Below are 113325 nucleotides of genomic sequence, written 5' to 3'. Positions count from 1 at the left end.
GAAGTAGCCTGCGTGGATATCCTGGTCGTGATCGTGGCCGTGTGCATGGCTGTGTCCGTGATCGCCGTGCTCATGGTCGTGATCATGATCATGGTCCGCCGCGAGCGCCGTCTGCCAGCTCCCCATCGCCAACAAACCGATCGCCACCACGCCCGCGCTCTGCGCTGATAATAATTTCATCGATTGATTCTCTGTTTCTGACTCACGTATGGGCTTACCTGCCAACGACACAATACGTTATATCATAACAACTTATCAATCCTCGCATTCCTGCATGCCACGGGAAAAGGCGACGGAAAAGGCCACGAGAAAAATAACGACAGCCGTCTGCCGCCCCGCCACGTCAGCACCGCGGGCAGGAGGATCAGAGGCCAGAACTCGGCCGTCTCGGTCCTAGTCCCGGAAAGAACGGTCAGCCCGATTCAGGCGTAGGTGGAACCGGTGGCTCGCCGGTCGAGCAGACGCTGCATGGCGGCGTTGGGCTTTTCGAGCTTGTGATAGAAGCGGCTCGCGGCGTAGCTCTCGTTGAAGGCGTCGAAGTAGTCGTCCAGCACACTGGCGGCGGTGACATCCCCCGTCTTGCGCAGTAGTTCGGCGGCGACTTCGGCAGTGCAGAGGTGCGAGGCGGAAGCCGGCTTGCGCAGCCGGTAGCGCGTCAATCGATCCGTATGCAGCGGCAGCACCGGCAGGCCATCCAGATACGGGCTCTTGCGGAAGATCCGCCGCGCCTGACGCCAGGTGCCATCGATCAGGATGAACACCGGGATGAAGCCATCCTGCTTGGCGCCGATCACCGCACGCTCGTCGACCACGCGATGCTGATAGTCCGGCTGGTCATCGGGAAAAACCACGAACGGCACGTAGCGCCGGTCCGCCAGCAGTTCGAGCAGGCGCGCCTCCGGTGCGGTGCGATACCAGGTGAAGGTCTGGGTCAGCGGCAGCACATCGGCGATCAGGCGCCCGGTGTTGGTAGGCTTGTTGTGCTCGTAGGGATGCGTCAGCAGCCATACCTGGGCGTCGCTCGTCGCCGTTACCCGATACGGACAGAGGCAGTTGAGCACCGGCAGACGACAGCCGTCGCAGCGTTCGACGAAGCTGCCCCGCGCCTTGAACTCACGGCGCGGCGGGTTCGCGTCTTCTCCAGCCGCGTCGCGCCGAGCGTCGGCACTCGGCTGTTGGGTCTCGCTCGACGACCGGGGTTCGATCGTCAGTTCGGCATCATCACGCATGGATCGGCTATCTCGGGCACAAAAAGCGGGGCGCGCATTCTAGCACTACGCCCCGCCTTGCTGACGCCGGAATTGAGACAACATCTGACGTTATCTCAGCGGCCGATGCTCTCGCTGGCTTGCGGCGTCGCGCCTTTGGCGGGAACGCCGCGCTGCTTCCAGTAACCCGCCAGCAGCGAACCGGAGACATTGTGCCAGACCGAGAACAGCGCGCCCGGCAGCGCGGCACCGGCGGTGAAGAACTGATTGGCGAGGGTGACCGCCAGGCCGGAGTTCTGCAGGCCGACCTCGAACGCGATAGTGCGCGCGGTGCGAATATCGAAGCCCAGTGCGCGGCTCAGCCAGTAGCCGGCGGCGAGGCCGATGCTGTTATGGGCGATGACCGCAATCGCCACGATCGGGCCCAGCGTTGCCAGATTGCCGGCGTTGAGCGCGACGACGATGGCGATGATCAACACGATGGCGGCCATGGCCAGCGTCGCCAGGGCCGACTCGATCTTGCGGATCCGCGCGCCCAGCAGGTGATGCACGATCACGCCAAGCGCAATCGGGGCAATGACCAGCTTGGCGATGCTCAGGAGCATGCCGACGACCGGCACGTCGATGCTCTGGCCGACCAGCAGCCAGGTGATGAACGGCGTGGCGACGACGGAGATGACGGTGGAAACCATGGTCATCGATACCGAGAGCGCCACGTGACCGCCGGACAGCCAGGTCATCACGTTGGAAGACGTGCCGCCGGCGGTGGCGCCGACCAGGATCATGCCGGTGGTCAGCTCCGGGCTCAGCCCCAGCAAGCGCGACACCAGCAGCGCGGCGGCCGGCATGATCAGGAACTGCAGCACGACACCGACAGCGATCGGCTTGGGCGCCTTGACCACCCGGGCAAAATCCTCGCGGCTAAGCGTCAGCCCCATGGCGAACATGATCACCACGAGCAGGGTCGTGATATCCGCCTTCAGCCCGACGAACAACTGCGGCTCGAAGGCTGCGATGACGGCCAGCAAAACGGCCCAGACCGGGAACAGCCGGTTGATGCGTTCAAACATGATGATGTGTCCTAGCGAGAGTCTGGCTTGCCGATCTGGCGAACCGGGGCCGCTCGAGCGGCTCTGTTGGGGTCGAACCGGACACCAAAGCGGATCCGAGAGCGACCGGGCGCGCTATTTTGCCGCACCACGGGCCTCGACTAAATAGGCAAAAGGCAGGAAGCGGCGCAGGACACGGTGGCCGGTCAAGAATGTCACCGCGTCAGTCGGAAAAACCACCCTGCGTTCGCCAGCGGGCGACGAGTGTGGGCACGCCGCGGCTGGCCGGCTCGGCGATGGGACTGACGCCGGCAGGCGCCAGCTCGCGCGCGTGAGGGTCGACCAGCCAGCACGGCGCATCGAACGGTGCCTGTTCCAACAGCAGCGCGGCGGGCATCACCGCCAGCGACGTGCCGACGACCAGCAGCGCATCGGCATCGGCGACGATGTCGCAGGCTTCTGCATAACGCGGCACGGCCTCGCCGAACCAGACCACGTCCGGGCGCAGCTGGCTGCCCTTGTCACACAGATCGCCGAGCGCGATGGTGCCGTTCGTCGAGGTCTCATCCACCGGGTAGCGCAGATTGGCGTCGACGGACGATCGCGCCAGCCGAATCTCGCCGTGCAGGTGCAGCACATGGCGGGAACCGGCGCGCTCGTGCAGATCGTCGATATTCTGGGTGACCACGCTGACCCGAAATCCTGCCGCCTCGAGTTCGGCCAGTGCCCGATGCGCGGCGTTCGGCTGCGCCCGGCGGGTCTGCTCGCGGCGTTCGTCGTAGAAGCGCAGCACGGTTTGCGGATCTCGCGCCCAGGCTTGCGGCGTGGCGACATCCTCGACGTGGTGGTTCTCCCACAGGCCATCGCCATCGCGAAAGGTCTTGAGACCGCTTTCGGCACTGATGCCGGCACCGGTCAGCACGACCAGATGCGGGAAATCGATATCACTCATGGACGCAGGCTCATTCCGGTGGTTCGTTTGCAATCCCGAGGCTAGCCTTACTCAGCCCTGATGCCCAGCCCTGATGCCCGGCCCTGATGCCCGGCCCTTGAGATCGCCCGCGTCAGCCCCGACAATAGCGCTCTACCCGACTTCCCTGGCCAATCCATGATCGCGACGCTTGCCACAACCGCGCCTGTTGCGCCGCTGGCGGTGATCTATCGCGACGCGCGCCTGATCGCCGTCGTGAAACCGCCGGGGATGCTGGTCCATCGTACGGCGCTGGCCCGCGGGGAAACCCGCTTCGTGCTACAGACGCTACGCGATCAGATCGGCCAGCACGTCTATCCGGCTCATCGGCTGGATCGCCCAACCGGTGGCGTCCTGCTGTTCGCGCTGGACAGCGAAGCGGCCGCCGCACTGACCCTGGCATTTGCCGAGCATCGGGTGACCAAACGCTATCTGGCCGTGGTCCGTGGCTGGGGTCCGGAGGCGATCAGCGTCGATGCGCCCTTGCGCGAGGAAGACGGCATTCGGCCCAAGGCGGAAATGCCGGCGCATCCGGCGCTGACCCACTTCCGGCGGCTGGCGACGGTGGAGATTCCGGTGGCGATCGATCGCTATCCGCACTCGCGCTATTCGCTGATGGAAGCGCGGCCGGAAACCGGTCGGCGCCATCAGATTCGACGCCATCTGGCGCACTGCGGGCATCCGATCATCAATGATGCCAAGCACGGCAAGGGCATTCACAATCGCTACTTCCGCGATCACCTGGAGTGCCCGCATCTGCTGCTGTCGGCGGTCACGCTGCAGTTCCGCCACCCGTTCGAGGGCCGTCAGCTGACGCTGGAAGCGGCTCCCGATGACTCTTTTTCCGACCTGCTCACGCGGTTCGGCTGGCAGGCGCATCTGACGCAGAACGGTGCCCGGTGGGAAGATGGCGCCAGCGCTGCTGAGGCTGCCGAACCGATCGACATCCCTTTATGATCGAGAGCCCATGACCGAATTGACTGCGACTCGAGACAACGACGACTACGATTTCCGCTTCGGCGGCATCCGCCGGCTCTACGGCACCCGTGCGGCCAACGCGTTTCGCCGCGCGCATGTGGTCGTGATCGGCGTGGGCGGCGTCGGCAGCTGGAGTGCCGAAGCGCTGGCACGCTCCGGCATCGGCAAGCTGACCCTGATCGATCTGGACGATGTCTGCGTTTCCAACGTCAATCGTCAGCTTCACGCGCTGGACGGCCAGATCGGCAAGCCCAAGGTCGAGGTGCTGGCCGAGCGCTGCCGCGCGATCTGGCCAGGTATCGAGATACACGCCGACGCGGCTTTCATCACGCCGACCAATCTCGCCGAGCGGATTCCGGCCGATGCCGATCACGTGGTCGACGCCATCGACCACGTCGGTGCCAAGGCGGCCCTGATCCACTACTGCAACCGGCGCAAGCTGCCGATCACCGTGACCGGCGGCGCGGGCGGCCAGAGCGACCCGACCCGCGTGCACGTGGCCGATCTCACCCGCACCGAGCACGACCCGCTGCTGGCCAAGGTGCGCTCGAAACTGCGCCGCGATCACGGCTTCTCGCGCAATCCCAAGCGACGCTTCGGTGTCGAGTGCGTCTATTCGGACGAGCAGCTGGTCTACCCCGGCGACGATGGCGAGGTCTGCCTGCAGAAGCCGACGCCGGGCCAGGCGACTCGGCTCGACTGCGCCGCCGGCTTCGGTGCGGTCAGCGTGGTCACCGGCACCTTCGGTTTCGTCGCCGCCGGCCGCGTGCTGACCCGGTTGGCCGACAAGGCCAGGCGAGCGGCCGAAAGTGCAACAGCATCAGTGACGGCAGAGCCGAACACGGAAACTGGTACGTCAGAGCCGAGCACAACGGCACGGACAATCTCGACGGAAGAAACAGCCGCCGCGACCGAAACGCCAGTCGAGACTCAGGAGAGTTCGTCATGAGTGAACACCACAAGCCGGTGCCGGGCATCTATCGCCATTACAAGGGCCAGCTCTACGAGGTGCTGGACGTGGCCCAGCACAGCGAGACCGAGGAGTGGCTGGTCGTCTACCGCGCGCTCTACGGCGACTATGGCTTGTGGGTGCGCCCGCTCGCCATGTTCTGCGAGCAGGTCAGCGTCAGTGACGAACCGGTGTCGCGGTTCGCGCTGGAGAAGGCGTTCCGCTAAGTGCCGTCGGCGGACTACGGTTTCCTGCAAGAAAGATTTTACGGCTGATCGATTCTCCGGATTCCCGTACAATTCGCTGCTTTCCAAACGACGGCCCGACAATCCACACGATGATATCCACAACAAGGGCCGGCGAATCATTTCCCACGGGAGGAAGCATGAGCGTACGCGTCGGCGTGATCATGGGCTCTAAGTCGGACTGGTCGACTCTCTGCCATACCGTCGAGACCCTGGAAAAGCTGGGTATCGAGCATGAAACCAAGGTGGTCTCCGCCCACCGCACGCCGGATCTGCTGTTCGAATACGCCGAGACCGCCGCCGACCGTGGCCTGGAAGTGATCATCGCCGGCGCCGGTGGCGCCGCGCATCTGCCGGGCATGTGTGCCGCCAAGACGCGGCTGCCGGTACTCGGCGTGCCGGTCAAGTCGAGCACCCTTTCGGGGGTCGATTCGCTGCTCTCCATCGTCCAGATGCCGGCCGGCATTCCTACCGCGACGCTGGCGATCGGCCGCGCCGGGGCGATCAACGCCGCCCTGCTCGCCGCCGCCATGCTGGCCAATCACGACGAGCGCATCCGCGAAGCGCTGGAAGCCTACCGCGCCGAGCAGACGCGCAAGGTGCTCGACAACCCCGATCCTCGACCCGAAGACCAGGAGTGACCATGCGAATCGGCATCGTCGGCGGCGGTCAGCTCGGGCGCATGCTCGCCCAGGCCGGCGCCCCGCTGGACATACGCTTTACCTTCCTCGATCCCGGCAGCGAGCCGTGTGCCGCTGCGCACGGCGAGCATCTCCAGGCGGACTGGCAGGATCCGGAAGCGCTGAACACGCTGACCGCGACCTGCGACGCCATCACCTTCGAATTCGAGAACGTGCCGGCCGAAGCCGTCGAGCGTCTGGCCGAGCAGCGCCCGGCGTTTCCGCCCGCCTCGGCGCTGGCTACGGCGCGGGACCGCTGGCTGGAGAAATCACTGTTTCGCGCGCTGGATATCGATGTACCGCCGATCGCCCGGATCGACAGCCAGACCGATATCGATACCGCGGTGAGCGAAATCGGTCTGCCGGTGGTGATCAAGACCCGCACCATGGGCTACGACGGCAAGGGCCAGAAAGTGCTGCGCGGGCCGGAAGACGTCGCCGGGACGTTCGACGAGCTGGGCGGCGTGCCGCTGATTCTCGAAGGCTTCATCGATTTCGACCATGAAATTTCGGTGATCGCCGTGCGCGGTCGCGATGGCGAGATCCGACACTGGCCGGTGGTCCGCAACGAGCACCGCCAGGGCATTCTGCACTGCTCGGTGCCGCAGGCTTCCCACCCGCTGCAGGCGCAGGCGGAAGATTACGCCAGCCGGGTCATGAACGAGCTCGACTATGTCGGGGTGATGGCGTTCGAGTTCTTCGTCACCGCCGCCGGCCTGCTGGCCAACGAGATCGCGCCGCGGGTTCACAACTCGGGCCACTGGAGCATCGAAGGCGCGGTGACCAGCCAGTTCGAGAACCACGTGCGCGCTATCGCCGGGCTGCCGCTGGGCGAGACCGACCGCCTGGCGCCGTGCGCGATGCTCAACGTGATCGGCGCCTTCCCCGCGCGCGACGCCGTGCTCGCCCTGCCCGGCACCCGCTGGCACGACTACGGCAAGGCGCCCCGGCCAGGCCGCAAGATCGGCCATATCACCGTGCTGGCCAGCGACGACGAGACACTGAAAACCCGCATCGCGGCCGTCGAGGCGCTGCTGGTCAACGATCTGGGTTGAGTTCGAGACACCCGCAGCGAGTGCGCGAAAAAAGCCCCGATGTCGGCTCGAGCTGACATCGGGGCTTTTCGTTATCGAAGCTTTTCGTTATCGGCGCTTATCGCTACCAGCGCCTGTCGTTGACGACAGCAACGGTTGCGCATTCGCCAACCGCTGGCGGATTACTCTTTTTCTGTCGTGAACATGTGCTTCTGCAGGTAGTTCTGGATGCCGACCTTGTCGATCAGGCCCAGCTCCGCTTCCAGCTTGTCGATGTGCTCTTCTTCGTCGTCGAGGATCTTGATGAACAGATCGCGACTGACGTAATCGCGGACGGATTCACAGTAGGGGATCGCTTCCTGCAGGTCGGCCCGGGCCTTGTGCTCGATCTTGAGATCGCTCTGGAGCATCTCCTGGCAGTTCTCGCCGATGTTGAGCTTGCCGAGATCCTGCAGATTGGGAATACCTTCCAGGAACAGGATGCGCTCGATCAGCCGGTCGGCATGCTGCATCTCTTCGATCGATTCTTCGTACTCCCACTTGGCCAGCACGCTGAATCCCCAGTCCTTGTACATCTTGCTGTGCAGGAAGTACTGGTTGATCGCGACCAGCTCGTTGCCGAGCACCGTATTGAGATAGGAAATGACCTTGGCGTCGCCTTTCATTGTCGTGTTCTCCTCACTGCCTCGAGCCACTGGGATCGAGTGATTGATAGTCGGCGATGGGAGGCACGCTTGGCCACGCACTCCCGCATGAATCACGCTACCACAACTGGCAGCGTCGATCCGATAGCGGCAGTATCCCTCAGGGGAAGAATAAATAACAAGTATTACAGTAGGTTACGACACACTCTCATCTGCAATCGATTGGCAGATGAGAACACGGCTGATAACGAATCGCGCTATCGAATGACGACTCCTGGCGTCGCAGCCAACGTGGAAACCAAGCGGAATCAATGGGAAGCACGGCGCCGAGCGCGAGAACCCGGCTCAGACCGCGTAGGCGAGATCCAGATCCATCGTCAATTCCTGACTGATCGCCTCGCGCATGACGCTCTTGCCGGTGCAGGCACACTTGCCGCACTGGCCGGCACAGCCGGTCGTCTCGCGCACTTCGCGCCAGCTGCGAGCGCCGTCCGAAACGGCATTTGCGATATCGCGGTCGGTGACCCCTACACAGAGACAGACGTACACGGAAGAGCCTCACTGGTAACGAGATAGCAAATGTAAATGATTCGCATAGGCAATTTCAACCCGGAATCACAATCATCTCGCCGAGAATACTCGTCGGTGGCTTAACGGAACCTGAGCTCGCGCCGGGACCTTCGACCTGCGGAGACGAAAACGCCGCGCCCCTTTCGGGTCGCGGCGTTTCGGTGATCCACTGTCATGATGTCGGTCAGAACCTGGCCACGACCTGGCGAGCTAGAGCCAAACGAGGCGAAAACACTTGAGGAAAGGACCGGGCTCGCGCACGAGTCTACCTGGGGCTAAATGAGCATTCCGATAGTGCTTTCAACCCTGTTTGGCCGACGTGCAGCAGATTGTAGCCAGGCTCTCAGCCGGTACGGCGCAGCAGCCAGAAGCCCAGCAGATAGCAGGTGGCCGTCGGCACCACCACCGCCAGCGAAGGCGAAAAGCCGAACAGCACCGACGCCGGCGCCAACAGATCCTGCAGGTACTTGAAGGTCAGGCCGACGATCACGCCGTAGAAGATTCGCGTTCCCGCCGCCACGCTGCGCAGCGGGCCGAACACGAACGAGGCGGCCAGTAGCACCAGCCCGGCCAGCGTCACCGGAAGCAGACTCTTCTGCCAGAAATAGAGCAGTGGCTGCGTCGCTTCCTGTCCCTGGGCCTGCAGATAATCGGCATAGCGCCACAGACTTCTCATCGGCTGGCTGTCCAGCGGTCGCAGCAGTCGATTGAGCTGCGAAGGCGTCAGCGCAGTTTCCCAGGTCTCGGTGGGCAACGTTTCGGCACTCGTCCTGCCATCCTCGAAATGGGTCACCTCGACATCTTCCAACGTCCAGCTGCCGTCGTTCCAGACGGCGCGGGCCGCCTGGGTGGCCTCGACCAGCTGCTGACCGTCGAACCGGTACCAGGTGACGTTGATCAAGGTATCGTCGGCGCGAATCGTGCCGAAGCGATAGAAGTTGTCGCCCTCTCGCTGCCAGCCGCCTCGATGAGACAGCACTGCATCCGAGCCCTCGGACTGTTCCAGCCGCCACGCTTCGGCCCGCTGCTCGGTGGCCGGCCCGACGAACTCCCCGATCGCCATGGTGATCAGGATCACCAGCACCAGCGGCTTGAGCACGCCCAGCAGGATCCGGCCCAACGAACGGCCGGACGCCCGCATCACCGTCAATTCGTTGCTGGACGCCATCGATCCCAGCCCGACCAGTGCACCGATCAGCACCGCCACCGGCGCGTATTCGTAGAACCGCCAAGGCAGCCGCATGATCAGATAGATCAGCACGTCCAGGGCGGTGTAGTTGCCGGAGACATCCCCCAGGTCGTTGATGTAGGAGATCACCAGATCCAGTCCCAGCACCATGACCTGAACGACCAGCATCGCGCCCAGCACGCTGCGGGCGATGTAACGGTCGAGACGATCGATCAGCATCAGCGGCCTCCCTGCGTCTGGTCGCGTCGCAGCAGGAACAGACCGAGCACGAGATAAACCGCGTGAATCGGCCACATGCCGATGCTCGCCGGCAGGCTGCCCCGCGCGATCGCGTCCTGCGCCGCCAGCAGCAGGCTGAGATAGCTGACATGCAGAAAGATCGCCGGCAGCAGTTTGGCGAAACGGCCCTGGCGCGGATTGACCCGCGACAGCGGCAGCGCCAGCAGCGTCAGGATGGGAATCATCAACGGCATCGATAGCCGCCACTGCAGTTGCGCCATGGAGTCGTCGTCGCCATCGGCGATCAGCGCGGGCGTGGTCATCAACTCGCTATCCTGGTCGAGTTCGGTGGGCTCGTCGGTTGCCAGGCGCACCCCGTAGCTGCCGAATACCAGCTTCTCCGCCACCCGGCTGCCGGGATCGACGCTGTAGCGTTGACCGTTCTCGAGCACCAGATAGCGGCTGCCGGTATCGGGATCGGTGGTTTGATAGCCGCTCTCGGCTCGCGTCACCACCTGCTGCGGCGAACCATCGCCACCGCTCTGGTATTCGCTGATGAACACGCCCTGCATGCGGGAATTGTCGCTGCTGAGCGATTGGGTATAGGCGGTTCGGTCATCGCCGAAATCCTGGAAGCGCCCGGGTGTCAGCAGCGAAAAGTCGAGCCGGCTCTGCTGTTCGTCGATCAGGCGCTCGTTGTGCGCGGCACCGGCGGGCGTCAGCCACAGGCTACACACTCCGACCAGCACGGCGATGAGCGTCGCCGGCAGCAACGTGACCTGCAGTAGCCGATTGGGGCTGATCCCGCAGGCCACCAGCACCGTGATCTCGCTGTTGAGATAGAGCTGACCGTAGGCAAGCAGGATCGCCAGGAAGAACGACAGCGGCAGCACCAGCTCCAGAAAGCTCGGCATGTGAAAGAGCATCAACGTGCCCAGCGCGCTGAGCGGAAGCTCGCCCTGAGCCGCATCGGTGAAGTAGCGGATGAAACGACTGCCCATGATCACCAGCAGCAGCACGCCTGCCACTGCCGACATCGTCAGCAGAATCTCGCGTGTCAAATAGCGGAATACGATCAAACTCAACTCCTGGCAACATCTACACCTGATTTGGCTTCCTGCCGCGACCGGCCTCGTCGGCCACGCCCTCCGACGGCGTGGATCGTTACCCCGTTGCCGCCGAGGCGCCCTGGCGGCGATACGGTTTGTGCAACGCGCTTCGGCTTTGCGTAGACTGGCCGCATCGATGGGCCTTTCGTCGGCGGCAGCGAGTTTGGGCCTTCGAGTTCAATTTTGGTACCCATTTTCGGTACCCATTCAGGCGCCAACCGTCATTGCCGCGCAGATTCGTTCGGCGCCATTATCCTGAATCACCACTCGCTTGTCTTGTTACCGACAGGCTTGTCCGCTCAATCGTTCATTGGAGACGACATGGAATTTTCCGTACTGACCGTCAATCCGGCCAAGGTCGAGACAGCCTGCCTCGTGGTACCGCTGTTTCAGGATGGCGATCTGCTGTCCGCCGCTGCCAAGCTGGATGACGCCAGCGAGCGCTTGATCGCACAACTGGTCGAGCGCGGCGATTTCACCCCGGAGCTGGCCAATGTCCAGTTGATCCCGTTCGCGCCGGGCCTCGCCGCCGAGCGACTGCTGCTGGTCGGCCTGGGCAAGCGCGAAACCTTCAATGAAGGCGCCCTGCGCAAGTCGCTGGACGCCGCTTTCACCACGCTCGCCAAACTGCCGGTCGACAGCGCCGCCGTCGCCTTCGCGGACGCCGAGGTCGAGGATCGCGACGTCGCCTGGAACGCGCAGATGACCCTGGAATCGGCGACCCGCGCCGTCTATCGCTTCACCCAATGCAAGTCGACGCAGTCTCCGGCCCCGCAGCTGCGCACGATCGAACTGCTGGTCAGCGAGACGAACCAGGCCGATAGCGCCAAGGCCGGAGCCCGCATCGGTGCGGCACTGGGCGATGGGGTCAACCTGGCCCGTACGCTGGGCAACCTGCCCGGCAACATCTGCACCCCGACCTATCTGGCCAATCAGGCCGAGACGATGGCGGCGGAATCCGCCGGCTCGCTGGATGTCGAGATTCTCGACGAAGCCGAGCTCGAGGCGCTCGGTGCCCACTCGCTGCTGGCCGTGGGCCGAGGCAGCGCGGAGCCCTCCAAGCTGATCGTGATGAAGTACCAGGGCGCGGACAACGCCGAAGAGTCGCCTCACGTGCTGGTCGGCAAGGGTATCACCTTCGACACCGGCGGCATTTCGCTCAAGGCCGGTGCCGGCATGGACGAGATGAAATTCGACATGTGTGGTGCCGCCAGCGTATTCGGCGCCATGAAAAGCGTGATCGCCCTGAAACCGAAGCTCAACGTGGTGGCGATCGTTGCCAGCGCCGAGAACATGCCGGACGGTCGCGCGATCAAGCCGGGCGACATCGTCACCACGCTAAAGGGGCTGACGGTCGAGATTCTCAATACCGACGCCGAGGGACGTCTGGTGCTGTGCGATGCATTGACCTACGCCGAGCGTTTCGAGCCGGCCAGCGTCGTCGATGTCGCCACGCTCACCGGCGCGTGCGTCATCGCGCTGGGCGATCATGCCAGCGGGCTGTTCTCCAACGACGACGATCTCGCGCTGGACCTGCTCGAAGCCGGCGAGGCCTCCTGGGATCGCGCCTGGCACATGCCGCTGTGGGATGACTACCAGCAGCAGCTGGACTCCAACTTCGCCGATCTCGCCAATATCGGCGGCCGGCCGGCCGGCAGCATCACCGCCGCCTGCTTCCTGTCACGCTTCGCCGACAAGTATCCATGGGCACACCTCGATATCGCCGGCACCGGCTGGGACAGCGGCAAGCAGAAAGGCGCCACCGGTCGCCCGGTAGGCCTGCTGACCCGCTACCTGCTGGATCGCGAGAGCGAATTGGTGGTGACGCCGGAAGCCTGATCCGTACAGAGAGCCCAAGCCGTCAATCTGGACAGGCCAAGCCGTCAATCTGGACAGGCCAAGCCATCAGTGCAGAAAGACTGCGCGCAGGGCGTCGAAGGATAAGCCCGGGCGCCCTCTTCGCAGCCAACGCTTTGCATGCTAATTTCAATCTGTCCGCTGCCCGGTGATCCGGGCAGTTCCCTACCGAAGTCATCGACCGCCTGGCGTCCCGCTCGAGTCGTCAGGCAGCATGGACTGTCAGGAGAAGTCGCAGTGTCCACTTCAGGTTTCGAAGCCCGCCTTGCATCCAATCCGCTCGATGCCGCTCTACGCAACGAGATTCTTGCCAACCCGGGCTTCGGCCGCTACTTCACCGACCACATGGTGCACGTACGCTGGACCAGGGCCGGCGGCTGGCAGCGCGGCGAGATTCGCCCTTACGGGCCGCTGCTGATCGACCCGGCGTCTCCAGTGCTGCATTACGGTCAGGAGATCTTCGAAGGTATCAAGGCCTACCGTCACGCCGATGGCTCGGTCTGGACCTTCCGCCCGGAGAAGAACGCGGCACGCTTCCGCGCCTCCGCCCGTCGCCTCGCCCTGCCGGAACTCGACGACGAGACTTTCCTCGGATCGCTCAAGACGCTGGTTGCCCAGGATGTCGACTGGGTCCCGACGCCGAAGAACGAGGCCGAGGAGTGCAGTCTCTACCTGCGCCCGTTCATGATCGGCAATGGCAAGTCGCTGGGCGTCAAGCCGGCGGCCGAAGTCGACTACTATCTTATCGCCTCGCCGGCTGCGGCCTACTTCAAGGGCGGCGGCAAGCCGGTCTCGATCTGGCTCTCCCAGCACTACAACCGCGCCGCGCCCGGCGGCACCGGTTTCGCCAAGTGCGGTGGCAATTACGCCGCGTCGCTGCTGGCTCAGGCCGAGGCCGAAAGCCATGGTTGCGATCAGGTCGCGTTTCTCGATGCGGCGGAGAACAAGTGGATCGAAGAGCTGGGCGGCATGAACCTGTTCTTCGTCTATCGCGATGGTCGTCTGGTCACGCCGGCGCTGACCGGCACGATTCTGGAAGGTGTTACCCGCGATTCCATCCTGGAGCTGGCCCGCGATGCCGGCCTCACGCCGGAAGAGCGACCGATCAGCATCGACGAATGGCGTGACGGCGTTGCCAACGGCGACATCGTCGAGGTGTTCGCCTGCGGTACCGCCGCCGTCATCACCCAGATCGGCCAGCTGGTGACCGAAAGCGACCGCATCGTCACGCCGCCGATCGAAGGCGAAGCGGTCAGCGCCAAGCTGCGCAAGCGCCTGCTGGACATCCAGTACGGCCGCAGCGAAGACACTCGCGGCTGGCTGATGCAACTGGCCTGACGCGACTGACCCGATGCAATCGGCCTGAGGCAATCTGACTGATGCGATAGGCCCGGTGCGAAGGGAAAGATTTCGTCCTACGCTGACACCGTGCCACACGTCGAGCCTCAGATCGTAGACCCGAAACGACCGCCCACCGGCGGTCGCTTCGTCTCGAGAGTTCGACGATCCATTTGCGAAAGGAGGATGTGATGAAACCCGTGATGATCATTACCGGCGCCGGCCGCGGCATCGGCGCCGCCACCGCCATCATGGCCGCCCAGAAAGGCTATGCCGTGGCCGTCAACTATCGCAGCGACAAGGCCTCCGCCGACAAGGTGGTCGCCGAGATCGAAGCCGACGGCGGTCGCGCGATCGCGATCCAGGCGGACGTCGTCGATGAAGCCGCCATCGTTGCCATGTTCGAGACCGTCGACCGCGAGCTGGGCCGGGTCGACGTTCTGGTCAACAACGCCGGCATCGTCGACCAGATCAGCCGCGTCGACGAAATGAGCTTCGAGCGCATCGATCGGATGATGAAGATCAACGTCGTCGGCCCATTCATCTGCGCCCGCGAAGCGATCAAGCGCATGTCCACCAGGCACGGCGGCAACGGCGGTGCCATCGTCAACGTCGGCTATGCGGCCTCCCACCTCGGCGGCTCGGGGGAATACGTCGACTACGCCGCCTCCAAGGGCGCCATCGATACCATGACCGAGGGGCTTTCGAAGGAAGTCGCCGGCGAAGGCATTCGCGTCAACACCATCCGGCCCGGCGTCATCCGCACCACCATTCATGCCAGCGGCGGCAACCCTGACAAGCCCGACATCGCCGGCTCGGTGATCCCGATGGGTCGCATCGGCGAGCCGGAGGAGATCGCCAACGGCATTCTGTGGCTGGCCGAGGCGGGGTTCACGACGGGTGCACTCATCGACATCGACGGCGGCGTTTAAGAGAGGTCGGGCCTGCGCGAGCGATTGGCGCCGACTCAGTGACGAGATGCTGAATCCAGCTTCGCGATGCTCATTGAAGAACCCTCGACTGCGCTCGCTTGGCTGGATTCGCCTTGCCTGAGGCTAGCTCGCGCAATCGCTCGGGTTCGCTTGAGACCCCTCATCTCGCTCGGTATCGAGTCGGGTAACATTGGTAACTCGTAACCCTGGCCCGAAGCTCTCCATCAACGGAATGTCATGACCAAAGTCGATTTCTACATCCTGCCCGATACCACGCTGGAAGCCCGGCTGACCTTCGCCTGCCGACTGGCGGAGACGATCTATCGCAAGGGTTATCAGCTGCATATCCACACCCAGGACGAAACCATGGCTCGCGAACTCGACGAACTGTTGTGGACGTTCCGAGAGGAGAGCTACGTCCCGCATCGCGTCGCGGGCGATGCCATGGATCCGCCACCGCCAGTGACGATCGGCTGGGAAGCCGTACCGGAGCCCGGCGTACAGGCGATGCTCAATCTGAACGACGAGATCCCCGAGTGGTTCTCGCGCCTGGAGCGTGTCGCCGAGATCATCAACCAGCACCAGGACGTGCTGCGCACCAAGCGCGCCTGCTGGAAGACCTACAAGGACCGGGGGTATCGGGTCGAGGCGCACAAGCTCTAGGGAAACACTGCATAAATGTCTGCGCGAACTCGGCGTCCCCGGCAAATCGCTTCGTTGTGCGGTGCCGGGGGCGCCGGTCCGATAGGAATCCTCACCTACACCCCTAGGCTCCGGTTCCTGTGCTCCGTACGCCTTGCGTTTTACTCCGCTCGTCGATTCATTCAGCGTTTCCTAGCAAAAGTGGCTGCGCTCGCCAACGTTTCGCAACGGTGCCGCCAAATAGAGTCCGGCGGACTCCCGCCATGACGCCGCCTGCCGCCAAAGGGTATAATCCCCGCCATTTTCGCTACGCCGCACCTCGCCCCTCGCAAGCCGGGTGTGCCGCGTGTCGTCGCCACTCATTGCCGAGCCCGATAGCCGCCATGGACAAGACGTACCAACCCGATCAGATCGAAACCCGCTGGTATGAACGCTGGGAAGCCGACAACCGTTTCGCCCCGAGCGGCGAAGGCGAGCCATTCTCGATCATGATCCCGCCGCCCAACGTGACCGGCAGCCTGCACATGGGCCACGCGTTCCAGGACACGATCATGGACACGCTGGTGCGCTGGAAACGCATGCGTGGCAACAACACGCTGTGGCAGGTGGGGACGGATCACGCCGGCATCGCCACCCAGATGCTGGTCGAGCGCAAGCTGGCGGCAGAGACCGGCCAGACGCGCCACGATCTGGGCCGCGAGGCGTTCACCGACAAGATCTGGGAATGGAAGGCAGAGTCCGGCGGGCATATCACCCGCCAGCTACGCCGCATGGGTTCCAGCGTCGACTGGAGCCGCGAGCGCTTCACCATGGATGACGGCTTCTACCAGGCGGTGCAGGAAGTGTTCGTGCGGCTGCATGACGAGGGGCTGATCTACCGCGGCAAGCGCCTGGTCAACTGGGACCCGACGCTTCACACCGCGATTTCCGATCTCGAAGTCGAGAACCGCGAGCAGCAGGGTCAGTTCTGGCACTTCCGCTATCCGCTGGCCGGTGGCGCCAGGACCGCCGATGGCAGGGACTATCTGGTCGTTGCCACCACACGCCCGGAGACGCTGCTCGGCGACACCGGGGTGGCGGTCAATCCCGAAGATCCGCGCTACGCTTCGCTGATCGGCAAGTTCATCGAGCTGCCGCTGGTCGGTCGTCGGATTCCGGTGATCGCCGACGAACATGCCGACATGGAAAAGGGATCGGGCTGCGTCAAGATCACCCCCGCCCACGACTTCAACGACTACGAAGTCGGCAAGCGCCACGACCATGCGTTGATCAACGTCTTTTCCCAGGATGCCACGGTGCTCGAGCGCGCCGAGGTGTTCGATCTGCAGGGCCGCCCGCTGCCCGACATCGACGCGACCCTGCCGGCGGCCTACGCCGGGCTGGATCGCTACGTCGCGCGCGAGCGGATCGTTGCCGACATGGACGCCGCCGGCCTGCTCGAACGGGTCGAGACGGTCACCAACACCCTCCCCTACGGCGACCGCTCCGGCGACGTCATCGAGCCGCTGCTGACGGACCAATGGTTCGTCGCGGTCGAGAAGCTGGCCAAGCCGGCGATCGAAGCCGTCGAAAACGGCGACATCGAGTTCGTGCCCAGGAACTACGAGAACATGTACTTCGCCTGGATGCGCGACCTGCAGGACTGGTGCATCTCCCGCCAGCTGTGGTGGGGCCATCGCATTCCCGCCTGGTACGACGCCGAGGGCAATGTGTTCGTCGCCCGCACCGAGACAGAGGCGCGCGAGAAGCACGGGATCGCCGCCGACGTCACGCTGACCCAGGACGACGACGTGCTCGACACCTGGTTCAGCTCCGGGCTGTGGACCTTCGGCACCCTGGGCTGGCCGGAGAAAACGCCGGAACTCGAGACCTTTCACCCCACCAGCGTACTGGTGACCGGTTTCGACATCATCTTCTTCTGGGTCGCGCGGATGATCATGCTGACCGGCCACTTCACCGGCGAGGTACCGTTCAAGACCGTCTACGTTCACGGCCTGGTGCGCGACGCCCAGGGCCAGAAGATGTCGAAGTCCAAGGGCAACGTGCTCGACCCGATCGATCTGATCGACGGCATCGATCTCGAAACCCTGGTGGCCAAGCGCACCGGCAACATGATGCAGCCGCAGAAAGCCCGCGCGATCGAGAAGGCGACCCGCAGCGAGTTTCCTGACGGCATCGAGTCGCACGGCACCGACGCGCTGCGCTACACCTTCCTGTCGCTGGCGACCACCGGTCGCGACATCAAGTTCGACATGGGCCGCCTCGACGGCTATCGCAACTTCTGCAACAAGCTGTGGAACGCTTCGCGCTATGTGCTGATGAACGCGGAAGACCAGGATGTCGGCCTCGGCGGCGAGAGCGTCGAGCTGTCACTGGCCGACCGCTGGATCATCTCGCGCCTGCAGCAGACCGAAGCCCAGGTCACCAAGGCGCTGGAAGAGTATCGCTTCGATCACGCCTCTCAGGCGCTCTACGACTTCGTCTGGAACGAGTACTGCGACTGGTATCTGGAGCTCTCCAAGCCGGTACTGTGGGACGAGAACGCCTCCATCGAGGCCAAGCGCGGCACTCGCCGCACGCTGGTCCGTGTGCTCGAGGTGATTCTCCGCCTGGCCCATCCGATGATGCCGTTCATCTCCGAGGAGATCTGGCAGCGCGTCGCACCGCTGGCGGGTACGATTTCCGATGCCTCAGGCGATAGCCTGATGACCCAGCCGTGGCCGGAGGCGGATGCTTCCCGGATCGACGAACAGTCGATCCGCGATATCGAATGGCTCAAGGGCGTGATCGTCGCGGTGCGCAATATCCGCGCCGAAATGAACATCGCCCCCGGCAAGCCGCTGGACGTCCTGCTGACCAAGGGCGCCACCGGCGATCGCGAGCGTCTCGACGCCAACCGTTTGTTCCTCTCCAAACTGGCCAAGCTCGAGAGCGTGACCTGGCTCGACGATCCGGCGCAGGCGCCGCTGTCGGCAACCCAACGGGTCGGCGATATGGAGGTGCTGGTGCCGATGGCCGATCTGATCGACAAGGATGCCGAGCTTGCGCGCCTCGCCAAGGAGATCGACAAGCAGGACAAGCTGATCGTCGGCATCGAGAAGAAGCTCGGCAACGAGAGCTTTACCGCCAAGGCGCCGGAGGCGGTGGTCGAGAAGGAGCGAGGCAAGCTCAAGGAGTATCTGGCCACCCGCCAGGTTCTGGTCGAGCAGCGGACCAAGATCATGGAGCTGTAAGCGCCGCGACAGGATGGACACCGCGCCACACCCGATATCACGCCGGACTGGATAGCGCGTCGATGTCGGCGTGGCGGGGAGCGGGACAAGCGCCTCCACCGGCCCAGGCCGTGGAGGCGTTTTGCACGCTGGTACTCGGAATCAGTTATCAAACACTGTTCCTTATGAATCGCTTAAATTATAATGCTCGCAGACGATTCACCCTGCGAGTGACCCATGAAAGTGCAATGGAAACGTTTGCTAGGCTTCAACCTGACCGGACTGATCCTGTTGCTGAGCTGGGCCCTGCCCCACGGGCTGCCCTGGACCGATCTGGATGATCGGATCTTCTGGACTTTCAATCAGTGGATAACGCCGGACAACGGACTATGGGATGACGTGCTGGCACTGCTCAATACGCGCTTCTTCGACGCGGCGTCATTTGCCGTGATGGGCGTACTGTTCAGTGTGGCCATGCGCCGCGATCCGCGGCCTGATCGATGGCGGCGCTGGCTCGGCATCGGCGTGACCATGCTGCTGACAGCCGGGGTGATCGCAGTGGTGACCAACAAGGCGATTACCTACGGCCACCCCAGTCCGACGCGTTTCTTCGCACACGCGGCCCATCTGACCGATATCGTCTCGATTCCGACCAAGGATAGCGCTTCGAACAGCTTTCCCGGCGATCACGGTTTGATGCTGATGATCTTCGCCGGCTTCATGCTGCGCTTCGCCGATCGGCGTACCGCCGGCTGGAGCGTTGCCTTCGTACTGCTGTTGAGCGCTCCCCGCATCATGGTTGGCGCGCACTGGTTCAGCGACGTCTACATGGGTGCGCTCAGCATTGCGCTGCTCGCCCTGCCGTGGGTCCTCTGCACCCCGGTGGCTGGCGGCATGACGAGGTTCGTCCAGCGTTGCCTGTCACGTCTGCCCCTGGCCCGTTGAGCCCGTGAACCAGGCTCGCCGCGGGTGCAAGATTGTCGGAAAATCTACGCCTCGTCGGTCTCCAGCGCACGTTCGACGCCCTGAGCCAGACGCTGCGCATTGCGAGATGCGGCGGTATCCAGATAGCCCTCGGCCACCACCTGGTCACGTCCGGCGGACTTGGCCGCGTAAAGGCGTCTGTCAGCCAGCTCGATCAGATCCCGCAGATGCAGCCCCTCATCGGAAGTCGCGATCCCCATCGACAGCGTCACCGATAGCTCGACCTTATCGAGGCGGCAGGGATGGTTCGCCAGCGAGTCGCGGATGCGCGTGGCAGCCGCAATGCTGTCGCTTTTTCCTGCGTCAGGGAGCAGCAGCAGAAACTCCTCCCCGCCTACCCGGCCGACGCTATCTTCACCGCGTAGCGATTCCCGCAACAGGGTGGCGAGATGGTAGAGCACCGCATCGCCCGTCGTATGACCATGATTGTCATTGATCTCCTTGAAGTGATCGGCATCTACCAGCACGACGGCGAAATCGCGCTGCGTCCGCCAATGGACGGAAGCCCGTTCGAAGATGGCACGCCGGTTGAGCACCCGCGTCAGCGAGTCGTACATGGCATCGCTGCGATAGCGATGTTCATGGTGATCGGTGATCGCCAGCATGCGAAGAATCACCACGCAGAGCATGACGAAGACAAGCGCCAGTCCCAGGTCGGAGAGCATCGTATCCACCGCCGATGACGTCGCATCCGTGCCGTGCAGCGGTGGCAGATGGAGTACGCCGAGCGTGATCGCGATCAGGCAGGCGGTGACCAGAATCTTGGTGCGGCGCCGGAGATCGGCCAGCATCAGCTCGACTTCGGCAAACAGCAGATAGTAGATCAAGCTGGTTTGATTGGCGGCAACGGCCACCCCGACGATGACGAAGACGAGAAACGTGCAAAGCTTTATCGTCAGGGCAGTGGCCACGAAAAGCCGGTGATGCAGCACCAGAGCCACCACATAAGCCGCCAGGCAGAGCAGATTGAGTCCGCCGAGCAGCGGGCGATCGACGAGAAACATCAGCGGCGCCACGGCCGCCTGAAGACAGAATGCCAGCAGATAGATCTCGGCCATGATCTCGAAGCTGCGTCGGCGCTCCGCAGCAAGAGCGTCGGGCGCCTTGGTACACCTTCGCCAGAGCTCGGTACATTTCTGCCGAATAGCAAAGAACAGGCTCCGCATGTGCGACTCGTTATTGTGTTGGGATATGACCCGTTTTCGAGAGCGGTTCCCGGGCTGGCTCCATGAAAGCGTCGATCAGCCGGGCGGAAATCAAAGACCGAGTATCGCCGGTTTTGACAAAAAACAACATTGTAATAACAGATATCGATCGTGTAGTCCTGGGACTACAAATCAAGCCGCGAATATTTGCCCCATGAAAAGAACGCCAGTTCTGGTAGCCTGAGTGCGCCGAACCGGCACCGGAACCTGAACGATACGGAACTCTGCTAATGCGCTTCCTGCACAATGAAGATCTCGGCAAGCTGTTGCTACGCCTGTGTGTCGGCGTCCTGATTCTGCTTCATGGCATCAGCAAGCTGATGGACCCCACCAGCCTCAACGGCATCGCTCAGCACTTGTCGGGAATGGGCCTGCCGTCGTTCGTCGCCTATGGCGTACTCATCGGTGAGATCGTCGCCCCGTTGATGGCGATCGTCGGTTGGCAAGCTCGTATCGGCGGGCTGTTGATGGCGGCAAACATGATCGTGGCACTGATTCTCGTCCACATGGGCCAGTTGTGGACACTCAACGGTCAGGGCGGCTGGACGCTGGAACTCCAGGGTATGTATCTGTTCGGCGCACTTGCGATCATGTTTCTGGGTAGCGGGCGCATGGCGGCCCGTCCGGACTGAACCCCGGGGATCGGCCGTCTCAGACGTCGAGCGTCGACAGGCGCCGATCCAGCAACTCGGGAAAGCGCTTGAACCAGCGCTGATTGAGTGGCGATGGGTGTGGCAGAGGTGCGAGGACGAAGCGCTTGCGCTCGCCGTCGTCGAGTGTCAGCTCGGTCACGTGCGTCACGCTGAAACGATCGTCCCGGGACCAGAAGGCTTCGAGTGCGTCGCGGATCTCTTTCGTCTGGCCGATTCCGAACCAGAAAAATGCTTCGCGCCCCAGCGTGATGATCTGATCGCCGCTCCACTGCCGCATCAGCAGCGCTGCCACCAGCGGCTGGAAACGCCGTTTCACCGCCATCGACCAGGCCTTGTTGCCGAGCGGTTTGTAGGGAACGGTGTTGATCCAGAACAGATCTTCGCCCACCGACAGTGATGCCTCGAAGTCCGGCAACGGACGCCCGTGACGGTGACGATAGAGCGCGTCCCGAACCTTCTGTCCGCCGGCGCCGACGAACGGCAACCCGATCTCGACCTCCTTCCTGCCGGGATCGCGCCCGAAGACGGCGAGCTTCGCCGCGCGGGGGCCCAGGCCGACGATGGGTGTCAGCGGATCTCGATCGAACTGACGATAGATCTCGCGATCCAGCCGCTCGAGATCGACCGCTTCTCGACGCATCGCGTCTTCGATATCGGCGGGAAGCGGTTTAGCCTGCCGCATCATGAGCCCTCCTTGGCTTTCGAAGAGACGTCGTTCATCGCCGTGGCTCGAGCCATCAGCCCCAAGGCGAGTTGAGGATCAGCAGCGACGCATTGAGATAGGCGGCGAAACTGACCCACACCAGATAGGGCACGAGCAATCCGGCAGCAGACCGGGAATGGCGCCAGAACGTCACGATCGTCCACACGATCAGCCCCCACATCAGCAACAGATCGAGCAAGCCGATCAGCATCCAGTGCGCCGCGAAGAACAGCCACGACCACAGACCGTTGGCGATCAGCTGCAGCACGAAAGGCGTCAACGCCCCCCGGCGCTCGTCGCGCGGCACGATCAGGGTGACCTTCCAGGCCGCCACCGCCATCATCAGATAGAGCAGCGTCCAGGCGGCAGGAAACAGCCAGTCAGGTGGCGTCAGCGGCGGTTTGGCGAGCGCGGCATACCACTCACCCGGCGGAGCCAGAATACCGCTGCTGGCGGCAATCGCCACCAGCAACAGCCACCCGAAGAAGAGTAAGATCGAACGATTCACGGCGCTTACCAGCTACCCGTATTTTCCATCGATGCCCAGGGCTCCTTGGGTTCGAGCGCGTCGCCTTTCTGCAGCAGCTCGATAGAGATGCCGTCCGGCGAACGGACGAAGGCCATGTGGCCATCCCGAGGAGGACGGTTGATGGTGACACCCCCCGCCTGCAGTTGTTCGCACAGCGCGTAGAGGTCGTCGACGCGATAGGCCAGGTGCCCGAAGTTGCGTCCGCCGGTATAGGTTTCCGGATCCCAGTTGTAGGTCAGTTCGACCATTGGCGACTGTTCGGCCTTGGCACGCGGCGTGTCGTTGGGCGTCGCCAGGAACACCAGAGTGAAACGCCCCTTCTCGCTCTCCTTGCGCGACACTTCCTGCAGACCCAGCAGATCGCAGTAGAAATGCAGAGAAGCGTCGAGGTCGGCGACGCGAACCATCGTGTGAAGGTATTCCATGGAAATCTTCCTGATTCGTCAGTGTGTTGAACCACTCTATGGTAGACCACGGCCACCGATCGGTGAATCAGGATTCAGCGATAGCCGATCGGCCACCGCGCAATGCAGACAGCAAAGCCGCCCGAGCTCGACAGTCTCGAACGGCGTGCTGGGCTGGCGGCCGAGGGTCGTCCGATCGATCAGAACCGCGATTCGACGTACTGAGCGATCGCCTGCCGGGCTTCCTTCAAGGATTGTTGCTTGCGCTCGTCGCCCATGTTCAGGCCTTCCGCATAGATCGTGTGTACCTCCTTGATGCCGATCAGTCCCAGCATGTGCTTGAGGTGCGGTGTCTGGGAATCCATGTCGGAGCCGGCATACATGCCGCCACGTGCTGCCAGGATCAGGCCGGACTTGCCTTCGAGCAACCCGACCGGGCCGTTCGCGGTGTACTGGAAAGTCTTGCCGGCGCGCAAGATGCGGTCGAACCAGGCCTTCAACTGGCTGGGAATCCCCAGGTTGTAAAGCGGCACGGCCAGCACCAGCACGTCATTGGCTTCGATTTCCGCCAGCAGCGCATCGGAATGCCGCGCCAGTTCTGTCTGCTCGGCACTGCGCTCGGCGGGGTCGGTCATCCAGCTCGTCATTTCCGCACCCGTAAGGTGTGGCAACGCCTGCTCGACCACATCGCGCTCGGTCAGCTCGACGTCATGCCCGGCCAGTGCCGCCTTGAAGGACTCCGCCAGCGCGCGGGACTGGCCGCCTTCGCCGAAAAGGGAGCTGGTAATGAGAAGAATGCGTTGTGTCATGAATATGCCTCCAATAGGGGGTGCCAATCGACCAGCATGCCGACGCTTGCCGGCTGATGTTGGACGCATTATTCATTGGCTTTTTTGAAATGAAAAACGCGAAAATTGGCACGAAGCATTCGATGATTTCGACTCATCACCCCAGCTATTCACTCTCACGAGGCCATCCACCCGCTCGAGGCCATCCATCCATTCGATGCCATCCACTCGCTGACTGGCGATTCAGTCACGGGCCTCGACCCCCTGACCGCAGCCGTGAAATTCGCGGCCACCGTAACGCAGCGTCACCTTGACCGGCCACGGCCTGCCGCTCATGTCGTCGAAGCAGGCGCCAGCGCGCAGATCGAGCTCCATGGGATATCGGCCGCTGTCGCTGACCAGCACCATGCCAGCATCACCGCCGTTGGTTACCGAGGCGACCCGATAATCGAAGGTGTCCTTGGCCTGGCCATAGTCGGATATCAGCGTCAACGAATGGCTGTTGCGATCGAGGGAGACGTTCCATCCGGGTTCGTTGCCACCGGCATAGAAGATGGTGTCGGGATGTTCCTGGCGCGTGGCCGTCTTGCGTTCACTGGCAAGGGTGCAGACCAGCCGACCGTTGTCGCTCTCGACACGCGCATCGCGTCCTTGGCGCCAGAACGATAGTCCGCCGAGCTCATAGCGAGAACCCGCCCCCACCACGGCACGAGGCAGCTCGGTTTCACCCAGTGCGGTCCATAGTCGCAACCGGCTATCGTCGGGCGTGGTCGTCACCAGATCCTGAGATGGCGTGCAGCGCCAGGCGGTGAAGGCATCGCCACCATCCGCAAAGAAGGCACTCGGCATCAGCGGTGATTTGAGCGCAGCCAGGCCTGACGACGGCGCGGTGGCGCTGCTCTGATGCTGACCACCACCGGCACAGCCCGCGAGCAGAAGCGCGCCGACCGACAGGGCCAACCAGCGAACCGATGAGGGATGACGATGAAGGGCGCGGCGGTCTCTGCCAGCCTGAGGCGCTTTGGACATGAGCAAGATTCCCGAAAGATGTCTGAACACGAATAGCCGTCACAAAAAATCGCCGGGAGCGATTTTTGACGTCGCGCAGCGACGGCCCGGACGGTGACCGCCAGGGATGGCAGGTCACAAAAAAGCGCCGCGAGATCGTCTCGCGGCGCAACGCTCAGCCTAACATGCCAGCGGTATTGGCGGGACCGATCACGCCCCGTTCACGCCGTTCGTCGCGCGGCACTCGCCTCACGCGTAGCGCTTGCGCAACTCGCGGGCGGCCTCGACCATGTTGGCCAATGCCGGTTCCACTTCTGCCCAACCGCGAGTCTTGAGACCGCAATCCGGGTTGACCCAGAGCCGTTCGGGGGGAATCTTTTCCGCCGCCTTGGCCATCAGATCGATCATCCAGGCGCGCTCGGGAATGTTCGGCGAATGAATGTCGTAGACGCCCGGTCCGATCTCGTTGGGATAATCGAAGTGCTGGAAGGCGTCCAGCAGCTCCATGTCGGAGCGCGACGTCTCGATGGTGATGACATCGGCATCCATCGCCGCGATGGCACCGATGATGTCGTTGAATTCGGCGTAGCACATGTGAGTGTGGATCTGGGTCTCGTCGGCTGCGACGGCAGCGCTCAGCTGAAAGCACTCCACCGCCCAGTCCAGATACGTCTGCCACTCGGCCTGACGTAGCGGCAGCCCTTCCCGCAGCGCCGGTTCGTCGATCTGAATGATCGCGATGCCGGCGCGCTCGAGATCGGCGACTTCGTCACGCAGCGCCAGCGCAATCTGGCGACAGGTCGTGGCACGCGGCTGATCGTCGCGCACGAAGGACCATTGCAGAATGGTCACCGGCCCCGTGAGCATGCCTTTCATCGGCTTGTCGGTTAGCGATTGGGCGTACTCGCTCCAACGCACCGTCATCGCGGCAGGACGCGTCACGTCACCGAAGATCACCGGCGGTTTGACACAGCGGGAACCGTAGCTCTGCACCCAGCCATTCTGGGTAAAGGCAAAACCGTCGAGCTGTTCGCCAAAGTACTCGACCATGTCGTTACGCTCGGCCTCGCCGTGTACCGGTACGTCGAGCCCGAGTTGGGCCTGGCGTTCGACCACCAGCGCGATCTCTTCCCGCATGCGCGCTTCGTAGTCGGCGACGTCGAGCTCGCCTCGCTTGAAGTCACGACGGGCCGTGCGGATCTCCTGCGTCTGCGGAAAGGAGCCGATCGAGGTCGTCGGGAACAGCGGCAAACCGAGCCGCTCCCGCTGCGCCACCGCCCGTGCGGTGTAGACGTTGCCACGACGCGTGTCGGCGGCACCGACCCTGGCCAGACGTTCGGCGACCTGAGGTTTGTGAATACGCTGAGATTCGCGCCGCGCGGCCAGGGCTCGACTGGCATCCTCCAGGCGCTGTCGGTCCGTCGCCGTCTCGGTGCCATCGAGCACGTGCGCCAGCGTCACGACCTCATCGAGCTTCTGGCGCGCGAATGCCAGCCAGCTCTTCAATTCGGGGTCCAGCCGGGTTTCGCTGGTCAGATCCACCGGCACGTGGAGCAGCGAGCAGCTAGGCGCGAGCCACAAACGATCGCCCAGGCGAGCCTTGGCATCTCTCAGCTCGGCGACAAGATGACTCAGGTCGGCCCGCCAGATATTGCGACCATCGACGGCTCCCAGAGAGAGCACCTTGTAGGGCGGCAGGCGATCGAGCACGGTCGCCAACTGCTGCGGTGCGCGCACCAGATCCACGTGCAGCCCCTCGACCGGCAGCGACAACGCCAGCCCCAGATTGTCGCCGAGTCCGCCGAAGTAGCTCGCCACCAGCAGTTTTACCGGAGCCGACTGCAGCTGGCTGTAGGCGGATTCAAACGCGCGCTGCCACGCGCTCGGCAGATCCTGCACCAGCGCCGGCTCGTCCAGCTGGACCCACTCCACGCCAGCGTCCGCAAGCCGGCTCAGGATCTGGCCGTAGGTCGACACCAGGTCGTCGAGCAGAGAAAGCCGGTCCAGGCCTTCGCTCTTGGACTTGGCCAGCCACAGCCAGGTGACCGGCCCGGTCAACGCCACCTTGACCGGATGCCCTGCCGCCTTCGCTTCGGCGACTTCCTCGAACAGCCGCTCGCTGGCGATGCGGAACGTCTGGCCCTCATACAGCTCCGGTACCAGGTAGTGGTAGTTGGTATCGAAATACTTGGTCATCTCGCAGGCGGCGGCCGGCTCACCACTGGGTGCCCGACCGCGTGCCATGCGAAAGCTGGTGTCCAGATCCACCTCACCGTCGACGCGCCCGAAACGGGGCGGCACGGCGCCGACCAGCACGGAAACGTTGAGCACCTGGTCATAGAACGCAAAGTCGCCCACCGTCACCACATCCAGGCCGGCATCGACCTGGTCCTGCCAATGCGCCTGGCGCAGACGCGCGCCTTCGTGCTCGAGACCCTCGCGGCCAAGCTCGCCCTTCCAGTACGCTTCGACAGCTTTCTTCAACTCACGACGCGCGCCGATACGCGGATAGCCCAGAGTGTGCACCAGGGTGGTCATGTGTAGGGTCTCTCAGGGTTAGCGGTTAGAATGAAGCAGATCATTGCCTGGCAGGCAGTCTCTCCGGCGACGCATCCTGAATCAAACGCGTTTATCTAATCCTCAACGTGAGCAACATTCATAGCATGCTCGAACTTCGTCATCTCCGCACGTTGATTGCCCTGCGCGACACCGGTTCACTGGTCGAGGCGGCGGAGCGCGTTCATCTGACCCAGTCGGCGTTGTCGCACCAGATCAAGGATCTCGAATCGCGGCTCGGCATGCCGCTGTTCACTCGCAAGACTCGCCCGGTATCGTTCACGCGCGCCGGGGAGCGCCTGCTGACGCTGGCCGAGCAGGTGCTGCCCCAACTGCGGTTGGCGGAACGGGATCTGGCTCGCCTGGCAGGCCACGAGCAGGGCCGCCTGCACATGGCGATCGAGTGCCACAGCTGCTTCCAGTGGCTGATGCCGACGGTCGATCATTTTCGCGATCACTGGCCCGAGGTCGAGGTCGATATCCCCAGCGGTCAGAACTTCGACCTGCTGCCCGGCCTCACCCGCGAGGTGCTTGACCTGGTCATCACCGACAACCCCGAGCCGCTGCCTGGCGTCCACTATGCGCCACTGTTTCGCTACGAAGGCCTGCTCGCCGTCTCCAAGCAGCACCCGCTGGCGACGCGCAGCTGGGTCGAGCCTTCCGATCTGGCTGCAGAAACGCTCATCGTCTATCCGGTGGAACATTCCCGACTGGACGTCTTCACGCAGTTTCTCGACCCGGCCAACGTGCGCCCGCAAGAGATCCGCAGCGCCGAACTCACGGTAATGATGATGCAGCTGGTGGCGAGTGGACGCGGCGTGTGTGCGCTGCCCAACTGGGCGCTGACGGAGTATCTGGAGCGGGACTACGTCAAGGCCCTGCCGCTGGGCAAGGAAGGCGTGTGGAGCACCCTCTATGCGGCAGTCCGTGAAGACAACCTCGAGCTTCCATGGATGGAGGACTTCATTCGCACCGCGAGGGATACCTCGTTTGCGGTACTGAGTGGCGTCAAGCCGGCCGGCACATCGGAAGACGCCTGATCGCTTGCGCACTGCAGCGCGCAAGCGCGACCACCCGATCATGGCGGGAGAGCGTCAAATCGTTTCTTCGTCGTCGAACGTCAGCGGCCGGATCGCCTCCCGACCATGTAGCGGCAACAGCAGGCTGAAGCGGGCGCCTCCCAGTTGTTCACTGCGATCGACCACGACATTACCGCCATGCCAGGCCATGATCTTCTGGACGATGGAGAGCCCCAGGCCGTAGCCACCCGAGCGCCGCGTGCGGCTGTCGTCCAGTCGCGCGAACGGCTTGAAGATGGCAATGCGTTTCTCTTCCGGCACGCCTGGCCCATCATCCTCGACATCGATACGCACGGCCCTGGGTTCTCGATGAACCGTCACCAGGACCTGCCTCTCGGCATGGCGGCAGGCGTTGGCGACGAGGTTCTGGACCGCACGTTGGAGGTAGCGTGGCTCCGCTTCCACTTCCAGCTCCTCGCCATCGGCGACGCCAAGCTCGAGATGGGGGTGCAGCGGGCTCAAGGTATCCAGTACTCGCCAGGCTACCGCGCGGCACTCGAGGGTTTCGGTCTGCAGCGTCACCCCCTGGGCATTCTCGCTGTCGAGCTTGGCGTAGGTGAGAATTTCATCGATCAGCCGATCGAGTTCGGCGATATCCTCGTCGATGCCCGCCAGCTGTCGCTGGGCAACATCGTCCTTGCTCAGATCTTCCAGCATCTGCACCGCGAAACGGATGCGCGCCACCGGCGTGCGAAGCTCATGGGAGACGGCACGAATCATCTCCTGCTGGCTACGCAGCAGCGACTGTACCTGCGCCGCCATGCCGTTGAGCGCCATTCCCAGGCGGCCGATGAAGTCGTTGCTGTCTACTCGCACTCTCGAGTTGAGATGACCTGCCGCGATTCGCGTGGCGGCGCGTTCGAGCCGGCCGACCCGGCCTTCGACACCCCATACGATGAGATAGATCGCCCCCGCCAGCGTCGTCAACACCATGATCAGCAAGGCCAGCGCCAGCGACAGAGGCATCGATTCGAAACTGGGCAGCGGGCCGATTCGCAACCAGCGGTCCGGCCCGACCCGGGCATGAATATAGAGCGCGCTCAGGCCCGTCTCCAGCCGCACCACCACCTCGCCCGCGTCCAGACGCGTGGCCTGGATGGGGTCGACCCCGGTAGGTGGCGAGGTGTAAAGACCGATCGGAATATGGAACTGTCGTTTGACACGTTCGAGCCGACGAGCCTGAATATCGTCCCGCTCACCGCTCAACCAGCTACGCAACACTTCGGTGATACCGCGAAGCTGCATCTCGTTGAGACTGTTGATGCGCGCGGCCAGCACCCAGGTGGAGTGCGGCAGCTGATAGAGGGATCGCCAGCCATCGTCGGTCGATTCGATCACCGGTCGATTTTCACGCAATCGAGCGCGCTCGAAGTAGTTCAGCGATAGGTCGTCGAGCTTGAACAACCCCAGTGGCATGCCCAGCGTCGACGCCATCGATGCCAGCCAGTCATCACGCTTTACCAGCGGCTGGCGGGAGACCAGGTCGGAAAGCAGCGCCAGCGGACCGCTGACGAGATTCTCCCGGTAATGTTCCTGGCGCACCTTGTCGACCATCAGAAAGCCGAACAGGACCAGTGCAAAGGTGATGACCAACGCCGCCAGCAGCGATACGTAGAATCGCAGGAAGGTGCTGTCGGTAAAGGAACGACGCATGTTGGATCTCGCGCGGCAATCCGCTTCGTGAATGGCTCGGAAGGTCAGAGTCGTCCGATGTCAGGCGGAGGCTGAATCCATCGATGAAGGATGGTCGAGTGAACCGGGCACCGTCAGAAGCCACGCCGGCCCCTCGTTGCCATGCTCTGAAGATATCGAGCGAGCACGTGGCGGATCAAGGGCCAACGACCGATGCCGTGATCGCGAAAGCCATCGCCAGTCTCGACAAGGACCCGAAGCTTCCGACAAGGACCCGTAGCTTCGGACAAAGGTCCAAAGCGCTCGGCGAAGGTGTCGAACCCGGCGACAAACGCCACCAGCGCCATCGACCGAAGCCAGCGACAGTGCCGATAAAACGACCTGCCAGGCGCGACTCGACATCGACGTCGCTTCGGCTCAGCTATCCCTCACGAACAGATACCCCTTGCTGCGCACGGTCTTGATACGATGAGGGTGATTGGGGTCGTCACCGATCTTGGGTCGAATGCGAGAAACCCGCACGTCGATGGAACGGTCCTGCCCATCGTACTTGATGCCACGCAGCTGGGAGAATATCTCCTCCCGCGTCAGCACCCGACCGGCGTTGTCGGCCAGCAACCAGAGCAGATCGAACTCGGCGCTGGTGAGGTCGATACGTGCTTCTTCCAGCCAGGCCTCGCGGGTGGCACTGTCGATGACCAGGTTGTCGAACGTCAGTCGTGTCGCTCCGCTGGTGGAGACCAGGCTATCGGCACGGCGCATCAGCGCACGCATGCGTGCCAGAAGCACCCGGGGCTGAACCGGCTTGGGCACGTAATCGTCGGCCCCCATCTCCAGGCCCAGAACCTGATCCATGTCGTCGGTGCGAGCCGTCAACATCAGAATGGGGCCGGCATAATGCGGGCGCGCCCGACGGCAGATCGACAACCCATCCTCACCGGGCAGCATCAGGTCGAGAATCACCATATCCGGCTGTTCCTCGACGATGCGTTCCACCCCGTGAGCGCCATCGTGCTCGAGCGAAACCTGAAAGCCATTGGCCTCCAGATACTCGCGGGTCAGATGCGCCAGGCGCTCGTCGTCTTCGATGATCAATACGCGATCTTGATGTGCAGTGCTGTCCAAGCTGTCATCCATCCCTTTGAGTTGGCCTCGAAACCCTGCATACCACGGTCCTGATTTATTATTGAGCGAATGACGGTATCAAGCGGCATCAAGTGCCAAGTCGATATTACTCACCATCACTGCCTTGATGTCTTCAAATACCATCACATTCAGCACCATGCCTGATGCCACGCCTGAGCAGAGCTCATGGCGAACTAACCTGCATCATACCCGAATTGTTCCTTTTGTAACCCAGTATCGCCCACAGGCTACGCAGTTAATGGGCAAATTCAGCCGAGGGAATGATCAGGCCGACCTCCGCGAGGAAAATCATCGGCGTTCAGAGCGGCACTTCAATCTCAATAAGCCAGTCGTCCATAAAGGTCATTGAAGGGACGCATCACATGGCGCCGGTAGGCGGGCCGGGACTCGAGCCGCCGGTACCATGCATCGACATTGGGCAGCGACGGTCTCGGGATCTCGAGTTCGAAATAGCGGTAGAGGGTGGTGCCAGCCGGAATATCCGCCAGCCCCAGAGTGTCGCCGCTCAGAAATGGCGCCCCCGACAGCTGGCTATCGAGCAGGCGATAGAGAGTATCGCAGCGAGCCAGGGAGCGCTCGATGGCGGCATCATCATGCTGATCGGCAGGCGTACGATAAAAACCCCAGAAAACGCCGCCGAAAAACGCAGGCTCCAGCTCGGAGAGCGACCAGTCGAGCCAGCGATCATTCCACGACTGCGCGCCAGGCGTCGCGCGTCGAAACCCGCCGTCGCCGTACTCAGCGGCCAGATAGCGCAAGATGGCATGGGTCTCCCAGACGGCGACATCACCATCCTGAATGACCGGAATTCGACCATTCGGGTTCAGGGCCAGAAACTCTTCGCTATCCAGGCCGCCCTCGTCACCGCCAGCGGGTCGGTGGGCATAATCGAGCCCCAGCTCATCCGCCAGCCACAGTACTTTCTGGACGTTATAGGAACTACGCCGTCCCCAGATAGTCAGCACGACTCGACTCTCCTGTCATTGAATTCAACGGCTCAGATCCACGTCCCTTGTCTGGCCTTTACCCAGCTCAATCTGCTTGATGATGATCGGACTGCGGGATTCGCCACCGGGAAGCAGCACGCTGCCGGCAACGTAGAACACGCCCGCCGGCACGTTCCTGACGACAAAGTAACCGTTATCATCGGTCTTGGCATAGTGGGTATATTCACGAGCGCGCGGGTCGGCCGGCTCTATCTTGCGACCCGAAAGCGCCACGTCGGCGGCTTCCGCCGCATAGCGCGTCGCCGGTGCCACGGAAACCGTCTCATCGGAACCGACCAGAGTCTCGCCGTTTGCCGTTCGATAGGTCAAACGTCCCTGAACCGCCGAGGTTCCGATTTTCTCGAGCCTGGCATATTCGTCCGCCGGGAAGGGAATCTGGCGTTTCACCACCGCCTCGTCGCTGTCGGAGCGATCGAAGATATCGGGCATCTGGAACGATCCCGTCGATAGGCTTTCACAGCCCGCCAACACCAGCATTGTCAGCACCAGCACGCTCAGCCGAAGATTTCCCGCCACCATCGTTTGTTCCCTCAAGGTTCACCGCTGACCATCAGCGGAAGCTCGTTATCCTGCCCGCCAATCGGGCAACAAGTTCGCAAGACGCTTCATCCGCGCGACGAATGCCGCTCCCACTCTCGAATAGGGCCGCGGGCACAGCGGCCAGGCTCGTCCCATCATGATTCCAATCACCGATCGGGCAGTCCCAGAATCATCTGGTCACCGCGTATCTGGATATCGAAGCGTCCCAGAAAGCTCATGCCCAGCAGCACGACATCGTCATCGATGCCGGCATGGATCGATCCCGGCACCTGCCGGGCCATGAGACCGCCCAGCCTGACGCTGTCGAGCGTCGTCAGCCGGCCTTTCACCCGGCCGTTGGCGGTCGCGAAGGTGACTTCCTGTCCGCGAGAAAGCCCCAGAGCGTCGGCGAGCGAGCGGGAAAGAGAGACGTAGGTGGCCCCGGTATCGATCAGAAACCTCACGCCATGGCCGTCGATTTCGCCCGGGGCGACGAAGTGTCCATCGACGTTGCGCACCAGCGTGACCGGAGTCTGCTCGGCGGCGACGATGCTGGCCAGTTCGGTATTGGGGTGGCGACGCTGCTGCTCGACGCCGCGAAACCACCAGCCCGCCAGCAACAGCAGCAGGACCCAGAACAGCACCATCATGCCGATGCCGGTTCGACGGACCGCGCGCGAGTCGTCACTCATCGCTGTCAGGGCATCGTTGCAGGCGAATCGCGCCACACCAGGGGGCGTCGGGTGAAAGCTCCCGGCCTCGCTGGGTCACGCGCAGGCATCCCTCGCGAGCCAGAACGCGGGCGCAGTCCCGTATGGGCGTCATCAACGCTCGCCAGTCATCGCCCTGCGACGATGATGTCGCCTTCGACTCCTGCGCTTCAGCGGCCAGCTCGCGCGCCACTTCGGAAGGACAGAAAGTCTTGTCGGGCCCGCGTGATCGAGCCATGGCCAGTATCGCACCACGCATCGCTTCATCATCTGGCGGCGTCATGCAGGTTCAGCGCAGATCCGGATTGAGGGTATAGGTCCCGGTAACGCTCGATTCGGCCAGCACGTGGCCCTTCATCGCCTCGCGGGCCTGCTCGCCGGTGAACTCGCCAGCCAGCTCCAGCGTGGGGATGTCCAGCGCGAACAGGCCGAAGGTGTAGCGATGAATGACGTCGTCGTTCCAGGGCGGGCAAGGCCCGTCGTAGCCGCCGTAGACACCCGCCATGTCGGGATCGCCGGCCAGAAACCCGGTGTAGCCGTTGATACCGCTGATGCCCTTGGCGGTCTGTCCCGGCGTCTTGCCCTTGGGCACCACGCCATCGGCCATTTCGCCCTCTTCGATCAGATTGATCTCGCGGGGAATGTCGATCAGAACCCAGTGATAGAAATCGACGCGCGGCAATTCCGCGGGCAGTGTCTTGCCCTCCTGGTTGACGTCGTCTGCCACGCCCGGCACGTCAGGGTCGGTCACCAGCAGCACGAAACTCTGTGTTCCCTGCGGTGCGTCCAGCCAACGCACTTCCGGATTACGGTTGTCGCTAAAGCGCATATGCTGCTCGGGATCAGGCACGGCAAACGCGAACGGCGCAGGGATCGGCTTGCCTTCCTCGATACCTTTGATGGTCAAACGCATGGATCACTCCTCGTCGATAACTGGAACGGGTGTTGCTGCCCTCCCGACGTCACGCCGTCGATGGTGCCTCCGGCATGCGCGTGCGCGAGATTTACGACAACCTTAGGTCTCCTGGCGGTTTTTGTCATGATCAAGCGACGACGGGAAACCGGGGGATCGACGATACGGCTGGCTCGATAGCGTGAACGACTCAAGCGGTTCGGCGGAAGGATAATGCGGCTAGCCGCGGATGCCAGCTCAACGGCAGAACGAGACGCCGCGCATGCCGAGATGGAAGTGGTTGGCGTGGGCGGCGTTGTAATCCGGGCCCAGGGTGGTACCGAAATAGCGACAGGCGCCCGCCTGCGCCTCCTCGAGAAAACGGCCAAGATCGCCGCCGTCGCCCCAATCCTCGAGCACGCCGATGCGACGCCCATCCGCCAGTTGAAAAGCCGCAACATCGAGGGCCGATGCCGTGGCGTGTTCGCTGCGCCGGGCATTCTCGCGGTGATAGATATTACGACACGCGAAAGAGCCGTAATGCTGAACGCGGGACACGGGCTCGCCGAAGATCCGCCGAGCCAGCGGCTGCAGCTCGTGCCGCTCGTACATGGTCCATGCCAGCGCCAGCGGGCAGCTGGCGACGAAGCTGGCGTTGAATCGGACCTGCGTATGTGCCAACCGCACCACATTCTCCAGCGGACAACCGGCCGCCGGGGTGTAATCGGCCAACGGGGTGTAGGCGATATCCGGGGCCGTGTTCAGGGCTTCTCGACACGCCTCACCATCGCCGGACAGCGCTTTCAGTTTCCAGCGGGTGATCGGGGTCACCGGGTCGCTCACCACCAGCGGCGCGAAGGGGTTCCACGCCGGCGTAATCTGCCAGATGCCCTTGTCGAAGGCGATGCCGGCGGCGATCGCCACAAGGCAGAATAGGGTCAGCGGAGATGGCTTCATGGATTCCGTCGGATCGGTGTTTGGAGGCGTGCCGTACACCGCTTCTCATACTTTCCTTTCAAATCGATGCTATTCGAGCACAGTCATGTATTCTAGGCTTGGTTGACTTGTCGAGAACGCCATGGCGCGCATCGATGGCAAGGACGAACCTCACCGTGCTTGTCGTCAAGGAGGACAACGATGCCGGGTTGCGCCAGACACCATAACGTTTGCGGACGCTGCGATGAACCGCTGAATTTCGATTTCACCATGGCATTTCAGCCACTGGTCGACATCGAGGAAAGCCGTGTCTACGGCTATGAAGCGCTCGTGCGAGGAACCCAAGGCGAATCGGCCGCGTCAGTACTGGCCCGGGTCGACGGCTCCAATCTCTACCGCTTTGATCAGGCTTGCCGGGTCAAGGCGATCGAAATGGCCCACGAACTGAGCGCCGAAGGTCTTCTTTCGATCAATTTTCTGCCCAACGCCGTCTACGAACCCCAAGCGTGCATTCAAGCCACGCTGGCAGCCGCCAACCGGGTCGGCTGGCCGGTCAGTCGGCTGTGCTTCGAGATTACCGAAACCGAAAGCGTCAAGGATCGTCACCACCTCCAGAACATCGTTGCCAGCTACCAGGCGATGGGGATGAAAACGGCGCTGGACGATTTCGGTACCGGCCACGCCAATCTCGACCTGCTGATCGATATCACGCCTGATGTGCTGAAAATCGACCGCCAGCTGGTCAGCGGCATCCATTCAGCGCCACGGCAGCAATGGATTCTGGGCCACATCATTACCCTGGCACGCCAGCTCGATATCTCGCTGGTGGCCGAGGGCGTCGAAACGATAGAAGAAGCTCGCTGGCTCTACCGCCATGGTATCGCCAGGCAGCAGGGATACTGGTTTGCCAGACCGGTTGCAGAACAACTACCGGCCTGTCCGGATTCTCGTTTCGCGCTGGTTCGAGGCGAACACTGACGATCGCGGCATTTCCGGTAACTCTTTCCACCGTTTGACCCCGGTATCCTGGCTTATGGTTGCTTCGAAAAATCCCTCCTCACCTCAGGTCGTGGAGAGTCCTTCCACGCCGGATGGGCTGGACACCTTGAATATTGCCGCGCTGATCTATCGGCTCGAAGCAGGCATGCCACTGCTGGTCGATGCCAACGAGACGGCGAAAACTCGGCTGCAGATCGGGGATCGTTTACCCATCACCGATCCCTGGCAGTGGCTCGATGCACAGTTTTGCCCGGTCCCACGCCACGATCACCCGGCCTTGATGGCCAGCGCTTCGAATGCGTCGCAGCAGTGGCAATGTTTCCACATCCGTCAGCCATTGCAGCCACTGCAGTCGCTTCAGCTGAAAGTATCAGCGCTGGAAACGGCGGACGGCGCCGACGACACCATTCACGTACTGGTCGCCATCGGCGAGATCACCGCCGTGGACGACACCCCGAGTCTGCTGTCACAGACACAACCGCATCTTCGCCAGATGCTCGGCAACCTGGCCATGGGCGTGTGCATCATCGATGCCGAAGGCTATCTGCGCCTGGTCAACCCCGCCTTCTGCGAGTTCTTCGGCTATGCAGAGAGTGAGCTGCTGAACGCCCACTTTCGCAAGCTGTTGCCTGCCCGGCACCAGCCGGAGGCAGAGAAGCATCATGCCTCCGGCTTCCCCGAGGCACTGAACCAGCGCCGAGCCGTGGAAGTCCGGCTACAGGATGGATCGACACGAAGCGTGATCATCGAGGACACGGTCAGCCACGATGAAGAGGGCCAACCCCAACGCATTGCCTTTCTCGTCGATATCACAGAGCGTCTCGACGTCGAACGTCGTCTGCAGGAAAAAAATCGACGGCTCGAGTACCTGGCAACGCGCGACCATCTGACCGGATTGCACAATCGTCGATTTGGCCTGGAGATGCTCGGCCAGTCGCTGGAACGTAGCAGGCGCTGCGGCGACAAAATCTCCGTTGTCATGCTGGACCTGGACCACTTCAAGGCGATCAACGACCGTTACGGCCACGCGGTCGGCGACACGATATTGAAGGAATTCAGTCATTTCGTGGCGGGCGTGCTGCGTACCAGCGACACCTTGATTCGCTGGGGTGGAGAGGAGTTTCTGATGATTCTGCCCGGCATCGATCGCTTCGCGGCGCAGACCACGGTGAATCGGGTGCTACTGCAACTGGTCGACCGCCCTCTGAGTGCCGCCGGGCTCCGGGTGAGCTTTTCCGCGGGGGTGGGCGAGCATCGTCAGCAGACCCTGGAAGCGCTGCTGGAAGAGATCGATCAGGCGCTTTATCAGGCCAAGTCGGCCGGCCGGGGCTGTGTCGCGATCGTGCCGGTTCCCACCTCTCGGCCGGAAGCGCAGGACGACCCGACGCTTTCGACGCTGTAACGCTGACGATCGGCCGATAGCCGATCGTCAGATTCCCGCGCCGCGAGCGAGTTCTCTCGACGGCGTGGAATCAGAACACCGCTCGTACCGCCAGGAACAGCACCGTCGGGGCCAGCAGAATGCCGAGCCCGGTGTAGAACGTCGCGGTCATCGCGCCGTAGGGCACCAGCCGCGCATCGGTGGCCGCGAGGCCCGCCGCGACACCGCTGGTCGTGCCGATCAGACCGCCGAAGATCATCGCCGAACGCGGATTGTCCAGGCCGATCAGCTTCGCGGTCATCGGCGTCGCGATCATGGTCAGAATCGATTTGACCAGACCGGCGGCGATCGACAGCGCGATCACTTCCGAACTTGCCCCCAGGGTGGCCCCGGTCACCGGCCCGACGATATAGGTGACGGCACCCGCCGCGATGGTGGTGATGTCGACCGGATCGGTATAGCCGAAGCCCACCGCGACGGCTGCCCCCGCCACGAACGAAACGAGAACGCCGAGGAACAGCGCGATCAGGCCTCGCAGCCCCGCTTTCTTGATCTCCTGAAAGCGCACGCCATACGCGGTCGCGATGATCGCCAGATCCCGCAGCATGCCGCCGCCCATCAAGCCAAGTCCGGAGAACAGCGTGACGTCCGAGAGCCCCTTGCTGCCGCCGGTCGACACGCCGCCGATATAGGCGAGAACCAGGCCGATGAAGATCGCGATGGCCGAGCCGTGAAGTCGCCCGGCGGTCAGATGACGACTGAGCCAGTAGGCCACGTACATGGTGAGACCGATCACCGCGAAGGCCGCAATCAGGTGATACTTGTCGACCAGAGAAACGATGGAATCGTTCATGTCGAATACCTCGCTCAGTGGCCGCTAGGGGCGGTGGGGGTCGGCTCGAGCGGACTCGCGTCATCGGTCTTCTTGCCGGTCAGCACCGGTACCAGCGCCAATCCCAGAACGACCGAGAGCACACCGGCCAGGATCGCCACCATGCCACCGCTGAAGGCGGCAGCCACGTTCTGGCTCGCCGCCATGGCGACGACGATAGGGATGTACATGGCATTCCAGAAATTGATGCCGCTTTCGGTCGTTTCCGGCAGCCTGCCGCGATCCTTGAGATAGCCGGTCACGAAGATCAGCAGCAGCATGGCGATACCCACACCACCCAGGTTGGCATCGATCCCCAGCAGTTGGCCGAGTACGTCGCCAATGATCAGCCCGGCCAGCATGCAGCCGGCCAGGAGTGCTACACCGTAAATCACCATCGTTATCACCTCTTGGGCGTTGTTATAGAGAATGGTTATGTCTTAGGCCCGTCATCGGAGCTTGGCGTGTCGTGCCGCGTTACCCACGCGGCGGGGGTGATCGCCTCTTTTCGCCTACGGATTGGCCGTTTCGGCACGGAGATAGATATCGGCGTAGCGTTCTCGCAGCGCGTTCTTCTGCACCTTGCCCATGACATTGCGTGGCAGGCTGTCGATGAAGAACACCCGCTTGGGCTGCTTGTAGCGCGCGACCTTGTCCTTGAGCGCTGCCAGCACCTGGGATTCGTCCAGTGATTCGCCAGCTTTCAGCACCACGGCCGCGGTTACCCCTTCGCCGAGATCGGGATGCGCCACGCCGATGACGGCCGATTCCATGACCTGCGGCAGTTCATCGATCCACTGTTCGATCTCCTTGGGATAGACGTTGTAGCCGCCGGAGATCACCAGATCCTTGTCGCGCCCGACGATATGCAAGTAGCCATCGTCGTCGATCAGCCCGAGATCGCCGGTGATGAAAAAGCCGTCGTCGCGAAACTCCGAGGCGGTCTTTTCCGGCATGCGCCAATATCCCTGGAAGACGTTGGGCCCGCGAACTTCCACCAGCCCCGTCTCCCCCGCCGGCAGCGTCCTGCCGCTCTCGCGCTCGGTGATGCGCACTTCGCTACCCGGCAGCGCGAAGCCGACCGTGCCCGGGCGGCGCTCGCCGTCGTAGGGGTTCGACGTGTTCATGTTGGTTTCTGTCATGCCGTAGCGTTCGAGAATGGCGTGGCCGGTACGTTGGTGAAATTCGTGATGGGTCTCGGCCAGCAGCGGCGCCGAACCGGAGACGAACAGTCGCATGTTGGCGGTCGTCTCCCTGTTCAGGCGCGGGCTGGCCAGCAGCCGGGTGTAGAACGTCGGGACGCCCATCAGCGCCGTCGCCCCCGGCATCAGGTCCAGCAGCTGCTCGGCATCGAGCTTGGGCAGAAAGGTCATCGAGGCGCCGACGGTCAGAATGATGTTGCACGCCACGAACAGTCCATGAGTATGGAAAATCGGCAGCGCGTGCAGCAGATGATCGTCGGCCGTGAATTGCCAGGTCTGCGCCAGCGCCTGGCTGTTGGCGGCGAGGTTGCCGTGGCTCAGCATGGCGCCCTTGGAACGCCCGGTGGTGCCGGAGGTATACAGGATCGAGGCCAGGTCATTGGCTTCGAGGTCGGCGAGACGAGAATCTTCCTCGGCGTTGCCGACCCGTTCCATCAACGAACCATCGACATCGGCACCCAGGCTTTCGACGACCGCCACGCCGCAACGCTCGGCCAGTCGCTGTGCGATCTCGAGATCCTGCGGCCGACAGACATAGACCCGAGGCTCGGCGTCGGTCAGGAAATACTCGACTTCCGCTTCGGTATACGCCGTGTTGAGCGGCAGATAGACGGCGCCTGTCTGCAGACAGGCGAGATACAGCATGATCGCCTGCGGGCTCTTGTCGACCTGAACCACGACGCGATCGCCCGGTTCCACGCCGCTTTCGCGCAGCACCGTTGCCATCCGCCGCGAGGTGGAAAGCACGTCGCGATAGCGATACCGCTCGCCGCTCGGGGTGTCGATCAACACCTTGTCCGGGTGGCGCTCGAAATTGCCCGAGAATTGCAGATACAGATTCTGATTCATTCCACCACTCCTGCTTTGATAAACGGTCATGGCCGGTCAGGCATCGGTTCGCGAGCCATGGCGGCAGCGCGAACGCCCCTGCTTGGCCTCACGACGGATCTCGCTGGTGCAGACCACCGTACCCTCGCGGCTGAACGCTTCGTGATTCTGCTCGATACGATCGAGCTCGTAGAGATAATTGACCATCAGACCGTGGGACTGACGGCGTCCGTTCTCGGAGCTGTCGCCCGGCCAGTTGAGCCGATGCAGACTGGCCCCGTTGCCCAGGTGAAAGCGGGCTACCGGGTCCAGCGGCAGGCCGTTGTCACGCTTGGCATCGATCAGATAATGCGCCGCCAAAGCCCGTATCTCGGGTGTGAGCTTGTCGCGCAGCCTGGCGTCTTCCAGCCAGCGGCCTTCATCGACTCCCTTGGCGGTTTCATCTGCCAGTTGACAGGCGCCGCTGTCGCGCGCGTCCGCCAGCCATCTGGCGAAACCGGGCACCGGAGACAGGGTCACGAAGTTTTCGAGATTGGGCAGCTCGCGCTTGAGCTCCTGCACCACCTGCTTGATCAGGAAGTTGCCGAACGAGATGCCGCGCAGGCCGGCCTGACAGTTGCTGATGCTGTAGAAGGCGGCCGTATCGGCCTCCTCCGGACGCACCTCGTCGCCCCCTTCGAGAATCGTCTGGATGTTGTTGGGGATACCGCGGCACAGCGCCACCTCGACGAAAATCAGCGGCTCGTCGCCCGTGGCCGGGTGGAAGAAGGCGTAGCAATGGCGATCCTCGGGGTCCAGACGTCGGCGAAGATCCGACCAGTCGCCGATCGCGTGTACCGCCTCGTAATGAATGATCTTTTCCAGCACCGCCGCCGGCGTATTCCAGTCGATGCTCTCCAGTACCAGGAACCCGCGGTTGAACCAGGACGCGAAGAGATGATCGAAGTCGGCATCCAGCGGCGCCAGTTCGGGGTTGGTCTTGAGACAGCGCAACAGGTCCGCACGCATCTTGACCAGCTCGTAAGTCCCGCCGGGGCAGAGATTGAGCCGACGTAACAGATGCTGGCGGCGTGGCTCACAGGCTGCAAACAGCTGCTGCAGACTGGCGTTGTCTCCGTTGTCACGGTACGCCGCATAGGCCTGATGGATGGCGTCGGGCTCGGCGGCGTAGCGCTCCCCCAGCAACTGGAAAAAAGCGACACGATCGCTGTCGCCGAGCGAGGCGTAGCGCTCGAGTGCCTCCTGGGCGATCAGAATCTGGGATGCCTCGCCACCGGGCTGCATCAGGGTTTCACATACCGACGTGAGCCTCGCCAGACTACTCGGGGCGCCCTCGCCGCCGGAAAGATGCTGACCCCGTGTCCGGCGGCCGATGCTGGAGAGAAGATCCTGCAGAAAATTCATGTTGACGTTCATGCCGGCCCTCTCGGGTCTGTGGCTGAAGCCTGCACTACCGGAGTTGGCGGCAGCGGCAAGCGCTGAACGGAGCGAGGCGGAGGAATGCGACCGTCGGAATCCGATAATCCGGGAACCGACTGTTAACATACATGTCATCGCTCTGTTATATATAACAGTTATGCCGCTACCCGCCCGGTGTCAACATAGGAGAAAGTCTAATATGGCCCGCACCCCGCATGCCCAGCGGCTTCGCGACCTGCTCGAGGATGCCATCGTCGATGGTCAGTATGCGCCGGGGGATAAACTGGACCCGGAAGCATTGGCTCGCGAGTTCGACTGTTCGCGTACCCCAATTCGCGAGGCGCTGCAGCAACTCGCGGCATCCGGCATGGTTCGCGTCCTCCCCAAGCGCGGGACTTTCGTCGCTCAGCTCAGCGTGACCGAGCTGGTCGAACGCTTCGAGGTAATGGCAGAACTGGAGGGGATGTGCGCGCGCCTGGCGGCACGACGCATGTCACAGGAGGAACTGGCCGCCTTGCGCGATGCCCACACCGCCTGTCGCGAGTGCATGGCGGCTGGCGATGCCGACGGCTACTACTACGAAAACGGCACCTTTCATCATCTGATCTATCAGGCCAGCCACAACGACTTCCTGACCCGTGAAGCGGCGCGGCTGCACGCCATCCTGAAGCCGTATCGTCGTCTGCAGTTGCACGCCCGCCACCGCCTCACCGGTAGTTTCGACGAGCACGAAGCGATCATGGCAGCGCTGGAACGCGGCGATGCCGACGCTGCGGAAGCGGCCATCAAGGCGCATGTGCAGATCCAGGGTGAACGGTTCAACGACCTGGTGGCGTCGATGCAGCGTCTGCAACAGCGCCGCAGCCAGGAGCGATAAGGGGTCGCGAGTAGGTTCATGTCGAAACCACGGACTTCTGCAGGCGGGGCTGTCAGCCTTTCAGGCAGTGGCGGCAATCGCCGACTTCATTGAAACAGCAGCGTGACGAGCAGCGCCACGCTGCCGACGACCAGCGCCGTGGTCACGAACACGCTTACCAGCAGGTTGAGCCAGCGGTCGACTCGGGAATCGGAAGGCACGGTCGCGCGTCGAGTCGCACCATGGTGCAGCTGGCGAGAAGGCTTCAAGGCGGGGGGCATGGGCAGGCTCCGCAATTCGTCATTATGGTGTTAACGGCGGCACGCCTCTCAAATTGAGTCTCCAGTCTGTTAGCAGACTGTTCAATCCGGTATCAAATTAGGTCGTTTCGACCTATTTCTCCACCCTTACGTCTGAAATTGGCTGACCTGACCCGCCACCGAGGGCCGGCCTAGACACAAAACGGCCCCGATCCTGTTCGGATCGGGGCCGTGGTCGACAGCGCTATCGGTCAGCGCGGGTTGATACGACGATTCTTGATATCCGGCGCGCGACGGTAACGGTCCTCGTCTGCCAGTTCTTCGGCTTCGAAGGCATCGGCCCCTACCGGCGTATCGCTGTGGCGGCGATACAACGCGGTCAGCATCGCCTTGCGATCGGCACGAAGCTCTTTCAGCGTCACGAATATCATCCCGTAGAGAATGAACGTGAAGGGTAACGCTGCCAGTACCGATGCCGACTGCAGTCCCTTGAGCCCGTTCTCGCCGCCTGCCGAAAGCAGTGTCAGGCAGATCGCGGCGATCAGCACTCCCCAGATGATCCGCTTCATCAGCGGCGGATTGAGCGAGCCGTTATCGGTCATCTGCGACACGATGTAGGTCGCGGAGTCCGCCGAGGTCACCAGGAAAATGAAGATCAGACAGAGTGCGACCACCGACAGCACGTTCGAGAACGGCATCAGATCGAACATCTGGAACAGCGCCGAGGTAATGTTGTCCGAGGTCGCCTGTGCCAGACCGGCATCGCTGTTCATCTCCATCTGGATGGCGGCACCACCGAAGACGCCGATCCACAGACAGGCCAGCAGCGGCGGCACGACGAGCACGCCAAAAACGTACTGCTTGATGGTGCGACCACGCGAGATCCGGGCCACGAAGGTACCCACGAACGGTGACCAGGCAATGACCCATGCCCAGTAGAATATCGTCCAGTTGGACGCCCATTGGCTATCGTCGTAAGGCGACATCCGCAGGCTCATGCCGATGAAGTTCTGTAGATAATCACCGATGCCCAGCGTGATGGTCTCGAGAATCGCAATGGTCGGACCCGTGAACAGGATGTAGAACATCAATGCGAAGCAGATGATCAGGTTGAGGTTGGACAGATTCTTGATGCCTTTGTCCAGACCCGAGGTTGCCGAGATCATGTAGCAGACGAACATCGCCCCCATGATGATGAACTGCCACATCATGTTTTCGGGAACATTGAATACCGAATGTAGGCCGCCATTGATCTGAAGAACGGCTAGACCAATGGAAGTCGCCACACCCATCACCGTCGCGACGACGGCGAAGATGTCGAGGATCGGCCCGAGCCGACGCAGTTTCGGGCGTTTGGCCGTTACCGACGACAGCACATTGGAAACCATGCCGGCCTGTCCCTTGCGGAACTGGTAATAGGCGATGATCAGACCGACGACAGAGAATGCCGCCCACTGGTGGATACCCCAGTTGAAGAACGCGTACTGGATCGCGTAACGCGCGGATTCAGCGGATTCCGGCGCCACGTCGCCATAAGGCGGCGTCATGTAATGGGTCATCGGTTCCGCCATGCCATAGAACACCAGGCCGACGCCGAACCCTGCCGCCAACAGCATGCTCACCCAGGAAAAGAAGCCATAGGTCGGTTTACTGTCCTGGGGACCCAGGCGAATTTTTCCGTACTTGCTGAATGCCAGCCCCACCAGAAAAATCACGAATCCGAATACGGAGATCAGATAGAACCATCCAAAGTAGTGAGTGGTCGCACCCAGTGCCGAATTGGCGATATTCCCGAATCCCGTCGGGAAAATGGCACCAACGGCCACGATCGCCACTATCACCAGCGCCGAGACGATGAATACGCCTTGCTTGCCGAATTTGGGCATGTCGTCCCCTTTTGATTGTGCTGATTGCCTCTGACGCCAACAGTGTAGACGAAGCCTCCACTCTCTGCGGCCGCTCCGGGTCTACCTCGCAGCCCTTGGCGAGTCAACGGGATGTCAAACGAAAGTTCCCTCGACGTAAGTCTTCGTTAAGCCTTTGTGCCTCAATCTCGCCCTCATCATATTGGGTGGAGGGCTATCGATGGCGGGTTTATCTGCCCCAGCGGCGAACATCATCTGGCGTGAAAGTCGGAACAGTCAGGAGCGAGCCACGCTCGAGCACTTCATCGCGGATACCTACCGGCAGCAGCATGGCGCTTCGATCGCCCAGTTCGCACCGCATCTCTACGGGCTGTGGGAGCAAGATCAACTGCAGGCTGCCGTCGGCGTGCGTCGAGCCGACGCATCCCCGCTGTTTCTAGAGCACTACCTGGAAACGCCCATCGAGCAGGCCCTCTCCGCCGTTCTGGAGACCCAGGTCGATCGCACGGCATTGGCGGAAATCGGCAATCTGGCCGCTCGTCGGCCTGGCATGACGATCCCGCTGATTCGAGCACTGGTTGCCTCGCTCGTTGCCGAGGAGTGCCGGTGGCTGGCATTCACCGCAACGGCAACCGTTCGCAATGGGTTTCGACGCCTTGGCCTAGACGTCCATCGTCTCGCGGAGGCCAACCCGACCCGCTTGGGTTCCGCGCAAGGCGACTGGGGCAATTATTACCTGCACCGCCCCTGGGTCATGGGTGGCGACTTGCTTGCCGCCTGGCATCGCCTCGCCCCGGCTGGCGACCGCACGATCATCAACACCGTGCCCGCCGCTGCCCCGCTTCTCAAGGATACCGATCATGCGTGAGCGCTTTCTGGACCATTTGTGGACGCTGGGGAAGACCGACGCGAACCGTGTCGCCCTGGAGGACGAGACCCGGTCGATCGATTACGGCGAACTGATGACGCTCGTCGAATCCCGCGCACAGCAGCTACGTCAACTCGGTAGTCAGCGCGTCGGATTGGCCCTCGATAATGGCGTCGACTGGGTACTGTGGGATCTCGCGATGATGCAGGAAGCCATCGTCAGCGTGCCGCTACCCGGCTTTTTTGCGCCGTCACAGCTAGCCCACGTGGTCGATCAGGCAGGTCTGGATACGCTGATCGGGACGCCGTCCGTGGCGACGGCATCGGGCTTCGTGGCTATCACAGACACCAGCGGCTCCACGAACACCAGAGACGCCACGCTCTGGCAGCGCCGCGGTGTCTCGTCACTTCCAGACTTACCCGAAGGCACGCACAAGATCACCTTCACCTCGGGCACCAGCGGCACACCCAAAGGCGTCTGCCTGAGTAGCGACAATCAGCTCGTCGTCGCCGAGAGTCTCGCCGAGATCGCCGCTAGCGTCGAGGTGCGCCGACACCTGGCAATACTCCCGCTGGCGACGCTGCTGGAGAACATCGGTGGCATCTACGCCCCACTATGGCTGGGCGGCAGCGTCACACTGCCCTCCTTGGGGGCACTCGGCTGGCTGGGGGCAAGTGGTTTCGATAGCGCCCTCGGCTGGCAGGTCATTACCGATCACGCGCCGGACAGTCTCATTCTGGTGCCGCAACTGCTTTCGGCGTTACTCACCCAGCAAGGCGATGGGCCCATCGGCTTTGGCCGTTTCTTCGCGGTCGGCGGGGCCACGGTGTCGCCCGCGCTCCTGGCGCGCGCGGAAGCCGCAGGCTGGCCGGTGTTCGAAGGATACGGCCTTTCCGAGTGCGCGTCCGTCGTCACACTCAATCGTCCCGGTGAAGCGCGTCCCAGTGAACATCGACCCGGTCGCGTGGGCAGACCATTGCCTCATGCGGAGGTGAGCCTGTCCGAAGATGGCGAGGTGCTGGTTCGGGGCAATGTGATGCTGGGCTACCTGGGTGACAGCGGCCCGGCGCCCACGGTCTGGCCCACGGGCGACCTAGGTGAATGGGATGGCGATGACCTGAGGCTCAAGGGACGTCATCGCCAGGTCTTCATCACCGCCTATGGCCGCAATGTCGATCCGGCCTGGGTCGAGGCTGAATTGACCGCAGAACCCGCGCTTGCCCAGGCCTGGGTGAGCGGTGAAGCGCAGTCCTTCAATCGTGCCTTGTTGGTGCCGCGAGGCGACTGGGTCAACGATCGCCAAATCGAAGACGCCGTGGCGCGAGCCAATGCCCGGTTGCCCGATTACGCGCGCGTCTCACTGTGGCAACGCAGCGCCCCCTTTACTGCACAAAACGGTCTAGCAACCGCCAATGGCCGACTGCGCCGTGACGCGTTGGTCAACCATTACCACACCTGGCTTACGAGCCCGGTCTATCCACCGGCGGATGTGTAAGACATCCGCTTACGCCTCAGGAGACGACATCATGTCCCACTATGAAAAACTGCAGCAAGCCACTGCCAGTCATCGCCAATGGCTGCTCGACACGCCGGTCATTCGCCGGGCGCTGGAGGGCAACATCACGCGCGACATCTATCTCGCGTTTCTGGAACAGGCCTATCACCACGTCAAGCAGACGGTGCCGCTGATGATGGCCTGCGGGGCGCGCCTGCCGGCTCGCCTCGAATGGTTGCGTGGCGCGCTGGTGGAATACATTGAGGAGGAGTACGGCCACCAGGAGTGGATTCTGGACGATATTCGCGCCATTGGGGGCGATGCCGATGCCGTCGCCAGTGCGACACCCGCGCCGGCTACCGAATTGATGGTGCGCTACATCCGTGATGTCATAGCCTACGACAACCCGGTCGGCTTCTTCGGCATGGTGCACGTGCTGGAGGGCACCAGTACCGCCATCGCCACCCAAGCCGCCGAGCAGATGCGCGACGGTGCCGGACTCCCGGCCAACGCCTTTCGCTACCTCGAATCCCACGGCAGCCTCGATATCGGGCATCTGGCGTTCTTCGAGGAACAGATCAACCGGCTCGAAGACCCCGCCGACCTACAGGCCATCATCGATTCCGCCAACATGGTCTATCGCCTCTACGGTGCCATGTTCCGCAATCTTCAGCGGGCTGCCGGCGACGTCGCCAGTCATGAGGGCCTGAGCCATGCGTTGGTCTGATCGCCGCATCCTGGTCACGGGCGCCAGTGGCGGCATCGGACGGGAACTCGTGACACTGCTGGCCCAGCGCGGCGCCCAGATGCTGATCGTGGGGCGTAACGCCAGCGTGCTGAGAGACCTGGCAGCGCTCGCGCCCGAGCGCATTCGTGCGCTCCCCGCCGACCTGACGGCACCAGATGAGCGTCGCAGGATCGTCGAGGCCGCCGATGGCGCACGAATCGACATGCTGATCAACGCCGCCGGGGTGAATCATTTCGGCCTCTTCGACGAGCAGTCTCCGGCGGCGATATCGTCGATGGTGGACCTCAACGTAACAGCCACCCTGCTGCTCACTCAGGCGCTGCTACCGCGACTGCTGCACGAAAATAGCGCCTGGATCGTCAACCTCGGATCTGCTTTCGGGGCGATTGGCCACCCGGGCTATACCGCCTACTGCACGACCAAGTTCGCCTTGCGCGGATTCAGTCAGGCCTTGCGTCGAGAGCTAGCCGATACGCCGATCCAGGTGCTGCATATCTCGCCTCGTGCCACCCGCACGAGCATGAACAGTGACCGCGCCGATGCCCTCAACACCGCGCTGGGCAACCACGTGGACGAACCCGCTCACGTCGCCGCGAGCGTCATCCGCGGCATCGAGAAGCATGCTCGTGATCGACAACTTGGCTGGCCGGAGTGCCTGCTGGTCAAGCTTAACGGCATGCTGCCAGGCCTCGTCGATCGCGCGCTCAAAAAGCAGCTTCCAACGATCCAGCAACATGCGCGTCGTCCTTCCACGTCGTCCTGACCCGCACAGGGAGATCACCATGACAGCACAGCACTCTTTGAAGGCCATGGTTCTCGCCATGGTTCTCGCCTCGACGGCAGGGATCGCGCTTACCGACAGCCCCATGGTGTTGGCGGCACAACCTTTGACGGCTTCGGCATCGACCGCGGTCTCGGCAGCGACGGTCGCCGCGGGCCTGCATGAACTCCAGAGCCGCTGGGCCAACATTCAGTACCAGACGCCGGAAGCGCGGCGTGCCGATGCCTTCGAGCAACTCTATCAGCGCGCTCAGGCTTTACTTGAAGCACAACCCAAAAGTGCAGAACTACACACCTGGGCGGGTATCATTCGTGGCTCTCAGGCAGGCGCGGAGGGCGGTCTAAGCGCCCTATCGCAGGTCAAGGAGGCCCGTGCCGAGTTCGAGCAGGCGCTGTCGATCGATCCGACGACGCTGAGCGGTTCGGCGTATACCAGCCTGGGGACGCTCTATCACCAGGTGCCCGGCTGGCCCATCAGCTTCGGTGACGACGACAAGGCGCGACAGCTGCTGCGGAAAGGTTTGAGCCTCAATCCCGACGGGATCGACAGCAACTACTTCTGGGCCGACTTCCTCCACGATCAGGGCGACGATGCGAAGGCCCGCCAGGCCATCGAGAAGGCCATGGCAGCAGCGCCGCGCCCCGGCAGGGAGACGGCCGATGCCGGGCGTCGTCAGGACATTCAGGCTCTGCTGAATGAGATCTAGGCGCACGCCTCGTTCGAACGTCCGAGCAACCCGGAGGCAGCGCGGAGATCGGCGGCGGTGGAATCGGTTGCATTCGTCTCTGGCGCCCTCATGATAGGGATCATGAGGGCGCTAACGAGCGTCCACCCATTTCTTGACGAGAACGCTCATGTCACGACTTGCCGATATTCCTCTCTCGGTGCTGGACCTGGCACCGATCACGCGCGACGGTACCGCGGCGGAGACCTTCCGTCACAGCGTCGACCTGGCCCAACAGACCGAACGACTCGGCTACAACCGTTACTGGCTGGCCGAGCACCACAACATCGACGGGATCGCCAGCGCGGCGACCAGCGTGTTGATCGGCCATATCGCGGGCGCCACCTCGACGCTTCGCGTCGGCAGCGGCGGCATCATGTTGCCCAACCATCCGCCGCTGGCGATCGCCGAACAGTTCGGCACGCTGGCCACGCTCTACCCGGATCGGATCGATCTCGGCCTGGGCCGTGCGCCGGGGTCCGACGGGATCACCATGCAGGCGATGCGTCGCGACCCGCGCGCCGGCGTCAACGATTTCCCCGATCGCCTCGATGAACTGCGCCGTTACCTGGGCGACAGCGTGCCCGGCCAGCGCGTGCGCGCGATTCCCGGTGAAGGCACCCACGTGCCCATCTGGCTGCTTGGCTCCAGTGGCTACAGTGCCCAACTCGCTGCCAGACTCGGCCTTCCGTTCGCGTTCGCCGGGCAGTTCGCTCCCGGCTACATGATCGAGGCACTGCACCTCTATCGCGAGGGTTTCCAGCCGGGAGTGCTCGACAATCCCCACGCCATGATCGGGATTCCACTGGTCGCTGCCGACACCGACGAGCGCGCCCGCTTTCTCGCCACCACGCAGCAGCAGAAATTTCTCAATCTGATTCGCGGCAAAAGTACGCGCACCCTGCCACCGGTGGAAAACCTCGACTGGTCGCCACAGGAGCAGGCCATGGTCTCTCAGAATCTGGGGGCCGCCGTGGTCGGCGGGCCGGAGAGCGTGCGGCAGCAACTGGAGAACCTGCTCGAACAGACCGGCGCCGACGAGATCATGGTCAACACCGACTGTTTTGATCACGCCGAACGGGTGAAGTCCTACGAGATTCTGGCGGACGTATGGAAGGCCTGATTGCTGAACAGTCGTAGATCTAGAGGCTAGAATTTGCCTCCCGGCGTCTCCAAGACCGCGCGGGATGAGAAGCGCCAAGCCGGGTCGCGCGACAGGGATGTCGCGCGAGGCGCGCCAGGACAAGGATGTCCGTGCGCGCCGACCCTAAGCGCAGGCGCATTCTCATACCGGGATTCGCGGTCTTGCGACGCCAAAAGAGGGGGAGCGGCGAGGGGGCGAGCGTTAAGCCCCCTCGTCAATCAACGGTGAGGATCGCTAATGCACGATCAGTGACAGGCTCTCCGCCAGCGAATCAGACGAATCCTAACTACCCACGAAAAAACACCCGGCATATGGCCGGGTGTTTTCATTTCGAGACAGCGATGAGAAGTCAGCCCAAGGGCTATCAACCCAAACGCTTGGCCAGCAAGCCTTCCAGCTTCTTCTGGTCGGCGGCGAAGGTGCGGATACCCTCGGCCAGCTTCTCGGTCGCCATGGCGTCCTCGTTGTGCTCCCAGCGGAACTGCGCTTCTCCGATCGGATCGAGACGCTCGGTGCCGCTACCCTCGTCGGTGATCTTGCGTGTCACTTCCCCTTCCGCGGAGGAGAGCTCTTCGAGCAGCGCCGGCGAAATGGTCAGGCGATTACAGCCGGCCAGCGCCAGAATCTGATCGGTGTTGCGGAAGCTGGCGCCCATGACCACTGTCTTGTAGCCGTACTGGCTGGCGTAGTCGCACACGCCGCGGACGAACTTGACGCCCGGGTCCTCGTCTGGCGCGTAGGATTCGGTGCCGGTGGATTTCTTGTACCAATCGGTGACGCGGCCGACGAAGGGTGAGATCAGATAGACGCCGGCTTCGAAACAGGCACGCGCCTGGGCATCGGAAAAGAGCAGCGTCAGGTTGCACTTGATGCCTTCCTTCTCGAGCCTTTCGGCAGCGCGAATGCCTTCCCAGGTGGAAGCGAGCTTGATCAGCACGCGGTCCTTGGAGACGCCCTGTTTCTCGTAAAGCTTGATCAGATGATGGGCCTTCTCGAAGCTGGCTTCCTCGTCGAAGGAGAGCTTGGCGGCCACTTCGGTGGAGACACGGCCAGGAATGATCTTGGTGATCTCGGTGCCGATCGCCACGCAGAGACGATCGACCGCATCCTCGACACGGGCGTCGGCATCGGACACTTCCGACTTCACCGCGGCCAGCGTCTCGTCGATCAGCGCCTGATAACCTTCGAGATCGAAGGCCTTGAGAATCAGAGACGGATTGGTGGTCGCGTCGTGCGGCTGATAGCGGCGGATGGCATCCAGATCACCGGTGTCGGCAACCACCATGGAAAGCTGTTTGAGAGAGTCGAGTTGCTGCGTCATGAGTCACTCCATCGTCGTAGCGTGTGATTGCATCCCTTCGCAATCCTGATTCTAAAAGCATAACACCGATGCGTGACGGTCGCCGTGACCCACATCGAGTTTCGAGTTGGACGGTGCCAGGCTCGTTCACGGTTGCACGGGAGATCGGGCGAGCAAAGACCGGCAAGAAAGTCACCGCACGTCCCCTCTATGAGGGAGCCCCGCGGTGATTTCAACGTCGCCGGGGCGATACTTCCAGCAAGAGTCTCAGGCGATACCGTGCTCGCGGCTCAGCGCCTCCCGGTAACGTCGGTAGATACCGTGATAGCGGGCGACGGTTTCCGGTTGAGGGCGAGTCAGCGTGGATTCGTCCAGGCGCACCCAGTGCTGGCAGAGATCGTCCAGCGCCACTCTGGACTCGCGATCATCGCACCAGCGGGCCTGGATCGCGCCGCCGAACGCCGCCGCCTCGGTAACCTTCGGGCAGACGACTTCAATATCGAGAACGTCGGCGACGATCTGACGCCAGATCGGGCTCTTCGCGCCGCCGCCGACCAGGCGGATCTGGGTTGCCTGGCTGGCCAGCGGCCCGAGCAGTTCCAGGCCGTAGCGCAGCCCGAACGTCGCGCTTTCGACAGCGGCACGACACAGGTTCTCCGGGGTGGTGTTGAAGCTGGTCATGCCGCTCATGCTCGCCTGCGCCTGCGGCAGTGCCGGCACCCGTTCGCCGCTGAAGAACGGCAACAGCGTAATGCCACCGGCGCCCGGTTCGGCCTTGGCCACGGCACGATTGAAACCGTCGATATCGAGCCCGACCAGCTCTCGCAGCGTGGTCGTCGCCGAGGTCACGTTCATAGTGCAGATCAGCGGTAGCCAGCCATCATGGCTGGCGCAGAAGTTCGCCACCATGGCGTTGTCCGGCACCACCGGATCGGAAGAGTGAACGGCGATGGTGCCGGAGGTCCCCAGACTGATCGTGACCCGGCCCGGCGCGATGTTGCCGGTGCCAATGGCGCCCATCATGTTGTCGCCACCACCGCTGGAGACGAGCACGTCATCGCTGAGCCCCAGCTCGCGCGCCAGCTCCGGGCGCACCTTCCCCACTACCTCGCGGGAATCGATCAGTCTCGGCAGCACGAGGTCGGCGTCGAGCTCCGGCGCGATGATCGAGAAAACGTCGCGGCGCCAGGTTCGCGTGCGTGTATCGAAGTAGCCGGTACCCGAAGCATCGCCCGGTTCGGCCACCCGCTCACCCGTCAGCCAGAAATTGAGATAGTCGTGCGGCAGCAGCAGCGTGGCGATCCGCCGATAGGCGTCAGGATGCGTTTCCCGCAGCCAGGCGATCTTGGAGGCGGTGTAGCCGGTCTGCAGCACCAGCCCGAGCTTGTCGATGCAGCCCTGTTCGCCGCCGAGCTGCTCGATCAGCCGCGCGTTCCACTCGGCAGTCTCGGTGTCGTTCCAGAGCTTGGCCGGGTGCACCGGCACGCCATCGCCGTCCAGCGCCACCATGCCATGCTGCTGGCCGGAAATACCGATCGCCCGGATAGCATCCGCCTTCACGCCGGCATCGCCCAGAGCCTCGTCGAGCGCGCCGCGAAATGCCTCGGTCCACTCTTCGACCCGCTGCTCCCGCCGGCCGTGGTCGCCCTGCTCCAGCTGGTGGGGACGAGAAGCCTCACCTACGATGCGACCGTCGTCACCATCGACCACCACGACCTTGGTGCTCTGCGTGCCACAATCCACGCCGATATACATCGTATCCATCCCTTGATCAGTTCCGATTCCGTACCGCGTTGAAGGCCGGCGCGAACGCCGACCTTACGCCGCCAGCCACTGGGGTCAACCGGCGACGAGATGCTCGACGCAGCCACGCGCGCCGTCGCGGTAGAGCCGCTCCAAGGCATCGAGATAGGCCGCACGAAAACGCTCGTCGTCGGCCAGATCGCCGAACAGCTGACGATTCTCGATGAAGGCAGTCGGCTCGTCGCGATTGCGCTTGGCAATCGCCATCAATTCGTCCTTGAGCCGGTCGACGACGGTGATCGGCTCGCCCCGCTCGTCGACACCTTCGGCATAGCGTGCCCAGCTGGCCACGACCGCCGCGCTGCGATGCATCTCTCCACCCTGCGCCAGCTGCTCCCGGATCACCGGCAGCAACCACTTGGGAATGCGGTCCGAGCTTTCGGCGCACAGCCGCGCCAGGGTGTCCTTGATCTCCGGATTGGCAAAGCGCGCGATCAGGGTACGTTTGTAGTCGTCGAGATCGACCCCTGGCACCGGCCGCAGGGTGGGCGTGCCCTCCCGGTTCATGTAGTCGAGCAGGAAGTCGACGAACAGCGGGTCCTGGCACACCTCGTGGGCGTAGCGATAGCCGGCCAGATAGCCGAAATAGGTCAACGCCTGGTGACTGGCATTGAGCAGGCGCAGCTTCATCAGCTCGTAAGGCATCACGTCTTCGACCAGTGGCACGCCAACCTGATCGAAGACCGGCCGACCGCTGTTGAAATGGTCTTCCAGCACCCACTGCGTGAAGGGCTCGCACACCACGGGCCAGCGGTCTTCGATACCGAAGCGCTGATGAATCTCTTCGATATCCGCCTCGGTCGTCACCGGTGTAATACGATCGACCATCGAATTGGGAAAGTGGACATTGGCATCGATCCAGTCGCCCAGCTCCGCGTCCCGCGCCCGGGCATAGGCCACGAACATCTTGTGAGCGACTTCGCCGTTACCCTGGATATTGTCGCAAGACATTACCGTGAACGGCTCGATGCCGCGCTCCCGCCGTCGGGCCAGCGCCTCGGCGACGATGCCGAACGTCGTCTTCGGGGTCCGGGGTGAGGCGAGATCGTGCTGCACGTCCGCGTTGCCGAGGTCGAATTCGCCGGTCACGTGGTGGAAGTTGTAGCCCCCCTCGGTCACCGTCAGCGAGACGATACGAATCTCGGGGTCCGCCAGCAGCTCGAGGGTGCCCTCGATATCATCCGGCGCGTAACGGTAGTCGATGATCGAACCGATGACCCGCGCCTGGTACTCGCCGTCCGGATGCTTGACCACCAAGGTATACAGGTGATCCTGGGCCGAGAGCGCGGCCTGCATGCGCCGATCGCCAGGCATCACGCCGACGCCGACGATGCCCCAGTCCAGCGCCTCGCCCCGATTCATGAGATCGTCGAGATACATCGCCTGATGAGCGCGATGAAACCCCCCGACGCCGAAATGCACGATGCCCGGCGTAACCCGGCTACGATCGTAGGACGGCTTGGCGACGGAACCGTCAAGTGGGTCGAGGGCCGCCGAATTCAACGATGCCATAGGGTTTCTCCTGAAAAAGTCACTGCCCCGAAAAAGGTTCTGGGCGCCGCGTGAGGCCCGATCACGCTTCGACGGCTGTCGAAGGCTGCGACGCGGACTCGCGGCCAATGGCCAGTTCACTGTCGGTGTCGAACAGGTGCAACTTGTCACTGTCGCAGGCCAGTGTCAGTGTGTCGTCGATCTCGACCTTCCGGTGGCCGGGCAGCTGCGCGGAAACGAAGTGCTCGCCCACGCTCAATTGCACCATGGTTACCGCCCCCAGCGTCTCGACTACCTCCACCTTGCCTTCGATACGATTGGTATCCGTCGCATCGCCCAGGCGAAGGTGTTCCGGACGAATGCCGACCCAGACGTCCGCCGCCCCACGTGAGGCCATCGAGCTCCGATGGGCGTCGTCCAGCGCAAGCCGATAGCCGTCGCCACTGACGACTCCTTCGGCATGCTTGGCACGCAGAAAGTTCATCGACGGGTTGCCGATGAAACCGGCGACGAAACGATTGGCCGGGAATTCATAGAGATTGATCGGGGTATCGATCTGTTGAATCCTGCCGTCCTTCATCACCACGATGCGCTCGCCCATGGTCATGGCTTCGACCTGGTCGTGGGTCACGTAGAACGTGGTCACCTTGAGACGCTTGTGCAGCTTGACGATCTCCGCACGCATATCGACGCGCAGCTTGGCATCCAGATTGGAGAGTGGCTCGTCCATCAGGAAAACCTGCGGATCGCGCACGATCGCCCGACCCAGCGCGACGCGTTGACGCTGACCGCCGGAAAGCTCGCGCGGCTTGCGATCCAGCAGAGGCTCAATTCCCAGTGTCTGTGCCGCTTCCTCGATCTTGGCCTTGATCTCTGCCGCGGGGCGTTTTTTCAGCTTCAGGCTGAACCCCATGTTGTCCGCCACGCTCATGTGCGGATAGAGCGCGTAGCTCTGGAACACCATGGCGATGTCACGCTCCTTGGGCGGCACCTGACTGACATCTCTGCCGCCGATCAGGATTTCGCCTTCGGTGTTGCGCTCCAGCCCGGCGATCATGCGCATGGTGGTCGACTTGCCGCAACCCGAAGGCCCCACCAGCACCACGAATTCACCGTCGCGCGTGACCAGATTGAAGTTGTCGACGGCGTTGCTGCCGCTCGATCCCTGCTGTGATGCATAGCGTTTGGCGACGTTCTTGAGTTCGACGATGGCCATGTCGTTAACCCTCTCGATAAAATTCGGTACCAGCGCGATCGCCGGTCATTTGACGGCGCCGAAGGTCAGTCCCCTGACCATCTGGCGTTGCGTGAACCAGCCGAGCACGATGATTGGCGCGATGGCCAGCACCGAAGCTGCGGACATCTTGGCCCAGAACAGCCCTTCGGCGCTCTTGAACGATGCGATGTAGACCGCCAGTGTCGCCGCGCTATGGTCAGTCATGGTGATGCTCCAGAACGACTCGTTCCATGCCAGGATCAGCGCCAGCAGTCCGGTCGAGGCCAACCCCGGCAGCGCCAGCGGCAGCACCACCTTGAACAGCGTCTGCATGATGCTGGCGCCGTCGATGTCGGCCGCTTCGACGATATCCTTGGGGATGTCGCGGAAATAGGAGTAGACCATCCACACGATGATCGGCAGGTTCATCGCCGTGAACAGAAGCGTCAGTCCCAGCGCGTTATCCAGCAGTCCGACCGCGCTGTAGACCAGGTAGATCGGAATCAGGACGCCGACCGCCGGGATGAACTTGGTCGAGACCATCCATACCAGCAGGAAGTCGGTGCGCTTGTTGGGATAGAAAGCCATCGCATACGCCGCCGGCACTGCCAGTGCCAGGCCGATGACTGTCGAGGCGACGGCAGTCAACACGGAGTTCCAGGCGTAGTGCCAGTAACCGCTGCCCTGCGCCAGTGCGGTCTTGAAACTCTCCAACGTCGGCGAGAAAAAGAAGTTGGGCACTACCGTGAAGGCCTGCTGCTCGGTCTTGAACGCGGTCAGCAGCAGCCACAGGATCGGGAAGAAGATCAGTAGCGCCACGATCCAAGCGAGCACGCCCATGACACCGTTGGTGAAACGAGATGAATTCATCGTGCGGCTCCCGCGTTGAGGTTTCCGGCAATGAAGCGAATCAGCATGATGGCGAAGATGTTCGCCAGGATCACTGCACCGATGGCCGCCGCCGAGGCGATGCCGATATCGGTCTGCTGGAACACGGTCTGGAAGATGTAGTAAGGCAGGTTGGTGGTGGCGGTACCGGGCCCACCACTGGTGGTGGTGTAGATCTCGGCGAACGAGGTCAGGAAGAAGATGCTTTCCAGCATCACCACGACATACAGCACCTGCCCCAGATGCGGAATCACGATATGGCGAAACTCCTGCCAGGCGCTGGCACCATCGAGCCTGGCCGCCTCGATCTGATCTTCCGGCAGCGACTGCAGACCGGTCAGCAGCACCAGTAGCGCGAACGGTGTCCATTCCCAGGTGATCATGATGATCACCGACAGCATCGGATAGTGGGCGAGCCAGTCGACCGGCTCCAACCCCAGTTGCCGCGCCACCCAGGCGAACAGACCGTAGACCGGATGAAACAGCATGTTCTTCCAGATCAGGCCGGTCACCACCGGCATCACGAAGAACGGCGCGACCGCCAGCGTGCGAGCCACGCCACGGCCGACGAAGGTCCGGTTGAACAACAGCGCCAGCATCAACCCGAGACTCACCGTGATGACCAGACTGGCCCCGACGATGATCAGCGTGTTGGCCAGCGACTTCCAGAAAGTGGGGTCGCTCAACAGGATCGCGAAATTGTTCAACCCCGCAAAGCCGTTGTACATCGGCATGACGAGGTTGTACTGCTGAAACGAGTAGTAGATGGTCATGGCCAGCGGCACGAGCATCCAGATCAGCAGGAAGATGACCGCCGGTGCCATCAGCAGTCGCGTGGTACGGGCGAACGAGCGCGCACCGGTTACCTCGGCGGATGGCGCGGTGGCCGAAGAGGTTCGAGAAATGGCTTTCATGCGTGAGTCCCGTAGCTTTGGATTGCATGACGCAATCGCTGGTCCGAGCAGACAGCTCCAGCTTGAATCGCGCCGGCTGACACAGCGTCGGCTGACACAGCGACACCGCCGATCGTCACAACCGATCGGCGGTGTCTACAGGCGCATCGCTTACTGCGGTTTGCCGGTCTGCTGCATGATACGGTCGGTGAAGGTCTGCCCCTGCTGGAGCGCTTCGTCGACACTGGTATCCCCGGAAAGCATCGCCGCCATCAGCTGACCGACACGGGTACCGATCGCCTGGAACTGCGGGATGGTGACGAACTGCACGCCGGTGTAAGGCACTTCCTGCGCGCTGGGATCGTTCGGGCTGGCGCTCTTGATTGCCGTCTCGACCAGCGGCGCGAACGGCGCGGCCTTGACATAATCTTCGCTGGAATAGGTCGACTGACGCGTTCCCGGGGGGACTGCCAGCCAGCCTTTGTCGTCAGCCACAGCCTGGATGTAGTCCTTGGACGTCGCCCAGTCCACGAACGTCTTGGCGGCTTCCTGGTGCTTGGAGGACTGCGGCACGGCCAGCGCCCAGGTGAACAGCCAGTTGGATCCCTTCTCGGTCGTCTCGTAGGGCGCCTGAGCGAAGCCGACCTTGTCCGCGATCTTTGAGGTTTCCGGATCGCTGAGATAGCTGGCCGCAACGGTGGAATCCACCCACATCCCGCACTGGCCATTGGCGAACAGCGTCTCGGACTCGGTGAAGCCGTTGGATGTCACGCCCGGAGGGCCATAGTTGTTGAGCAGATCGACATAGGCATTGGCCGCATTCTTCCACTCTTCACTCGTCAACTGTGGCTCCCAGTCCATATCGAACCAGCGCCCGCCGTAACTGTTGACCATGGTGCCGAACAGCGCCATGTTCTGCCCCCAGCCCGGCAACCCGCGCAGGCAGATTCCGTAGACGCCATCCGACGACGACTGGATCTTGGCAGCGAAATCCTTGATCTGGCTCCAGGTGGGCTTGTCCGGCATCTCGATACCGGCCTTCTCGAACAGATCCTTGCGATAGTACGTCACCGAGGATTCGGCGTAGAACGGCAACGCGTAGAGCGTGCCATCCACCGACAAGCCGTCCTTGACCGGCTTGAGAAGATCGTCGACATCATAGCTGTCGGGCAGATTCTCCATTGGCGTCAGCCAGTCGTTCTGCGCCCAGATCGGCGTCTCGTAGTTGCTGACGGTGACCACGTCGTACTGGCCGGCACCGCTGGCGATATCGGTGGTGACCTTCTGACGCAGTTCGTTTTCCGGCAGCGTCACCCAGTTGACCTTGATATCCGGGTGCGACTCGTTGAAGGCCGACATCATGCTCTGCATCGTCACCATGTCGGGATTGTTCACGGTGGCAACGGTGATCTCAGTGCTCTGCGCCATGGCAGCGGAACAGACACCCAGGCCCGCGATTCCGATGCCTGAAACAAACAAGGCAAGTCTCATCTGGAACTCCTCTCGTAGCGCTCGTTATTGCTCTATTTTCGACGGCTATCGTTTTCGACTGGTGTCACGCCGAGTATCGAATGATCCCGCGGATACGGTCGGGCCTGATCTCTAGCCAGGCTGGCGTTTTGATGAAGACGAGGATCAACCGTGCGCTTTGTGCAACACCTGTTTCAACGCCCATGACATCAGGATCAAATCATAGCGTTAACACTGAAGGAATCAAGCGATTCGTTTTTTATAAAAATCATTAAAAACAATGAGATAAAAAATGTTAGACCAATGTTTAATGATCTATCTAGACCTAAGTGGTAGAGAAAATAGCGCCCTGCAGAGGCAATATCGATGATATAAAATGATACAAAATGATATCTTCTGTCCATGATAAAATGTCGGTTGGCGCAATGACGCTGCTGTGCCAGAGCACCAGCCATTAGCCCTAAGCTCATGAAACCACGGGTGTTGTCAGGGAGATGAGGTCGATGCCTCGAACTACGCTCGAAGATGTTGCCCGCCAGGCCGGCGTCAGCAAGATTACCGTTTCGCGAACGTTTTCCTCGCCGGAAAAGGTCCACGCCGAAACACGTGATCAGATATTGCGCATCGCTCGGGAACTCAATTACGTGTCGCCGTCGCAGATATCCCAGCGCGAGACCGCCGTCACGCGCACGCTGGGCATCGTCAACCCCAACATGAGCAACCCCTTCTTCGGCCGCATGACCCGGGAGATAACGCTTGCCGCAAGAGCGCGCGGCTATACGGTGCTGGTGTTCGACTCCTACGAGTCGGAAACGCTGGAAGCGGAAGCCATCGGCAAGCTGATCGAGTTCTCCGTCGATGCCGTGATTCTCTCGGTCATCTCGTCGGACATCGATTATCACCCGGCCTATCTGGATCGCCTCCAGGCGGCGGGGATTCCGGTCGTGCTGGTCGATCGTGAACTGAAGGCAGCGCACTACGGCGGGGTCTACATCGACAACCTCGACTGTGGCTATCAGGCGGGTCGCTACTGTCTGGAGCAAGGTCTCGAGCAGCTGCTGGCCGTCTCCGGGCCTGCCGACTCGATGGTGTCGATCGGGCGCATGTCGGGGCTGCGCGAAGCGATCGGCAGCCGCAGCATCGCACTCGACGTGGTGTACAGCGATTTCACCTTCGAGCCCGCCTACCACGCACTGCGGCAATATCTGCTCGATCATCCCTGGCCCCAGGGCATCATCGGCGCCAACAACCAGATCACCATGGCAGTGCTCAAACTCTGCCACGAGCAGGGCGTCGTGCCGCAGAGAGACGTTCAGCTGTTCAGCATCGACGACATCGAGCACAGCGACGTGTTCGGGCTGCACATTCCCTGTATCCATCACAATTTGCCGGAGATTGCCCAGCAGGCGCTGCAGCTGGCGCTGGCGGCGATTCAATCACCGGAGCAGCGCGGCTTCCGCACCGTGGTCCGAGGTCAACTCCGCACGCGTTGACCCGCAAACAAGCAAAGACGCCCTCGCGATCAGTCGGATACCGGAGGCTGACCGGCGGCCTCGCCAGCCTGCGCGGAAACCGGCGAGGCCGGCAGCCACACATCTGCCGCCAACCCGCCCAGCGCAGCACGCTCCAGACGCAACGTGCCGCCATACAGCACCATCAGATCCTCGACGATCGCCAGCCCCAGCCCGGAACCGCCGGAGCCGCCCGGGCCAGGACCCGAGCCGCGGGCATCCAGCCGCACGCCCCGCGCCAGCGCCGACTCGCTTTGGGCACGAGTCATTCCCGGCCCGTCATCCTCGATTCGCAGACGCACGCCCTGCGGCACTCGAGAGACCCGGAACAGGACGCGGCCGCTGGCCCAGCGCAGCGCGTTTTCCAGCAGATTGCCCGTGAGCTCCTGAATGTCCTGCGGATCGATGCGAGCCGCCGCTTTCGGATCGATATCGGCGTCGAACTGTATGCCGCGGCGTTCGGCCAAGCGGGCCAGCCCCTGAACGACGGGGGCGATCGCGTCGCCAATCGAGACCCGCCCCGAGAATGCCACGCCCCCCGCGGCCGACGCCCGCGCCAGATGGTGACGAACCGCATCGTCGATGCGGATCAGTTCGGTATTGATGGGCTGGCGCTGCGCTTCGGGAAAGCGTTCAGATAGGGTCTTGAGCACGCTGACCGGCGTCTTCAGCGCATGCGCCAGATTGCCGGCGGCCGCACGACCACGCTCGATCAACCGCCGATCACGCTCGAGCACGCCGTTCATGGCCAGCGCCAGCTCCTTGAGTTCCACCGGCAACTGCGTATCCAGACGTTCGATCTCGCCCTCCTCCACCGCTCGCAGGTTGGCGGACATCCGTCTCAGAGGCGCCAGCCCCCAGCGCATCTGCAGCGCAAGCCCCGCCAGCAGCAGCACGCCGAAACTGGCCAGCGACAATATCAGCAGGCGCTCGAAACGCTCGACCTCGTGGTTGAGCTCGGTGGTCGATCCGGCCAGCGCCACATGAATCGCCGCGTTCTGCCCCGGCAGGCGCAAGTCACGTTCGATCATTCGGAGATCGTCGTTGCGAGGGCCGTCGACCTCGAAGACGTTGATACCGCTCCGATGATCGGGAATCGGCAGGCGCTGATCCCACAGCGAGCGAGAGGTCAGAGTGAGATCGCCACCGTCGGTTACCTGCCAGTACCAGCCGGAATAGACACGATCGAAGCGGGCATCGCCCAGCGAGCGATTCAATTGCAGATGCTGGCCGACATTGTCGACCTGCATACCGGCCAGCAGCGCATTGAGCAGGGACTCGAGGCGGCTGTCGAAAGAGGCGGTGGCGGATTGCCGGAAGTTGTAGCTCAACCCGACACCCGCCAGGGGCAGCAGCACGATGACCAGTACCAGCGAGGCGACCAGCAGACGCGCGCCCAGCGGCGCCCGTCGCAGCCGCTCAGCGATGCGTGTGGTCCAGCGTGGTCGCCAGCGTTTCCAATCGTCGATTTTCAAGAAATGGCCTTTCAAATCGCGGCTTCGAGATCCACCAGGCGATAACCCTGGCCCCGCAGCGTTTCGATCCTGGCCCGGCCGAACTTGCGCCGCAGGCGACTGATCTGAACGTCGATGACATTGGAGTCGGGCTCATGATCGCGGTTGTAGACGTGCTCGACCAGTTCGGCCCGACTGACGATCCGCGGCGAGGCGTGCATCAGATACGAGAGCAGCCGGGATTCCTGAGCGGTCAGAGTGATGGGCCGTCCGGCCAGCGAGACACTGCCCGAATGGGTATCCAGGGTCAGCTCGCCGACCCGGATCACCGGGTGGGCGTGGCCGTGACTCCGCCGGACCAGTGCTCGCAGGCGAAACAGCACTTCGGCCGTCTCGAACGGCTTGACGACGTAATCGTCGGCCCCGGCGGAAAAACCGGCAGCCTTGTCGGACCAGCGCTCTCGTGCCGTCAACACCAGCACCGGCAGATCGATCGCATCCTCGCGCCACTGGGAAAGCCAGCGCGTGCCATCGCCATCGGGCAGCCCCAGATCGAGAATGATCGCGTCGTAGCGCTCGGTGCGCACCAGATAATCGGCTTCCCGGCCAGTGGTCGTCGTCTCGATCAGTAACCCGGCCTCTGCCAACGCCTCGGCCAGCGCTCTGGCCAGGGCCGCATCGTCTTCGACCAACAGTACCTTCATTCCCGACTCCGTGATTCAAGGCGTCGCTGGCGTCGTCGCCCAGCGATGAGCCACGTCCAGCATCACTCGTATTCAACGTCACCGATGCCAACGCCGCTGAAAAAACACTCACGGCGACTTCTTCATCGCCTCGATGTTGACCCCTTCGACGCTCAGAAGCTCACCATTGGTGGCGTCGAACTCGAATTCGACGACCTGCCCTCGCGGGCCGATCATCTCTACCTCATATTCGATCCTGCCATCCTCCTGCTCCAGCTCGACCTCGAGAATCTGGCCCTCGTAGCGAGCTTCCAGCCAATCCATGATCGCACCGATGCCGACCAGATGTCCTTCCTTGACCTCCTTGTGGAGGTCACGCCAATTGTCGCCGTCGGCACTGACCGGCACCAGGGCGCCGCTCATCAACAGCGGTAAGACCAGCAGCAGTAGCGAGTTGCGAATTTTCATGCAGGCAGTGTGCCGCAATGGCGATGAATCCGACATGAATACGTGAGACGGCGCCGCACGCACCTGAACTCGAAGCCGCGCGATGAACCCCGGATGAACGCCGCTGTCAGTTCGGGGCAAGGTGATCGCGAGTATAACGATGGCTATCGGCGCATTTCGGCTTCTATCGCGACGCATGTCTGTCGACATCGAACATCAGGAGATTTGCCATGAAAACTCACCTATGGATGCTTCCCGCCGTGGCGCTGGGCAGCAGCATGAGCGCAGGAGCACTGGCCAGCGACGCGACGCTATCCTACGGTCAGTTGAAGACACTGCTCGACAGCGCCGAGCGCTACGGCTTCAATCGTTATGAAAAACTGGATGTCGACAGCGAAGACAACCGGTTCGAGATCGAGGGATGGCGCGATGACGGCTGGGAGCTGGACGTTTCGATGGCGCTGGACGATGGCACCTTGATGCGCGAGAGCCAGCGCAGATCGACCACTCCGGACTGGAGCCTGACGGGCGACGAGTTGCAGCAGGCATTGGCGCTGGCCCAGAATCGCGGCATGCAACGTTTCGCCGAACTCGAGGTCGATAGTGATGGCCATATCGAGATCGAAGGCTACAACGCACAGCGGCATGAACTCGATCTCGACCTGCATCGGGACGATCTGAGTACTGACAATCTCGATGTGAGCGATCTCGGCAACCAAGGAGAAAGTGGATGACCGACAACCACCAGCACAGCGACAACGCTGCATGGCGTGCCGCGCAGCAATGGCGCGAGCGGGTCCAGCAGACTCGACCCAGTCAGCGGACGAGCGGTCTTCGCCTGCTGTTCACCTGGCTACTGTTCGGCATCATGTTGATCGTCGGCACTTTTCTCGGCCTTTTCTTTCTCGTCATCGGCTGGGCCATGCTGCCCTTCGTCCGTCACCGAATGAAAAAGCGCGCCGAGCAGTTCCGCGCCTCGCAGGCGCAGTATGCCGGCGGCACTGCCGATCACGATGGCGCCCATGCCGGAAATACCCACTCCGCCGGACGCTCCCAACGCGTGCTGGATGGTGAGTATGAGGTCAAAAACCATCGCTGAGTCAGCACTTTCGAGTCACATTTAATCCGCGTCATACCCCTGGCCTCACTCACGTTCGCGGCTCATCCTCGCCTATACGCATTCACGCTTTCCGCCATTCCAGCCGCACCCACTTCTTCCGCTACCGCGTGCGTCGATACGACGTACGCGGTAGAGTCGTTTAGACCTTGGTTGAAGATCGCTCCCTCGAACGAGCGGCAGAGCAGGTCCGACAAAGGTCACGACAAGAACAGAGACGACATCATCGCCGTCGGACACCTGGTCGTCACGTGCGGCGGAAGAGGATGCATACCGTGACTCGAAACGCTGCCGAGCGGCTGCTGTGTGCCGCCAAATCCTCCGAAATCGAGCAACTCTCGCGCTTGGCCGAGACCTGTGCGGTCGTCGGTGATATCAGCCGTTTCGTGCATGCTTTGCAGCGCGAACGCGGCTCGTCCTGTATCTACCTGGCTTCGGGAGGCGATCGCTTTGCCGGCCAACGGCAGAAGCGAATCCAGGATTGTCTCGACGCCGAGGAATCCCTGCGCCAGCGACTGGAAAACTGGACGCAACCCGAGGCGAAGCAAGACAATCGCTATGTCGCCGACGCGCGCCTGCTCCATCGGGTCGCCGCGGTCTGGCACGGGTTCGATGCCCTGCCCAGCATCCGTGACGATATCGGCGTCCAACGCGTCTCCGCCGACGACGCCATGCGCCTGTTCAATCGCTTGATCAGCAACCTGCTATCGGTGATCTTCGAGGCTGCGGATACCGCCAGCGATGCTGACGTGACCCGGGCACTGGTATGCCTGTTTCACTTCATTCAAGGCAAGGAACTCGCCGGCCAGGAGCGTGCCTGTGGTGCGTTCGGTTTTACCCTCGGCGAATTCGACGCAGCCCATCGCGATAGCATGCGACAACTGATCGATGCACAGCGGCGCTGTCTGGATACCTTCGTGGAATTTGCCAGTATCGACACGCTGACACGCTGGCAAGAGGAGTTGGAGCGCCCCGTTCATGCCGATATCCTGCGGCTACGTGAGCTGGCGTGCCAGAACGCGACCCTCCCTGCCGATCTGGAGTCGCCCGGTGAGCAGTGGTACGCGATCGCCACCTTGCGCATCGATGCCATGCAGGGCCTCGAGGAACGACTCATCGAGGAACTGCACGCGACCTGTCGGGACAAGATCGCTACCGCCAAGCGAGAAGCACGCGATTCGACCGGGCTACTGGCCAACTTGCACAGCGAACTGTGGAGCGCGACCCCGTCGCTGTTACTGGACTCTTCAGAAAATCCCGTCGCTTCCCAGCTTGAGGGGATCACTGCCAATGCCATGGATTCGCGCTTCAGCCGTTCGCTGATCGACCTGGTACAGACCCAGAGCGCACGACTGCAAAGCATCAGTGATGAACTGGAGAGCACACGCAAGACGCTGCGAGAACGCAAGCTGATCGAACGCGCCAAGGGTCTGTTGATGACCCACCAGAAACTCTCCGAAGAGCAGGCCTATCGGCTGTTGCGCAAGACCGCCATGGATCAGAGCAAACCGTTGGCAAGCGTGGCGCAAAGCGTGATCGACCTAGCCGATATGCTGAGTCGACATGACGTTTGAGCCGCTCTGGTGCGGCGTCGCGCCCTCCCGGTGCAACTTCGCAAACCCTGCACCAAGACTCCGCACCAGCGCCGCCGGGCACTCGAGATTGCGGCGTACCTGCCTCTGAAGTTCGCCACTATCCTGTTGATTCTCAGGAAAACCCCCATTCCTGGCACCCTCCCTGCTTGATCTCCAGACATCGGGTCAACGGCGGCCCGATCCGATCGTCGAAAAGACAATCGACAATCACAGGAGAGGATGGACTTCGAGCAAGACTTGGCTCGGGGAATTCATCGCTCTACGAACGGACAACGGCGTCCATCGGCTCGACATGGTTTCCATGGCGAGCGATGGGCGCCGTTTTTTTATGCCATGAACCGATGACCCGAGACGTCATCGCCTCGAACCGGAGCGACTTTCCGTCATGAACATTCGTCACAAGGCCAACAAGATACGCCTGTTCAGTTTCTCCACACCGCAGATGCGCGCCTTCCACCTGTCCTGGTTCGCCTTTCACGTCTGTTTCTTCGGCTGGTTCGGCATCGCTCCACTGATGGCCGTGGTGCGCGATGATCTGGATCTTTCCAAGACGCAGATCGGCAATACTATCATCGCTTCCGTGGCGATCACCGTCGTCGTTCGGCTGGTGATCGGACTGCTCTGCGATCGTCTCGGGCCACGCAAGACCTATACCTGGCTGCTCTGTCTGGGGTCGCTGCCGGTCATGCTGATCGGTCTGGCCGATAGCTTCGAAACTTTTCTGCTGGCTCGACTGGCAATCGGCGCGATCGGCGCCTCTTTCGTCATCACCCAATACCATTCGACCGTCATGTTCGCGCCCAACGTGGTCGGGACCGCCAACGCCACGACCGCCGGCTGGGGCAATCTCGGCGGCGGTACCACCCAGATCCTGATGCCGCTGGTGTTTTCCGGCGTGCTGATGCTGGGCGTCAGCGAAACCCTGGGCTGGCGACTGGCGATGATCGTGCCCGGAATCGTGCTGTTCCTGACCGGTCTCGCCTACTACCACTTCACCCAGGACGCCCCCGACGGCAACTTCAGCGACCTGCGTGCCCGCGGTGAACTCCCTCCGGCTACACAGGAACATGGTGCTCTGCAAAGTTTCACTGCCGCCGCCAGGGACATTCGCGTCTGGGCGCTGTTCGCGGTGTATGCCGCCTGCTTCGGTGTCGAGCTCACCATCAACAATATCGCCGCGATCTACTTCTTCGATACCTTCTCGCTGGATCTGGCCACGGCGGGACTCATCGCGGGGTTGTTCGGCTTGATGAATCTGTTCGCCCGCACCCTAGGCGGATGGTTCTCGGACCTGTTCGCGCGCAACGGTGGACTCAAGGGCCGCGTACGCTGGCTGTTCATCGCACTGTTGTGCGAGGGCATCGCGCTGACCGGCTTCGCCCAGATGCAGACCCTGGCCGTGGCGATCAGCATCATGCTGGTGTTCAGCCTGTTCGTACAGATGGCAGAGGGTGCCACTTTCGGGGTTGTGCCTTTCATCAACAAGAACGCGATGGGCGCCGTCGCGGGGATCGTCGGTGCCGGAGGCAATGCCGGTGCCGTGGCCGCCGGTTTCCTGTTTCGCTCGGAATCGTTGTCTTATCAACAGGGCCTATTCTATCTGGGCCTGACAGTCATCGCCGCCTCGCTATTTGCTCTGACGGTCAAATTCTCCTCGGAGACCGAAGCCGCCGAGACCGCCGCTTACCGTCAAGCGGATGGCGCGCGCCGCGTCGAGCAGGAGGCCGCTACCGGTTGAGCGCGTTTCCTTTTCGATGACGCCCTGTCATCACGCCCTGTCATCACGACCTTCTCCCTCGCACGTCCATGGGATCTTTACCGCCGCCTTCGGGCGGCGGCTTTTTGATGTTCTCTACGTTGGCGGATACCCCAAAGACGCGCTGGACCGGTTTCAGGCTTTCTTGACGAACTCCGATTTCAGTTTCATCGGTCCGATGCCGTCGATCTTGCAGTCGATGTCGTGGTCGCCATCCACCAGGCGAATGTTCTTGACCTTGGTGCCGACTTTCACCACCAGGGAAGACCCCTTGACCTTCAGATCCTTGATCACGGTGATGCTGTCGCCATCCACGAGCGGCGTGCCATGCGCATCGGTAACGCGCCGGTCGTCGATATCACCACTCGTGGCCTCGGACAGGGTCCACTCGTGGGCACATTCGGGGCAGACGAGAACGCCGGCGTCTTCGTAGGTGAATTCGGAACCGCACTGCGGGCAGGGAGGCAACTGACTCATGGTCATTCCTGAGGAAGGGAAAGGCGCGGAGTCTACGCGCCGTCAGCCGGCCTGCCTAGCGCCGTTCAGCGAGCGGCGGCCGTTGTCTCCCGGCCCACCAGGTCGTTGGCCATGGCCACCACACTGCCCACCATGATCAGACATGGCGAGGGCAAGGGGTTGGCGACGAGCCGTTGCGGCATGTCCGCTAGCGTACCGACCAGGGATTGCTGTTGCGGTAGCGAGGCGTTGGCAATCAGCATGATCGGCCAGTCGGACGGCAACCCGGCGCCAGTCAGACCTTGGCAGATGGTCTCGACACGACTCAACCCCATGTAGAACACCAGCGTCTCGTCACGCCGGGCCAAACCACGCCAGTCGAGAACCTGGTCTTCGCGACAGGCCTGCGCAGTGATGAAGCGAACCTGCTGGGCGTGGGCACGATCCGTCAGCGGCATCCCCATGGCCGCTACGGCACCGGACGCGGCGGTAATCCCGGGAACGATTTCCACCGGGGTCCCGGCTTCGGCGAGCGCGGCCAGCTCTTCTCCCATGCGACCGAAAATGCCCGGATCACCGCCTTTCAGTCTCACCACCCGTTTGCCGGCCTGGGCCAGGCGCACCATCAAGCTGCCTATCTCCGCCTGGGGTACGCTGTGGTGGCCGCGCGCCTTGCCGACGTAGTAGCGCTCGCAACCCCGCGGCAGCAGCGCCAGGATATCCTCGCCCACCAGCCGGTCGTAGACGATCGCCTCGGCGCTCTCGATCAGACGCGCGGCCCGCAGCGTCAGCAGATCCGCCGCCCCCGGACCGGCCCCGACCAGATAGACTTTGCCACTGTCGGTCGACAATGTACCTGAGGGCGGACGTCTGCATTCGTCGGCCAACCGCTCTCGGCCGGCCTGCCAGACGCGGGCCATCCAATGACCGACCTTGGCCGGCGTATGACTGAACGGCGTATGACGTGACGGGTTATACGCTGACATGGGCGCTCTCCTCTTCGAGCAGGGATTTCAATTCAGGGAGACAGGAGCCGCATTGGGTACCGCAGGCGAGGCTGGCGCCCAGCGCTTCGACGCTGGCATCGCCGGCACGGATCGCCTCGACGATCGAACGCTGGCCGACCTGGTGGCAGCTGCAGACGATCGCTTCCTGATCACTGGCACCGCTGGCACAACCGGCCAGGATGCGTCGGCGCGTGGCCGGGTCCAGCGACGCATTCGGCCCACGGGCGAAACAGGCATCCAGCCAGTGCAGTGCCGGCAACGTGGCCGGCGGGCCCACCATCAGCCACCAGCGCAGTCGACCCGCCTCGAGACCGCTGGCGCGCAGCCGCCCCCTGGCGCTGTCCTGGCTCCACTGTGTCGCCGGGAGCGGTAGCCGGCTCTCGGCCCAGGCCAGCCAGTCGCGATTCTCCAAGGCCGGCTCGCCGGCGAGCTGCCAGCGCAGGCTGTGAGCCATCGGAATGCGCGTCCAATATGCGCAGTCGTCGCGTGGATCCACCGTCCCGGCGAGATCGCCGGCGACGATCAATGTCGCCTCCCAGGCCGTCTCGAGCGTGTTCAGACTCACCGCGCCCTGCTTCGATTCGGGCTGACCGGAGATCGGATCGGTCATCGGCGCGATCAGCCCGCCGATCTTGGCCTGGCCGCTGAAGGCGTCGTTCCAGTGCATCGGCGCGAACAGCTCGCCACGTCGCTGGCCCTTGGCCAGTCGTGCTCGCGCCCGATACCGTCCCCCGATACCGTCGAGCTCGACCAGTTGCTGATCAACGATTCCATGGCTTTCGGCATCGGCGGGATGGATCTCGACGAACGGCTCCTGGCGATGATTCATCAGACGAGACGCGCGCCCGGTACGGGTCATGGTGTGCCATTGATCGCGGATTCGTCCGGTATTGAGCCGCAGCGGTCGCCGAGCGCTGACCTCCTGCTGCGGGGCTCGCGGACGCACTGGCAGCAATTTCGCCAGGCCGTCCGGCGTGGCGAACTGGCCATCCTCGAACAGCCGGGCGGTGCCCCTGGGTGCGCGATCGTTGACTGGCCACTGGATCGGCGCCAGCGCCTCGTAACCGGCACGATCGAGCGCCGCGAGGCCGGATATGTCGAACAACCTGGCATCTTCGCCCGGTTTGTCGGAGGGGTTCTCGAAACCCGAAAGCCGCGCATGTTCGGCGAAAATATCGGCGGGATGCGTATAGGCAAACGCCTCGCCAAAACCCAGCCCGGCCGCGACCTGGCTCAGGATCCACCAATCGTGGCGCGCTTCACCGGGCGGCCGAAGCAACCCTCGCTGGCGCGAGATCCGACGCTCGGAATTGGTCACGGTGCCATCCTTTTCCGCCCAGCTGCTGGCCGGCAGCACGATATCTGCCACTTCCAGCACCTCGGCGTTGGCCATGCAGTCTGAGACGATGACCAGCGGGCAGGCCGCCAGGATGCGCTTGATACGGTTGGCGTCGGGCATGCTGACGACCGGATTGGTCGCCATGATCCAGATTGCGCGAATCTCGCCGCGTTCGATGGCATCGAAAAGCTCGACGGCCTTGTACCCCGGCTCGTTCGGCAACGTCGGCACGAGCGAGGCCGTCTGCCAGAAACGGGTGACCCGATCGATGGCGCCCGGGGTGTGATAGTCCATGTGCGCGGCCAGCTGGTTGGCCAGCCCGCCGACTTCACGACCGCCCATCGCATTGGGCTGTCCGGTGATCGAGAACGGCCCGGCCCCCGGCAGACCGATCTTGCCCCCGGCCAGGTGGCAGTTGATGATCGCCTGACACTTGTCGGTGCCGCTGCTCGACTGGTTGATACCCTGGGAGTAGAGCGTCACCACGTGCAGATGGGTCGCGAACCAGTAGAAGAAGGTTTCCAACCGTTCAGGATCGACATCGCAGTCGCGGGCGATGGCCGCGAGGCTGTTGCCATCTTCGCAGGCAGCGCTCAGTGCGACGTCGAACCCTTGAGTATGCAGGGCCAGATAACGGTGATCGACCCGACCTTGCTCTTCCATCCACGCCAGCAGGCCATTGAACAGCCGCGCATCGCTGCCCGGCTCGAGCCCCAGGTAGAGATCGGCGATTTCGCAACTGTCGGTCACGCGCGGATCGATCACCACCACGCGCATCAATGGATTACGCGCCTTGGCCGCCTTCAGGCGCTGATAGAGTACCGGATGGTTCCAGGCCAGATTGGAACCCGCCAGTACCACCAGTTCGGCGCACTCCAGATCTTCGTAGCAGCACGGCACGGCATCCGCTCCGAAGGCGCGCTTGTAGGCGGCCACCGCCGAGGCCATGCACAGTCGGGAATTGGTATCCACATGCGGCGTACCGAGAAAGCCCTTGAACAGCTTGTTGGCGACATAATAGTCCTCGGTCAGCAGCTGGCCGGACAGATAGGCCGCCACCGCGTCTCGACCATGCTCGCGCTGCGTCGACGCCAACCGGGTGACCACGGCATTCAGCGCCGTCGTCCAATCCACCGACTTGCCGTCGACACGGGGGCGCAGCAAGCGCCCTTCGTCGCCCAGGGTCTCGTGAAGGGCGCTACCCTTGACGCAGAGCCGGCCGAAATTGGCCGGATGCGCCCGATCGCCCTCGACGCCGCTCACCCGTTCGCCGTCATGCCCGACGACGACCCCACACCCGACGCCGCAATAAGGACAGGTGGTGGTGTCCTTGAAGGGCGGACAGGTGGTGGTGTCCTTGAAGGGCGGACAGGGGGTGGTGTCCTTGAAAGGCGGACAGGGGGTGGTGTCCTTGACAGACGGACAAGTAGCCGTGTCTTCGGTAACCGAACAGCCCTTGGCCTGCTGATCTGACATGCGAACCTCCAAAACGCAAAAAGGCCTGACATCACCCAAGGTGACGTCAGGCCTCGTTGCCTGCTGGCGGCGAATCAGATGACTCGCCGGCGCGTTATCGATGTCGTTCCGGCTAGATCGATGCCGCCGTTGGCATCGATCAGGTCGATCGAGACGAGACATCTCTGATCAACTTCGTTTCATGTTCCAGAACAAGCAAGAATGGGGCCAATCTCGTCATGGTAGCCGCAGAGTAGTGTCTTGCCGCATTCGGACCAGGACGTTGTCGGCCTCGCCCCGGCGCTTCGATGGAAGGTATGGCACGCATTGGTGCAGTAGCCGTCGATTGCGCACCGATGTTGCGCAAAGACGAGAGTCAGACGTCTCTCGAAAAAACAGAAGAGAGACCTCATCACGCTGAAATGACAGTATCGAGGAAGCGTTGGCACGCTTTTCGCTTCCTCTAATCTGACGACGACCAACGGCGGTCGCGTCGATGCGAAACGATGCCTGCAACGCTATTGGCACCCGTCGCATGACAGCGAGACAGACACTGTTCGAATTTCAGGCAAAGGCGCCTGATGCCGCGAAGCCCCCGCTTCGTGTCATCAGGCGCCTTTTTCGTTGTTGGCCATCATCTGAAGGATAGCCACGACGGCGGATGGGAGAGACTTCATGTCCCGGAAAAGTAGTCAAGACAGGTTCCCGAACGCTTCCCGGAACTTGCCCTCGGATCCCCACAGCACCCCGACGCACCTGGTGATCGTCGGTAATGGCATGGCTGGCCATCGCCTGCTGAGCGCGGTGTTGAAACACCCCGAACGACCCGAACGCATCACGGTCATCGGCGAGGAAACCTCGCCGGCCTACAACCGCATCCTGTTGTCGCCGTGGCTGGCCGGCGAGATCGAACGTGAAGCGCTCGATCTCCCCCTCGAGAATGTCGCGACGGCGGGCGTGGCATGGCGGCTGGGCGAGCGCGTGGTCACCATCGACCGGCGACGACGCCGAATCCAGACCGACCGGAGCGAACCGGTGGCTTACGACCGCCTGGTACTGGCGACCGGCTCGCGCCCTGCCCTGCCGGACGTTCCCGGCATTCGGCTGGGCAATGTCGGCGGGTTCCGCGATGTCGTCGATACCGCCTGGCTCACGTCGCGAGCCGCGGGTAGCCGTGCGGTCGTCATCGGCGGCGGGCTGCTGGGGCTGGAGGCGGCGGAAGGTCTGCGCAAGCGAGGGCTGGCCGTCACCGTCCTCCAGCGCAGCGAGCGCTTGATGAACCGACAGCTGGACGAGACCGCGGCGAGCTGGCTGCGTACCGAGCTGGAGAGCCGCGGGTTGACCATCGAGACCCACGCCCACCTGGCCGCCTGCGAAGGCGATACCGATGGCAACGTGTCCGCGGTGCGGTTGGAGGATGGCCGCCGACTGCCTGCCGACTGCGTGGTGGTCGCCGCCGGTATCAAGCCCCATACGGCACTGGCCCGACAATCCGGATTGCATGTCGCCCGCGGTATCGTCGTCGATGCGACGCTGACGACCAGCGACCCCGCCATTCACGCCCTCGGCGAGTGCTGCGAGTTCGAGGGCAACACCTACGGTCTGGTCGACCCGATCTGGCGACAGGTGGATGTGCTGGCCGCTCGGCTCTGCGGCCAGCACAGCGCCCCCTACCGCGAGATCCCGTGTGCAACCCGTCTCAAGGTCGCGGATATCTCGATCTTTGCCTTCGGCCCGGTCGAGATTCCCCCAGGGCACGAGACGCTGACCTACGCCGATGCCGAGAACGGCGACTACCGTCGGCTGTTGCTGCACGACGATCGTCTCGTCGGCGCGGTGCTCTACGGCGATACCGCCGCAGGCCCCGGCTATTTCCATCACGCCCGTGAGGCCCACGATCTGAGCGCCTGCCGCGACGTACTGCTGTTCGGCGCCGATGACGCCACCCGAGTTCTGGCCGACAACACCACTGATAAACTGGAGGAAGCGGCATGACTCACGCTCCTGGTACGACACATGCCCCCGTCACGACACACGCCCCGGTCACGACACACGCCCCGGTCACGACGACCGACAAGCCCCGCCTGCTGGTGATCGGCAACGGCATGGTCGGACACTATTGTCTGGAGCAACTTGTAGAGCGCGGTGCTCACCATCGCTACGCAATCACCGTCTTCGGCGAGGAGCGCCATCGAGCCTACGACCGCGTGCACCTGTCCGACTACTTCACCGGCAGCGACGCCGATGCGCTGGCGCTGGGCGAAGCGGATTTCTGCGCACGTCACGGTATCGACCTGCGCCTGGGCGAAGCGGTCACTTCGATCGATCGCACCGCCCGCAACGTCGCCACCGATCGCGGCCTGCACGACTTCGACCAACTGATTCTGGCGACTGGCTCCTATCCCTTCGTGCCGCCGATACCGACGCCAGAGACCGACGATGGCGGCCATGCCCGCCTGGTCTACCGAACGCTGGACGATCTCGACCGCATCCGCGAGGCGGCGTTGTCACTGGAAGATCGGGAAATCCGCCGCGGCGTGGTGGTCGGTGGCGGCCTGCTGGGCCTCGAGGCCGCCAACGCGCTCAAGTCGCTGGGGCTAGAGGCCCACGTGGTCGAGTTCGCCCCCCGCCTGATGCCGGTGCAGCTGGATGCCGAGGGCGGCGAGGCACTCAAGTGTCAGATCGAAGCGCTGGGCGTGCAGGTGCATCTCGCTCGCGCCACCAGCGGCATCGTGACCGGCGACACCCACCGCTACCGCATGAACTTCGCCGACAACGAGTGGCTGGAGACCGACATGATCGTGTTCTCGGCCGGTATTCGCCCCCAGGATCGGCTGGCCCGCGACTGTGGCCTGGAGATCGGGGAGCGAGGTGGCATCGTGATCGACGACACCTGCCACACCTCCGATCCGGACATCTTCGCCATCGGCGAATGCGCGCGGTGGAGCGGCCAGGTCTTCGGCCTCGTCGCCCCCGGCTACACCATGGCGCGCACGGTAGCCGGCTGCCTGGTCGATAGCGGCGAACCGTTCAGCGGCGCCGACATGTCGACCAAGCTCAAGCTGCTTGGCGTCGACGTGGGCTCCATCGGCGATGCGCATGCGGCGACCGAAGGCGCCGTGAGCTACCGCTTCATCGACGAAGCCTGCCACGGCTACCGCCGGCTGGTGGTCTCCGGCGACGGCAAGCGCGCCCTGGGCGCCGTGCTGGTGGGCGACAACAGCTATTACGATACGCTGCTCCAGTACGTGCAGAACGGCATCGCGCTGCCCGCCGATCCGGCCAGCCTGATCCTGCCCCAGGGCGAGGGCGCACCGCTGCTGGGCGTGGATGCCCTGCCGGAAAGTGCCACGATCTGCTCGTGCCACAACGTTTCCAAAGGGGCTGTCTGCCAGGCGGTCGACGCCGGCTGTACCGACCTTGGCGCGCTCAAGGGGGAAACCAAGGCGAGCACCGGTTGCGGCGGCTGCACGGCCCTGCTCAAGCAGGTCTTCGAGCATGAGCTGGAAAGTCGCGGGGTCGAAGTCGACCACAGCCTTTGCGAGCACTTCGCCTATACCCGCCAGGAGCTCTACGGCCTCATCCGGGTCGAGGGCATTCAAAGTTTCGAGGCGCTCCATGCCCGTCACGGCAAGGGAAGGCTGGGCTGCGATATCTGCAAGCCGGCCGTGGGCTCGATCCTGGCCTCGTGCTGGAACGCGCCGATCACCAACCCCTCGCTGGTGCCGCTGCAGGACACCAACGATACCTTCATGGCCAACATGCAGAAGAACGGTACCTATTCGGTGGTGCCGCGTATTCCCGGCGGGGAGATCACTCCGGACAAGCTGATCGCCATCGGCGCGGTGGCCAAGAAGTACGATCTCTATACCAAGATCACCGGCGGCCAGCGTATCGACCTGTTCGGCGCCCAGTTGCACGAACTTCCGGAGATCTGGGGCGAGCTGATCGCCGCCGGCTTCGAGACCGGCCACGCCTACGGCAAATCCACCCGCACCGTGAAATCCTGCGTCGGCAACACCTGGTGTCGCTACGGCGTTCAGGACAGCGTCGCCATGGCACTGACCATCGAGAATCGCTACAAGGGACTGCGCTCGCCGCACAAGTTGAAGTTCGCCGTCTCCGGCTGCACCCGGGAGTGCGCCGAAGCCCAGAGCAAGGACATCGGCGTGATCGCCACCGAGCACGGCTGGAATCTCTACGTGTGCGGCAATGGCGGCATGCGCCCACGCCATGGGGAGCTGTTCGCCACCGATCTCGACGATACCGAACTGCTGCGCATCATCGACCGGCTGCTGATGTTCTATATCCGCACCGCCGATCGCCTTCAGCGTACCTCGGTGTGGCGCGAGAACCTCGACGGCGGGCTCGATTATCTCAAGGCGGTCATCCTCGAGGACAGCCTGGGGCTGGGGCATGAGCTCGAGGCCCAGATGCAGCACGTGGTGGATCAGTACGAATGCGAATGGGCCAACGCGCTCAAGGATCCGGACAAGCTCAAGCGCTTCCGCACCTTCGTCAACGACAAGCGCAGCGATCCGGACATCATTGCCGTCAGCGAACGCGATCAGCCCCGGCCTGCGCGTCCCGAAGAGATCGACGCACTGGCCGTGGAGGTGACGTCATGAGCGTACTCTCCCCGCTAGAAACCGAGTCAGGGCAATCTGCCTCCTCTTCTCGCCACGTGCGCCTGTGCAGTCGCGCTGACCTGGTCGCCGGCTCCGGCATCGTTGCCTGGCATGAAGGGCATCAGATCGCGATCTTCTTTTTACCTAGTCAGCCCGAATCCGCTGACGGGCTGCCTTGTCGGCCCGACGATACCGCCGACAGCCTGGTCGAGCGGCCCGAAGCCGCCGATGAGTCGTTCAACCGGCCCGAAGCCGCCGATGAGTCGTTCAACCGGCCCGATAACGCCGGTGAATCGTTCAACCGGCCCGATAACGCCGGTGAGCTTTACGCCTTAGGCAATTACGATCCGTTTTCCGGCGCCAACGTGATCGGCCGCGGCATCGTCGGCGATCTCCAGGGCGAGCTGGTGGTCGCCTCTCCCATCTACAAACAGCATTTCCGACTAACGGACGGTCAGTGCATCGAGGATGCCACCCGGCGTTTGCGCACCTGGACCGTCGGTTGGAATGGCGACGACGTCGAGCTTCACATCCCCGTGGAGGCGGAACCGCGATGACATGAACGATACCCGTGACGCCGCCGATGGCAGTTGTCGTTGATGAACCTCAGTTCCCAGACAAATACAAAAGGAAATCGACCATGTCCTATCTCGTCCCAGCGGAGTTCGCCACCAAGATGGTGGACGCCGGCGAATCGAAGATCTTCATGTCGACTCGAGACACGTTGATCCGCGCCTTCATGGCCGGCGCCATTCTGGCCCTGGCGGCGGCGTTCGCCATCACGATCACCGTTCAGACCGGCCAGCCACTCGTCGGCGCCATTCTGTTCCCGGTCGGTTTCGTCATGCTCTATCTGATGGGATTCGACCTGCTGACCGGCGTCTTCATGCTGACCCCGTTGGCGCTGCTGGATCGCCGTGCGGGCGTTACCCTCAATCGAGTGCTGCGCAACTGGGCGTGGGTCTTCCTCGGCAATCTAGGCGGCGCGCTGACGGTCGCCTTCATGATGGCCTTCATTCTGACCTATGGCTTTTCCATTGGACCGGGTGTCGTGGGTGACAAGATCGCCGGGATTGGCGAGGCGCGCACGCTGGGTTATGCCGAATATGGTCTGGCTGGCTGGGTAACGATCTTCATCCGCGGCATGCTATGCAACTGGATGGTCTCGATGGGCGTCGTCGGTGCAATGGTTTCCACCTCGGTCAGCGGAAAGGCCATCGCCATGTGGATGCCAATCATGCTGTTCTTCTACATGGGCTTCGAGCATTCGATCGTCAACATGTTTCTCTTTCCCTCGGCCTTGATCATGGGGGGTGGCTTTTCGGTGTGGGACTACATGTGGTGGAACGAAATCCCGACCGTACTGGGCAATCTGGCCGGAGGGCTCGCTTTCACCGGATTGACGCTCTACGCCACCCACGTCAAGACCGGCCCCAGGCGCAATCTGATCTGAACCGTCGCGGCGCTCATCAGAGCGCCGCGTCAACATCGATTACGTCAACCATCCACTGGAGAAGCACAGTCATGGACAAACAGGAAATGCACCATACGCTGATGGCCGCCAAGGCGCGCAAGGGGATCTCGTGGGACACACTGGGAGAAGCCGTCGGCCGCTCGCCCGTGTGGGTCGCATCGGCGTGCCACGGCATGAACAGTGCCCCGTACGAGGCCGCTCGGCGCATCGCGGCCACTCTGGACCTGGGCGATGACGTGATTGCCGCGCTGGAAGCTTTCCCGACCAAGACCTGGGATCAGGCAATTCCTCAGGATCCGCTCGTCTACCGACTCTACGAGATCGTGGGGGTCTACGGAGCGACACTGAAAGACGTGATTCAGGAAAAATTCGGCGACGGCATCATGAGCGCCATCGACTTCGAGATGGAAGTGGATCGCCAGCCCGATCCCAAAGGGGATCGCGTGGTAGTTACCCTGAGCGGCAAGTTCCTGCCCTACAAGAGTTGGTAATCCATCCAGCGGGGTTACGGTCCTGGACTCATGCTTTCCGAGACCCTGAAAACGGACATAAAAAAGCCCGCGCAAGAGGGGGGATGCGCGGGCGAGGCGGGGTGATACTTGGAGACGCGACTCGAACGACTGCTATCGAAGTGTCTTCATTCGATGGGATTATATTAGCACCCTTATATTTTTCCGACAATGCAATATCGTCATTGCGCTCATCGGCCGTCGCCATCGGGTTTTTGGCGAAGATCGTCGCCTTCACCCTCATCGCGCCCGGTGTCATGGCGCTCGGCCAGTTCCTGGCGGTGCTCGCGCAGCTCCTGTCGTAACGATTCGATCTCGACCTGCAACTCGCTCACCTGCTCGATCATGTGACGCATCATGCGCCGATTCGCCTTGTGCTGGCGAGAATCCGATTCGCCCTGGTCCTCGACGAACAGCGAACTGACGTAGGCCGCGAAGCTACCGAAAAGCCCCACCCCGCAGACCATCAGCAGCACGGCAACGATCCGCCCTAGCGTCGTGACCGGGTAGTAATCCCCATAACCGACAGTGGTCACGGTCACGATCGCCCACCACAGCGCCTCTTCAGCGGTATTGATGGGGCTGTTCGGGTTGGGGGTTTCCACCATCAACACGGTCATCGCCCCGAAGACCACCAGCAGTACGGTCGCCGTCGCCGCCGATGCCAGCACGCCCTCGGCCCGGTTGCGGAACAGCAGTTGCCAGATGAGTTCCAGGGAGCGCAGCGCGCGGAGCACGCGAATGATCTGAACGACACGGGCCAGACGCGCCGCCTGAAACCAGCCGGCGGGAATACACGCCAGCAGATCCAGCCATCCCCAGCGCATGTATCGCCACTTGCTGGGGGCGTGATAGAACCGCTGGCAGAAGTCGATGAAGAAAAAGAAACAGACGATATAGTCCAGATAGTCGAACAACTGAAGAATATCGGCCGGCAGAGCGAGGAAGATTTCCGCCAGCATTGCCCCCAGCACATAGAACGAAAGCGCCAGGATGAAGAACTGGAAGGGGGTCACGTGTTCCTTCATGGGGATTCCATTCACGTCGACGATCAGGCGCCGTCAGCCCTTGGCCGCGACAGACGGCATGAATGGCATTATCGGCGAAAGAGGCGATCAGACACGAATCGAAGGCTCAACGCCCGTCGGGCACAACGCGATCGCTGTATGACCTGAAGTCCGCCAGGCGAATTTTCAGGCCGAGCAGGGGTTGGCCGCCTTCAACTGGGCAAAGTTGGTCACGAACGTCTCCATCTTGTCCGCGTCGTAATCCTGAAGCCCGCTGATGACCAGCTTCTTGGAGCCGATACCCACGTCATGGCCATGGCAACTCATGCGAAATTCGAGATGGGCTTCTCCGCGCTTGCCTTTGACATCCAGATTGGCTCCGGCAAAGTCCAGGTCCAGATCGCACGGATCGTGATCCTCGAGCGTGAATCCCATGCTGTCATAGATCACCAGCGGCCGCTGGGGGTTGAACATGACGCCCTTCTCTTCGAGCAGCGGCTTGAGGTAATGCGGGAAGTTGCGCCCCGAGAAGGCCACGTAGCGACGGGTGAAAGTCTCGACGGTGGCGGGATCGCGAATCGTCCAGCCGCTTCGCTTGACGCGCAGATACTGCTTGCCGCCCTGGTCCACGACGCTGACGGTTCCGGCGTCATCTTCCACGAAGCTCAACGACACCCGGTCCCCAACCATGCCACAGAAGTGAAACGTCATGTGCTGGGACAAGCCATAACGAGACAGCACCAGCGCGAACAGCAGATCGCCCGGCACGCAGAAACGACGCGCACAGGGGTCATGGATCGGGTTGTAATCTCCCGCGATCTGACGCGCGAACTGACTGGCCTGCTCTGCGGTGATACAGATGCGGTCCGCGTCAGCGGAATGAAACTCGTCGAGAAACATAAGTGGTCGACCCACGTGTCGAATGACTTGGCGTTGGTTGGGATTCCAGGCGCCGTTCTTTTACCACATGTTAGGGTAAATCGCAGCGCACCATTAACATTTAGAGACAAACGATAGCGTAGTGTACCCAAATGAATGTTCCAACCACAGCCTCGGAAACCCTCGATTCTCGATTATGCCCCTGCGGGAGTCATAATCCCTACGCCCGCTGTTGTGCAATCTATCACCTCGGGGAAGCCGCCGCGCCGACTGCAGAGGCACTGATGCGTTCACGCTATACCGCCTTCGCGCTGGGCGGGCTTGGCGGCTATCTCGTCGAGACCTGGGATGCCGATACGATCGATCCGGCGCTGACGGCCGAACAGCTCGATCGACAGGAAAACCAGTGGCTGGGGCTCGAGATCCTCGACGCCCGCGAGAGCGGTGCGCGTGGCACGGTCGAGTTCAAAGCGCGTTTCCGTCCGGCCACGGCAGCGGCGCTCGCCACACCGCAGGTGCTTCATGAGCGTTCCCGTTTCCGTCGACATCGGGGCATCTGGCGTTACCTCGACGGCATCATCGATCCGCCGGCCGACGGCGTCCCCGTTTCACGCAATGCGCCCTGCCCTTGTGGCAGCGGCAAAAAGGCCAAACGCTGCTGCCTGCGCTGATCCCGTTCGATAACGCGACGAAACGACCATCGCTGTGGAACACACGGCGATGGCCCGCTACGCTTTTCTCGAACCGGAGCCTCGCCAACGACTCGACACGGTGAGTCATTAAGCCCTACCGGCGCGCCACAGCGCGCCGATTCCCCGACATAAAAAGCAGGTGCATGAATATTTCCGATAGCGCCACGAACCTTCTTTCCCGCTTCCAGAACGAGCTGGGGCAATGGCTCCATATCCCCGGCTGGATCGTGCTGCCGGCCCTGGTGCTACTGGCGGCGATCATCATCGACATCGCGTTGCACTTCGTACTCAACCGTATGGAGCGTCGTCTGCGCGAGTCACCGCGTCGATGGGACGACCCCATCCTTCACGGGCTGCGCCTTCCATTGCGCTGGTGGGTCTGGGTCACGGCACTGATGATCGATCTCGGCGTTATCGGGGCGCATTTCGGGATCGAGCGAGCCAATCCCGTGCTTTCACGGATCGGCGCTTTGATCACGCTCCTGCTCGTGGCGTGGGGCGGCATCCGGCTTTTCCGGCGCCTGGAACAGCGGCTGGTGTTCCCCCCCGGTAACTGTCATGCCAAGCCGGTCGACCCCACCTCGGCGTCCGCCTTGACCAAGATCGTCGGCGCCGTACTGATCGTCACGCTGATATTGATCGGCCTCCAGATTCTGGGCGTATCGATGTCGAGCATTCTCGCCATGGGCGGCTTCGGCGGCCTGGTGATCGGCTTTGCCGCGCGAGACGTCATCGCCAATTTCTTCGGCGGCATGGTCGTTCATCTGGATAAGCCGTTCGTGGTCGGCGACTGGATTCGCTCCCCCGAACGCCAGATCGAGGGCATCGTCGAAGACATCGGCTGGCGTCTCACCACCGTCAGGACCTTCGCCGGCCCACCGCTCTACGTGCCCAACGCCTGGTTCAGTCAGATTTCGGTGGAAACCCCGACACGAATGGTCAGCCGTCGGCTGTGGGAAACCATCAGCCTCCGCTACCAGGACATCGGTGTCATCGAGAATGTCGCTCGGGATATCCGCAACATGCTGCTGGAGCACGAGGAGATCAATCAGGACGAACTGATCACGGTCAACTTCTCCACCTACGGCCAGTACTCGCTGGATATCATCGTCTACGCCTTTACCCTTGAGACGGATTGGCAACGCTTTCACGAGATCAAGCAGGGAATCCTGTTGAAGATTCGCGACATCATCGATGAACGGGGCGCGGAACTGGCCATTCCGGCCTCCCGCATCTATCTGCCCGAAGGTGTCGAAAAAGAGAGCGTCAAAAAAGAGAGCGTCAAAAAAGATCGAGTCCGGCAGGATAACTCCAGCAACGACGGCGCCGGGCGAGATGACCTCGAACATGAAAACGGCGAGCGTCAGGACACAGACACAGAATACGAGAGCGAACAGCGGCGCGCTCGCCACGGCACGTCATCACGCACGGCGCGACGATCTCCGGAAAACAACCACCGGAGTGCCCCTGGCCCCAGCGATACCGACGGGGATGGAGAAGGCGACGCCTGACGTCGGCTTCCACCGACAAGCCCCGGATCAACGCCTGTCCGGAGCGCTCAGTTCGCACCAGGCGCGGCACAGCCAGCGCCCGGCCGTGGCGATTTCGGCATCCGTGGCGCCGGCGTAACCCAACACCAGGCCGGGCCGGCCCGGCTGCTGCAGGAAGTAACCTGACAGCGGCGACAGCAGAATGCCGGCCCGGCGCCCCCGCGCGACCAGCTCGGATTCGATCTCGCGGCTCTCCAATTGGGCAACCAGATGCATCCCCGCCTGCCCCGCCGACAGTACGAGCCCGCGTGCGACGGCCGGAGCCAGCGCCTCGCGTAACTGCGCCTGCCGCCAGCGGTAGAGTTCACGCATCCGCGAAACGTGACGCACGAAGTGCCCCTCGCCAATGAATGCCGCCAACGCCGCCTGTGCCACGTATTGGCCTTCCCGGTGAAGTCGCGCATTGGCGCGCGTGAACGGCTCGACCAGTGCTTCCGGCAATACCAGATAGCCCAGCCGCAATCCCGGATAGAGTACCTTGCTGAACGTGCCGACGTAGATTACCGGCGCGTCGTCGACGAGCCCTTGCAGCGACGCGATCGGTGCACTGGCGTAGCGAAACTCGCTGTCGTAGTCATCTTCGATGATCCAGGCCCCGTGACGGGAAGCGGCTTCGAGCAACGCCATTCGCCGCGGCAGGCTCATCGTCACGCCGCTGGGATATTGGTGTGAAGGCGTGACGTAGATCAATCGGGGCGCCGGCGTCTCGTCCGCTACGCGATTCACGTTCGCGCCGTCCTCGTCCACCGCCAGGGGTATGGCGTTCAGACCGGCCGCCACGAAGCAGGACTGCGCACCACCATAACCGGGCTCTTCCACCCACACCGCGTCGCCGGCATCGGCAAGCAGTCGGGCGATCAGTTCGAAGCCTTGCTGGGCCCCCTGGGTGATCAGGATCTGTTCGGGCCGGCAACGCACCGAGCGCGACAGCCGCAGATAGTCACACAGCACTTCGCGTAACGCCGCGACCCCGCCCTGGTGCTGGTAGTCATGCCATTCGATCGGTGCTCGCTGGTAATGCCGACGCAGCAGGCGCTGCCAGCGTTCACGCGGAAACTGGTCCAGCGCGGGTACGCCCGGGGCGAAGGCGGTATGGCGATCGCTCAACACCCTGCTGAAATCGAGAATGCGCTGCCCCCGAGCGGAGAGTTCATGCGAGACGGCACCAGCACTGGATACCGGTATTGCCCCCGCGCCGCGCTCCGATTGCCACTCGGCGACGAAGACTCCCGCACCTGGGCGTGTCTCCACGAAGCCCTCGGCCGTGAGCCGGTCGACGGCGGCCAGCACGGTGTTACGCCCCAGTCCGAGTTCGCGAGCCAACTGGCGCGAAGAAGGTAGTGCGCTACCGACACCGAGCTGACCTTGCTGAATCCACTCTCGCAGCGATTGATAGAGTCGCTGGCTCAAGGTCCGCGTCGACGGCGAGGCGAGTTGCATCGCCAGCGCGTCGATGATCCAGAGTCGGTGGGCATGAGGCGGTGCTACTGGCTCTATCTTCACTGGCTCTATCTTCACTGGGTGACTGATCACTGGGTGACTGGTCACGGGCTCCTCCACTACCGGTCCCCTTATTACCGCGCCAACTGGATCTTACCGGGGAACCAGTATGATGCCAGACTCATTTCACGTCACTGCCGAAGGAGCCCGACATGCCCACCATTCGTGTAGCCAAGCCCGAAGATATCGACGACCTCGCTCTGCTGGTCGACGGCTATCGTCAGTTCTATCGACAACCCAGCGACCCGGAGGGCGCAAGGCACTTTCTGATCCAGCGCTTCGAGCGGGAAGACGCGCATCTTCTTATCGCGCTGGACGGCACTGGCTCGGCCGTCGGCTTCGTGCAGCTGTTCCCCGTGCCCTCGACCACATCACTCGGTTCACGCTGGATTCTCAACGATCTCTTCGTCGTCCCCGAGGGTCGTTGCCGCGGCATCGGCAGCGCCCTGCTGCAGGCTGCCAGAAATCTGGCAGCGGCACATGGCGTGGCGCAGCTGATGTTGCGCACGCAGATCGACAACCTTACCGCCCAGTCCCGATACCAGTCGCTCGGCTGGCAGCGCGACGAGGCCTTCCACACCTTTCTGTTGACTGTCTGAACCGCCAGGAGCTCTCAATGACCGCGACCTCACTCGTACTCGATATTCCGCCGGCTCGCCCCGACCAGAGCGCTTCCGCCATGCGCGAAAAGCTCAGCCTTCACACCGACGCCTGGGATCTGGCGATGGATCTCGCCAACGGCATCGAGGAAATCATCGTCATCGATACTCGGCGTCACGATCACTACATTGCCGGTCATATTCCCGGCGCTATTAGCCTCCCTCATGGCGAGATGACGGCAGAGAGATTGGCATTGCTGGACCGTTCGCGCGTCTACATCAGTTATTGCGACGGCATCGGCTGCAATGGCTCCACCTGGGGCGCCTTCAAACTCGCCAGCGCGGGGCTGAGGGTCAAGGAGCTGCTCGGAGGACTGGATTTCTGGAAGCGCGACGGCCATCCGGTTGCCACCGGCCCCAGTGTCGGCAGCCTGCGAAACCATACGCTCACCTCCTGTGGCTGCTGAGAAAATCATGAAACCGACAACCAACGAATACGGCCAACCCGTCGGCGCCGATATCGAAAGCTGGCAGCCCCCTTCTCCACCGGACGGTATCGCCCTGCAGGGCCGTTTCTGTCGACTGGAACCGCTGGATGCCGCGCTTCACGCACCCGCGCTATGGCAGGCATGGCAGGACCCCGATCCCGCTATCGCCAATGACCATGATGCCCAGGCGCGCTGGACCTACCTCGGCGGCCGCCATTTCGACGATGAAATCGGCTGCCGGCGCTGGCTCGAGCTGATGACCGCGGGCGCCGACCCGCTCTGCTACGCCATTATCGATCCGACGAACGATCAGGCCGTTGGCATGGCGACCTATCTGAACATCGTCCCGGCGGATGGGCGCATCGAAATCGGTCATCTCAGTTTCTCTCCCCGCATGGCGCGCACGCCGATCTCGAGCGAAGCATTGATGCTGATGATCCGTTACGCCTTCGAGCTCGGCTACCGCCGCGTGGAGTGGAAGTGCGATGCGCTGAACGCGCCCTCGCGTCGCGCCGCGGAACGCCTGGGCTTTCGCTTCGAGGGCGTATTCCGCCAGCATCGCGTGGTCAACGGCCGCAACCGCGATACGGCCTGGTTATCGATCATCGACGAGGAGTGGCCAGCGATTCGGCGCTGCCACGAACGGTGGCTGTCAGCGGAGAATTTCGATACCGACGGCCGCCAACGACGATCGCTGTCGAGCATGACCGGCCAACTGCCGGGAAGGGAGCGGTAGCATGTACCAACCGAGCCATTTTCGAATCGACGATGCCGAAACCCTGCAGTTGACCATCGAGCAATCTCCGTTTGCCACGCTGGTCACCCACGGCGCCGACAGCGGGCTGACTGCCGACCATCTGCCCCTGCTGTTCGAGCCGGCCAACGACGGGGCGACGCCAGCCACACTGCTAGGGCATATCGCCCGTGGCAATCCGCTCGCCCGCGAGCTGAAGAACGGCTCGGACACGCGCTCGGCCCTGGCCATCTTCCACGGACCGCACGCCTATATCACGCCGAGCTGGTACCCCGCCAAGCGAGATCATGGCAAGGTCGTGCCGACCTGGAACTATCAGGTAGTGCACGCCCACTGCCGGCTACGGCTGATCGATGATCCCGAATGGCTGAAACGGCTCGTGGGACGACTCACCCTGCGCTTCGAGCGGGACCGGCCGTCACCGTGGCCGATCGACGATGCCCCGGATGACTACATCGCCGGAATGTGTCGTGCCATCATGGGTATCGAATTGACCATCGAGCGGCTGGAAGGCAAGCGCAAGGCGAGTCAACACAAGCCGATCAGCGAGCGCGAGTCGATCTATCGAGGGCTCCAGGTAGAGTACGGCTATCCTGACGACGCGGCTCGATACCTGAGCGGCCTAGACTGAGAAGGGAGTCACGATGGCCAACTACATCGCCACCGTTCGGTGGCAGCGTCAGTCCGAAGAAGCTTTCACCGACAACCGCTACAGTCGCGGCCATGAATGGCTTTTCGATGGCGGTGTCAGTGTACCGGCATCGTCATCGCCCCACGTTGTCCCGCTGCCCTACTCCATCGAGTCCCATGTCGATCCCGAGGAGGCGTTCGTCGCCTCGCTGGCCAGCTGTCACATGCTGGTGTTCCTGGGTATCGCCGCCAAACGACGCTTTGCCGTGGACCGCTACGAAGACCAGGCCATCGGCGTGATGGAGAAAAATGCGGAGGGCAGACTCTCCATCACGCGAGTGACCCTGCGACCGGCCGTGACGTTTTCCGGCGAGCGCCGGCCGACACGTGAGCAGCTCGAGACGATGCACCACCAGGCCCACCGGGGCTGCTTCATCGCCAACTCTGTCAAGACCGCCGTCGTCACCGAGATCGTCGAACCCCGAGAGCCCCCATGACCCGACTCATCACCTATACCGAAGCCCGCGACCGCCTTTCCTGGGCCGAGGCCGTCGAGGCCCTGAAGCAGGGCCATCGCGCCGCGCGGCCGGAGATCGACGATACCTTCCTGGGCCCGGCCGACAAGACGCTGCTCAACCGCTCCTGCTTCATTCCCGGCGTGGGCTATGGCGCCAAGGCGGTTACTGTCTTCGATGGTAATGCCGCCCGTGGGCTGGATACCGTGCAGGGCGCCATGCTCTATTTCGCGCCCGATGATGGCCAGTTGAAGGCGATCATCGAAAGCCGGCTCGTCACCGAAATCAAGACGGCCAGCGATTCCGTCTTGGGCGCTCTTTTGCTCGCCCGCCCGAGCAGTCGTCATCTGCTGATTTGCGGTGCCGGCAATGTCGCTGCCAGTCTGATCGATGCCTACACCTCGCTCTTTCCCGAGCTCGAACGCATCAGCGTCTGGAATCGTACTCACGACAAGGCGTCGACACTGGCGGAAACCTGCGCCAAGCGCGGCCTGAACGTCACCGCCGTGACCGATCTGGAAACCGCCGCCCGGTCGGCGGACATCATCACCAGCGCCACCATGGCGCGTGCGCCGTTGATTCTGGGAGAGTGGATACAGCCCGGCACCCACGTCGACCTCATCGGCGCCTACAAGGCTGACATGCGCGAGGCGGACGACGAATTGCTGAAAGCCGGCCGCCTGTTCGTCGATAGCCGTGAGACAACGATGGGCCATATCGGGGAACTGAAGATTCCCATCGCCAGTGGCGCCATCTCCGAACAAGACGTTCTCGGCGACTTCTACGATCTGCTCGACGGCCATCCTGGCCGGCAGGACGGGAGCGATATCACGGTATTCAAGAATGGCGGCGGCGCGCATCTCGACCTGATGATCGCACGCTATATCGCCGAGAGCGTTCAGTAACGGCAAACGAGACCCGCTTACCCGAGCTGCGACAGCCGACCGCTGGACGACGCCGCTCAGCGGCGTAAAATACGTGACGTTCATCGAGGGCCTCGATAGCCCTCGCCTTACCCGGTCCGCCCTTTGCGAGGGCGACAACCAGGAGTCCTGCATGTCATCCAACGATCTACCGATCGTCGTCGCGGCGTTGTATCAATTCGTCACGCTGGACGATTTCGAAACCCTGCGCGAGCCGCTACTGAACGAGATGAAGCGTCGCGACGTCAAGGGCACGCTGCTACTCGCCGTCGAGGGTATCAACGGCACGGTCTCCGGCACGCGTGCCGATATCGATGCGCTGCTCGGCTGGCTCAAGCGTGACTCGCGCTTCGCGGCGCTCGAGCACAAGGAGTCGTACTGCGAAGCGCATCCGTTCTATCGCACCAAGGTCAAGCTCAAGCGCGAGATCGTCACGCTCGGCGTCGACGGCGTCGACCCCAATCGGCGCGTCGGCACCTACGTCGAGCCGGAACAGTGGAACGATTTGATCGATGACCCCGAAGTGCTGGTGATCGATACGCGTAACGACTACGAGGTAGCGATCGGTAGTTTCGAAGGCGCCGTCGACCCGAAGACCAAGTCGTTCCGCGAGTTGCCGGAGTACGTCAAAACGCACTACGACCCCACCCGGCACAAGAAGGTGGCGATGTTCTGCACCGGGGGCATTCGCTGCGAGAAGGCCTCGAGCTTCATGCTCGACGAGGGCTTCGAAGAGGTGTTCCACCTCAAGGGCGGCATCCTGAGCTATCTGGAGAAGGTTCCGGAAGCCCAGACTCGTTGGCGCGGCGACTGCTTCGTGTTCGATAACCGAGTCACCGTTCGCCACGATCTGAGCGAGGGCGAGTTCGAACAGTGCCACGCCTGCCGGATGCCGATCTCTACCGAGGACCAGGACTCCGAGCGCTACTCGCCCGGTATCAGTTGCCCCCACTGCTGGGACTCGCTGCCGGAAAAGACCCGTGCCAGTGCCCGCGAACGGCAGAAGCAGATCGATCTGGCCAAAGCGCGTAACGAGCCGCATCCGCTGGGACGTGACCCGCGCGCCGCATCGGCGGGTCGCTGATCGGGTTGACACCAATGCAGACGGCCTCTCGAATTCATCGAGAGGCCGTCGTCCTTGCAAGACATGGCGGCGTCAGTACGGCAGTCAGCGAAGACTAGTGAACGCTACGAACCCGCTCGTTGCGCTCGGGCTCGGGCAACAGGCCGTAACCGGCCAACTTGGCGAAGAATCGTTTCATCCGTCGATCGATCTTCTGCCGCGCGAACCATGGCCAGACATTGGCCAGCGGCATGAAGTCGGGGTTGGAGACGCCATCGATCAGCCATAGCCGCCGAGTGCCGTCCACCCGGCGCTGGCAGACGATATTGCGATCGTTGATATCGGACGGCACGATCCAGTTGTCACGCAGGTAACGATAGAGCCCTTGCAGCTCGTTGGAGAACGCCTGGGACTCGAACCAGGCTGTCTCGCCCCGCTGACGATATTGCCGAATGGTGGAAGATATCTGACCATCGGCATCGGTAATCAGGCCAAAGACCAGCCCTTCCCCGCAATCCGTCGCCACCGCGCCGAAATACTCCGGAACGTGGCGCCAGTCATCGACGCCCCGGCGCTTCAGATTCTCGAAATAGACTTTCTCGCGTTCGTTCTGCTGACTGCCGCGTTCAGGAAAACGAGGCACCTTGATGCAGCACTCGGGACGATCCGGGTGCCGGTAGATCGCTCGGTCGTTGCCGTGGGCAATCTCGTTGACAGGGGCGAGTCGATACATCGTGGGCCACTCCGAGCCGACATCAAGACGTCATGACTCGTTAATAATAACGTAATCAAACACTGTATTCATTGATCGTTCGCCCCGGATTCTGTCTCCGGCTGCATCCAGCGCTGCCATAGCGCCAGGATGTGCGCGCGGTGATCGGCGAACGTCTCGGCCGATACCAGACTGCCGCGCTTGGCCAGCGATGCGCGATGACTGGCATCGCGATAGGCGAGATAGGCCGCCTGCAGATTCCGCGCGTCCTGTTCGGGAAGGCGGCCGCTCTCGGCCAGCGCATCCATCAACCGCATATTGTCGGTGACCTCGAGCAGCGCCGGCGTCCGGGACGACAACGCCAGCACCGCGTATTGACTCATGAACTCGATATCCACCAGCCCGCCGGCATCCTGCTTGAGGTGAAACTGGCCGGCTTCCCGCGCCTCGCCGCCACTGCCGAGGTGCTCTCGCATCTTCAGACGCATCCTGACGACTTCTCGGCGCAGCTCGGCGCAGTCCCGCTCTCGCGCCAGCATCTCGCGGCGAATGGCCTCGAAGCGTGTTGCCAATTCATCATTCCCGGCCACCGCGCGCGCGCGGACCAGTGCCTGATGCTCCCAGATCCAGGCGTCTTTGCGCTGGTACTCGGCAAAAGCCTGCAACGAGGAGACCAGCAAGCCGGCGTTACCCGAGGGGCGCAGGCGCATGTCGACTTCATAGAGCGTGCCGCTCGGCGTAGTGACGCTGAGCAGATGGATGATGCGCTGCCCCAGCCGGGTGAAGAACACCAGATTGTCGATCGATTTGGCGCCGTCGGTAACGCCGCGAGGTGCGGCATCGTAGAGGAACACCAGATCGAGATCGGAGCCGTAGCCCAGCTCGATGCCACCCAACTTGCCGTAGCCGACGATCAGGAAAGCGGCTCGATCAGCCCCCTCGCGCGGTTCCGGTTGACCGTAGCGCGCGCTCAGCGAGCGCCACGCCATCTGCAGCACGCTATCGAGGACGACTTCCGCGATCGCGGTCAGATAATCGCTGACCTTCATCAGCACACGGCCGCCGGCAATGTCGGACGCGGCAACCCGCAGCACCTGGGTCTGCTTGAAGACTCGCATCGCCTCCAGCCAACCCTCCTCGTCGTCTTCGGGGATCCGGGCCAGGGTCTGACGCAGCTCGTCCGCCAGCCGCTGCTTGTCGGCAGGTGAGTAGAGCGTTGCCGGGGTCAGCAGCTCATCGAGAAGAATGGGGTGACGCGCCAGCTGTTCGGCGATCCAGGGGCTGGCCGCACACAGCCGGACCAGCGACGGCAGTACCTGCGGATTCTCGCGCAGCAGCGAAAGATAGGCGGTGCGCCGCAGCACCGCTTCGATCAACGGCAGCACGCGATCCAGCGCAGTGGTGGGCGTTTCACTGTCGGCGACCGATTCCAGCAACATCGGCATGACGGCGTCGAGGCGCTCATAACCGATACGCTGCATCGATTGCACGCCGCGCGAATCGCGGAAAGTCTTGAGCCGCCGCAGCGCCTCGGGCGGCTCGTAGCCTGCTGCCGCCATCACGCGCTCGGCTTCGGCGTCGTCCATTTCACCGTGCCACAGCTGGCGCCAGACCGCGTCGTTTTGGGATGACTCTCCAGCGGGCGCCTGCGACTCGTCGTCCGGGTCGGCGACCACCGCGTCGAAGTGGCGTCGAACGCGCTCCCGGCACGCGGAGAGTGTTGCTTTCAAGGCATCCCAGTCAGGCATTTGCATCGCCATCGCCAACCTCGCCTGGTTCTCCGGATCGTTCGGCAACTGCTGCGTCTGACGATCCTGCTGGGCCTGCAGCGCGTGCTCGAGATCCCGCAGGAACGCGTAATCCTCTTGCAGTTCGTCGACCACCGACTGCGGCAGCAGCTCGAGCGTCACCAGGCGCGCCATGGCTTCTCGCAACGACGTCACCTGGAGCTCGGTATCGCGACCGCCGCGAATCAGCTGAAACGCCTGAACCACGAATTCGACCTCGCGGATCCCGCCCCGCCCCAGCTTGATGTTGTCGTCCCGCCCCAGGCGCTTGACCTCGCGATGAATCATCGCCTTCATGTCGCGCAGCGACTCGATCGCGCCAAAATCCAGATACTTGCGATAGATGAAGGGCTTGAGCTCATCGAGCAACTCATGCCCGGCGTCGAGATCACCGGCCACGGGACGCGCCTTGAGCATGGCGTAACGCTCCCACTCGCGCCCCTGATCCTGATAGTAGCTGGTAAAGGTGTTGAAGCTGCCGACCAGAGGCCCGCCGTCGCCCAACGGACGCAAGCGCATGTCGACCCGAAAGACGAAACCGTCCGCCGTTATCGCATCCAGCGCCGCGATCAGCTTCTGGCCCAGCTTGGTGAAGTACTGCTGATGCTCGTATTCGCGCTCTCCGCCCCGGGTCGTGCCCTTCTCCGCAAACGCGAAGATCAGATCGATATCCGAAGAGAGATTGAGCTCGCCAGCGCCGAGCTTGCCCATCCCCAGCACGATCAGCCGCTGGGCTGTGCCGTCGGCGCGTGGAGCCGGTATCCCCCAGCGGGCCGCGAAATGCCCCTCGAGCCACCCCAGCGCCCCTTCGAGGCAGATTTCCGCCAGTTCGGAGACGGCGCGGGCGGTCGTCCACATCTCGGCGCCGTTGAGATCCCGCCAGACGATGCCCACCATCCGCGCCTGGCGAAAACGACGCAGCGTCCGATGAAGCGTCTCCTCGCTGTCCGCCGGCGTCAGCGCCTGGTGGAGCGACGCTTCGATCTGTGCCCGGCTCGGTGCCGCCTCCAGCTCGCCACTCTCGATCAAGGTGGGCAGCAGCGCGGGGCGCGTGGTCAGCGCGTCCAGGGCGAAGTCCGACAGCAGGACCAGTCGGGAAAACTCGCGCCGACGCGTGTCGTTCAGGGAAAGCCAGCCGTCGATGATGGCAGGGTCGATGGTCGTGGCCGCGAGTCCCTCGCTCAGGCGCTGCCTGGCCTCGCGCCACGCACTTTCCAGCGCGACGGGAACGTCGATCTCGGCAAACCAGGACTCGGGTAACGGCATCAGGGGCTCCAGGCGGGCGATGGGCGGGTCAACGCGGATAGGTCTGACCAGCATAACGAAAGCCTCGAGCGAGACCCAAGCGACGAAGGTCGTTGCCCACTTGCCGACGCCTCGACTGATTGGCGCCATCGCTCGGCAGATGCACGGTGTCAAACCAAGGTTGTATTACATCGTACGAATAAACCGGCTACAAAGGCACAAGCCAATTAGCCGGGTCCGGGTGCACTCCTCCAACAACAAGCGCTCGTCAATCTGCCGACCCCACTCCCGAAGTCCACCCACTGCCAAGGATTACCTCATGACGTTCAAGAAAACCCTGCTGGGAATCGCCTGCCTGGCATCACTGACGGTAGGCACCGCCCAAGCCGACTTCCCGAATCGGGATATCCGCGTCATCGTGCCGGCAGCCGCCGGCGGTGGTACCGACGCCATCGTTCGCAAGGCCTCCAACATCGCCGAAGAGTCGCTGCCCGTCTCGATGTATGTCGAGAACGTGGAAGGCGGCATGACGGCAACCGGCCTGCTCCAGTTGATGAAAGCGCGCCCGGACGGGCAGACCATCGCCGCGATCACCTATGACAGCATCATCACGATCCCGTGGAAGAACATGCTGCCCGGCTTCAACATGGACAAGATGCGCATGATTGCGCGCATCACCAGCGAAGCCGATGCGATCACCGTGCCGGAATCCTCTCCTTACAAGACGCTGGATGACCTGATTGCCGCGGCCAAGGAAAAGCCCAACAGTCTTCGCGTCGGCATCCAGAACATGGGGGCCAGAACCCATCTGACGCTGCTGCAGCTGCAGGAACAGACCGGCGCCAAGTTCAAGATCGTCTCCTACGACAACAGCGCAGCGTCACAGAAGGAAGCCCTGCTCAACGGCGAAGTCGATGCCGTCGTCACCAGTCTCGGCGATCTGGCGCCGCTGATCGAGTCCGGTCAGGCGCGCGGTCTGGTCGAGTTTTCCGACACCCAGAATGAAGGCTTCCCCAATGTACCGCCGGTCACCGAGACCGATACCGGCCTGGATCTGCAGATGGGCAGTTTCATCATCATGGTCGCCCCGGCCCGCACCCCGGACGATGTGATCGAGAAGCTGGAAGCCACGTACCACAAGGCCTATGAGAGCGACGAATTCCAGCAGTGGCTGAAACAGATCGGCGTGACGCCCGCCTGGCTGGGAGCCGACGACGTGACCCAATGGGCGAACGATACGCAGCAGCAGCTCTTCAGCACCATGGATGAGCTGGTCGACAAGGGCGTGCTGGAAAAATAAGCCACTCGCGTTCGTTCCTATCCACACTGCGCCATGCCGTTCGCATGGCGCAGCGCTGCGACTTCAGGTGCCCTATGTCGTTGAAACCGTCATCTCCGCACTCTTCCCGACGCGCTGGACTGAGTGGTGAATTCTATGTACCGGCAGCGCTCGCGATCATCACCCTGATCTATCTGATCTCGGCGATCCAGCTCGGCCCACCGATGAAGGCCGGCAACATGACCGCGTCCTTCTTCCCCATCGCGACCGCGATCATCATGCTGATTGCGCTCTCCTGCGCCATGGTTCATGCGCTGCGCGGCAAGGCCAGGGCATCCGCCGAATCGTCGCCCGCCGACGCGGAAAGCCACGATGAGATTGCCAGCGGCCGCCAGTACGCCGGGCTCTCCCTCGGCGCGATCGGCGTCGTCGTACTGACGGCGGGCTATCTGCTGGCGTTCGATCTGATCGGCTACTTCGTCGCGACGTTCGTCTACGTATTGCTGCTTTGCTGTCTGTTCGGCGGCGGCTTCCGCGATAAATGGCTGACCAAGCTGATTGCCGCCGTCGCCATCACCCTGGCGGGCTACCTGCTGTTCGAGGTCGTCTTCCAGGTCCGCCTGCCCACTCTCTGGAGTCAATGATCATGGACGCGATCTCCGGGCTGCTTGGCGGCTTCGCCGCCCTCGCCAATCCCGAAACCCTGCTCTACATGATCGGGGGATTCCTGATCGGCACCTTCTTCGGCGCGGTGCCGGGGCTGACCTCGGTACTGGCGATTGCCCTGCTGTTGCCGCTGACCTACAGCCTCGACGTGACCACGGCGCTGGTCGCCTGTGCCAGCATCTTCATGGCCGGGATGTGCAGCGGCAGCATCACCGCCACCACCATCAACATTCCCGGGGCGCCCTCGTCGATGATGACCGCCCTGGAAGGTTACCCGATGCAGCAGCGCGGCGAGGGTGCCAAGGCGCTCGGCCATGCCGCACTGGGTTCGATGATCGGCGGTTCGCTGGGCGCCCTGCTGCTGATGGTGATGGCACCGCTGGCGGCGGACGTGGCCCTGCTGATCCGCACGCCGGGCAAGTTCTCGCTGATCGCCTTTGCGCTGATCGTGATCATCATTTCCCAGCGCGGATCGATCACCAAGGGCATGATCGCGACCCTGTTCGGCGTCATGATCGCCACCATCGGCATCGACGTGGTCCAGCCGCTGGCCCGCTTTACCTTCGGCACCGGCGTGCTGGTCCAGGGCATCGACATGATGCCGCTGATCATCGGCACCTTCGCCATCAGCGAGCTACTGGTCCAAGCCGATAGCCGTAGCACCCGCACCGTCGACCCGAGCATGATCAAGGCGGCCAAGGTGAGACGTCGCGATTTCATCCCGCCGCTGTCCGAAGTCCGCGAGATCGGCGCGCTGCGCTACCTGAAAAGCGCGGTGATCGGCTACGCGGTCGGCATTCTCCCCGGTGCCGGCGGCTCGATGGCGGCTTTCGTCTCCTACGCCGAATCGATGCGCTCGTCCAAGCACCCGGAGCGTTACGGCAAGGGCAATCCGGAAGGTATCGCGGCGGCAGAATGCGCCAACAACTCGATGTGCGGCGGCGCGTTCGTGCCGATGCTGACGTTCGGCATCCCCGGCGACCCGACCACCGCCATCGTGCTCGGCGTGCTGGTGATCAACGGCCTCCAGCCCGGCCCGCAGTTCATGACCCAACAGCTCGACCTGATCGCGCCGATGTTCGCCTCGCTGTTCGTCAGCGCCCTGATCCTGATTCCGCTGACCCTTTATCTGCTCGGTCCCTACTTTCTCAAGATCGTGTCGATCCGCCGTGACGTGCTCTACTCGAGCATTGCCATCGTGGCACTGGTAGGCAGCTACGTGGCCACCTACTCCACGTTCCAGATGGCGCTGGCATTGGTGTTCGGTGTGCTGGCCTACTACCTGCGCAAGCAGAAATATCCTACCGTCTGCCTGCTGCTGGGGTTCGTGCTCGGACCGAGCCTGGAGGAGTACTGCCGTCGAGCGCTTTCCATCAACGACGGTAACCCGCTGATCTTCTTCACCAGCCCGGACAGTCTCTTCTTCATCGCGCTGACCGTGGTGTTCTTCTACTTCATGGTGATTCGCAAGCCCAAGGACAACGGGCTGGGAACACGGCCCGCATAGGACGAGCCTGTCGCGGCCATGCGCGATGGGAAGCCAGCGCTTGGCGCGGATTGTATCGAAGCATCGTCACGAAAACGGCTGCCCAAGGGCAGCCGTTCTTGCGTGGAGCCGATCGCACGTGAGGCTGCAAACCGGCCCTGATCAGAAGCTCGCTTTGATCGTCGTGCCTGCGACCCAGGCGTTGTCGACCGAGTCCACTGCCGAGGGATTGACCACGTACTGCAGATTGGGGCGAAGCGTCAGGTAGCCGGTCAGGTTGAAGCTGTAGTAGACCTCGGCGTCATACTCGTGGCCCTGGCGCGGCAGCGGTGACAGCGAACCGGCCGGCGTGGCGTTGTAATAGTCGACATAGTCATTGACGTCGTCGTTGACGTGCAGATAGGCCAGGCCGATGCCGGCGTCATCCTGCGGACGCGCATCGAACGGCCCTGCGTAGGTCGCGCCGACCGAGACGTAGCGATCGATGCCCGCGGTGTCACCCTGGTTGGCGTTGCCCATGCTGAACAGCGTCAGGCCACGATCCGCGTCGCCGCCACGCTGGGTCACCTGCTGCTGGACCACGTAATAGAGCCCGGTATTGGTATCGCTGGTGCGATCCGCGGGACCATCGCCATACGCGCGGTTGTCGACGTTCTGGGTATAGAAACCGAGCTTGTAGGCACCCGCCAGACCGTTCAGCGTCGGGGTATAACCGAGCTCCACCGGGAACAGCGTGCCTTCGGTACCGCGGGTGCGCAGATCGAAGCCGTTATCGTTTTGCAGATTGCTGTCATTGATATTGAACGCACCAACCTGGGCGTACCACTCTGGCGCGACATTGGCGCGGATCACCGCGGCCCACTGCGCGATCGGCCAGTTGTAGATGTTATTGCCCCAGTTGCCCGGCTGTGCGCCGCCGAATGCCAGGTTCTGGAAGTTGCTGTCGATGGTGGCAAAATCATCGCCGAACGGAATTCGCCCCAGCTTGACGGCAAGCGCGTCATTGAAGAAACGCTGGCGGTACCAGAACTGGGTCAGCCTGGTGACCGGTCCGCGCCCCTGGACTTCCTGCACCGACGAGCCGCCAACGGTCGCACCCGGATCGCTCAACCTGTCGTTGACGCTATGGCCATTACGGTTGGTGACGGTGAGCTGGAATTCCGCGTCGGGAATGCCGGCAAGCTTGTCGAGGTCGAAATTGGCACCGACCGCGAACTGATCCGCGTACTTGGTCACATGGCTGTCGCGATAGCCACCATCGAGAATCGTGGCCGCCTCGCCCACATAGTCGAAATCGAAACTGACGCCGGCATCTTCCAGCGCGGTGCGCCCGCCGCCCCAGTCTCCAAACATGTCGGGGGAATCCGCAGAAAATGCCGAATATGCCTGCGCCGTGCCCATCACCCCGAAACCACCCAATAGAATCACCGATACACCGCCGATTCCGATAACCCGTGATGTGACATCTGCCATGAACTGGCCTCCCCAAAATATAGTTAGCACGTTACTAATGCGCAGAGGATGATAATCCCAATTCTCACGCACCGATAGCCAACGGCGCCCACGGCGCCAGCAGGGTCGACCAAAGGATAAGACGTTCGCGGCATGACCCGGTGTCCATCCCGCCATGGATGGCACCACTCGAGTCGGCGATATCGAAGCGGGCCACCATGTCGTTTCGGGTGGGATTGATGTCATTGCCGACATACCTCGATCGACTCACACTGGGCTCATCGCAATCGGCCCGAGTCACCTTCGAGATTCGCGTCATCTTCAGCAGAGGCAAGGGTGTGTCCCATACCGTCGATCTCTTCGTTTATCCGAACTGCCAACTGCTGGACGCCAGCGGGCCCTGGCAGGTCTTTGCCAGCGCCAACACATTGCTGGGCCGCCGCCACTATGACCTGCGTCTCAACGCCATCGAACCCGGCGAAGTCACGTCCAACGGCGGCATGACGCTGGTGGCCACTCATGCATTGAGCGCATTCGCATCGACCAGCCGTCCGTCGGCCACGACGTCCCCCACCGATACGCTGCTGGTCGCCGGCGGTCACGGCGTTCACGATCTCGACGACAGGGTCATTCGGATGCTCGCCGAACGGGCCGTATCGGCATCTCGTGTCGGCTCGATCTGCACCGGCGCTTTTGCGCTGGCGAGAACCGGCCTGCTCGACGGCCGCTGCGTCACGACGCACTGGCGGCAGGCCGAACGGCTGGCGCGGGAATTCCCCAAGATCCATGTCGCAGCCGATGCGCTCTATCGTCAAAGCGGCAACCTCTACACCAGCGCTGGCGTCACCGCCGGCATGGATCTGGCGCTCGCGCTGGTCGCCCAGGATCACGATCATCGACTCGCGGGGGAGGTGGCGCGAGAGCTGGTCATGTTTCTCCATCGACCCGGCGATCAGGCACAGTTCAGTGAAGGGCTTCGCTGCCAGCTCGCCAGTCACGGCAGGCTGAGGACGCTGATTGATCGAGTGCTGAACGATCCGCTGGCGGACTGGAACAGCGAAGGCCTGGCCGAATCGATAGCCGTCACGCCGCGTCACTTTCAACGCCTGTTTCGCCAGCAGTTACAGATGACCCCGTTCGAATTCTTGACCCGTCTGCGACTGGAATCCGCACGCCGTCTGCTGGCGGAGAGCGATGCCTCGCTGACACGGATTGCCGAGCATTGCCGCATTGGCGGTGCCGAGCAGTTACGCCGCCAATTCCAGCGTCGCTACGGGTTGGCACCCAGCGCTTACCGTGCCCGGTTCGGCCTTGCCGGCGCCAATCCTGAAACGCGAGATGCCTCATGACGACTCGGATCACACCGCGCCTGCCGCTCACTGTCTGGGGTCTGGCGCTATGCCAGGCACTGCTGGTCAGCGGTAATATCCTGCTGATTGCCGTCTCGCCGCTGGTGGGTAATCAACTATCAGCGAATGCCGACTGGAGCACGTTACCCGTGGCAGCCCAACTGTTGGGGCTGACGGCAGCCACCCTGCCTTCCGGTTGGCTGACCGCGAGGCTTGGGAGAAAGCGCACCTTCTTGATCGGCAACGGTGTCGGGCTTGTCGGCATCGCGATCTGCATGCTGGCGCTGCAGGCATCGAATTTCCCGCTGTTCAATCTGGGAACGTTCGCCATCGGCATGAGCATCGGTGCCGGCATGCTCTACCGCTTCGCGGCCATCGACGCGGCTGGCCCCGCCCAACGTGACCGAGCGCTGAGTCTGGTGATGGCCGGCGGCGTCATCGCTGCCTTTCTCGGGCCTTGGCTGGCGCGCGCTTCACAGCACGGTTTCGAGATTCCCTTCCTGGGTTGCTTCGTAGGTCTCGCCGGACTCTACGCGCTGGCACTGGTACTGCTGTCGCGGCTGACACTTCCGTCTCCACAGCGCAGCCCCGACTCCAAGCTGGCGCGCCGACCCGGCGCGCTGCTGCGCCATCCACCGCTGCTCGCCGCGGTACTGATCGCCACCTTGAGCTACGCCACCATGAATCTGGCGATGACCGCAACGCCGCTGGCCATGACACACGCCGGGCACGGCTTTGGCGACGTCACCAACGTGATCCAGTGGCATATCCTGGCGATGTTCGCGCCCTCGTTCGTCACCGGCGACCTGACCCGGCGCTTCGGCCATCAGCGGATGATTGTCGTGGGTTCGTTGAGTCTACTGGCCAGTCTGCTCTACGCCCTGCTGCCCGCCTCCTTGTGGACGTTCGCTATCGGTCTGTTCCTGCTGGGAATAGGCTGGAACTTCACTTTCCTGCCCGCCAGCGCGTGGCTGACCACCACCTATCGCCCCGGCGAAGGCCCGCGGGTACAGGCCCTCAATGACTGCGCGGTGTTTTCGCTGACGGCCCTTTCGGCGCTACTCGCCGGACCGCTGAATGCCTGGCTCGGCTGGCAGACGCTCAACCTGATGCTGATACCGCTGGTCCTGGGCATGTGGCTCGTGCTGCTGGTACTGCGGCAGCAAGCCCGGCAGGCAAAAACCCTCCAGGAAAACGCCGTGCATAAAAAAACCCGGCACGAAGCCGGGCTCGGAAGATGAAGGACAAGCTTTCGGTCGGTTACAGGCGACCGTCGGGCGAGATGCCGGAAGACTCGCCTGCAGCAGCTCTCCCGCCACTCGATGTCGCCGTGCCCGCCGTTGTCATGAACTCGCTGGCCGACTCTCGGTTCGGCCGGGTCAGTAGACTCACGATCACGAACAGCGCCACGGCAACCGGCAGCGCCCAGATACCTGCCGGCAGCCCCAGCGGTTTGGCGCCGCTCAGGTAAAGCGCGATGACGACCAGACCGCCGATGACGATGCTGGCCAGCGCACCGGCCGCCGTACCGCGTTTCCAGTAGAAGGCGCCGATGATCGCCGGAACGACGACGACCAGACCGGTGGAAGCCGCCACCGAGAGCACCGCGATCAGACTGAGCTGCAGCTCCGCGAACAGGAAGGCGAGAATCGCGATGACCGGCAGCACCCATTTGCCTACCTTGAGCTGTGTCGCCTCGCTGGCAGCGGTGGCGATGTTGGCATAGACGTCCCGCGACAGCATCGACGACAGCGTCAGCATGATCGAATCGATGGTCGACACCGCCGCCGCCAGAATCCCCACCATCACGATCACGCCCAGCACCGGCGGCACGTGTTCGGAGGCCAGCAGCGTCGGCGTCGCCAGATCCGACTGGGCCAGATCGGGGAACGCCACCAGCGCCGAGAAGCCCCACAGCACCGAGACAACGGTGTAGAGGAAACCGAAGATCAGAAAGCCGATCAGCATCTGGCGCATCGACTTCAGCGACGCCGGCATGAACAGCCGCTGGCTGACCTGGGGGTTGGAGAGACTGAAGAAGAACCATGGAATCGTCAGCCCCAGAAAGGTGGTGAAGCTGAAAAGTCCTGGCCCAGGGACCGTGAGAGAAGCCGGGTGCTCCGTGGCGAGCGTGTCGAACAGCTCGGCGAAGCCGCCAAGCGAGTGCACCACCAGCAGTGCCACCAGTGTCGACGCGACGATCATGAACAGTGCCTGCAGCGAGTCCGTCCACATCACCGAACGAATCCCGGCGATATAGGAAAACAGGATCGCCAGTACCGTCGACACGACCACGCCGGTGGTGAACGAGATCGCGCCGCCGCTCATCCCCGCCAGCAGATAGCCGACGCCGGCCAGTTGTACCGCCGCATAGGGGATCAGAAACAGACAGCTGGCGATGGCGGTCGCCACGGCGACTTTTCGATCGCCGTATCGATGGCCGAGCATCTCGCTGGGCGTCACGTAACCGAAACGCTTGCCCACCGCCCAGAACTTGGGCCCGAAGATCGCTACCAGCGACACGCCGGCGAAATAGACGATCTCGAACCCGAACGCGCCGACGCCCCCGGCGTAGGTCAGCCCCGCCAACCCCACCATCATGAAGGCACTGTAGGTCGTGGCACTGTAGCTCAGCGCCGAGACGAAACCGTTCATCTGGCGGTTGCCGAGAAAATACCCGGACATGTCGACACCGGCCCCGTTGGTGGTCTTGCCGCGGGAGAGAAAGGCAACGCCCAGGCCCACGATCAGGTAGACGATGACCGCGCTCCAGATCAGTCCTGTCGTCATCGTCTGCGCCTCCGCTGCGTCGGCAACTCGTCACCGCGAGGCTCCGCGTCAGGCGACTCCCCTGTCTGAAACGTCCGGGTGATCATGATGTTGGCGACGATGACCAGCACGCCGACCACGCACCAGAACAGGAAGCTGCCGTACCAGGCATGAACCTGTCCAAGCAGACCATACGGCACGACGTAACACGAAAGGACCAGTATCCAGACGCCCCATATCCAACCCCGAGCGCTCATTGGCAATTCCCCACCTTGTGCTTTTTGGACATTTTGTCATTTACAGTAAGCGCATCACTGCAGCGCCCATGATAACGCGATAGTCTCGAAGACGATGAAACCGCCATGGAATTTTCGATGACCGCAACCTCCCTAGTCTCTGACGTTTCGACCGTGTGGCAGATGGACCCCATGGCACTCGACGCACGCCTGCGCGACTTCCTGGCCGAAGATATCGGTCACGTGGATCTGACCGCGACCCTGATGGTCGACGAAGCGTCGATCGGCCAGTTCGAGATGCGCGCAAGAGAGCCAATGACGATCGCCGGGCTTGCGGTCGCCGCCCGCGTGTTCTCGCTCTACGACGCGCGTATCGAGATCGAACGGTTGGCCGTGGACGGCCAGACGGTCTCCGAAGGCATCACGCTGATGCGGCTGCAAGGCCCGGCCCGTAGCCTGCTGACGGCAGAGCGCACCGCGTTGAATCTGATCCAGCATCTGTCGGGCATCGCGACCCTCACGGCGCAATACGTCGAACGGATCGCCGGCACCGGCGCGCAGCTGGTCGATACCCGCAAGACGACGCCCGGCCTGCGCGCGCTGGAAAAACACGCCGTGGCCTGCGGCGGCGGTCGCAACCATCGGCTCGGCCTCGACAGTGGCGTGATGCTGAAAGACAACCACATCGCGGTCTGCGGCGGTATCGCAGAGGCCGTGGCGCGGGCTCGATCACGAGTGCCGGTGCTGACGCGTATCGAAGTGGAGTGCGACCGGCTGGATCAGGTGGAGGAAGCGCTCGCCGCCGGCGCGGACATGATCATGCTCGACAACATGGCGGTGGAGACGATGCGCAGCGCCGTCGAGCTGGTGAGCGGCCGCGTACCGCTGGAAGCGTCCGGCGGCGTGCGCCTGGAGACGATACGCGCCATCGCCGAAACCGGCGTCGACTTCATTTCGGTCGGACGGATCACCCAATCGGCACCGGCGGTCGATATTGGCCTGGATGACGTGGTGGACGTGCCGCCGCCCCGGGAGGCGTGATTCGATGTCATCCACCGAGATCAGCAACGCCGCCACCGTCGAGGCGTTCGATACGCTCATGTCGGGCCTGCTGGCGCAGGATTTCGGGCTGCGCAAGCCGCCCGTCGTCACCTTCTGGTGCGGCGCGGGGTTCTCGAAGGCGTGGGATCCGCGCTCGCCCACCGACGGCGAGCTGTTCGCCATCGATCTCGACGACATTCGCGATTTTCCCAACCTCCAGCATGTGATGCACGTCATCGGCTGGGAGCATTATCGCCACCTGGACTTCGAGCGATTCAAGAACCTGCGCTACGTGCTCGACATGCAGGTACGCTACCCCGATATCCGCAATCGCTACTTCGACGACCAGAACCTGCGGCTGAGCATTCACGAGCTGCGTACCCTGGTCATGCGTCGCTTCAGCGCCGCCTGCGATATCCATAACGTCGATGACACCACGTTACGCTTCACCTCGCCCTACGACAGCGACGGCCAGCGCGCGATCACGCAATTCTTCGCCTCGCTGGAAGATCGCGCGGAACGCGCCGGCCTCGACGAGAACTGGCCGCTCTATCACTTTCTGACCACCAATTACGATTTCACCATCGAGACCATCCTCGAGCACGTCTACCGCCAGCAGGCTCCGGTATTCGGTCGCCTGTATCGCGGCATCACGCCACAGCGGATCTGCGGCGGTTCGATCTGGGAGCACCTGCCGCGCACCGTCGATCGCAACGTGATCAAGATCAACGGCGGGTTCGAGATCCTGCCCACGGCTCAGGGTTTCGACTTCGAGTATCGCCGCCGCAGCGATACCGAAATCCGGCAGGAGCCGCCGCTGCTGATCCTGCCGTCCCAGGTTCAGGACTACGACGAACCCTATTTCCATCAGGTCTTTCCCAAGGCCGTGCGTCTGTTGCGCGAAACCGACGTGCTGGTGATCGTCGGCTACAGCATGCCCCAGGAGGACTCGCTGGTTCGATTCATCCTGCGCCAGCTGGCGGAGAGTCCCAACGATGCCAAGGGCAAGCATGTGTTCGTCATCGACACCAAGAATCATTCGACCATCAAGTCGCGGCTCGAGGAGATGTTCTTCTATCTCCCGCGCACCGGCTGGCCTCGCGAGCACTACTACAGCGGCCGCTTCGAGGACTTCTGCAAGCGCATCGCCCGGTGCTGACGTTCACCAGTCATTCGCTGGTCGTGAGTCGCTCCTCATTCGCCGTTCGCCGGCCGTCGATCATGACTCACGGCCGCCCGTCAAATGGCGCATCGTTGCGGAACTCGACCCCACGGGCCCCCGAAGATCCCTTATCCTAGGCACCATGACCTTTCCGCCCGTCACGGAAGACGCGGCCTTCTCGCTCACAACGGAAACCTCATGCAACACCTCGATCTCCAAGTCATCGATGCCGCCCTCGAATGGGCCAATGCCGGCGAACCGATCTGGCTCTGCAGCGTGCTGGCGACATTCGGCTCCTCGCCGCGCGAGCCGGGCTCGATGCTGGTCGCCAAGGCCGACGGCACGCATGTCGGCTCGCTCTCCGGCGGCTGCATCGAAGAGGACTTTCTCGGCAGGATCGCCGAGGGGCATTTCGACGATGCGCTGTCGGTCGTACGCTACGGTGAAGGCGCCGACGAATCCCCTCAGGTATCGCTGCCCTGCGGCGGGATTCTGGACGTGCTGGTGGATCGGCTGACGCCGGATGCCGCGACGCTGACGCATCTGGAAGTGCTTCACGCCACCTTGTTGGGCCAGCGCTCGCTGGTCCGGCGGATCGATCTGGAGAGCGGCCGCAAGCGCTTCGTCGAGGGCGGCGAGAATGGTCCGCGGGTCGAGCGCGACGGCCAGATCATTCAGCTTCGGGTGGGGCCGGCTCTGCGCCTGATCATCGCGGGCATTTCGCCGGTGTCGCGTTTCTGCGCCGAGTTCGCGCGCACGTTGGGCTTCGAGGTGATCGTCTGCGACCCCAGAGAAGAAGCCCGCCGCGATTTCCAGGTCGAGGGCATCGAGATGCAGTCGGTGCTGCCGTCATTGTTCATCGGCGCCGGCGCCACCCACGCCGCTACCGCCATCGTCGCGCTGACCCACGACCCCCGGATCGACGATCTGGCGATGATCGAAGCGGTACGCACGCCGGCGTTCTACATCGGCGTGATGGGGTCGAAACGCACTTCCGAGAAGCGCGCCGAGCGTCTCAAGCGCTCCGGCGGACTGGACGACGACGCCATTTCGCGCATCCAGATGCCGATCGGGCTCAATCTCGACAGCAAGACGCCTGCCGAGATCGCCCTCGCCGTGGTCGCAGACGTGCTCCGCGTAAGGCGCGGCAAGTCACGCCATGAGCTCTGACTCCCAGACCGAGTCGCCAGCCGTCGTGGCGCTGATCATGGCGGCCGGCGTGTCTCGCCGCTTCGGCAGCGACAAGCGACAGGCCAGGCTCGGCGACGGCCGAACGCTGCTGGCGACCACGCTGGAAACGGTTTCACAGGCCTATTCCCGATGCTGGCTGACGACGCGCCCGGGCGACGATGCCGTCCTCGCTGCGCTCGAGCTGGCCGGAACCTCCCCGCTTCGGCGACTGACGGCGGCCCACGCCAGCGGCGGGCTGGGTGGCAGCCTCGGGGACGCGTTCCGTCATCTGATCGTTGAAGACGAGCCGGCAGTCGCTGCCGCCGTGGTACTGGCAGACATGCCGTGGCTGAGTGCGACCACCTGCGCACAACTCAATCGCCATGCCCGTTCCGAGCGTATCGTCATACCCTGCCATCAGGGACAACGCGGTCATCCGGTGCTGTTCGGGCGCACTTTCTGGCCGGCGCTGGCACAGCTGAAGAAAGGAGACGGGGCGAGAGCCATCGTGAAGGCGAATCGCGAAGCCGTTCATCTCGTCGATGTCGACGATGCCGGCATTTGGCGGGATGTCGACACCCCGCAGGATCTGGAAGACTAGACGTTGTTCACTCGCCTCGGGGACAACGAACTGGGCGACATCAACCGAAGAACTTGTCCCAGGCCAGCAGCCCCCAGGTCACGGCCGCCATCCCCAGGGCCAGCATCACCGCCGCCGAGCCGATGTCCTTGGCGCGCCCGGAGAGCTCGTGATGTTCGGGGCCGATTCGATCGACGACCGTCTCCACCGCGCTGTTGAGCAGTTCGACGATCAGCACGAAGATGCAACTGCCGACCAGCACCAGCCATTCGACGGGATTCTTGCCGATCCACCAGGCAAAGGGCACCAGCACGACGCAAAGCGCCACTTCCTGGCGAAAGGCCGTCTCGTTGCGAAATGCCGCCACCAGACCTTTCAACGAGTACCCCGTGGAGTAGACCAGATGACGAAAACCGGTGTCGCGAGATTTCATGGATGTCCGTTGCAGCCCGATGCGCGGCTGCCCTCTAACGTGATTCGAGTGTCGGCGCTCTGCCAACGTATATAGGCGACGATGGTAGCAGAGGTCCATGACGACATCATCGGCATCGACTGTCCGTGCGGACCGCCCGAATCTCGATGGCGGGGCCGGCAGTGCAGTTGGCACCCTCCCCGTGCGGCCCTTATGCTGGTGCGACGACAAGACGACGCAGCGTCAGATTTCCAACAAGGTCAATCATGTCCGAATCCAATCCGCTCTATCCCCCCCTCGAACCTCATGCCAGTGGCCATCTGGAGACCGAAGACGGCCACCAGATCTACTGGGAGCGCTGTGGTAACCCAGACGGCAAGCCGGTGGTTTTCCTCCACGGAGGTCCCGGGGGTGGCTGCCGGCCGATCCATCGTCAGCTGTTCGATCCAACGCGCTACGACATCCTGCTGTTCGACCAGCGCGGCTGCGGGCGCTCGACGCCGCACGCCAGTCTCGACAACAACACGACCTGGCATCTCACCGAAGACATGGAGCGTCTGCGCGAGATGATCGGTGCCGAGCGATGGCAGATCTTCGGCGGATCCTGGGGATCGACGTTGGCACTGGCCTACGCCGAACGCCATCCTGCGCGTGTCAGCGAACTCGTGCTGCGCGGCATCTTCACCATGCGCCAGCAGGAGCTCGACTGGTTCTACAAGCACGGCGCGCGCAACGTGTTCCCCGAAAAATGGGAGCGCCTGGTCGAAATACTCCCGGAGGGCCAGCGCGACGATATCATCCCGGCCTTTCACGAACGGCTCATGGGCGAGGATCGCGAACGCCAGCTCGAGGCCGCCCGGCGCTGGAGCGTGTGGGAAGGCGAAACCTCGAAGCTGGTTCCCGTCGATGCCACCGCTTCGCATGCCGTCGACCACTTCGCACTGGCCTTCGCCCGGATCGAAAACCACTACTTCATCAACAAGGGTTTCTTCGAGTTCGATGATCAGCTATTGCGTCAGGCCGATCGCCTGACAGGCATTCCCGGCGTGATCATTCACGGTCGCTACGACATGGTCTGCCCGCTTCAAAACGCCTGGGATCTGTCGAAGGTCTGGCCCGAAGCGAGGCTCGAGATCATCGAAGCCGCCGGCCATGCGTTCAGCGAACCCGAAATCATGGCCGCGCTGGTCCGGGCAACCGATGGTTTCGCCGATCGCCGCTGATCTCCGGACGCCTCGAGGATCCCGACAAAACAATACGACCCAGAACGGAAAGCCATTGGCTTCCCGTTTTCGTGACGATCGAGGAATCAGTTCTGAGGACGCTGCTTGGTGGCGTCCAGCCCGGTCTTCTTCTCGGTGGTCAGCTTGGTGATCTCGGCCGAACTCTTGATGGCTCGATCGAAGACGTCCTTCAGATCGGCCATCGTCCCGGTACTCCCAAGCGCCCCATCGGCTGCGTTCTGAAAGTTCCAGTGACCGGAAAGACCATCCGCGTTCGGATTGTCGAGAGTCTCGATGGCCGTGTAGACATCGGGGTGGCTCAGCATATAGCTGGCGGCCGCGGAAACCTCCGGCGGCGTATTGCCGCTGGCATTGTTGGCCAGCGCCTGAAGGTCGCTTTTCCACACCGCACCGCCATGATCCTTGACATAGTCTGCAAGGATCTTGCTGGACCGGGAGGCCGAAAGCTGATCTTCGAAGGAAGATAAGGAAGACGACGGGTTGGCGGGACTATTGCCCGTGGCGGTGACGGTAGACATCGGGTTCCCCTGCATGAGGTTCGTTTCGATTATTGTGGCGCGGCTGGATGACATCGGCATGACTTCTGTCAGCGTGCCTCTGGCTAGTGCCCGCAAAGCGGGAACCCGTCGATTATGAAACGCGGCAATCCCCACAAGGAGGCCAAAACGTATCATTGATCGACATAGTGAAACCGAAACGTCACCTTGCGTAACCTAATGCAAGTCGCACCGTTCATTCCGTTGATGGATGCCGTGCTGCCTGCCGCTACTCATGGTTGCACCAATGGTTCGGCAGCCAGACTCACGATTGTCGCCGCCACCGCCTGGGCGCGCGGCACGAAGGTCTCCAGTCGGCAATACTCATCTGCCGTATGCATCTTGGCGCCCACCGGGCCCGTTCCGCAGAGCGTGGGGATACCCAGGCTCGCCGTGGTACCGGCATCCGAACAGCCACCGGTGAATTCGCCCTCGACATTGAAGCCGATCTTCTCGGCCTGCGTACGGTATCGCGCGAACAGCCCCTCGCTCATCGCCGGCTCCATCGGCAGGAATCCCGACGTCTGACGAATCGTTGCCTGCGTTCCAGGAATGTCCTCCTCGGCAATGATCGCCTCGATCGCTGCCAGCAGATCGAGCCGCTGCTGGTTGGTGACGAAGCGCGTGTCCAGCTGTGCCGTGGCCGAAGGGGCCACGGTGTTGCGCGACACCCCACCCTCGATCAATCCGACGTTGGTGGTCACGCCGCTGTCGTAGTCGGTCAATGCATGGAGCCTGACGATCTTGCGCGCCAACGCTTCGATGGCGCTGGCGCCATCCGCATGGCTGACACCGGAATGGGCCGCCTTGCCGGTCACTTCGATCAGAAAGGCTGCTCCGCCCTTGCGGCCGGTGACCACGTTGCCGCTGATACGGCCCGGTTCGGCGTTGAGCACGGCCCGTGCACCACTGGCCGCTTCGCGAATGAAGGCGGTACCGTCGCGGGAGCCGATTTCCTCGTCTGCGGTGAATAGTGCACGCACCGGGAAGGGCAACGGCGACAGGCGCTTGAGCGCCCGCAGCACGAAGATATTGAGCACCAGCCCCGATTTCATGTCGGCAACGCCGGGGCCGAACGCGGTATCGCCCTGCCGGGTGTAGCCACGCTCGGCGACCGTGCCGGTCGGAAACACCGTATCGCGATGCCCCATCATCAGCACATGACCGGCATCGCTGCCGTCGCCCTCCAGCCACGCCTCGAGAATATCGCCGGATTCCGGGCGCGAGATGCGCTTCACGTCGATACCGTCCGCTTCCAGCCAGCCCACGATGACGTCCGCCACCGCATCGGTGCCGGCCTTGTCGTAGCTGTTGGAATCGATATCGACCAAGGTCTTCAAACAGTCGACCATCTCCGCCTGCTGCCCGGCCAGCCAGTCGCAGGCCGTCGCCGTCATTCTCTCTGCATCGTTCAGCGATGCCATTGCTCGCGCTCCTTCAACATGTCTTGTCCGTGTTCGGCCAGATCCCACCATAGCCCGGCCATGATACCCAGACCTTCCCGTACGATGCTCGCCAGGGCGTGTTCGTCGGGGGCGTGCTGAGAGCAGGCCGGATAGGAGTGCGGCACCCACAGCGTCGGCAGCCCCAGCGTTTCGGCGAACACATCGTTGGGCAGCGACCCGCCCAGGTTGGGCAGCAGCGTCGGCACCTTGCCGCTGGACTCGCGAATCGATGCCAGCGCCCAGGTTACCCACGGATCCGACGGGTCGAGTCGCGTCGCATTCATCTGCGACATGCGCGCGCTGCTGACCTCCACGTCGTCGAAGCCGTGAGCGTCGAGATGCCGACGCAGATGTTCGAGGAAGCGCTCGCGGTCGCTGCCGACCACGAAGCGCAGTTGGCAATGGGCATACGCCTCTCCGGGAATCGCATTGGCGGGCGCATCCGGGTTGCCGGCCTTGATCGCCAAAAGCTCCAGCGTATTCCAGGCAAACAGACGCTCGGCGGGCAGCAGGCCCGGCTCGCCCCAGCTCGTGTCGATCGCCGGATCGCCAGGTGTCGCGCCGACCTCGAGCGAGGCGACCGCCTCGCGAACCGGTTCAGGAATCGCCGGCGGACGCAGGCCTTCGATCAGGATCTTGCCGTGGGCATCGACCAGCGTCGACCAGGCATTGGCGAGTCGGGTTGCCGGATTCGAGAGCACGCCGCCCCAGTTACCGGAGTGATGCGCGCCGTCACGGACGCGCAGGCGTAGATCGAAATTGAACGATCCGCGGGAGCCGAGGAATAGTGTCGGCGAGTCCGCCGATAGCCGCGGACCGTCGGAGGCGATGAACAGATCCGCCGAAAGGCGATCTCGATGGGTTTCACAGACAGCCTTGAGCCCTGGCGAGCCGGTCTCCTCTCCCATCTCCAGAATCAGCTTGACGTTGTAGCCAAGCTTGCCGCCGCGCGCGTCGATGACACTCGCAAGCGCTGCGAAGTTGATGGTGTGCTGGCCCTTGTTGTCGGCAGTGCCTCGGCCATACCAGCGCTCGCCTTCGACCACGATTCGCCAGGGCGACAGACCTTCCCGCCACTGCGAATCGTAGCCGCGCACGACATCGCCGTGACCGTAGGTGAGCAAAGTCAGCGCCGTCTCGACTTCGATACGCTCGGCCAGCAGGAACGGCCCGAAACCGCTGACCGGGTTATCGACGATCTCCCAGGTGAATCCCAGTTTCTCGATATCGGGAATCACGAAGTCGGTCAGATAACGGCGTAATTCGCTGTCGCGCCCCGCCTCCTGGCTTTCGCTACGCACCGCGATGCGGGCATCGAGCTGACGCAGGAAGTCGCCATTGTCGAAGCCATCCCGCGCGTGTTGCAGCGCTTGTGGTCGCGCCATGAATCTCTCCTCGTTGAATTCGAATGATGGTGGAACGGCCTGAGTTCGTGTCGAACGAACTCAGGCGAAATGGCAGGCGACTCGGGCGTTGTCGCCACGGATATCCTCCAGTCGCGGCCGTTGTTGACGACAGACCGCCTCAGCCCTGGGGCAACGCGGATGAAAGGCGCACCCGGAGGGCGGCGCGCTCGGATCCGGCATGGCGTCGCCCATCCCGATATCCGGCACGCCCAGCCCGGGCTCCGGCGTCAAGGCGGAGGCCAGCAGCGCCTGGGTGTAGGGATGACGCGGCGCGCCGAAGATCTGTGCTCGCGTGCCCTCCTCGACGATACGCCCCAGGTACATCACTGCCACCCGATCGACCAGATGCTCGACCACCGCCAGATCGTGGCTGATGAACAGGTAGGTCAATCCGAACGCCTGCTTGAGATCCAGCAGCAGGTTGAGAATCTGTGCCTGAACAGAGACGTCCAGCGCCGAGGTCGGCTCGTCGCAGATCACGATATCCGGACGCATGATCAACGCGCGGGCAATGGCCACGCGCTGGCGCTGGCCGCCCGAAAGCTGGCCCGGGAACTGATCGGCGGCGCGTCGGGGCAGCCCGACCACATCCAGGGTTTCGGCGACGCGTGCCGCTCGCTCGCGGGCCGTGCCGATGCCGTGCACCTGCAACGGCAATCCAACGATCTGTGAAATCCGCTTGCGCGGATTGAGCGAAGAGTAGGGATCCTGGAAGATCGGCTGAACGTGCCGCGCCAGCGCTTTCTGGTTGGCGCCCCGCAGCGGCTTGCCATCGACCAGCACGTCACCCTCGCTGGGTGTCGTCAGCCCCAGCAGCATCTTGGCCAGGGTGCTCTTGCCACAGCCCGACTCCCCCACCAGCCCCATGACCTGCCCCCGCGGGATCCGCAGTGAAACGTCGCTGACCGCGCCGAGCGAGCGTCCCCGTTTGAACAGTCCACCGCCCAGCGTGTAGCTTTTCGAGAGTCCGCAAAGCTCCAGTGCCGGCGGCGTTCGCGATATCGAAGCGGCGCTCGGCGTCGTCGACAACGGGCGCGGTCCGGCTATCTCGATGGTCGAATCTACGTTCATGACATCGTCTCCGGTTGACGCGGCGCCGGTACCGACTGATCGGCAAAGTGACAGCGGGCCTGGTGATCGTCGAGCAACGATTTCAATGGCGGCGTCCGTTCACAGGTCGGCTGCGCCTGCGGACAGCGATTGCGAAATGCGCACCCTTCGACGTTCCCCACGAGACTG

Annotated in this window: 107 protein-coding genes (2 of these 107 running past the window's edge); 51 read left to right on the top strand and 56 right to left on the bottom strand. The window is 62.8% G+C overall.

Going from position 1 to position 113325, the window contains the following annotated elements; translation table 11 throughout:
- The 4 genes from BTW07_RS08170 to BTW07_RS08155 form a co-directional block, all read right to left on the bottom strand.
- A protein-coding gene (locus BTW07_RS08170; RefSeq protein ID WP_075569658.1) for a ZinT family metal-binding protein crosses the window boundary here: on the bottom strand, nucleotides 1–180 show its start. Its footprint begins 510 nt before the window's first position; 180 of the gene's 690 nt are visible here — the first part of the coding sequence; its start codon is at nucleotides 178–180; the stop codon falls past the left edge of the window.
- A gap of 242 nt (nucleotides 181–422) precedes the next feature.
- Complete coding sequence (locus BTW07_RS08165) at nucleotides 423–1229, bottom strand: tRNA-uridine aminocarboxypropyltransferase (protein WP_075569657.1); 807 nt, start codon at nucleotides 1227–1229, stop codon at nucleotides 423–425.
- A 95-nt stretch (nucleotides 1230–1324) separates the two neighbouring features.
- Nucleotides 1325–2284, bottom strand: a complete 960-nt coding sequence (locus tag BTW07_RS08160; RefSeq protein WP_279626530.1) for a bile acid:sodium symporter family protein — start codon at nucleotides 2282–2284, stop codon at nucleotides 1325–1327.
- A 196-nt stretch (nucleotides 2285–2480) separates the two neighbouring features.
- The gene (locus tag BTW07_RS08155; protein ID WP_075569655.1) at nucleotides 2481–3209 is read right to left on the bottom strand and encodes an SIR2 family NAD-dependent protein deacylase; all 729 of its coding nucleotides are present in this window, start codon (nucleotides 3207–3209) and stop codon (nucleotides 2481–2483) included.
- Nucleotides 3210–3365: 156 nt separating this feature from the next.
- On the opposite strand from BTW07_RS08155, the gene BTW07_RS08150 reads away from it, so the two are divergent.
- The 5 genes from BTW07_RS08150 (at nucleotide 3366) to BTW07_RS08130 (ending at nucleotide 7134) form a co-directional block, all read left to right on the top strand.
- Nucleotides 3366–4184 (top strand): pseudouridine synthase, encoded by an 819-nt coding sequence (locus BTW07_RS08150; RefSeq protein ID WP_075569654.1) that lies wholly within the window; start codon nucleotides 3366–3368, stop codon nucleotides 4182–4184.
- Nucleotides 4185–4194: 10 nt separating this feature from the next.
- The gene (tcdA, locus tag BTW07_RS08145; RefSeq protein WP_083941665.1) at nucleotides 4195–5154 is read left to right on the top strand and encodes a tRNA cyclic N6-threonylcarbamoyladenosine(37) synthase TcdA; all 960 of its coding nucleotides are present in this window, start codon (nucleotides 4195–4197) and stop codon (nucleotides 5152–5154) included.
- A complete protein-coding gene (locus tag BTW07_RS08140; protein WP_075569653.1) occupies nucleotides 5151–5381 on the top strand; it encodes a DUF1653 domain-containing protein in 231 nt (76 codons plus the stop codon). The genes tcdA and BTW07_RS08140 overlap by 4 nt, the downstream gene beginning before the upstream one ends.
- Nucleotides 5382–5539: 158 nt before the next feature.
- On the top strand, nucleotides 5540–6040 hold the full coding sequence (gene purE / locus BTW07_RS08135; protein ID WP_075562678.1) for a 5-(carboxyamino)imidazole ribonucleotide mutase: 501 nt from the start codon (nucleotides 5540–5542) through the stop codon (nucleotides 6038–6040).
- A gap of 2 nt (nucleotides 6041–6042) precedes the next feature.
- A complete protein-coding gene (locus tag BTW07_RS08130; RefSeq protein WP_075569652.1) occupies nucleotides 6043–7134 on the top strand; it encodes a 5-(carboxyamino)imidazole ribonucleotide synthase in 1092 nt (363 codons plus the stop codon).
- Nucleotides 7135–7295: 161 nt separating this feature from the next.
- Here BTW07_RS08130 and bfr read toward each other — a convergent pair whose 3' ends face one another.
- The 4 genes from bfr to lptF form a co-directional block, all read right to left on the bottom strand.
- On the bottom strand, nucleotides 7296–7778 hold the full coding sequence (gene bfr, locus BTW07_RS08125; protein WP_075562680.1) for a bacterioferritin: 483 nt from the start codon (nucleotides 7776–7778) through the stop codon (nucleotides 7296–7298).
- 324 nt (nucleotides 7779–8102) lie between these two features.
- Entirely contained in the window at nucleotides 8103–8306 is a 204-nt protein-coding gene (locus BTW07_RS08120; protein ID WP_075569651.1) for a (2Fe-2S)-binding protein, read from the bottom strand.
- 364 nt (nucleotides 8307–8670) lie between these two features.
- A complete protein-coding gene (gene lptG, locus BTW07_RS08115) occupies nucleotides 8671–9735 on the bottom strand; it encodes an LPS export ABC transporter permease LptG (RefSeq protein ID WP_075569650.1) in 1065 nt (354 codons plus the stop codon).
- Nucleotides 9735–10814 carry an LPS export ABC transporter permease LptF gene (gene lptF / locus BTW07_RS08110; RefSeq protein ID WP_075569649.1) on the bottom strand — a complete coding sequence of 360 codons (1080 nt, stop codon included), beginning with the start codon at nucleotides 10812–10814 and terminating at the stop codon, nucleotides 9735–9737. The genes lptG and lptF overlap by 1 nt, the downstream gene beginning before the upstream one ends.
- Before the next feature lie 351 nt (nucleotides 10815–11165).
- Between lptF and BTW07_RS08105 the strand changes: the two genes are divergently transcribed.
- The 6 genes from BTW07_RS08105 (at nucleotide 11166) to BTW07_RS08080 (ending at nucleotide 19770) form a co-directional block, all read left to right on the top strand.
- Entirely contained in the window at nucleotides 11166–12683 is a 1518-nt protein-coding gene (locus tag BTW07_RS08105) for a leucyl aminopeptidase (RefSeq protein WP_075569648.1), read from the top strand.
- A gap of 255 nt (nucleotides 12684–12938) precedes the next feature.
- A complete protein-coding gene (locus BTW07_RS08100; protein WP_232823856.1) occupies nucleotides 12939–14039 on the top strand; it encodes a branched-chain amino acid aminotransferase in 1101 nt (366 codons plus the stop codon).
- A 191-nt stretch (nucleotides 14040–14230) separates the two neighbouring features.
- A complete protein-coding gene (locus BTW07_RS08095; protein ID WP_075569647.1) occupies nucleotides 14231–14971 on the top strand; it encodes an SDR family oxidoreductase in 741 nt (246 codons plus the stop codon).
- A gap of 237 nt (nucleotides 14972–15208) precedes the next feature.
- Nucleotides 15209–15634, top strand: coding sequence for a DNA polymerase III subunit chi (locus BTW07_RS08090; protein ID WP_075569646.1), 426 nt, complete (start codon nucleotides 15209–15211; stop codon nucleotides 15632–15634).
- A 362-nt stretch (nucleotides 15635–15996) separates the two neighbouring features.
- Nucleotides 15997–18846, top strand: a complete 2850-nt coding sequence (locus BTW07_RS08085) for a valine--tRNA ligase (RefSeq protein ID WP_075569645.1) — start codon at nucleotides 15997–15999, stop codon at nucleotides 18844–18846.
- 216 nt (nucleotides 18847–19062) lie between these two features.
- The gene (locus BTW07_RS08080) at nucleotides 19063–19770 is read left to right on the top strand and encodes a phosphatase PAP2 family protein (protein ID WP_075569644.1); all 708 of its coding nucleotides are present in this window, start codon (nucleotides 19063–19065) and stop codon (nucleotides 19768–19770) included.
- 44 nt (nucleotides 19771–19814) lie between these two features.
- On the opposite strand, the gene BTW07_RS08075 is transcribed toward BTW07_RS08080, so the two are convergent.
- Nucleotides 19815–20867: a GGDEF domain-containing protein gene (locus BTW07_RS08075; RefSeq protein WP_157958651.1), complete on the bottom strand. Its 1053-nt coding sequence runs from the start codon at nucleotides 20865–20867 to the stop codon at nucleotides 19815–19817.
- A gap of 377 nt (nucleotides 20868–21244) precedes the next feature.
- Between BTW07_RS08075 and BTW07_RS08070 the strand changes: the two genes are divergently transcribed.
- A complete protein-coding gene (locus BTW07_RS08070) occupies nucleotides 21245–21646 on the top strand; it encodes a DoxX family protein (RefSeq protein ID WP_075569642.1) in 402 nt (133 codons plus the stop codon).
- Between the two features lie 19 nt (nucleotides 21647–21665).
- Here the strand turns inward: BTW07_RS08070 and BTW07_RS08065 are convergent, their stop codons facing one another.
- From BTW07_RS08065 to metE, 6 genes are all read right to left on the bottom strand, one after another.
- Nucleotides 21666–22352 (bottom strand): uracil-DNA glycosylase family protein, encoded by a 687-nt coding sequence (locus tag BTW07_RS08065; protein WP_244158332.1) that lies wholly within the window; start codon nucleotides 22350–22352, stop codon nucleotides 21666–21668.
- A gap of 52 nt (nucleotides 22353–22404) precedes the next feature.
- Nucleotides 22405–22878 (bottom strand): TspO/MBR family protein, encoded by a 474-nt coding sequence (locus BTW07_RS08060; protein ID WP_075569641.1) that lies wholly within the window; start codon nucleotides 22876–22878, stop codon nucleotides 22405–22407.
- A gap of 5 nt (nucleotides 22879–22883) precedes the next feature.
- On the bottom strand, nucleotides 22884–23324 hold the full coding sequence (locus BTW07_RS08055; RefSeq protein WP_075569640.1) for a VOC family protein: 441 nt from the start codon (nucleotides 23322–23324) through the stop codon (nucleotides 22884–22886).
- 179 nt (nucleotides 23325–23503) lie between these two features.
- Entirely contained in the window at nucleotides 23504–24112 is a 609-nt protein-coding gene (locus BTW07_RS08050) for an FMN-dependent NADH-azoreductase (RefSeq protein WP_075569639.1), read from the bottom strand.
- A gap of 222 nt (nucleotides 24113–24334) precedes the next feature.
- Entirely contained in the window at nucleotides 24335–25120 is a 786-nt protein-coding gene (locus BTW07_RS08045; RefSeq protein ID WP_075569638.1) for a COG3650 family protein, read from the bottom strand.
- Nucleotides 25121–25348: 228 nt separating this feature from the next.
- Nucleotides 25349–27637 carry a 5-methyltetrahydropteroyltriglutamate--homocysteine S-methyltransferase gene (gene metE / locus BTW07_RS08040; protein ID WP_075569637.1) on the bottom strand — a complete coding sequence of 763 codons (2289 nt, stop codon included), beginning with the start codon at nucleotides 27635–27637 and terminating at the stop codon, nucleotides 25349–25351.
- Between the two features lie 125 nt (nucleotides 27638–27762).
- On the opposite strand from metE, the gene BTW07_RS08035 reads away from it, so the two are divergent.
- A complete protein-coding gene (locus BTW07_RS08035; RefSeq protein ID WP_075569636.1) occupies nucleotides 27763–28695 on the top strand; it encodes a LysR family transcriptional regulator in 933 nt (310 codons plus the stop codon).
- Nucleotides 28696–28749: 54 nt separating this feature from the next.
- Here the strand turns inward: BTW07_RS08035 and BTW07_RS08030 are convergent, their stop codons facing one another.
- From BTW07_RS08030 to BTW07_RS07995, 8 genes are all read right to left on the bottom strand, one after another.
- A complete protein-coding gene (locus tag BTW07_RS08030) occupies nucleotides 28750–30387 on the bottom strand; it encodes an ATP-binding protein (RefSeq protein WP_075569635.1) in 1638 nt (545 codons plus the stop codon).
- A gap of 396 nt (nucleotides 30388–30783) precedes the next feature.
- Nucleotides 30784–31503, bottom strand: a complete 720-nt coding sequence (locus BTW07_RS08025) for a winged helix-turn-helix domain-containing protein (protein WP_075569634.1) — start codon at nucleotides 31501–31503, stop codon at nucleotides 30784–30786.
- A 326-nt stretch (nucleotides 31504–31829) separates the two neighbouring features.
- Nucleotides 31830–32477, bottom strand: coding sequence for a glutathione S-transferase family protein (locus BTW07_RS08020; RefSeq protein WP_075569633.1), 648 nt, complete (start codon nucleotides 32475–32477; stop codon nucleotides 31830–31832).
- A 24-nt stretch (nucleotides 32478–32501) separates the two neighbouring features.
- Complete coding sequence (locus BTW07_RS08015; RefSeq protein WP_075569632.1) at nucleotides 32502–33038, bottom strand: carboxypeptidase-like regulatory domain-containing protein; 537 nt, start codon at nucleotides 33036–33038, stop codon at nucleotides 32502–32504.
- Nucleotides 33039–33205: 167 nt separating this feature from the next.
- On the bottom strand, nucleotides 33206–33730 hold the full coding sequence (locus BTW07_RS08010) for a retropepsin-like aspartic protease family protein (RefSeq protein WP_075569631.1): 525 nt from the start codon (nucleotides 33728–33730) through the stop codon (nucleotides 33206–33208).
- Nucleotides 33723–34031 carry a DUF3253 domain-containing protein gene (locus BTW07_RS08005; RefSeq protein WP_075569630.1) on the bottom strand — a complete coding sequence of 103 codons (309 nt, stop codon included), beginning with the start codon at nucleotides 34029–34031 and terminating at the stop codon, nucleotides 33723–33725. The genes BTW07_RS08010 and BTW07_RS08005 overlap by 8 nt, the downstream gene beginning before the upstream one ends.
- 6 nt (nucleotides 34032–34037) lie before the next feature.
- Entirely contained in the window at nucleotides 34038–34661 is a 624-nt protein-coding gene (locus BTW07_RS08000; protein ID WP_075569629.1) for a YbhB/YbcL family Raf kinase inhibitor-like protein, read from the bottom strand.
- Nucleotides 34662–34898: 237 nt separating this feature from the next.
- A complete protein-coding gene (locus BTW07_RS07995) occupies nucleotides 34899–35597 on the bottom strand; it encodes an extensin-like domain-containing protein (RefSeq protein WP_075569752.1) in 699 nt (232 codons plus the stop codon).
- 249 nt (nucleotides 35598–35846) lie between these two features.
- On the opposite strand from BTW07_RS07995, the gene BTW07_RS07990 reads away from it, so the two are divergent.
- A complete protein-coding gene (locus BTW07_RS07990; protein WP_482822359.1) occupies nucleotides 35847–36554 on the top strand; it encodes an EAL domain-containing protein in 708 nt (235 codons plus the stop codon).
- 55 nt (nucleotides 36555–36609) lie between these two features.
- The gene (locus BTW07_RS19400) at nucleotides 36610–37977 is read left to right on the top strand and encodes a GGDEF domain-containing protein (RefSeq protein WP_158025873.1); all 1368 of its coding nucleotides are present in this window, start codon (nucleotides 36610–36612) and stop codon (nucleotides 37975–37977) included.
- Nucleotides 37978–38047: 70 nt separating this feature from the next.
- Here the strand turns inward: BTW07_RS19400 and madM are convergent, their stop codons facing one another.
- The 4 genes from madM to BTW07_RS07965 all read right to left on the bottom strand — a co-directional run bounded on the left by madM (nucleotide 38048) and on the right by BTW07_RS07965 (nucleotide 42273).
- Nucleotides 38048–38809: a malonate transporter subunit MadM gene (madM, locus tag BTW07_RS07980; protein WP_075569627.1), complete on the bottom strand. Its 762-nt coding sequence runs from the start codon at nucleotides 38807–38809 to the stop codon at nucleotides 38048–38050.
- A 14-nt stretch (nucleotides 38810–38823) separates the two neighbouring features.
- Nucleotides 38824–39225: a malonate transporter subunit MadL gene (gene madL / locus BTW07_RS07975; RefSeq protein WP_075569626.1), complete on the bottom strand. Its 402-nt coding sequence runs from the start codon at nucleotides 39223–39225 to the stop codon at nucleotides 38824–38826.
- A gap of 114 nt (nucleotides 39226–39339) precedes the next feature.
- Nucleotides 39340–40878 carry a malonate--CoA ligase gene (locus BTW07_RS07970; RefSeq protein WP_075569625.1) on the bottom strand — a complete coding sequence of 513 codons (1539 nt, stop codon included), beginning with the start codon at nucleotides 40876–40878 and terminating at the stop codon, nucleotides 39340–39342.
- A 36-nt stretch (nucleotides 40879–40914) separates the two neighbouring features.
- Complete coding sequence (locus tag BTW07_RS07965) at nucleotides 40915–42273, bottom strand: malonyl-CoA decarboxylase (protein ID WP_075569624.1); 1359 nt, start codon at nucleotides 42271–42273, stop codon at nucleotides 40915–40917.
- Between the two features lie 202 nt (nucleotides 42274–42475).
- On the opposite strand from BTW07_RS07965, the gene BTW07_RS07960 reads away from it, so the two are divergent.
- Nucleotides 42476–43153 (top strand): GntR family transcriptional regulator, encoded by a 678-nt coding sequence (locus BTW07_RS07960; protein WP_075569623.1) that lies wholly within the window; start codon nucleotides 42476–42478, stop codon nucleotides 43151–43153.
- A gap of 86 nt (nucleotides 43154–43239) precedes the next feature.
- On the opposite strand, the gene BTW07_RS20000 is transcribed toward BTW07_RS07960, so the two are convergent.
- On the bottom strand, nucleotides 43240–43413 hold the full coding sequence (locus tag BTW07_RS20000; RefSeq protein ID WP_167369280.1) for a hypothetical protein: 174 nt from the start codon (nucleotides 43411–43413) through the stop codon (nucleotides 43240–43242).
- A gap of 230 nt (nucleotides 43414–43643) precedes the next feature.
- The gene (locus BTW07_RS07955; protein WP_075569622.1) at nucleotides 43644–45278 is read right to left on the bottom strand and encodes a BCCT family transporter; all 1635 of its coding nucleotides are present in this window, start codon (nucleotides 45276–45278) and stop codon (nucleotides 43644–43646) included.
- A 199-nt stretch (nucleotides 45279–45477) separates the two neighbouring features.
- On the opposite strand from BTW07_RS07955, the gene BTW07_RS07950 reads away from it, so the two are divergent.
- The 6 genes from BTW07_RS07950 (at nucleotide 45478) to BTW07_RS07925 (ending at nucleotide 50996) form a co-directional block, all read left to right on the top strand.
- The gene (locus tag BTW07_RS07950; RefSeq protein ID WP_075569621.1) at nucleotides 45478–46125 is read left to right on the top strand and encodes a thermostable hemolysin; all 648 of its coding nucleotides are present in this window, start codon (nucleotides 45478–45480) and stop codon (nucleotides 46123–46125) included.
- Complete coding sequence (locus tag BTW07_RS07945; protein ID WP_075569620.1) at nucleotides 46118–47620, top strand: AMP-binding protein; 1503 nt, start codon at nucleotides 46118–46120, stop codon at nucleotides 47618–47620. The genes BTW07_RS07950 and BTW07_RS07945 overlap by 8 nt, the downstream gene beginning before the upstream one ends.
- A gap of 31 nt (nucleotides 47621–47651) precedes the next feature.
- Complete coding sequence (locus BTW07_RS07940) at nucleotides 47652–48347, top strand: iron-containing redox enzyme family protein (protein WP_075569619.1); 696 nt, start codon at nucleotides 47652–47654, stop codon at nucleotides 48345–48347.
- A complete protein-coding gene (locus BTW07_RS07935) occupies nucleotides 48334–49131 on the top strand; it encodes an SDR family oxidoreductase (protein ID WP_075569618.1) in 798 nt (265 codons plus the stop codon). Before BTW07_RS07940 ends, BTW07_RS07935 begins: the two co-directional genes overlap by 14 nt.
- A 19-nt stretch (nucleotides 49132–49150) precedes the next feature.
- A complete protein-coding gene (locus BTW07_RS07930; protein ID WP_232823851.1) occupies nucleotides 49151–49855 on the top strand; it encodes a tetratricopeptide repeat protein in 705 nt (234 codons plus the stop codon).
- Between the two features lie 148 nt (nucleotides 49856–50003).
- Complete coding sequence (locus BTW07_RS07925) at nucleotides 50004–50996, top strand: LLM class flavin-dependent oxidoreductase (protein WP_075569617.1); 993 nt, start codon at nucleotides 50004–50006, stop codon at nucleotides 50994–50996.
- Nucleotides 50997–51381: 385 nt separating this feature from the next.
- On the opposite strand, the gene tal is transcribed toward BTW07_RS07925, so the two are convergent.
- The 7 genes from tal to BTW07_RS07890 form a co-directional block, all read right to left on the bottom strand.
- The gene (tal, locus tag BTW07_RS07920) at nucleotides 51382–52338 is read right to left on the bottom strand and encodes a transaldolase (protein ID WP_075569616.1); all 957 of its coding nucleotides are present in this window, start codon (nucleotides 52336–52338) and stop codon (nucleotides 51382–51384) included.
- 246 nt (nucleotides 52339–52584) lie between these two features.
- On the bottom strand, nucleotides 52585–54072 hold the full coding sequence (xylB, locus tag BTW07_RS07915) for a xylulokinase (protein WP_075569615.1): 1488 nt from the start codon (nucleotides 54070–54072) through the stop codon (nucleotides 52585–52587).
- An 84-nt stretch (nucleotides 54073–54156) separates the two neighbouring features.
- On the bottom strand, nucleotides 54157–55632 hold the full coding sequence (locus tag BTW07_RS07910) for a mannitol dehydrogenase family protein (protein ID WP_075569614.1): 1476 nt from the start codon (nucleotides 55630–55632) through the stop codon (nucleotides 54157–54159).
- 61 nt (nucleotides 55633–55693) lie between these two features.
- On the bottom strand, nucleotides 55694–56827 hold the full coding sequence (locus BTW07_RS07905) for an ABC transporter ATP-binding protein (protein ID WP_075569613.1): 1134 nt from the start codon (nucleotides 56825–56827) through the stop codon (nucleotides 55694–55696).
- A 45-nt stretch (nucleotides 56828–56872) separates the two neighbouring features.
- Nucleotides 56873–57697, bottom strand: coding sequence for a carbohydrate ABC transporter permease (locus BTW07_RS07900; RefSeq protein WP_075569612.1), 825 nt, complete (start codon nucleotides 57695–57697; stop codon nucleotides 56873–56875).
- On the bottom strand, nucleotides 57694–58629 hold the full coding sequence (locus tag BTW07_RS07895; protein WP_083941659.1) for a carbohydrate ABC transporter permease: 936 nt from the start codon (nucleotides 58627–58629) through the stop codon (nucleotides 57694–57696). Before BTW07_RS07895 ends, BTW07_RS07900 begins: the two co-directional genes overlap by 4 nt.
- 150 nt (nucleotides 58630–58779) lie before the next feature.
- Nucleotides 58780–60099, bottom strand: a complete 1320-nt coding sequence (locus BTW07_RS07890; protein WP_075569611.1) for an ABC transporter substrate-binding protein — start codon at nucleotides 60097–60099, stop codon at nucleotides 58780–58782.
- Between the two features lie 482 nt (nucleotides 60100–60581).
- Here BTW07_RS07890 and BTW07_RS07885 point away from each other — a divergent pair, with 482 nt between their 5' ends.
- On the top strand, nucleotides 60582–61571 hold the full coding sequence (locus tag BTW07_RS07885) for a LacI family DNA-binding transcriptional regulator (RefSeq protein WP_075569610.1): 990 nt from the start codon (nucleotides 60582–60584) through the stop codon (nucleotides 61569–61571).
- Between the two features lie 29 nt (nucleotides 61572–61600).
- Here BTW07_RS07885 and BTW07_RS07880 read toward each other — a convergent pair whose 3' ends face one another.
- The 3 genes from BTW07_RS07880 to BTW07_RS07870 form a co-directional block, all read right to left on the bottom strand.
- Nucleotides 61601–63064 (bottom strand): sensor histidine kinase, encoded by a 1464-nt coding sequence (locus tag BTW07_RS07880; RefSeq protein WP_244158331.1) that lies wholly within the window; start codon nucleotides 63062–63064, stop codon nucleotides 61601–61603.
- Between the two features lie 11 nt (nucleotides 63065–63075).
- A complete protein-coding gene (locus BTW07_RS07875; protein ID WP_075569609.1) occupies nucleotides 63076–63747 on the bottom strand; it encodes a response regulator in 672 nt (223 codons plus the stop codon).
- Nucleotides 63748–63855: 108 nt separating this feature from the next.
- Nucleotides 63856–64194, bottom strand: a complete 339-nt coding sequence (locus tag BTW07_RS07870) for a PepSY domain-containing protein (RefSeq protein WP_075569608.1) — start codon at nucleotides 64192–64194, stop codon at nucleotides 63856–63858.
- 209 nt (nucleotides 64195–64403) lie between these two features.
- Between BTW07_RS07870 and BTW07_RS07865 the strand changes: the two genes are divergently transcribed.
- The 4 genes from BTW07_RS07865 (at nucleotide 64404) to BTW07_RS07850 (ending at nucleotide 68623) form a co-directional block, all read left to right on the top strand.
- Nucleotides 64404–64907, top strand: a complete 504-nt coding sequence (locus BTW07_RS07865; protein ID WP_075569607.1) for a hypothetical protein — start codon at nucleotides 64404–64406, stop codon at nucleotides 64905–64907.
- Nucleotides 64904–65272, top strand: coding sequence for a hypothetical protein (locus tag BTW07_RS07860; protein ID WP_075569606.1), 369 nt, complete (start codon nucleotides 64904–64906; stop codon nucleotides 65270–65272). Before BTW07_RS07865 ends, BTW07_RS07860 begins: the two co-directional genes overlap by 4 nt.
- A 284-nt stretch (nucleotides 65273–65556) precedes the next feature.
- Complete coding sequence (locus tag BTW07_RS07855; protein WP_075569605.1) at nucleotides 65557–66864, top strand: nitrate regulatory protein; 1308 nt, start codon at nucleotides 65557–65559, stop codon at nucleotides 66862–66864.
- A 406-nt stretch (nucleotides 66865–67270) separates the two neighbouring features.
- The gene (locus tag BTW07_RS07850; protein ID WP_075569604.1) at nucleotides 67271–68623 is read left to right on the top strand and encodes a NarK family nitrate/nitrite MFS transporter; all 1353 of its coding nucleotides are present in this window, start codon (nucleotides 67271–67273) and stop codon (nucleotides 68621–68623) included.
- 153 nt (nucleotides 68624–68776) lie between these two features.
- Here the strand turns inward: BTW07_RS07850 and BTW07_RS07845 are convergent, their stop codons facing one another.
- The 3 genes from BTW07_RS07845 to BTW07_RS07835 form a co-directional block, all read right to left on the bottom strand.
- Nucleotides 68777–69118 carry a zinc ribbon domain-containing protein YjdM gene (locus tag BTW07_RS07845; RefSeq protein ID WP_075569603.1) on the bottom strand — a complete coding sequence of 114 codons (342 nt, stop codon included), beginning with the start codon at nucleotides 69116–69118 and terminating at the stop codon, nucleotides 68777–68779.
- 65 nt (nucleotides 69119–69183) lie between these two features.
- Nucleotides 69184–70017: a uroporphyrinogen-III C-methyltransferase gene (gene cobA, locus BTW07_RS07840; RefSeq protein WP_083941683.1), complete on the bottom strand. Its 834-nt coding sequence runs from the start codon at nucleotides 70015–70017 to the stop codon at nucleotides 69184–69186.
- Between the two features lie 52 nt (nucleotides 70018–70069).
- On the bottom strand, nucleotides 70070–72919 hold the full coding sequence (locus tag BTW07_RS07835; protein ID WP_083941653.1) for a molybdopterin-dependent oxidoreductase: 2850 nt from the start codon (nucleotides 72917–72919) through the stop codon (nucleotides 70070–70072).
- 702 nt (nucleotides 72920–73621) lie between these two features.
- Here BTW07_RS07835 and BTW07_RS07830 point away from each other — a divergent pair.
- The 5 genes from BTW07_RS07830 (at nucleotide 73622) to cynS (ending at nucleotide 79491) form a co-directional block, all read left to right on the top strand.
- Nucleotides 73622–74893: an NAD(P)/FAD-dependent oxidoreductase gene (locus tag BTW07_RS07830; protein ID WP_244158328.1), complete on the top strand. Its 1272-nt coding sequence runs from the start codon at nucleotides 73622–73624 to the stop codon at nucleotides 74891–74893.
- Nucleotides 74890–77526, top strand: coding sequence for a nitrite reductase large subunit NirB (gene nirB, locus BTW07_RS07825; protein WP_075569602.1), 2637 nt, complete (start codon nucleotides 74890–74892; stop codon nucleotides 77524–77526). The genes BTW07_RS07830 and nirB overlap by 4 nt, the downstream gene beginning before the upstream one ends.
- Nucleotides 77523–78083: a nitrite reductase (NAD(P)H) small subunit gene (locus BTW07_RS20325; protein WP_425272026.1), complete on the top strand. Its 561-nt coding sequence runs from the start codon at nucleotides 77523–77525 to the stop codon at nucleotides 78081–78083. Before nirB ends, BTW07_RS20325 begins: the two co-directional genes overlap by 4 nt.
- 83 nt (nucleotides 78084–78166) lie before the next feature.
- Nucleotides 78167–78979, top strand: coding sequence for a formate/nitrite transporter family protein (locus BTW07_RS07815; protein ID WP_075569600.1), 813 nt, complete (start codon nucleotides 78167–78169; stop codon nucleotides 78977–78979).
- Nucleotides 78980–79050: 71 nt separating this feature from the next.
- Nucleotides 79051–79491: a cyanase gene (gene cynS, locus BTW07_RS07810; protein WP_075569599.1), complete on the top strand. Its 441-nt coding sequence runs from the start codon at nucleotides 79051–79053 to the stop codon at nucleotides 79489–79491.
- A gap of 209 nt (nucleotides 79492–79700) precedes the next feature.
- Here cynS and BTW07_RS07805 read toward each other — a convergent pair whose 3' ends face one another.
- Both BTW07_RS07805 and BTW07_RS07800 read right to left on the bottom strand, forming a co-directional pair.
- On the bottom strand, nucleotides 79701–80537 hold the full coding sequence (locus BTW07_RS07805) for an ion transporter (RefSeq protein ID WP_075569598.1): 837 nt from the start codon (nucleotides 80535–80537) through the stop codon (nucleotides 79701–79703).
- A gap of 165 nt (nucleotides 80538–80702) precedes the next feature.
- Nucleotides 80703–81416 carry a DUF3581 family protein gene (locus BTW07_RS07800; protein ID WP_075569597.1) on the bottom strand — a complete coding sequence of 238 codons (714 nt, stop codon included), beginning with the start codon at nucleotides 81414–81416 and terminating at the stop codon, nucleotides 80703–80705.
- A 131-nt stretch (nucleotides 81417–81547) separates the two neighbouring features.
- On the opposite strand from BTW07_RS07800, the gene BTW07_RS07795 reads away from it, so the two are divergent.
- Both BTW07_RS07795 and BTW07_RS07790 read left to right on the top strand, forming a co-directional pair.
- Nucleotides 81548–82066, top strand: a complete 519-nt coding sequence (locus tag BTW07_RS07795) for a YchJ family protein (RefSeq protein ID WP_075569596.1) — start codon at nucleotides 81548–81550, stop codon at nucleotides 82064–82066.
- 164 nt (nucleotides 82067–82230) lie between these two features.
- Nucleotides 82231–83598 carry a mechanosensitive ion channel family protein gene (locus BTW07_RS07790; RefSeq protein ID WP_075569595.1) on the top strand — a complete coding sequence of 456 codons (1368 nt, stop codon included), beginning with the start codon at nucleotides 82231–82233 and terminating at the stop codon, nucleotides 83596–83598.
- Between the two features lie 27 nt (nucleotides 83599–83625).
- Here the strand turns inward: BTW07_RS07790 and pdxR are convergent, their stop codons facing one another.
- Entirely contained in the window at nucleotides 83626–85077 is a 1452-nt protein-coding gene (gene pdxR, locus BTW07_RS07785; RefSeq protein ID WP_075569594.1) for a MocR-like pyridoxine biosynthesis transcription factor PdxR, read from the bottom strand.
- Nucleotides 85078–85289: 212 nt separating this feature from the next.
- Here pdxR and BTW07_RS07780 point away from each other — a divergent pair, with 212 nt between their 5' ends.
- From BTW07_RS07780 to trhO, 7 genes are all read left to right on the top strand, one after another.
- Nucleotides 85290–85736: a GNAT family N-acetyltransferase gene (locus BTW07_RS07780; RefSeq protein WP_075569593.1), complete on the top strand. Its 447-nt coding sequence runs from the start codon at nucleotides 85290–85292 to the stop codon at nucleotides 85734–85736.
- 17 nt (nucleotides 85737–85753) lie between these two features.
- Complete coding sequence (locus tag BTW07_RS07775; RefSeq protein ID WP_075569592.1) at nucleotides 85754–86203, top strand: rhodanese-like domain-containing protein; 450 nt, start codon at nucleotides 85754–85756, stop codon at nucleotides 86201–86203.
- A 7-nt stretch (nucleotides 86204–86210) separates the two neighbouring features.
- Entirely contained in the window at nucleotides 86211–86960 is a 750-nt protein-coding gene (locus tag BTW07_RS07770) for a GNAT family N-acetyltransferase (RefSeq protein ID WP_075569591.1), read from the top strand.
- A 1-nt stretch (nucleotide 86961) separates the two neighbouring features.
- Entirely contained in the window at nucleotides 86962–87609 is a 648-nt protein-coding gene (locus tag BTW07_RS07765; RefSeq protein ID WP_075569590.1) for an FMN-binding negative transcriptional regulator, read from the top strand.
- A 13-nt stretch (nucleotides 87610–87622) separates the two neighbouring features.
- Nucleotides 87623–88105, top strand: coding sequence for an OsmC family protein (locus tag BTW07_RS07760; protein ID WP_075569589.1), 483 nt, complete (start codon nucleotides 87623–87625; stop codon nucleotides 88103–88105).
- Nucleotides 88102–89028: an ornithine cyclodeaminase family protein gene (locus tag BTW07_RS07755; RefSeq protein ID WP_075569588.1), complete on the top strand. Its 927-nt coding sequence runs from the start codon at nucleotides 88102–88104 to the stop codon at nucleotides 89026–89028. Before BTW07_RS07760 ends, BTW07_RS07755 begins: the two co-directional genes overlap by 4 nt.
- 151 nt (nucleotides 89029–89179) lie before the next feature.
- A complete protein-coding gene (gene trhO, locus BTW07_RS07750; RefSeq protein ID WP_075569587.1) occupies nucleotides 89180–90130 on the top strand; it encodes an oxygen-dependent tRNA uridine(34) hydroxylase TrhO in 951 nt (316 codons plus the stop codon).
- Between the two features lie 94 nt (nucleotides 90131–90224).
- On the opposite strand, the gene BTW07_RS07745 is transcribed toward trhO, so the two are convergent.
- Both BTW07_RS07745 and glnE read right to left on the bottom strand, forming a co-directional pair.
- The gene (locus BTW07_RS07745; RefSeq protein ID WP_075569586.1) at nucleotides 90225–90842 is read right to left on the bottom strand and encodes a YrbL family protein; all 618 of its coding nucleotides are present in this window, start codon (nucleotides 90840–90842) and stop codon (nucleotides 90225–90227) included.
- 68 nt (nucleotides 90843–90910) lie between these two features.
- Nucleotides 90911–93874, bottom strand: a complete 2964-nt coding sequence (glnE, locus tag BTW07_RS07740) for a bifunctional [glutamate--ammonia ligase]-adenylyl-L-tyrosine phosphorylase/[glutamate--ammonia-ligase] adenylyltransferase (protein WP_075569585.1) — start codon at nucleotides 93872–93874, stop codon at nucleotides 90911–90913.
- 298 nt (nucleotides 93875–94172) lie between these two features.
- Here glnE and BTW07_RS07735 point away from each other — a divergent pair, with 298 nt between their 5' ends.
- The 3 genes from BTW07_RS07735 to BTW07_RS07725 all read left to right on the top strand — a co-directional run bounded on the left by BTW07_RS07735 (nucleotide 94173) and on the right by BTW07_RS07725 (nucleotide 97305).
- Nucleotides 94173–95153, top strand: a complete 981-nt coding sequence (locus BTW07_RS07735) for a Bug family tripartite tricarboxylate transporter substrate binding protein (RefSeq protein ID WP_075569584.1) — start codon at nucleotides 94173–94175, stop codon at nucleotides 95151–95153.
- Nucleotides 95154–95233: 80 nt separating this feature from the next.
- Nucleotides 95234–95776 (top strand): tripartite tricarboxylate transporter TctB family protein, encoded by a 543-nt coding sequence (locus BTW07_RS07730; RefSeq protein ID WP_158025872.1) that lies wholly within the window; start codon nucleotides 95234–95236, stop codon nucleotides 95774–95776.
- Nucleotides 95777–95778: 2 nt separating this feature from the next.
- On the top strand, nucleotides 95779–97305 hold the full coding sequence (locus tag BTW07_RS07725; RefSeq protein ID WP_075569582.1) for a tripartite tricarboxylate transporter permease: 1527 nt from the start codon (nucleotides 95779–95781) through the stop codon (nucleotides 97303–97305).
- 141 nt (nucleotides 97306–97446) lie between these two features.
- Here BTW07_RS07725 and BTW07_RS07720 read toward each other — a convergent pair whose 3' ends face one another.
- A complete protein-coding gene (locus BTW07_RS07720) occupies nucleotides 97447–98757 on the bottom strand; it encodes a carbohydrate porin (protein WP_075569581.1) in 1311 nt (436 codons plus the stop codon).
- Nucleotides 98758–98975: 218 nt separating this feature from the next.
- Here BTW07_RS07720 and BTW07_RS07715 point away from each other — a divergent pair, with 218 nt between their 5' ends.
- Together BTW07_RS07715 and BTW07_RS07710 are read left to right on the top strand one after the other, a co-directional pair.
- Nucleotides 98976–100085 carry a GlxA family transcriptional regulator gene (locus BTW07_RS07715; protein WP_083941679.1) on the top strand — a complete coding sequence of 370 codons (1110 nt, stop codon included), beginning with the start codon at nucleotides 98976–98978 and terminating at the stop codon, nucleotides 100083–100085.
- Nucleotides 100082–101326, top strand: coding sequence for an MFS transporter (locus BTW07_RS07710; protein ID WP_075569580.1), 1245 nt, complete (start codon nucleotides 100082–100084; stop codon nucleotides 101324–101326). Before BTW07_RS07715 ends, BTW07_RS07710 begins: the two co-directional genes overlap by 4 nt.
- 19 nt (nucleotides 101327–101345) lie before the next feature.
- Here BTW07_RS07710 and BTW07_RS07705 read toward each other — a convergent pair whose 3' ends face one another.
- Nucleotides 101346–102875 carry a sodium:solute symporter family protein gene (locus BTW07_RS07705; RefSeq protein WP_083941647.1) on the bottom strand — a complete coding sequence of 510 codons (1530 nt, stop codon included), beginning with the start codon at nucleotides 102873–102875 and terminating at the stop codon, nucleotides 101346–101348.
- On the bottom strand, nucleotides 102872–103111 hold the full coding sequence (locus BTW07_RS07700; RefSeq protein ID WP_075569579.1) for a hypothetical protein: 240 nt from the start codon (nucleotides 103109–103111) through the stop codon (nucleotides 102872–102874). The genes BTW07_RS07705 and BTW07_RS07700 overlap by 4 nt, the downstream gene beginning before the upstream one ends.
- 117 nt (nucleotides 103112–103228) lie before the next feature.
- On the opposite strand from BTW07_RS07700, the gene nadC reads away from it, so the two are divergent.
- From nadC to BTW07_RS07680, 4 genes are all read left to right on the top strand, one after another.
- Nucleotides 103229–104131 carry a carboxylating nicotinate-nucleotide diphosphorylase gene (gene nadC / locus BTW07_RS07695; RefSeq protein WP_208605389.1) on the top strand — a complete coding sequence of 301 codons (903 nt, stop codon included), beginning with the start codon at nucleotides 103229–103231 and terminating at the stop codon, nucleotides 104129–104131.
- A gap of 4 nt (nucleotides 104132–104135) precedes the next feature.
- Nucleotides 104136–105290, top strand: a complete 1155-nt coding sequence (locus BTW07_RS07690) for an SIR2 family protein (protein ID WP_075569578.1) — start codon at nucleotides 104136–104138, stop codon at nucleotides 105288–105290.
- A gap of 201 nt (nucleotides 105291–105491) precedes the next feature.
- A complete protein-coding gene (locus tag BTW07_RS07685) occupies nucleotides 105492–106463 on the top strand; it encodes an XdhC family protein (protein WP_075569577.1) in 972 nt (323 codons plus the stop codon).
- The gene (locus tag BTW07_RS07680; RefSeq protein WP_075569576.1) at nucleotides 106453–107064 is read left to right on the top strand and encodes a nucleotidyltransferase family protein; all 612 of its coding nucleotides are present in this window, start codon (nucleotides 106453–106455) and stop codon (nucleotides 107062–107064) included. The genes BTW07_RS07685 and BTW07_RS07680 overlap by 11 nt, the downstream gene beginning before the upstream one ends.
- A 40-nt stretch (nucleotides 107065–107104) precedes the next feature.
- Here the strand turns inward: BTW07_RS07680 and BTW07_RS07675 are convergent, their stop codons facing one another.
- A complete protein-coding gene (locus BTW07_RS07675; RefSeq protein WP_075569575.1) occupies nucleotides 107105–107476 on the bottom strand; it encodes a diacylglycerol kinase in 372 nt (123 codons plus the stop codon).
- A gap of 245 nt (nucleotides 107477–107721) precedes the next feature.
- Here BTW07_RS07675 and pip point away from each other — a divergent pair, with 245 nt between their 5' ends.
- Nucleotides 107722–108678 (top strand): prolyl aminopeptidase, encoded by a 957-nt coding sequence (pip, locus tag BTW07_RS07670; protein ID WP_075569574.1) that lies wholly within the window; start codon nucleotides 107722–107724, stop codon nucleotides 108676–108678.
- 86 nt (nucleotides 108679–108764) lie between these two features.
- Here pip and BTW07_RS07665 read toward each other — a convergent pair whose 3' ends face one another.
- From BTW07_RS07665 to BTW07_RS07645, 5 genes are all read right to left on the bottom strand, one after another.
- Complete coding sequence (locus BTW07_RS07665; protein WP_208605388.1) at nucleotides 108765–109271, bottom strand: hypothetical protein; 507 nt, start codon at nucleotides 109269–109271, stop codon at nucleotides 108765–108767.
- Nucleotides 109272–109468: 197 nt separating this feature from the next.
- Nucleotides 109469–110659: a M20 family metallopeptidase gene (locus tag BTW07_RS07660; RefSeq protein WP_208605387.1), complete on the bottom strand. Its 1191-nt coding sequence runs from the start codon at nucleotides 110657–110659 to the stop codon at nucleotides 109469–109471.
- On the bottom strand, nucleotides 110647–112065 hold the full coding sequence (locus BTW07_RS07655) for a M20 family metallopeptidase (RefSeq protein ID WP_075569573.1): 1419 nt from the start codon (nucleotides 112063–112065) through the stop codon (nucleotides 110647–110649). The genes BTW07_RS07660 and BTW07_RS07655 overlap by 13 nt, the downstream gene beginning before the upstream one ends.
- Before the next feature lie 60 nt (nucleotides 112066–112125).
- Nucleotides 112126–113157: an ABC transporter ATP-binding protein gene (locus tag BTW07_RS07650; protein ID WP_110661309.1), complete on the bottom strand. Its 1032-nt coding sequence runs from the start codon at nucleotides 113155–113157 to the stop codon at nucleotides 112126–112128.
- Nucleotides 113154–113325: the end of an ABC transporter ATP-binding protein gene (locus tag BTW07_RS07645; RefSeq protein WP_075569572.1), read on the bottom strand. The gene runs 830 nt beyond the window's last position; only the last 172 of its 1002 coding nucleotides appear in the window; its start codon lies beyond the right edge, outside the window — the gene reads right to left on this strand; the stop codon is at nucleotides 113154–113156. The genes BTW07_RS07650 and BTW07_RS07645 overlap by 4 nt, the downstream gene beginning before the upstream one ends.

It is taken from the genome of Salinicola socius, assembly GCF_001937195.1.
Taxonomy (GTDB): domain Bacteria; phylum Pseudomonadota; class Gammaproteobacteria; order Pseudomonadales; family Halomonadaceae; genus Salinicola; species Salinicola socius.
This window is presented reverse-complemented; position numbering and strand designations above follow the sequence as displayed.

Excerpts from the sequence above, each read along its gene's own strand:
- BTW07_RS07900 (WP_075569612.1), bottom strand. The coding sequence starts at position 57,697 with ATGAATTCATCTCGTTTCACCAACGGTGTCATGGGCGTGCTCGCTTGG.
- BTW07_RS07905 (WP_075569613.1), bottom strand. The coding sequence starts at position 56,827 with ATGGCCATCGTCGAACTCAAGAACGTCGCCAAACGCTATGCATCACAG.
- BTW07_RS07715 (WP_083941679.1), top strand. The coding sequence starts at position 98,976 with ATGTCATTGCCGACATACCTCGATCGACTCACACTGGGCTCATCGCAA.
- BTW07_RS07940 (WP_075569619.1), top strand. The coding sequence starts at position 47,652 with ATGTCCCACTATGAAAAACTGCAGCAAGCCACTGCCAGTCATCGCCAA.
- BTW07_RS07660 (WP_208605387.1), bottom strand. The coding sequence starts at position 110,659 with ATGGCATCGCTGAACGATGCAGAGAGAATGACGGCGACGGCCTGCGAC.
- BTW07_RS07965 (WP_075569624.1), bottom strand. The coding sequence starts at position 42,273 with ATGAACGTCAACATGAATTTTCTGCAGGATCTTCTCTCCAGCATCGGC.
- BTW07_RS08080 (WP_075569644.1), top strand. The coding sequence starts at position 19,063 with ATGAAAGTGCAATGGAAACGTTTGCTAGGCTTCAACCTGACCGGACTG.
- BTW07_RS07800 (WP_075569597.1), bottom strand. The coding sequence starts at position 81,416 with ATGTTTCTCGACGAGTTTCATTCCGCTGACGCGGACCGCATCTGTATC.
- cynS (WP_075569599.1), top strand. The coding sequence starts at position 79,051 with ATGGACAAACAGGAAATGCACCATACGCTGATGGCCGCCAAGGCGCGC.
- BTW07_RS07850 (WP_075569604.1), top strand. The coding sequence starts at position 67,271 with ATGAACATTCGTCACAAGGCCAACAAGATACGCCTGTTCAGTTTCTCC.
- BTW07_RS07855 (WP_075569605.1), top strand. The coding sequence starts at position 65,557 with ATGCATACCGTGACTCGAAACGCTGCCGAGCGGCTGCTGTGTGCCGCC.
- BTW07_RS07780 (WP_075569593.1), top strand. The coding sequence starts at position 85,290 with ATGCCCACCATTCGTGTAGCCAAGCCCGAAGATATCGACGACCTCGCT.
- BTW07_RS08105 (WP_075569648.1), top strand. The coding sequence starts at position 11,166 with ATGGAATTTTCCGTACTGACCGTCAATCCGGCCAAGGTCGAGACAGCC.
- BTW07_RS08050 (WP_075569639.1), bottom strand. The coding sequence starts at position 24,112 with ATGACACAACGCATTCTTCTCATTACCAGCTCCCTTTTCGGCGAAGGC.
- BTW07_RS07765 (WP_075569590.1), top strand. The coding sequence starts at position 86,962 with ATGTACCAACCGAGCCATTTTCGAATCGACGATGCCGAAACCCTGCAG.
- BTW07_RS07990 (WP_482822359.1), top strand. The coding sequence starts at position 35,847 with ATGGCATTTCAGCCACTGGTCGACATCGAGGAAAGCCGTGTCTACGGC.
- BTW07_RS07870 (WP_075569608.1), bottom strand. The coding sequence starts at position 64,194 with ATGAAAATTCGCAACTCGCTACTGCTGCTGGTCTTACCGCTGTTGATG.
- BTW07_RS07755 (WP_075569588.1), top strand. The coding sequence starts at position 88,102 with ATGACCCGACTCATCACCTATACCGAAGCCCGCGACCGCCTTTCCTGG.
- BTW07_RS08070 (WP_075569642.1), top strand. The coding sequence starts at position 21,245 with ATGCGCTTCCTGCACAATGAAGATCTCGGCAAGCTGTTGCTACGCCTG.
- BTW07_RS07995 (WP_075569752.1), bottom strand. The coding sequence starts at position 35,597 with ATGAAGCCATCTCCGCTGACCCTATTCTGCCTTGTGGCGATCGCCGCC.
- BTW07_RS07805 (WP_075569598.1), bottom strand. The coding sequence starts at position 80,537 with ATGAAGGAACACGTGACCCCCTTCCAGTTCTTCATCCTGGCGCTTTCG.
- BTW07_RS07690 (WP_075569578.1), top strand. The coding sequence starts at position 104,136 with ATGTCATCCACCGAGATCAGCAACGCCGCCACCGTCGAGGCGTTCGAT.
- BTW07_RS07700 (WP_075569579.1), bottom strand. The coding sequence starts at position 103,111 with ATGAGCGCTCGGGGTTGGATATGGGGCGTCTGGATACTGGTCCTTTCG.
- lptG (WP_075569650.1), bottom strand. The coding sequence starts at position 9,735 with ATGCTGATCGATCGTCTCGACCGTTACATCGCCCGCAGCGTGCTGGGC.
- BTW07_RS07950 (WP_075569621.1), top strand. The coding sequence starts at position 45,478 with ATGGCGGGTTTATCTGCCCCAGCGGCGAACATCATCTGGCGTGAAAGT.
- BTW07_RS08035 (WP_075569636.1), top strand. The coding sequence starts at position 27,763 with ATGCTCGAACTTCGTCATCTCCGCACGTTGATTGCCCTGCGCGACACC.
- BTW07_RS07790 (WP_075569595.1), top strand. The coding sequence starts at position 82,231 with ATGAATATTTCCGATAGCGCCACGAACCTTCTTTCCCGCTTCCAGAAC.
- BTW07_RS08130 (WP_075569652.1), top strand. The coding sequence starts at position 6,043 with ATGCGAATCGGCATCGTCGGCGGCGGTCAGCTCGGGCGCATGCTCGCC.
- BTW07_RS07795 (WP_075569596.1), top strand. The coding sequence starts at position 81,548 with ATGAATGTTCCAACCACAGCCTCGGAAACCCTCGATTCTCGATTATGC.
- BTW07_RS07655 (WP_075569573.1), bottom strand. The coding sequence starts at position 112,065 with ATGGCGCGACCACAAGCGCTGCAACACGCGCGGGATGGCTTCGACAAT.
- BTW07_RS07885 (WP_075569610.1), top strand. The coding sequence starts at position 60,582 with ATGCCTCGAACTACGCTCGAAGATGTTGCCCGCCAGGCCGGCGTCAGC.
- BTW07_RS07960 (WP_075569623.1), top strand. The coding sequence starts at position 42,476 with ATGGCCCGCACCCCGCATGCCCAGCGGCTTCGCGACCTGCTCGAGGAT.
- tcdA (WP_083941665.1), top strand. The coding sequence starts at position 4,195 with ATGACCGAATTGACTGCGACTCGAGACAACGACGACTACGATTTCCGC.
- purE (WP_075562678.1), top strand. The coding sequence starts at position 5,540 with ATGAGCGTACGCGTCGGCGTGATCATGGGCTCTAAGTCGGACTGGTCG.
- BTW07_RS08090 (WP_075569646.1), top strand. The coding sequence starts at position 15,209 with ATGACCAAAGTCGATTTCTACATCCTGCCCGATACCACGCTGGAAGCC.
- BTW07_RS08095 (WP_075569647.1), top strand. The coding sequence starts at position 14,231 with ATGAAACCCGTGATGATCATTACCGGCGCCGGCCGCGGCATCGGCGCC.
- BTW07_RS07650 (WP_110661309.1), bottom strand. The coding sequence starts at position 113,157 with ATGAACGTAGATTCGACCATCGAGATAGCCGGACCGCGCCCGTTGTCG.
- BTW07_RS07845 (WP_075569603.1), bottom strand. The coding sequence starts at position 69,118 with ATGAGTCAGTTGCCTCCCTGCCCGCAGTGCGGTTCCGAATTCACCTAC.
- BTW07_RS07955 (WP_075569622.1), bottom strand. The coding sequence starts at position 45,278 with ATGCCCAAATTCGGCAAGCAAGGCGTATTCATCGTCTCGGCGCTGGTG.
- pdxR (WP_075569594.1), bottom strand. The coding sequence starts at position 85,077 with ATGCAACTCGCCTCGCCGTCGACGCGGACCTTGAGCCAGCGACTCTAT.
- BTW07_RS08155 (WP_075569655.1), bottom strand. The coding sequence starts at position 3,209 with ATGAGTGATATCGATTTCCCGCATCTGGTCGTGCTGACCGGTGCCGGC.
- BTW07_RS07725 (WP_075569582.1), top strand. The coding sequence starts at position 95,779 with ATGGACGCGATCTCCGGGCTGCTTGGCGGCTTCGCCGCCCTCGCCAAT.
- BTW07_RS07680 (WP_075569576.1), top strand. The coding sequence starts at position 106,453 with ATGAGCTCTGACTCCCAGACCGAGTCGCCAGCCGTCGTGGCGCTGATC.
- BTW07_RS07925 (WP_075569617.1), top strand. The coding sequence starts at position 50,004 with ATGTCACGACTTGCCGATATTCCTCTCTCGGTGCTGGACCTGGCACCG.
- BTW07_RS07935 (WP_075569618.1), top strand. The coding sequence starts at position 48,334 with ATGCGTTGGTCTGATCGCCGCATCCTGGTCACGGGCGCCAGTGGCGGC.
- nadC (WP_208605389.1), top strand. The coding sequence starts at position 103,229 with ATGACCGCAACCTCCCTAGTCTCTGACGTTTCGACCGTGTGGCAGATG.
- BTW07_RS07890 (WP_075569611.1), bottom strand. The coding sequence starts at position 60,099 with ATGAGACTTGCCTTGTTTGTTTCAGGCATCGGAATCGCGGGCCTGGGT.
- BTW07_RS07745 (WP_075569586.1), bottom strand. The coding sequence starts at position 90,842 with ATGTATCGACTCGCCCCTGTCAACGAGATTGCCCACGGCAACGACCGA.
- BTW07_RS08150 (WP_075569654.1), top strand. The coding sequence starts at position 3,366 with ATGATCGCGACGCTTGCCACAACCGCGCCTGTTGCGCCGCTGGCGGTG.
- BTW07_RS07710 (WP_075569580.1), top strand. The coding sequence starts at position 100,082 with ATGACGACTCGGATCACACCGCGCCTGCCGCTCACTGTCTGGGGTCTG.
- BTW07_RS07835 (WP_083941653.1), bottom strand. The coding sequence starts at position 72,919 with ATGTCAGATCAGCAGGCCAAGGGCTGTTCGGTTACCGAAGACACGGCT.
- BTW07_RS07970 (WP_075569625.1), bottom strand. The coding sequence starts at position 40,878 with ATGAATCAGAATCTGTATCTGCAATTCTCGGGCAATTTCGAGCGCCAC.
- cobA (WP_083941683.1), bottom strand. The coding sequence starts at position 70,017 with ATGGCCCGCGTCTGGCAGGCCGGCCGAGAGCGGTTGGCCGACGAATGC.
- BTW07_RS07875 (WP_075569609.1), bottom strand. The coding sequence starts at position 63,747 with ATGAAGGTACTGTTGGTCGAAGACGATGCGGCCCTGGCCAGAGCGCTG.
- BTW07_RS08045 (WP_075569638.1), bottom strand. The coding sequence starts at position 25,120 with ATGTCCAAAGCGCCTCAGGCTGGCAGAGACCGCCGCGCCCTTCATCGT.
- BTW07_RS08005 (WP_075569630.1), bottom strand. The coding sequence starts at position 34,031 with ATGACGCCGCCAGATGATGAAGCGATGCGTGGTGCGATACTGGCCATG.
- BTW07_RS07930 (WP_232823851.1), top strand. The coding sequence starts at position 49,151 with ATGACAGCACAGCACTCTTTGAAGGCCATGGTTCTCGCCATGGTTCTC.
- BTW07_RS08165 (WP_075569657.1), bottom strand. The coding sequence starts at position 1,229 with ATGCGTGATGATGCCGAACTGACGATCGAACCCCGGTCGTCGAGCGAG.
- BTW07_RS08065 (WP_244158332.1), bottom strand. The coding sequence starts at position 22,352 with ATGATGCGGCAGGCTAAACCGCTTCCCGCCGATATCGAAGACGCGATG.
- BTW07_RS07675 (WP_075569575.1), bottom strand. The coding sequence starts at position 107,476 with ATGAAATCTCGCGACACCGGTTTTCGTCATCTGGTCTACTCCACGGGG.
- nirB (WP_075569602.1), top strand. The coding sequence starts at position 74,890 with ATGACTCACGCTCCTGGTACGACACATGCCCCCGTCACGACACACGCC.
- BTW07_RS07865 (WP_075569607.1), top strand. The coding sequence starts at position 64,404 with ATGAAAACTCACCTATGGATGCTTCCCGCCGTGGCGCTGGGCAGCAGC.
- BTW07_RS07665 (WP_208605388.1), bottom strand. The coding sequence starts at position 109,271 with ATGTCATCCAGCCGCGCCACAATAATCGAAACGAACCTCATGCAGGGG.
- BTW07_RS20000 (WP_167369280.1), bottom strand. The coding sequence starts at position 43,413 with ATGCCCCCCGCCTTGAAGCCTTCTCGCCAGCTGCACCATGGTGCGACT.
- madL (WP_075569626.1), bottom strand. The coding sequence starts at position 39,225 with ATGGTGATTTACGGTGTAGCACTCCTGGCCGGCTGCATGCTGGCCGGG.
- BTW07_RS07760 (WP_075569589.1), top strand. The coding sequence starts at position 87,623 with ATGGCCAACTACATCGCCACCGTTCGGTGGCAGCGTCAGTCCGAAGAA.
- BTW07_RS08010 (WP_075569631.1), bottom strand. The coding sequence starts at position 33,730 with ATGAGTGACGACTCGCGCGCGGTCCGTCGAACCGGCATCGGCATGATG.
- madM (WP_075569627.1), bottom strand. The coding sequence starts at position 38,809 with ATGAACGATTCCATCGTTTCTCTGGTCGACAAGTATCACCTGATTGCG.
- BTW07_RS19400 (WP_158025873.1), top strand. The coding sequence starts at position 36,610 with ATGGTTGCTTCGAAAAATCCCTCCTCACCTCAGGTCGTGGAGAGTCCT.
- BTW07_RS08140 (WP_075569653.1), top strand. The coding sequence starts at position 5,151 with ATGAGTGAACACCACAAGCCGGTGCCGGGCATCTATCGCCATTACAAG.
- BTW07_RS08085 (WP_075569645.1), top strand. The coding sequence starts at position 15,997 with ATGGACAAGACGTACCAACCCGATCAGATCGAAACCCGCTGGTATGAA.
- BTW07_RS07895 (WP_083941659.1), bottom strand. The coding sequence starts at position 58,629 with ATGAAAGCCATTTCTCGAACCTCTTCGGCCACCGCGCCATCCGCCGAG.
- metE (WP_075569637.1), bottom strand. The coding sequence starts at position 27,637 with ATGACCACCCTGGTGCACACTCTGGGCTATCCGCGTATCGGCGCGCGT.
- BTW07_RS07910 (WP_075569614.1), bottom strand. The coding sequence starts at position 55,632 with ATGGCATCGTTGAATTCGGCGGCCCTCGACCCACTTGACGGTTCCGTC.
- BTW07_RS07815 (WP_075569600.1), top strand. The coding sequence starts at position 78,167 with ATGTCCTATCTCGTCCCAGCGGAGTTCGCCACCAAGATGGTGGACGCC.
- BTW07_RS07705 (WP_083941647.1), bottom strand. The coding sequence starts at position 102,875 with ATGACGACAGGACTGATCTGGAGCGCGGTCATCGTCTACCTGATCGTG.
- bfr (WP_075562680.1), bottom strand. The coding sequence starts at position 7,778 with ATGAAAGGCGACGCCAAGGTCATTTCCTATCTCAATACGGTGCTCGGC.
- tal (WP_075569616.1), bottom strand. The coding sequence starts at position 52,338 with ATGACGCAGCAACTCGACTCTCTCAAACAGCTTTCCATGGTGGTTGCC.
- BTW07_RS08000 (WP_075569629.1), bottom strand. The coding sequence starts at position 34,661 with ATGCGTTTGACCATCAAAGGTATCGAGGAAGGCAAGCCGATCCCTGCG.
- BTW07_RS07720 (WP_075569581.1), bottom strand. The coding sequence starts at position 98,757 with ATGGCAGATGTCACATCACGGGTTATCGGAATCGGCGGTGTATCGGTG.
- BTW07_RS08025 (WP_075569634.1), bottom strand. The coding sequence starts at position 31,503 with ATGGATGACAGCTTGGACAGCACTGCACATCAAGATCGCGTATTGATC.
- BTW07_RS08015 (WP_075569632.1), bottom strand. The coding sequence starts at position 33,038 with ATGGTGGCGGGAAATCTTCGGCTGAGCGTGCTGGTGCTGACAATGCTG.
- BTW07_RS07735 (WP_075569584.1), top strand. The coding sequence starts at position 94,173 with ATGACGTTCAAGAAAACCCTGCTGGGAATCGCCTGCCTGGCATCACTG.
- BTW07_RS07775 (WP_075569592.1), top strand. The coding sequence starts at position 85,754 with ATGACCGCGACCTCACTCGTACTCGATATTCCGCCGGCTCGCCCCGAC.
- BTW07_RS20325 (WP_425272026.1), top strand. The coding sequence starts at position 77,523 with ATGAGCGTACTCTCCCCGCTAGAAACCGAGTCAGGGCAATCTGCCTCC.
- trhO (WP_075569587.1), top strand. The coding sequence starts at position 89,180 with ATGTCATCCAACGATCTACCGATCGTCGTCGCGGCGTTGTATCAATTC.
- BTW07_RS08075 (WP_157958651.1), bottom strand. The coding sequence starts at position 20,867 with ATGGCCGAGATCTATCTGCTGGCATTCTGTCTTCAGGCGGCCGTGGCG.
- pip (WP_075569574.1), top strand. The coding sequence starts at position 107,722 with ATGTCCGAATCCAATCCGCTCTATCCCCCCCTCGAACCTCATGCCAGT.
- BTW07_RS07685 (WP_075569577.1), top strand. The coding sequence starts at position 105,492 with ATGCAACACCTCGATCTCCAAGTCATCGATGCCGCCCTCGAATGGGCC.
- BTW07_RS08055 (WP_075569640.1), bottom strand. The coding sequence starts at position 23,324 with ATGGAATACCTTCACACGATGGTTCGCGTCGCCGACCTCGACGCTTCT.
- BTW07_RS07945 (WP_075569620.1), top strand. The coding sequence starts at position 46,118 with ATGCGTGAGCGCTTTCTGGACCATTTGTGGACGCTGGGGAAGACCGAC.
- BTW07_RS08030 (WP_075569635.1), bottom strand. The coding sequence starts at position 30,387 with ATGCGTCGTTCCTTTACCGACAGCACCTTCCTGCGATTCTACGTATCG.
- glnE (WP_075569585.1), bottom strand. The coding sequence starts at position 93,874 with ATGCCGTTACCCGAGTCCTGGTTTGCCGAGATCGACGTTCCCGTCGCG.
- BTW07_RS07860 (WP_075569606.1), top strand. The coding sequence starts at position 64,904 with ATGACCGACAACCACCAGCACAGCGACAACGCTGCATGGCGTGCCGCG.
- BTW07_RS07770 (WP_075569591.1), top strand. The coding sequence starts at position 86,211 with ATGAAACCGACAACCAACGAATACGGCCAACCCGTCGGCGCCGATATC.
- xylB (WP_075569615.1), bottom strand. The coding sequence starts at position 54,072 with ATGTATATCGGCGTGGATTGTGGCACGCAGAGCACCAAGGTCGTGGTG.